A 115,343-nucleotide genomic window follows, 5' to 3' on the forward strand; every position below is an offset into this window, starting at 1 on the left:
ACATGGGGTTCAGCGGTGATGCGGGTTACAGGTCCTGCAGAATATCCGCCATGTCATCGGCGTGTTCTTCTTCCTGGGCCAGGATGTCTTCGAAGATGCGACGTGTAGTCGGGTCTTTATCACCGATGTACTGGATGATTTCGCGATAGCTGTCCACCGCAATCCGTTCGGCCACCAGATCTTCGTAGACCATTTCCTTCAGGGTGTTGCCGGCCACGTATTGAGCGTGGGAGTTCTTCGACAGCAGGTCGGGGTTGAACTCCGGCTCACCGCCCAGCTGCACGATGCGCTCGGCCAGTTTGTCGGCGTGCTCGGCTTCCTGGGTGGCGTGCTCCAGGAACTCATCGGCGGCGACACTGGCTTTCAGGCCGCTGGCCATGAAGTAGTGACGCTTGTAGCGCAACACGCAGACCAGTTCAGTGGCCAGCGACTCGTTGAGCAGGCGAATAATTTCCTCACGGTCGGCGTCATAGCCTTCGGTCACGGCGCCGTTTTCGACGTGCTGGCGGGCGCGGCTGCGCAGAGTGGCAACGTCAGTCAAATGTGCTTGGGTCATCTCAATCTCCTGGTGCTAATCCGGTTTTGCGCCACGCTCTGTTGGCGTGATCACTCCAAGTTGTGAGTCCCGGCTGACGCAAAAAGTTTTATCGGATTTCACACCGTCTGACCGGGCACTTCTAAACGGCTTAGTCATGGGGCAGTCATGTCGGTTGGTCTAGGATGGCATTATCGCTTTTCCGACCTGGATGTTGCCCCATGCCCGATTCCCTCGCCACGCGTTACCCCTTGGTGTTGGTACCCGGCATGCTGGGCTTTGTGCGCGTAGGCTTCTTCCCTTACTGGTACGGGATTGTCCCGGCACTGCGGGCGGGTGGGGCGCAGGTATTTGCGATTCAGGTGGCGCCGTTGGATTCCAGCGAGGTGCGCGGCGAGCAGTTGCTGGTGCACATCGAGCAGATCCGCCGCAAGACCGGCGCCGACAAGGTCAACCTGATCGGCCACAGCCAGGGCGCGCTCACCGCGCGTTATGCCGCCGCCATGCGCCCGGAGTGGGTCGCGTCAGTGACGTCGGTGGCAGGGCCGAACCATGGCTCGGAGCTGGCGGACCATATCCACGCCCACTACCCGCCTGACAGCGTGAAAGGCAGGCTGATGAGCGCGGTGTTTCACCTGGTCGCCTGGTGGATGGGCGTGCTGGAAACCGGCTATCGCGGCCCGCGCTTCAAGGCTGATCTCGTGGCCTCGCACCATTCCCTGACGAGTGCCGGTGTGGCCGTGTTTAACCGCCAGTATCCCCAAGGGCTGCCCGCTACCTGGGGCGGGCAGGGCGCCGAGGTGGTCAATGGCGTGCGTTATTACTCGTGGTCCGGCACCTTGCAGCCGGGCAAGACCGATCGTGGGCGCAACCTGCTGGATGGCACGAATCGCAGTTGCCGGTTATTCGCCCGCAGCTTTGTGCGTGAGAAGGGCCAGTGTGACGGCATGGTCGGGCGCTACAGCTCGCACCTGGGCACGGTTATCGGCGATGACTACGCCCTGGATCACTTCGATATCGTCAACCAATCCATGGGGCTGGTGGGCAAGGGCGCCGAGCCGATTCGGTTGTTTGTCGAGCATGCGCGGCGGCTGAAGGCGGCGGGGGTTTAACCGGGAGACCGCGTTATCGTTGATCGCAGGCAAGCCAGCTCCCACAGTTGGCCCCATTCCAACGCTGGAACCCGGTCAACTGTGGGAGCTGGCTTGTCGAATCGTCGCACCGCTGCGATGGCGATCTGTCAGGCGACGCCAACCTCACGGCGCACCGGCGTAATCCAACGCTCCGACAAAATCACCCCGCCCAAGGTCAGCAAACCGCCGACCAAGTGATACATCGCCAACTCTTCCTTCAATACCAGCGCCGCAATCAACGCGGTAATCAACGGCAGCAAGTTGAAAAACAGCGTGGTGCGGCTTGGCCCCAGGTGTTTGACCGAGTGCATCCACGCCAGTGGCGCCAGCATCGATGCCAGCAAACACGCATACAGCACCAGCGGAATATTGGCCCAGCCCAAGCCAGCCTTGGCCGAGAACAGGAACAACGGAAACAGCACCACCACCGCCACCAGGATCTGCAAATACAGCAATACCAGCGGCGGCAGGCGCAGTTGCCATTTTTTCAGCAGGGTGCTGTAGACGGCGTAGGCCAGGGTGGCGAACAGCATCATCGCGTCACCCAGGTTGAGCCCGTGTTGCAGCAATGCGCCGAGGTTGCCGGCCGACACCACCACCACTACCCCTGCGAACGACAGCACCGCACCGGTCAGCGCGCCGAAGGTGAGGCGTTGGCCGAGGCTGATGATGGCGGCAGTCAGCGACATCAACGGCATCAGCGAAAGGATGATGCCCATGTTGGTGGCACTGGTCAGCGTCGCGGCGTAATAGGCCAGGCTTTGATACACCGCCATACCCAGCACGCCGAGGATAAAGATCTTGCCCAGGTTCGGGCGGATCAGCGCCCAGTTGGCCAGCACCGGCTTGAGCATGAACGGGGTAAACAGCAGCGCCGCCAGTAACCAGCGGTAAAAGCCGATTTCGGCGGGGAAGATCGAGCCCACGGCCAGCTTGTTGACCACGGTGTTGCCGGCCCAGATAAAGATGGCCAGCAGGGGATACGCGTATTGCATCGAAAGAAACCAGGTGTGTTGATGAGCCGGGATTATCCCCTGTCTGGATAGAAGCCTATACTGCGATCCAGACAACCGACCTTTGTATCCAGACATTATGGCCAGACATACCGTACGCCTCGCGGATTTTCGCAGCCTGCCGAGCCCGGTGTACTTCCGCTACTCCGAATTCGCCCCCGACACCGAATGCACGCCGCACCGGCATGGTTGGGGCTCGTTGGACTATTCGGCCAATGGCGTGATGCGCATGGAAGTGGCCGGCAACCGCTTTATGTCGCCACCGCAGTACGCGGTCTGGATCCCACCCAATACCGAGCACAGTTCCTACAACGCCCAGGCGATTGTCTATCGCTCAGTGGGCCTGGCCCCGGAACTCTGCGCGCAACTGCCGCAGGCGCCGTGCACTTTAGCGATCAGCGAGATTCTCAAGGCGATCCTCAGCGACTTTGCCCAGCGTGACGTCAATATGCCGCAGACCGAGGCCGATATACGCCTGGCCCAGGTGCTGGTGGACCAGCTGAAGCAGGCACCGGTGCATGATTGCTTTCTGCCTTACGCGCGCCACCCCGGGCTGCTCAGCGTGCTCGAAGGCATGCAGGCCGACCCTGGGGACAATCGCCCGCTGGCGCAGTGGGCCGAGCAAGTGCATGTAAGTGAGCGCACCCTGGCCCGTCAGTTCGTGCGTGAGTTGGGCATCAGCTTCGGCGAATGGCGCCAGCGCCTGCGTTACCTCGCCGCCATCGAAGCCCTGGACAGCGACCGCAGTGTGCAACACGTGGCGTTTGACTTGGGCTACAGCACCGCCTCGGCGTTTATCGCCATGTTCCAGCGTCACGCCAGCTGCACCCCGGAGCAGTACCGCCGGTCGAATATTCGCGGGCGCTGAAGATGTAACAGGTTTTGACTACACTGCTGCGTAGGCCGCGCCCCTTTGGTGCGGTAACAGGGAGAAAACTCCATGAAGATGCTGCGTATTCCGTTGTTGATGATGGGCCTGCTGCTGTGTTCCCAAGGCTTCGCTGCCACAGCCCAGCAAAATAAAATGACCACCTGCAATGCTGAAGCCACCACCAAGACGCTCAAAGGTGATGACCGCAAGGCCTTTATGAAGACCTGCCTGTCGGCGCCAGCTGCCAACGATGCCAAGACCCTGACCCCGCAGCAGCAGAAAATGAAAGACTGCAATGCCACGGCGAAAACCAAGGCGTTGGCTGGCGATGCGCGTAAAACCTTTATGAGCACCTGCCTCAAGGGCAGCTAACAACACGCATCCCATGTGGGAGTCGGGCTTGCTGTGGCGAGCAAGCTTGCTTGCGCTGGGGTGCGAAGCACCCCCAAAAAAGCCGGCTCTGCGCTGTCGAACGGGATGGTTCGACGACTCGACAAGCGCCCTCGCCACTGCAAGCCAGCTCCCACACTTGATCGTGTTCACCACCACGCCTCTCGCTTGATTCTCTCAAGGCTGGCAGACTGCCCATCCTTTAACGCCGTTCGTTTTGAGGCTGTATGCCAACGTTTTCTCAGCGTCACGTGTTGTTGCTGGTCAGTTGCATCATCATTTTCGGCGGGCTATTGCTGGTCCTGCCGCTCAAGCTGCTGCCGAGCCTGCTGGCTGGCCTGTTGGTTTATGAACTGGTCAACATGCTTACCCCGCAGTTGCAGCGACTGATTGAAGGCCGGCGTGCGCGTTGGCTGGCGGTAGCCTTGCTGGGCACCTTGATCGTCAGCGTGCTGACCCTGATCTTCGCCGGCGCCATCAGCTTCCTGCTGCACGAGGCGGAAAATCCCGGGGCTTCCCTGGACAAATTCATGGGCGTGGTCGACCGCGCGCGCGGGCAACTGCCGCCGTTCGTCGACGCCTACTTGCCCGCCAGCGCGGCCGAGTTTCGCGTGGCCATCGGCGATTGGTTGAGCAAGCACTTGAGCGAACTGCAACTGGTCGGCAAAGACGCCGCCCACATGTTCGTCACCCTGCTGATCGGCATGGTGCTCGGCGCCATCATCGCCCTGCAGCGTGTGCCCGACCTGACCAAACGCAAACCCCTGGCGGCCGCGCTGTTCGACCGCCTGCACCTGTTGGTCCAGGCGTTTCGCAATATCGTCTTCGCCCAGATCAAGATTGCCGCGCTCAATACGGCCTTCACTGCGATTTTTCTCGCGGTTGTGTTGCCGCTCTGCGGCATTCACCTGCCTCTGACCAAAACCCTGATCGTGCTGACCTTCCTGGTCGGCCTGCTGCCGGTGATCGGCAACCTGATCTCCAACACCCTGATCACCATCGTCGCGCTGTCGCTGTCGATTTGGGTGGCGGTGGCGGCGTTGGGGTATTTGATCGTGATCCACAAGGTCGAGTACTTCCTCAACGCGCGCATCGTCGGCGGGCAGATCAGTGCCAAATCCTGGGAATTGCTCCTGGCGATGCTGGTGTTTGAAGCCGCATTCGGCCTGCCGGGTGTGGTGGCGGGGCCGATTTATTATGCGTATCTGAAGAGTGAGTTGAAGCTGGCGGGGATGGTTTAACCGTTCCCACGCTCTGCGTGGGAATGCTGCCCTGGACGCTCTGCGTCCGCCGTTGAAGTCGTGACGCGGAGCGTCACAGGATGCATTCCCACGCGGAGCGTGGGAACGGTCTACTCCATTGCGCCGTAGCGCTTGCTCGCCTCAATCGCCAGACCGCTGCCGATACTGCCGAAGATATTGCCTTCTACATGCCGCGCATTCGGCAGCATGGCCGAGATGCTGTGACGCAGTGCCGGAATGCCGCTGGAACCGCCGGTAAAGAACACCGTGTCCACCTGTGCCACGCTTACCGAAGCATCATTGAGCAATTGTGTGACGCTGTTGCGCACACGTTCCAGCAAGGCGTCGATGGACGACTCGAACAATGCCCGGCTCAGGTCGACGCTCAGGCCTTTTTCGATGCGGTCCAGGGCCACATGGCGGCTGTCTTCGTGGGTCAACTGGATCTTGGTTTCTTCCACTTCCATCGCCAGCCAGTGCCCGGCGCGCTGTTCGATCAGCTTGAACAGGCGGTCAATGCCGCCGGTGTCTTCGATGTCGTAGCGCATGCTGCCAAGGGCCAGCTGGGATTTTTGCGAGTACACCGAGTTGATGGTGTGCCAGGTGGCCAGGTTCATGTGGTGGCTGGTGGGCATGTAGGCGCCGCTTTTCATGCGGCTGCCGTAGCCGAACAGCGGCATCATGCCTTGCAGGCTGAGTTGTTTGTCGAAGTCGGTGCCGCCGATGTGCACGCCGCCGGTGGCAAGGATGTCGCTCTGGCGGTTGTCGTTGTGACGCCGGTCCGGCGACAGGCGCACCAGCGAGAAGTCTGAAGTACCACCGCCGATGTCGACGATCAGCACCAGCTCTTCTTTCTCGATGGTGGACTCGTAGTCGAAGGCGGCCGCAATCGGCTCGTACTGGAACGAGATGTCCTTGAAGCCGATCTTGCGCGCCACATCCACCAAGGTGTTTTCGGCTTCCTGGTCGGCCATCGGGTCGTCGTCGACGAAGAACACCGGGCGGCCCAGCACCACCTCCTCGAACTCGCGGCCGGCGTTGGCCTCGGCGCGGCTCTTGAGTTGGCCGATAAACAGTGCCAGCAGGTCGGTGAACGGCATGGCCGTGCCCAATACGCTGGTGTCGTGCTTGATCAGCTTGGAACCCAGCAGGCTCTTGAGCGAGCGCATCAGCCGGCCTTCGTAGTTTTCCAGGTATTCGTGCAGCGCCAGGCGACCGTACACCGGGCGGCGCTCCTCGAAGTTGAAGAACACCACCGACGGCAGGGTGATCTTGTCGTCCTCCAGCGCAATAAGCGTCTCCTCGCCGGGGCGGATCCAGCCGACGGTGGAGTTGGACGTGCCGAAGTCGATGCCGCAGGCACGGGCTGGGGATGTGTTGTTCATGTCTTCCAGGTTCCGGTTAAAAAACGGCCGCGCAGTGTATGTCACTCGAGCGCGGATGCGTAGGCCGACTATCCGCTAAATCGTGCTTGAAAGCTGGGTATTTGCCCCCACATCTGTTGCATACGGCTAGCGCCGATAACACTTTGACGCACCCCCAGGCCACACCACTCAACAGGTGCAAAGCAGCGCACGTTGTGCCCCGGGCTGTGCGATCTCGATTAAGGATGGTGAACCGCCGATGGATTTCAAAGACTATTACAAGATATTGGGTGTCGAGCCGAGCGCCGATGACAAGGAAATCAAGGCCGCCTATCGCAAGCTCGCGCGCAAATATCACCCGGACGTGAGCAAGGAAAAGGACGCCGAAGAGAAATTCAAAGATGCGTCCGAAGCCTACGAGGCGCTCAAAAGCGCCGACAAACGCGCCGAGTACGATGAGCTGCGTAAATACGGCCAGCATGGCCAGCCGTTCCAGGGGCCACCGGGCTGGCAGAGCCGTGGCGGTTTTGGTGGCGGCCAGGAAGCGGGTGACTTTTCGGACTTCTTCAGCTCGATCTTCGGCTCGCGCGGCGACGCCTTTGGCGGCGGCCAGCGCCGTCCTACCGGGCGCAAGGGCCAGGATGTGGAGATGCAACTGACCGTTTCCCTTGAGGAAACGCTGTCTACCGAGTCCAAGCAGATCAACTTCCAGGTGCCGCAATACGACGCCTCGGGCCGGCACGTCAGCAACACCACCAAGAGCCTTAACGTGAAGATCCCCGCCGGCGTGGCCGACGGCGAGCGCATCCGTCTCAAAGGCCAGGGCGCGCCCGGCATTGGCGGTGGTGCCAATGGTGATCTGTACCTGATCATCAAGTTTGCGCCGCACGCAAAATTTGAGGTGGATGGTGAAAACCTGATCATCAACTTGCCGCTGGCACCGTGGGAATTGGCCTTGGGCGCGGAAGTCGCCGTGCCGACCCTCACCGGTAAGATCAACCTCAAGGTGCCCGCCGGCAGCCAGAACGGCCAGCGCATGCGCGCCAAGGGCCATGGCTTGCTGAATAAGGCCGGGCAGCGCGGCTATCTGTTCGTGCAACTCAAGGCGGTGATGCCGAAAACCAGCGATGACGAGGTCAAGGCGCTGTGGCAGGCGTTGGCGGAAAAAGCTGCGTTCGATCCACGCGAGCACTTCTAAGCCCGTTAACTATGTAGGCTTTTCACCACGGGTCGTTCGATCGGCTGGGACCTTTGTTCTCAACCAAGAACGACCCGGTTTGCCGGAAACGCTCACAGAGTTGGACGTGTCCGAAAACCGGATTGTGTTGGATCAGCCGGCGGTCGACAGTCTGCGCGGGCTGACCCGCTTGAACTTCCTGTCGCTGGATAACAACCCGTTAGCCGTGCATTTGCCCAATACGATGCTCAGGGCAGGGAAGTCGAGACGATCGATGAGGTGGAAATCCACATGATCTCTCCCACCCGGTTGGCTGAACGTCTGAATTTGCCGTGGCAATCCCGGCAGATGAAGTATGCCGAGGACAATGTGCAGCCCTAGGTGATCGAGGATGCCTTCATACGGGTGAAGTCATTGGAAGGAGCGGAGTTATTGGCGCCGCAGCTTGCTACCCAGCCGCTGTGGAGAGACTTTGTCTATCAGTCCGAGCCGCAGCCTTTTAACGCGTTGCGTGCCCGGCCCGAGGCTCTGCTGGATGCGCTTGAGGCGCCGCAACCGATCAGCCAGGCGCAGTATGACGCTGACCTGGCGTTGATCGTGGCGGAAGAAAAAGCGCTGTTTTTGACATTCACCCAGCAAGCTATCGTGCGCACTGGCTTGCTACGTATCAAGGAGCCTCAAAACAGGAAGTAACGTTGTGCCATCGGTAGCACGTCGGCCGGCTCGCACCATAGCAGTACGCCGTCGGCCTTGACCTGATAGGTCTGCGGATCGACCTCGATTTGCGGTAGGTAGTCGTTGTGGATCAGGTCGGTTTTCTGCACATCACGGCAGCCTTTGACCACCGCGATCTGCTTCTTCAACCCCAATGCCTCAGGCAAGCCTGCGTCGTGGGCGGCCTGGCTGATAAAGGTCAGGCTGGTGGCGTGCAGCGAGCTGCCGAAGCTGGCGAACATCGGGCGGTAGTGCACCGGCTGCGGTGTCGGGATCGAGGCGTTGGCGTCACCCATCAGGCTTGAGGCAATCGCGCCACCCTTGAGAATCAAGGTCGGTTTGATGCCGAAGAACGCCGGGCGCCACAGCACCAGGTCGGCCCACTTGCCCACCTCGATCGAGCCGACGATGTGGCTGACGCCGTGGGTAATCGCCGGGTTGATGGTGTACTTGGCGATATAGCGCTTGGCGCGGAAGTTGTCATTGCCGGGGCCGTCGCCGGGCAAGGCGCCGCGCTGTTTTTTCATCTTGTCGGCGGTCTGCCAGGTGCGCGTGATCACTTCGCCGACACGGCCCATGGCCTGGCTGTCGGAGCTGATCATCGAGAACGCGCCCAGATCGTGCAGGATATCTTCGGCGGCAATGGTCTCGCGGCGGATGCGGCTTTCGGCGAAGGCCACATCTTCGGCGATGCTCGGGTCCAGGTGATGGCAGACCATCAGCATGTCCAAGTGCTCGTCGATGGTGTTGCGCGTGAACGGCCGCGTCGGGTTGGTTGAGCTGGGCAGCACGTTGGCGAAACCACACGCCTTGATGATATCCGGCGCGTGGCCGCCACCGGCACCTTCGGTGTGGTAGGTGTGAATGGTGCGGCCCTTGAGCGCGGCCAGGGTGGTTTCGACGAAGCCGGACTCGTTCAGCGTGTCGCTGTGGATCGCCACCTGCACGTCGTACTCGTCGGCCACGCTCAGGCAGTTGTCGATGCTGGCGGGGGTGGTGCCCCAGTCTTCATGCAGCTTGAGGCCGATGGCGCCGGCCTTGACCTGTTCGATCAGCGGCTCGGGCAAACTGGCGTTGCCCTTGCCGGTAAAACCGATGTTCATCGGGAACGAATCGCTGGCTTGCAGCATGCGCGCCAAATGCCACGGGCCGGAGGTGCAGGTGGTGGCATTGGTGCCGGTAGCCGGGCCGGTGCCGCCGCCAATCATGGTGGTGACGCCGCTGGTCAGCGCCTCTTCGATCTGCTGTGGGCAAATGAAATGCACGTGGCTGTCGATGCCGCCGGCGGTGAGGATCATGCCTTCACCGGCAATCACCTCGGTACTGGCGCCGATGGCCATGGTCACGCCGGGCTGGATATCCGGGTTGCCGGCTTTGCCGATCGCGTGAATGCGGCCGTTTTTGAGGCCGACATCGGCTTTGACGATACCCCAGTGGTCGATGATCAGCGCGTTGGTGATCAAGGTGTCGACCACCTCGCGGGCGAGCAATTGGCTTTGGCCCTGGCCGTCGCGGATCACCTTGCCACCGCCGAATTTGACTTCTTCGCCGTAGACGGTGAAGTCCTGTTCGACTTCGACGAACAGGTCGGTGTCGGCCAGGCGGACCTTGTCACCGACGGTGGGGCCGTACATGTCGGCGTAGGCTTGGCGGCTGATCTTCATGTGTGTATGCCCTGAAAAATAGGTGTTGAATGTGATATCGCTATCGCAGGCAAGCCAGCTCCCACAGGGGAACGCATTCCAACTGTGGGAGCTGGCTTGCCTGCGATGAGGCCCTAAAGGTCGCCCATGATCCGTCCGGCAAACCCGAACACCCGCCGCCCGCCGCTCAAATCCACCAACTCGATTTCGCGGCTCTGCCCCGGCTCAAACCGCACCGCCGTGCCCGCCGGAATGTTCAGGCGCATGCCACGGCTCGCTGCGCGGTCAAATGTCAGCGCGTCATTGGTTTCAAAAAAATGGTAATGCGAGCCCACCTGGATCGGCCGATCGCCGCTGTTGGCCACACTGAGGGTGAGGGTACGGCGGCCGACGTTGAGTTCGATGTCGCCAGGCTGGATCTGATATTCACCAGGAATCATGCAGGTTGCCCCAGGGTCTTGAAGTAGATGGCGGTCGGGGCGTAACGCCCGTCCGGGCTTTGGCAGTAGTTGGGCAGTTCCCCGATTTTGGTGTAGCGCAGCGACTGGTAGAAGGCTTCGGCGCCGGAGCCGGCTTCGGTGTCCAGGTACAGCAGGCCGCGCTTGTGTTGGCGCGCGGCGAGTTCCAGGGTGTTCATCAACTGTTGACCCAGGCCATGACGCCGCGCGCTGCTGTGTACCAGCAGTTTTTGCACTTCAGCGCGGTTGAGGCCGTTGGCTTTCAGGCAGAGCGCCAGTTGCACGCTGGCGATTACCTGTTCGTCGCGCACCACCACCCACAGCAGCAGGCTGCCCTCTTCGATACTGGCCTGCACGCCGCTCAAATAGGTGCGGGCCTGGGCTTCATCGAAGTCAGCCATAAAACCGACAGAAGCGCCGTGCTTTACCGCGTCCAGCAACAGCTCAATCAAACCCAGGCGGTAATGGGCAAAACTTTCAGCATTGACTCGACGCAGTTGCGAAGCGCTCATCGATCTCACTCCTTGGGCGGTTCGGCGCCCGGATTCAATGTCAGTTGCATAAAGGTCAGGTCCAGCCAGCGGCCGAACTTGATGCCCACCTGTGGCATTTGTCCTGTAGTGATGAACCCCAGGCGCTCGTGCAGGCGGATAGACGCCTGGTTACCACTTTCGATGGCCGCAACCATCACATGCTTGCCACAGGTGTTGGCGCGCTCGATCAACGCTTGCATCAGGCGCGGGCCGAGGCCCTTGCCGCGCTGGTCATTGCGCACGTACACCGAGTGCTCAACGCTGTAGCGAAAGCCCTCGAAAGGGCGCCAGTCGCCGAATGAGGCGTAGCCGGTGACTTCATCGTTTTCCACCGCCACCAGAATCGGATACTGCTGCGCCTGGCGTGCCGTGAACCAGGCCTGGCGGTTGGCCAGGTCCACCGGCTGCTCGTTCCAGATCGCCGTGGTGTTGAGCACCGCGTCGTTGTAGATGTCGCGGATCGCCGGCAGGTCTTGCTCGGTAGCATCACGAATCATGGCTGCGCCTCACGCGATTGGCTGGTGGACGGTCACCAGTTTGGTGCCATCGGGGAAGGTGGCTTCCACCTGGATATCCGGGATCATTTCCGGGATGCCTTCCATCACTTGCTCGCGGGTGAGTAGCGTGGTGCCGTAATGCATCAGGTCGGCCACGGTGCGACCATCGCGAGCACCTTCCATCAGCGCGGCTGAGATATAGGCGATGGTTTCCGGATAGTTAAGCTTCACGCCGCGCGCCAAGCGGCGCTCGGCCACCAGGCCGGCGGTGAAAATCAACAGTTTGTCTTTTTCCCGTGGGGTCAAATCCATGGTTCAAGGTCCTTCAGACAGCATTCATAAAAACACCGCAGATCCCCTGTGGAAACCGGCTTGTGTGGGAGCTGGCTTGCCTGCGATAGCGGTGTGCCTGATACACCGCTATCGCAGGCAAGCCAGCTCCCACATAAACTCAGTTCCACCTGTTGATCTTCATGTGCTCCAGATTCTGGGTGGAACCGCTTCTCGCCCAAGCACACTCGGACGTAACAATTTCCATAAATCAATCAGCCAACCCCGCGCCAGCAGCGCCTCACTGGCCAGGCAGCGGGCGACCAGCAAGCCGGGCAGTTGGGTCAGGTCGCCGCGCACCGCATGGGGCAGGGCGCGACAGGTTTCCAATAATTGAGGGTCTATATCGCCGGTCAGCAGTAAGGTCGCAAACACCGGCTGCCCATCCAGCCCGATGGGCGAGTCGAGCAAACCGTCGGCGCCTACAATGCGCTGGCGCTCATGCCAGAGCAACTGCCCGTCGCGACGAATATCCAACTGCGATTGAAAGTGGCCGAGGTCAAAACGTTCGCCACTTGCCGGGCGGCCTAGAGCGACTACGTCCCAGTAAAACAACCGGGCATCGCCTTGTAGATCGATGCGCGTGCTGAGTTCGGCCTGGGCAGCGCTGAACACGATGGTTTCCTGGGGCAGCCACTCCAGGGTGGCGCCGGCTTCCACGGTGAGTTCGAGTGTTTGATAGGCCGGGCCGCTGGCGCGATACCACTTGGCCGCACCAGGGCTGGTCAATTGCGCCCATGCGCCTGCACCCACGTGTGTGCTGATGTCCAGGCGGTCACCACCGGCAATCCCGCCAGGCGGGTGCACAATAATGTGCTGGCACACCTCGGGGCCTTCGGCGTACAGGTGTTTTTGCACCCGCAGCGGGCCAAGGTGGCGGCGCATTACCGGGCGCGTGGTGTCGCCGAAACGCGCGTAGCCGAGCTCCAGCTCGGCATGCCAGCTGGGGGTGAACAGGGCAGGGGTAACGGGCAGGTTCATATTTTCAGGCTTATCGTCAGGACGCTACAGATTAAATCGTAACCAGCCCGCGCACACCCTCACTTTCCATATTTTCACCTCGGCCTTGCTGCACGATTTCACCGCGTGACATCACCAGGTATTGATCGGCCAACTCGGCGGCGAAGTCGTAGAACTGCTCGACCAAAAGGATCGCCATATCGCCGCGTGCCGCGAGCTTTTTGATCACCGCACCGATTTCCTTGATGACGGATGGCTGGATGCCCTCGGTGGGCTCATCGAGAATCAACAGGCGCGGGCGGCTGGCCAGCGCGCGGCCTATCGCCAATTGCTGCTGTTGGCCACCGGACAAGTCGCCGCCGCGTCGATGCTTCATTTGCAGCAGCACCGGGAACAGTTCGTAGATAAACGCCGGGACTTCCTTGGCTTCAGAGCCTGGGAAGCGCGAGAGCCCCATCAACAGGTTTTCTTCCACCGTCAGCCGCCCGAAAATCTCCCGGCCCTGAGGTACATAGGCAATACCCGCGTGTACGCGCTGGTGCGGTTTGAAGCCGGTGATGGCTTTGCCTTCCCAGTTCACCGCGCCGTCTTTGGCCGGCAGCAAACCCATCAGGCATTTGAGCAAGGTGGTCTTGCCCACGCCGTTACGGCCGAGCAGGCAGGTGACTTCGCCGATCTTCACGTCAAATGAAAGCCCGCGCAGAATGTGGCTACCACCGTAGTACTGGTGCAGCTTGTCGACTTGCAGCATGTTCAAAACCTCCTCAATTGATCGTTCCCACGCTCTGCGTGGGAATGCTGCACTGGACGCTCTGCGTCCGCTGTGTGACGCGGAGCGTCACGGAATGCATTCCCACGCGGAGCGTGGGAACGATCAGTTCGCGCCAGCGTCAGCGACCGAGGTAAACCTCGATAACGCGCTCGTTTTCCTGCACCTGTGCAAGTGACCCTTCGGCCAGCACGCTGCCCTGGTGCAACACGGTCACGTGGTCGGCAATCGAACCGACGAAGCCCATGTCGTGTTCCACCACCATCAGCGAATGCTTGCCCGCCAGGCGCTTGAACAGCTCGGCGGTGAACTCGGTCTCGGCGTCGGTCATGCCTGCCACCGGCTCGTCCAACAGCAACAGTTGCGGGTCTTGCATCAGCAGCATGCCGATTTCCAGGAACTGCTTCTGCCCGTGGGACAACAACCCCGCCGGGCGCTGTGCCGAGGTGGTAAGGCGGATGGTATCGAGCACTTCCTCGATGCGGTCTTTCTGTTCGCCGCTCAGGCGTGCGCGCAGGCTGGCCCATACCGACTTGTCAGTCTTTTGCGCCAGCTCAAGGTTTTCGAACACGCTGAGGGCTTCGAATACCGTGGGCTTCTGGAACTTGCGGCCAATGCCGGCCTGGGCGATCTGCACTTCGCTCATGCTGGTCAAATCCAGGGTTTCACCGAACCAGGCCTTGCCATGGCTGGGACGGGTCTTGCCGGTGATCACGTCCATCAGCGTGGTTTTACCCGCGCCGTTAGGGCCGATGATGCAGCGCAGTTCGCCGACGCCGATGTACAGGTTCAAGTCATTGAGTGCCTTGAAACCATCGAAGCTGACGCTGATGTCTTCCAGGGTCAGGATGGTGCCGTGGCGGGTGTTCAGGCCCTTGCCGGCGGCCTGGCCGATGCCGATTGCATCGCGGCCGCTGCCTGCATCGAAAATAGGTTCCAGCATGACGTTCCTCATTTCTTCAGCAGGCCGATGATGCCCTTGGGCAGGTACAGCGTGACGATGATGAACAGCGCCCCAAGGAAGAACAGCCAGTATTCCGGGAAAGCCACGGTGAACCAGCTCTTCATGCCATTGACCACGCCAGCACCGAGCAATGGGCCGATCAAGGTGCCGCGCCCGCCCAGGGCCACCCACACGGCGGCTTCGATGGAGTTGGTCGGCGACATTTCGCTGGGGTTGATGATGCCCACTTGCGGTACATACAACGCGCCTGCCAAACCACACAGCACCGCACTTAACACCCACACGAACAACTTGAAACCACGCGGGTCGTAACCGCAGAACATCAGGCGGTTCTCGGCGTCACGCAACGCCGTCAGCACGCGGCCGAACTTGCTCTGCGCCAGGCGCCAGCCGGTGTACAAGCTGGCGACCAGCAACAGCACGGTGGCCACAAACAGCACCGCCCGGGTGCCCGGCTCGGTGATGCCAAAGCCCAGAATGCTGCGAAAGTTAGTGAAGCCGTTATTGCCGCCAAACCCGGTCTCGTTGCGGAAAAACAGCAGCATCCCGGCAAAGGTCAACGCCTGGGTCATGATCGAGAAATACACGCCCTTGATCCGCGACCGAAAGGCGAAGAACCCGAACACCAGTGCCAGCAAACCCGGTGCCAATACCACCAGGCACATGGCCCACAGGAAATGCTCGGTGCCGACCCAATACCACGGCAATTCGGTCCACGACAGAAAGGTCATGAACGCCGGCAGCTCATCGCCGGAGGCCTGGCGCATCAGGTACATGCCCATCGCGTAACCGCCGAGGGCAAAGAACAAACCGTGGCCTAAGGACAACATCCCCGCATAGCCCCACACCAAGTCCAGCGCGAGGGCGACGATGGCGTAGCAGAGGATCTTGCCCACCAGCGTGAGGGTGTAGGCCGAGACGTAAAACGGACTCTGCGGCGCCAGCAGCGAGCACAAAGGCAGCGCCAGCAGCAGGATCAAAATCACCGTACCCACCGCTATCGTGATCTTGGGGCCGACCTTTTGCGTGGCCGTAAGCATCAATGGTTGGTTCATCAGTCGATCACCCGTCCTTTCAGTGCAAAGAGTCCTTGCGGGCGTTTCTGGATAAACAGAATGATCAGCGCGAGGATCAGGATCTTGCCGAGTACGGCACCGATTTGCGGCTCGAGAATCTTGTTGGCGATGCCCAGCCCGAAGGCGGCCATCACGCTACCGGCCAATTGGCCGACGCCGCCGAGCACCACCACCAGGAACGAGTCGATGATGTAGCTCTGGCCCAGGTCCGGGCCGACGTTGCCGATCTGGCTCAGCGCCACGCCGCCCAGCCCGGCAATGCCGGAGCCAAGGCCAAAGGCGAGCATGTCCACACGGCCGGTGGGCACGCCGCAGCACGCGGCCATGTTGCGGTTCTGGGTGACGGCGCGCACGTTGAGGCCCAGGCGCGTCTTGTTCAGCAGCAGCCAGGTCAGCACCACCACGCACAGCGCGAAGGCGATGATCACGATGCGGTTGTACGGCAGCACCAGGTTGGGCAGCACTTGGATGCCGCCGGACAACCATTCTGGGTTGGCGACTTCGACGTTCTGCGCACCGAACACCAGGCGCACCAGCTGGATCAGCATCAGGCTGATGCCCCAGGTGGCCAGCAGGGTTTCCAGCGGGCGACCGTAGAGGTGGCGAATCACCGTGCGCTCCAGTGCCATGCCGATGGCCGCCGTGACAAAAAACGCCACCGGCAGCGCAACCAGCGGGTAGAACTCGATGGCCGCCGGCACGTAGCGCTGCATCATCAGTTGCACCACATACGTGGAGTAAGCGCCGAGCATCAGCATCTCGCCGTGGGCCATGTTGATCACGCCGAGCAGGCCGAAGGTGATCGCCAGGCCCAAGGCCGCGAGCAGCAGGATCGAACCCAAAGACATGCCACTGAACGCCTGACCGAGGATCTCGCCAAACATCAATTTGCGTTTGACCTGGGCCAGGCTGGTCTCGGCTGCGGTGTGCACGGCGGCATCGGTTTCGACGCCGGGCGCCAGCAGCGCCTCAAGGCGTGTGCGCGCCAGCGGATCGCCGGTGCCGCCCAACAGGCGCACGGCGGCGAGACGAATGAGCGGGTCGGGGTCGACCAGTTGCAGGTTGGCCAGGGCCAGGCTCAGTGCGGTGTGCACGGCCTCGTTGGTCTCGGCGGCTACTTGCTGGTCGAGGAATTTGAGCTGCGCAGGTTGTGCGCTTTTCTGCAGGGTTTGCGCCGCGGCGAGGCGCACCTTGGGGTCGGCGGCAAGCAGTTGCTGGCTGGCTTGTACGTTGTCGATCAGGCCGCGCAGACGGTTGTTCAGGCGCACGGTCTTGGTTTCGCCGTTGACGTTAAGTTGGCCTTGTTGCAACGCGTCCACCAGCTCGATGCGCGCCGGGTCGGGCTGGGCGGCCCAGTCCTGGAGCAGCTTGGCTTGTTGCATCGGGTTGGCGTTGATGAAGTCTTCGGCGTCGCTGGCGTGTGCGGCGAAGGGCAGCCACAGCAGTGCGGCGAGGATGAGGCGGTAAAGGGCAGTGGGCATAGTCTTGGGCCTTGCTCGAACAAATGTGGGAGCTGGCTTGCCTGCGATGGCGGTGTATCAGATACACCCAGTTGTCTGCATCGCAGGCAAGCCAGCTCCCACAGGGTGTGTGTCAGCCTTAAGGGCCGACACCCCTCGGATCAGTTGCTCTTCACGGCATAGTCCGGCTTCTTGTCGTTACCCGGAATGTACGGGCTCCACGGCTGGGCGCGGATCGGCTTTTCGGTCTGCCACACCACCGAGAACTGCCCATCGGCCTGGATCTCGCCGATCATCACCGGCTTGTGCAGGTGGTGGTTGGTCGCATCCATGGTCAGGGTAAAGCCCGACGGCGCGGCGAAGGTCTGGCCGGCCATGGCTTCGCGCACTTTGTCGACGTCGGTGGATTTGGCTTTCTCAACCGCTTGCGCCCACATATGGATGCCCACGTAAGTGGCTTCCATCGGGTCGTTGGTCACGGCTTTGTCCGCGCCTGGCAGGTTGTGCGCCTTGGCGTAGGCCTTCCAGTCGGCGACGAATTTCTTGTTCACCGGGTTCTCCACCGACTGGAAGTAGTTCCAGGCAGCGAGGTTGCCCACCAGCGGTTTGGTGTCGATGCCGCGCAGTTCTTCTTCACCCACGGAGAACGCCACCACTGGCACGTCGGTGGCTTTCAAGCCCTGGTTGGCCAGCTCTTTGTAGAACGGCACGTTGGAGTCGCCATTCACGGTGGAGATCACTGCGGTTTTGCCGCCAGCCGAGAATTTCTTGATGTTGGCGACAATGGTCTGGTAATCGCTGTGGCCGAACGGGGTGTAGACCTCTTCGATATCTTTGTCAGCCACGCCTTTGGAGTGCAGGAATGAGCGCAGGATCTTGTTGGTGGTGCGCGGGTACACATAGTCGGTGCCGAGCAGGAAGAAGCGCTTGGCGCCGCCGCCTTCTTCGCTCATCAAGTACTCCACCGCCGGGATCGCCTGTTGGTTAGGCGCCGCACCGGTATAGAACACGTTCGGCGACATCTCTTCGCCTTCGTATTGCACCGGGTAGAACAGCAGGCCGTTGAGTTCTTCGAACACTGGCAATACCGACTTACGCGATACGGACGTCCAGCAGCCGAACACCACGGCCACCTTGTCCTGGGTCAGCAGCTGCCGGCCTTTTTCGGCAAACAGCGGCCAGTTCGACGCCGGGTCCACCACCACCGGCTCCAACATCTTGCCGTTCACACCGCCCTTGGCATTGATCTCGTCGATGGTCATCAAGGCCATGTCTTTAAGCGAAGTTTCGGAGATCGCCATGGTCCCGGACAGCGAGTGCAGGATGCCGACCTTGATGGTCTCGGCGGCCTGGACAGTCCAGGTCAAACCCATGGCGGCAATGGATGCCGACAAAGTGAAAGCCTTGATCAAGCTACGACGCTTCATGGTGCGATCTCCGTAAACCGAAAGTGTTATGGGGCAGATACGCAGGTCTTTGCAAAGGCTGTGCCTATGCCGCGCAGCGCGAACATCAAGGGGGGCAGCACGCTGAAGGTGGCTGCTAAGTGCACCAACATGGCGCCGCAATGGTCGCCCTGTGCATGACAGGCTCTCAAAAGGGGCGCCGGTGTAGATATGCAGCGCAGGTGTCCTGCAGTGGTGTTCCAGGATGAGGCTTCAGGTAAGGCGCCTTTTATGCCTTGGCCTCTTTTTTCGCGAGAACCTTATGCACACAACCCCTGCCACCCTGGCCGATTCACCGCGCCACCCAGATGAGTTACCGCCCCTGAGCCCGGCCTTTATCAGTGCCGACGACGCCGCGTATTGGGCGCATGAGCAAATAGGCAGTCGACGCGACAGAGAATATGGCGGGGCGATTCTCATGCGCGGGAACCGCTACTTCGCGACCGCCCCAATTCCGGGCCAGGCTTCGCTCTTTACGCTCAATGACGTCGTGTCCATCGGGGATGACGGCAAGCCGATCCTGCCGGCAGGTTACTCGTGCGCGGCGATCTATCATTCCCATCCGTCTGACTATTCTGCGTTCCAAGGAACGGACCTTACTGAAGATGAGCGCAGCCGTTTTCTGAGTTTTTTTTCGTCTAAAGATATTTTCGTGATGATCCGTTTTCGTCACATCGCCGCGGCCCACTATTTGTCCGGTCCCGAGGGCTCCCTCCTCAAGTACGTGCCCAGCGGCTCACCCAGCGAGCTGGCGTTTATGGAGCGCCGTGACACGTTGGCATTCCACGAACTCATTACGCAGTTGGCCGAAGCAGGCGAGTTTTCGGTCCTGGTGACTAACACGGTATGGGGCTCGCGTGGGCGCATCCGCAAAGGTCTGAAAGTCGCGAGTCTGTTGGCCGATGACCAAGCGATGCAACCCTTGTTTTCAGCAGTGTTTGCGCGTCGGGAGATAGAAAAAGTCCTGCCGGTGGACACGGTTGCGTCGGCCCCGTCGGTCTTCGGGTATGTGCTCAAGGTTGTCGGTAAGGACGAATACACCGTCCCCGTTCCAGCCTGGGAACGTGAACACTGGGTGGCACCTGAGGCACTGTTTGCCAAACGTGCCGACCGGAGCGTACGCCTGCCATCCAACTTGCGCATTGATAGCATTTATTGTCGGGTCCAGGCGAAAGAGTCGTGGCAGCATCCGAACTTTTTCACGCCTGCACTGTTGGCCGCCGTGCACGCTCAGTGGCGTGCCGAACCTGCACTGTATGACCCGCAGCGACGCCTGACGTTGATGTTGAGAAGTGCCGACAACGCGTTGCTGTCCTATACCTTTTCCGGCTCCGAGGCTGAAGACCAGTTCATGGCTGATGGCGCAGCCAGGGTGGAAAAGCAAATGAAAGAGGGCTCGCTGAGCCCGGCCCGGTTCGTCGAACGCGTGGCCAAATCTGGCGAGTTGGCGGTGTTGCAGGTCGGCACGGTGTGGTCCCAGGCGGGCCGTGTCACGGTTGATTACCGAGCGTTTGAACAGCTGCAAAAAAGCCTGAGCCCGGCGTTCATCACCGCCGATGACGCGGCGCGTTACCTGCATGACCGCATCCACTCGCATGACCACGACAAAATAGGCTACGTGCTTGAACGGGCGGACGGGCGATTCGTGTCTACGGCGCCGATTTCTTCGGCCGTGGCACGTGATTTGGGGGTGCCCATCGATGGCCGGATTACCGACAGCATTAACCTGCCTGACGGTTACCGCTACGCAGGTTTTTTTGCGGCGCTGGGCGACAACTTCGAGGCGGCGAAAAAATCGTTGAGGGAACAACCGCATCAGTCCTCGCTTTCCCTTGACGATCAAGCTGAGCTGTATGCGATCGTTCCCAACTATGAATTCACCGTCAGTATCACCGCCGGCTCGCAGAGCATCCCGGTGCTCTACTATTCAAGCCCTTACGGTACGTTACTCAAATATGTGCGCAGCAATTCCCAGCTGGAGCGGGATTTCAGCGGGTTCTTGCAGCAAGCATTGGACAACAAAGAGTTCGGCGTCCAAGCGGATGGGTTTGACGGCTCACCGCAGTCGCTGGCGAGGAAATTGGCGCGCTTGGGTGAACTGCATGTCATGGTCTCAAACCGATTCTGGGGCGGCTCTTTGGGCCGGGTGCCTGTTGCTTGGCAGCCTTTTCAAGCTTTAGCCAGTTCCGAGGCTGTTGCGCAGTCGTACAGTTGGGTGTTTGAGGCCGCCGAACTGGCGGCCGAATATGCCCATGATCAACTGGCGTTGAGTGCCGAAGTCCGCCAGCTCGCGTTTATTCTCAAGGACCGCCTGAGCGAGGGTTATGTCGTCACCCGGCCCCGGATAATCGACGCCTCATCCAGCCTTTCGTTGTTTTCCCCCCAGCGCGTGTTCGCCGTGGACGACAAGGGCGCGCTGGTGCTGCCAACGGGCTTCAGGGTGCATGGCGTTTGCTATCAATCGCTGCCCTCCCTGACACTCAAACCCACTCAATATTGGGTGTACGAATGTTTTGTCGACCCACTTGACCTGGCGTTGGCGATTGCCGGTTCACATGAAGCTGAGCATGCCCTGCGCGCGCTCTACTTGAGTACGCGTGATGGTGCGCAGTTGAGGTACGCTTTTTCCGCGAGTCAGCTTGAAAACCAATTGTATGGCATGACACCCACCGGTGCTGTCACCGATAACGGCGGCCGCCAAGCACTGCTCGCACGCACCCTGGGTAGCCTCGAATTTGTCCGGCAAGTGGCAGGTGCCGGCGAGCTGTCTGTCAGTCGTACCAGCCCGCTGTGGGATGTGGCAGGTGTGGTCGACGACCGCTGGAAACCGTTCAGCCGCTATCCGATACCCTCGTTCAGTGCGCCCTTTCTCAGTGCCGATGACGCCGCCCGTTGGGCCCATGAGCAGATAGGTGATTGGCGCGATGTGCAGTTTTGCGGGCATATCCTGCAGACCCGTGATCAGCGCTTTGTCGCGACTCATCCGTTGCTTTGCCGCACTGCTGCGCGGTTTGTGCTGAATGCGGTGTTCCCGACCGATCATGCCGGCGTCACCCTGGTGCCCGAGCCTTATGTAATGCACGGCCAATATGCTTCGTGCACGGCAGCTTCGCTGTTGGACACCGCACTCATGGCCCGCAATGGCTGGTCGAGGCAGCAGGCTTATATCGACTGGCAAGTGTTTGGCGATGACGACCTGTACCACATCATCAACAATCGGCATCTGATCTCGGTGGCGTACCTGTCCAGTACCGAAGACGTGCTGATCGCCTACGAGCCCAGCGGTTCTGCGGCCGAACAGGCGTTGCTTGAACTCTGGGTGCCTGACCTCTCCCGCACGCCGGCGCTCAGGCGCCAGCCGGGTGGGCCAGCGCCTGAGTTGAGGGTTGTCAATCTCGGGGCGCTGTCCCTGCGGGTCGTGCAGGGCAATCACCTGTGGGGCCCGGCGGGGGTGGTGTCCGAACACTGGCGCGCGGGGACCGGCCTGCAACCCCATGAGGTCCCTGAGCAAGTTGGGTTTGGCGCGATATTTTCGAGTGCCAGGGAGGCGGCAAAACACGCCCATGCGCGACTGTCTCGAAGTGACGCATCGGCACAGACGTGCTTCGGTTTTGTGCTCAAGCATGAGCATAAGGAAGAGTACGTGGTATCGCAGATGGTGCCTGCCGATCAGCGCAATCCCTTGTTCACCCAAGGCAGCCTGTTTCGTATGGATGACAACGGTTCGTCTGTGTATCCGTCGGGGTTCGGCCTGCAGGGTTTGTTCTATGCCAGGCGCTGGTTGCCGGCGAAAGAGGCAAACGGACAACAGTGGCTGGCTCGGCATTTCCTTTCATCCACAGATTTGTACAGCGCCTTTTGGGCAGCCACGCGTTGGCGCGCCGAAGGTTCGCGAGTCACCTTGCCGGTGTTCATTTCGACCCTTGACGGCGCTTTGCTTGAGTTCCAGACACCGCTTTCGACGACACTGTTCGACGCAGAGAAAAAAACCAGCGGCCAATTCGAAGATGTACACACGGCCCTGGCCAGCGGGTCTTTGAGCCCCAGGGACTTCGTCGGCAAAGTGGCTGCGTTGTGTTGGTTGAGTGTGATCGTGGCCAATGAGTGCTGGGACGAGCAGGGCAAGCTGGGCGTGGACTGGCAGCCCTATGCGGATTTCGTCCGCCGCGCCTTGAGCCCGGCCTTTACCAGTAAGGCGGATGCCGTGCGGTATGCCCAGGCTCAGTTGGGCACCTCGAGTAACACTATCCATGGCGGGCTGCTGCTGAGGCGTGTGGACGGTTTGTACGTTGCCACCGAGGCCTTGCCGGTTCCGAGCGAAAACTTTGATCCAAAATGGATTTTGCCGGATGAAGATGTGCCCCTGGAGCAGCTTGCCCCAGGCATGACGATCGTCGCGCGTTACCGTTCGCGGCGGAACACGTCGCCGGGGTTTGTGCTGGAAGGCAATGAGCTGCAACTGTATAGGCGTATGTTTTCCACCGAGGTGCTGGGCAAGGCGCTCGAGTGCACGCATTTGTGGAGCCACGAATACTTGTTGGGGGATGACGGGTCGCTGATCAGTTTTAGCTGCAACGACCCCGACAACGATCTGCTCAGTACCGAGGAAAAAAATCGCAAGGCGGCAGCACTCGCGCAGCTCAAGCAGGACCTGGCTCCCTCAAGCCTGGCGCCTCAGGACCCCTTCAGCAACGTGATCGAGCAACAACTGCGCGATGGCCGAAAAACCCCCAGCGCATTTATGCAGCAACTCCTTAGCGTCGCATCAATATCGGTGGTTCAGAGCAGTGAACTATGGGGCAGCGCGCAGAAATTGTCGCTCGGCTGGCTGCCCGGAGATGGTTTTTCTGCGCCGCAACGCGTTGTGTATGCAACGGCGGACAGGGCCATGGGGCCGGTATTCGATCATGCGGAAGATGCCGCGCGTCATGCGCATGAGCAGGCCGGTGACCGTAGCGAACTGACGTTTGGCTTCATCCTCAAGTCGGCGAAAGGCCAGTGGGTGGCAAGCATGCCGGTCAATGCCGAAGGCCTGCTGTTCCCCCTCAGTCGGGTATTTTTGCGCGGTCAGCTGCCGGTTGGCTTTACTGTCGCGGCGCTGTACCTCTGCGCGCCGGCGCAGCAGCCGGACGAACTGATCGCCGACCCGATATACCGCAGCTTCATCCCGCCGACGGTGCTGGGGGCCGCGTTGGTGGCACACAAACACTGGATCGCAATCCAAGAGTTTTTCTTACCGCTTTACCTGTCATGTGCCGACGGTGCCTTGCTCAAGTACCAGGCGTTGAGATTGGACAGTGCGTGGGGCGGTACTGAGGCCCAACGCAGGGCCTATTTGAGCAAACTCAACGGTGGGTCCAACCCGGCGGACTACCCGCGCAAGGTGGCGCGCGCGGGTGTGCTGCAGGTATTGATCACCGGTGAGATTTGGGCAGCACCAGGCTTTGTGTTACCGGGTTGGCAACCCCGGGCGGTGCTGGCCTACCGACCGGAGCCTCACACGCGGGTCGCCCTTGGGCCCTTGTTCGCTCACCCCGATGATGCCGCTCGCTACCTGTGGCGCCGCTGTCGCCCGCAGCCGGGTAAAGCCTGGCTGGGAGCAATCTTGCGCAACGCCGCGGCCAACACGTTTCTGGTGACTGAGCCGGTGGACGATAGTGGTCCGAGCGTGGCGGTGGGGCTGCGCGCGGACACACCGGCCTACAGCCGTCTGTTCGGCGGGGTGATGAACCAGGCATCGCCACCGACCGCTCTCAAATACCCAGTGGGTTATCAAGTGATGGGGGTACAACAGCTTTACAAAGTGGATACCACCCGCACATCACTGGCAGACCGTTATCAGGAGGCGCTGGACAGCAACTTTATTGCGCAGCCGGAGTTCAGGGCGGCTATCAGCCTATTGCGTAGCGACAAGATCAGCAGCCCGCGCTACTACTTCACGCCGCGCAATGGGGCGCTGCTGGTGTACCGGCCCAGCTATGCACAGAGTGAGCAGCAGATGTTAACGGGGCTCTGGATCGACCCGAGCACAGGTGAGCGGGTATCCACACCGTCAGAGGTGATCACCACCTTGAGCGAATCCGGCAGGTTGCACATCTTGGAGCCCGACACGTTCTGGCAGCCCCGTAGTCATGTGGCCGTGCGCTTGTTGCTGGAATTGCGCAAGGCGTATCGCGCCTGAAGCAAAGGCCTGTTCCGTTCAGTGCGATGGCTAACTATTCACCGCTTGGGTGATGGGTGACCTGTTGAGAATGGCATCAGAACCCGGTGCCCAAGAGTCTTTGGGTACCGAGGTTATTCTCACTATTCAGGGACGTTGCCATGACCATCAATTTGTCGCGCGAGGAGCGCGCAGCCAGTTCAAACCGAGGGGCTGGCCGTTTACCCGCCGTCAGCCCAGGGTTCATTAACGAAGCCGATGCCGCTTATTGGGCGCACAAAAAAATAGGTGCGCGCAGAGACAAGGAGTATGGCGGGGTTATTTTGAGGAAATATACGGGCAGGTATCACGCTACCGAGCCTGTGCCCGGCAAGGCGTTGCAGTTTGATTTGCGCGAGGTACTGGCGGTCAGTGCCGATGGCCTGTTTGAGCAACCCAAGGGTTACACCTGCGTGGCCTCCTACCATTCGCATCCTGCGGACCATGTGCTGACTCAGAGGGCAAACCCGGAATTTGATAGTAAAACCGTCAAAGCCTTTTTGAGTTTTTTCTCCGATGGCGATTTTTGGCATGGGGTTAATAACCGAGATTTTTTTCCGGCCGCTTATTTGTCCGGCCCCGACGGCTCGCTGATCCGATACGCTCCCAGTGGCTCCGCTCAAGAGTTCAGCTTCGCGCTTTGGGTAAAAGCAGGAAGGCCGAGCAATAGCAAAGTTGCCCTATTCGGTCCGTTCAGCACATTCGTCAAAAAGCTCTCGACGCTGGGTACCCTGAGCCTGATTGTCCCCACGGCACTGTGGGGCGGCTCGGTCGGCGACGTGCCGGCAGATTGGGTGGTGTTCCAACCCTTCAGCAGTGGTACGCCAACCCCTCAGCCTTTATTTACCGGCGTCTTCGTTGAGGTCGCGGCCGCGATTAACGCCTGCGAACCCGTTGCAGCGCCCGCACGCCAGGTCAGCATCGTGATCAAGGCACGCGGCGAAGGCCGAGCTGAGTATGCGATTTCCCAGCCGGAGCCTGCGCCGATGCTGGGCTGGCTGGCCGGGAATACGTTGCCGCCACTGCCGTCCGGATGGGAGTTGCACGGCATGTACGTTGATTCAAATCCTGTACCCGAGCCTTACCCGCTTATACAAGCCTGGCTGTACCAGCGTTTTATCGGCCCGCTGGACTTAGCGATGCATATCGCTGGGTACCGCAGGTTTTCCAAAGCGCTACCTGCTGCCTCTGCCGGTTCGTTGTACATCCGCACACGTGACGCCGCTGTTTTACGCTATGGCTTTTCCGGCTCAGACGCCGAGTCGCAATTGTTCGCTCAGGCGGCTGACGGTGGCGTGACGGATAATGGTATTCAGGCGCTGCTGCAGGCCGGAACTCTGCTACCCCAATCCTTCGTAAGGCAGGTGGCCGAAGCGGGCCAGTTAAGCGTGGAACGTACCAGCAACATTTGGGATAAAGCGGGCGTAGTGGACAAGATGTGGCGCCCTTATTCCAAGATTCCTGAGCCGCAATTGAGCCCGCCCTTCATCACCGCTGACGATGCGGCCTGTTGGGCGCATAAGTTGATCGGCATGCGGCGCGACCTTGAATATGGCGGTGTCATTCTCAAACGGGGTCATCGCTACTATGCCACCCATCCCATACCGGACCGCCGAGCGGTGTTCGAACATGGGCTTCTCTTGGCCAAGGACAGCGATGGCAACTTCATCGCCCCTGATGATTACAGCGCCGAGGCGTTCTACCACTCCCATCCCATCACTAACATCGCGCAAGCAAAGATCAACTACCCCGACAACAGCGATGATCAGTTGCTGCTGCGTGGCAACTTCTATTCAAGGCCGGACCTACGCTTCAGCTTCCGGAACCGGGCTTTCGCCAAGGTTCACTACCTTTCAGGACCGGATGATGTGCTGCTCAAATATGTCAGCAGTGGCTCGGCGCTCGAGCGAGCGTATGACCAGGAACTGCGTGGCGTGGAGGACAAGGCCGCGAGTGATTTCGAGTCCAGCGTTGTCTGGAAACTGGCCGAGGCCGGCGAGCTGTGGGTGGTGATACCGCACCCGGTTTGGGGCGGCGTACGCGGACGTATATCCACAGGCTGGCGCATCAGGACGCCCGCGACGGCGCAGCAGCAGCAACCCTTTTTCACCGGGTCCTACTCACAACCTGAGCATGCCGTGAAGCGTGCGCTTTTACTCGCAGGCCCCGACGATACCGGCGCAAAGTTCGGATTTGTACTCAAACATAAGCGTGAAAATATCTACGCCGCGACGCTGGCAGTGCCCAAGAGTGAACCGCTGTTTTCACCTGCAGGTATATTCCCCAAGCGCCGTGATGGTGGGTTGCGACTGCCTTCCCAATTCCATTTGGAGGCAATCTACTTCAGTAGTTGGTACGAAACGGACGAGGTTGCGGCGCGGGAAAAATGGTTGGCCAGTACCTTCTTCACACCAGCGCAGATAGTGGCCGCCGCTCGTCGGGCGCGGGAAACCCTGAATGTTCAGGACCCGGTTCGTGGGTTGTCGTTGTACATGCACGCTTCGGATGGTGCGCTGCTGGCATTCAAGGTGCCCGAGGCTACGCCTACCAACGAGCTGGTCAAAGAGGGCCCCGAAGGAGATGTTCACGATAACGGTGCGCAGGCCGCCATGCTCGTGGGTTCGTTGAGCCCGCGTGACTATGTGCGCCGGGTGATAACGGCGACCCATTTGTCGGTGGTGCAGGCCGGCGGTTTGTGGCGCACGGTCGGGGCGGTGGATAACCGCACCGGCTTGCTGACGTCGTTTTACAGGGCGACATTGAGCCGCGATTTTCTCTCGGCACGCGATGCGGCGGTGTATGCCCATGAACAGGTCGGCAATCGGCGGGATCGTTACTATGGCGGTTACGTGCTCAAGGGCGAGGACGGTCGCTTTGTGATTACCGAACCTATTGAGAGCAACGACAATCCGTTTTTTTACACGCTGTTTTTCCCTGCCAGTAATCGAGGCCCGTTGATTCCGCCGGAGCCCTACGTGCTGCACGCGCGTTATGGCTCTCACCCTGAACTGTCCATGGCCGACCCGGTGCCAATCCTGCGGCGCAACTGGACACGGGACGAGGCGCTGATCAATCAGCAGGTTTTCTCCGGCAATGAAATGTACTCGATCATCCCGGATGGGCGAGTGGCGTATCTCTCGGCGGCACCCAATTGTTTGCTGGAGTACACCCCAAACAAGTCATCGGCAGAAACCGCGCTGCTGGCCAATGTCAGCCCTCAGGCCGGGACCAACAGCTTGCAGCAATCGCTCGACAGCGGGCAGATCAAACCTTCCGATTGGGTATGGCGACTGGCCGAGGCGGGGGACTTCAAGATCATCCTGGGCAACCCGCTGTGGGGCCCGCGCTCGGTGGTTTACAACGACTGGTCGGCTAATTACGACTATGCCCCGCGCACCGGGGCACTTGACTACGTCATCTACGGCGCCGTGTTTGCCAGTGCCGACGAGGCGGCGCGCAATCTTCACGGGCGGGTGCACGGGCGTAACTATCCCGAGGAGGCGTGCTATGCATTTATCCTCAAACACAAGGATGAGGATCAGTACATTGCAACCGAGGTGGTGGGCGCCACCACTGCCGGTGAGCTGTTCAACCGCTCCCGCGTGTTTAAACGCACCAACCAGGACGACTATCAGCTCCCTGATGGTTTTGTACTGTATGGGCTGTTTCGTTCGCAGCAATGGCTGCATAAAAAGCTGAAACCTTCGAACAAATGGCTGGCACGGTTTTTTGTCCAGCCTGATGTCCTGTACGCCGCCCTTTACGAAGCTAAGCGGGGTAGCGCCGATAGCCTGCCGATTTACTTTTCAACGCATGATGGTGCGCTGTTGCGCTATAAGCCCGCACCGATTGACGTGACGTCCGGCGGTACGGCAGAAACGTTGGTGAGTGAGGCACAACGGGCGTTGGACTCCGGTATCAAGGAGCCCCTGGATTTCGTCAGGGAGTGGTCGCAGAAGGGGCTGCTTCACGTGATACGTATCAGCCAGTTCTGGGATAAAACAGGGTTGGTCAGCAACGCTTGGGCCGGCTATGCAACCTTGATTGCGCGGCATTTAAGCCCTGCCTTCGCCAGTCCCGATGACGCCGCCCGCCATGTAGCTGCCTTGGTGGGCAAAGTCTATCGTCGTGCTTATGGTGGGGTGATTCTCAAGCTCGTTAACGGGTTGTATGCCGCGACAGAGCCCTTGGTCATTCCGCCCCAGGGGCTTGCGTTGAATTGGATCTACCCTGATCACGCGGTGTCGACGGGGCTTTATCCGGGAGGCAGCACGATTGTGGCGCGCTATAGGTCTCTGGTGGATCAAGAGGTGCCACTGCTGCTGTCCATCACTCAGAAAACCATCTACAAAACCATGCTCCCGAGTGCGGTGCTGGCGACGTTGTTGAACGGCGATGCCGACTTCAAACGTGAGTATGTGTTTGGCTTTGGTGGTTCGATCTTGAGTTATCAACTGTCGAACTCCACGGCCGAGGATGCTCTTAAAAAGCGCTTGGCCGCACTGGATTTGGCCAAGGACGACTACGTTGACAACCTCGTCGAACAGCAAATTCGCAGCGGGGTGCTCACACCGCAGGATTTTGTCACGACGGTGGCGGCGGCGGGTGAGTTGTGTGTGGTGAAGGGGGGCTGGTTTTGGGGGCAGGCCAGACGGATAACGGGCGCGTTTACGGTGCCCAATACTGTGCCCAACCCCGGAGATATTCGCCAGATAGCATTCGATTCACCCTGTGGCCCTATCTTTACTCGGGCTCTAGATGCTGTTCGCTACGCTCAACGCAGGTGGACGCCGCAAGTCGACGTGGCTTTCGGCTATGTGCTGAAGTCTGTGAACAAGCCGCTGTACATGACGACGTTGGCGCTTATCAGAGACAACCTTGCCGATTTCAAGCAAGTGTTTGTCAACGGCCAGTTACCTCAGGGCTATGTGCTCGACGGCTTGTACCTATGTGGTTCGAATGCGGCCATCGCGCCGGCCAATGATGAAGTGGCGCAGAGTTTTTTTGCTCCCCAATACATCGCCAAGGCTTTGAACTTCATCAGCAGTGCGCGCAATGGCATTAATCTGCCGCTGTACCTGATGTGCAGCGACGGTGCGCTGCTCAAGTATGTGTTTCCCAAGACAGGGTCACTTTACGACTTTACAAGCAGCGCGCACCTGGAGCGTACGCAATTGCTAGGGGGCGCCCTTACGGTCAGTGATTATGTGCGCCGCCTGGCACGCGCAGGTGAGTTGTCCGTTCGGGTCACCAGTGAAGTCTGGGGCAGGAAGGAGCACGTCACCAGGCACTGGGTGCCGAAACAAAAGCCGCATGCGTTTGCGGACGACCCGCATTTTCATTCGTTCTGCGGGCCGCTGTTTTTATACCCTGATGATGCCGCCCGCTATGCCCAGGGCTTGGTGGCGCCGTTCAAGGACAAGCAGTACCTGGGGGCGGTTCTGGTGCCTGGGGAAACCTCGGGGTATGTCGCGATTGATCCGGTGGAAGATCAGGGCACGGGAACCACAAGTACCTTGCAACTGCTGTTCTGGATTGATCACAGGGGCTTCGACGTGCCACCTGCCAATGTACTGAGCACCTACAAAATCGCAGCGGTGCAGTCGTTTTACAAGGCAATTGCTTCCACAACCAGCTTTGAGCTAATCGACAAACAGCTGCTGGAAAATTTTGTCTCCAAGGATGACCTGCGTGACTATCTTGCGGTGGTCAAGAGCAATGCCCCGGATGCCGTAAGTTGTTATCTGGCGTGCCGGGGCGGTGCGCTGCTCAAGTACCTGCCTGCGTTTACTCCAGCAGAAACCTCGCTGCTTGCTCCCGGTGCAGCGCCTGACCCAAGCGTATTGATCAGCCGGTTAAAGGCGCAGGGCAGCCTGACAGTGTTGGTCAGCGATGCCTTCTGGACTCGTCAGGGGGTGCTGGGTGAAGAATGGCGCGTCAGCGAGGTGCAGACAGAACAGCAAGTCGATGAGTTCTGGTACGCACGGGACAAGGACGAGCTCTGACTAGCGCTTGCGCATCAAGCCAATAAAAAACAGCCCGCCAATCGCCGCCGTCGCCACGCCAATGGGCAGGTCTTCGGGGGCGATCAAGGTGCGTGCGGCGACATCCACCCACACCAGGAACACACTGCCCAGCAGCGCACACACCGGTAACAAACGCCGGTGTTCGGCGCCGACCAGGCGCCGGGCGATATGCGGCACCATCAGCCCGACAAAGCCGATGGAGCCGCTGATGGACACCAGCACGCCAGTCATCAACGAAGCCACCAAAAACACCTTCAAACGTACGTTGCGTGCGTTGAGGCCCAGGGTCACAGCGGTTTGCTCGCCAGCCATCAACGCGTTCAGCGGTCGGGCCATGCCCACCAGTACCAGCAAGCCTAGAAATACCGTGGCAGTGGGAATCGCCAACAGCTCCCAACGCGCCAGGCCCAGACCTCCGAGCATCCAGAACATCACCGCCGAGGCGGCGCGATGGTCGCCCATAAAGAGCAGCAGGTTGGCCGCCGCCATCATCACGAACGACACCGCCACACCGCACAATAACAGGCGATCGCTTTCCAGCCGGCCATTGCGGCTGGCCACCGCCAGTACCACCAGCATGCTCAGCAACGCGCCGATAAAGGCGGCGATAGGCAGCGTCAGCAAACCGACGACTTCGCCCACATGCAGCACCACGATCACCGCGCCAAGGGTAGCGCCCGAGGTCACACCCAGCAGGTGCGGGTCGGCCAGCGGGTTGCGCGTCACCGCCTGCAAGACGGCACCGATCAACGCCAGCCCGGCCCCCACCAGTGCGCCAAGCAACATGCGCGGCACGCGGATCAACCACACGATGTGTTCCTGCCCGGTGCTCCAGTTCACCTCGCCGAGGCCGAAGGTCTTGTTGAGCAAAACCTGCCACACCACATCCACCGGCACCCGCGCCGAGCCAAACCCCAGCGAGACCACGCAAGAGACCAGCAGCAACGCGCCAAGGGTACTCAGCAGCACGGCATAGCGACGTGTGTTCATTCGCCGTGGAACCCTTTGGCCAGGGTTTCCACCGCCAGCACATTGTCGATGCCCGGCGTGGCCTGCACATACGGGATCACGATAAAGCGCTGGTTCTTGATTGCGTCCACCGACTGCAACGCCGGGTTATCCAACAGGAATTGTTCTTTCTGTGCAGCGGTGATTTCGCTGTAGTCGACGATCACGATCACCTGCGGGTTGCGCTCCACGACTGTCTCCCAGTTCACGCGGGTCCAGCTGGCGTCGATGTCATCGAGGATATTGCGCCCGCCAGCGGCGGTGATCAGTGCTTGCGGCATGCCCAGGCGGCCGGAAGTCATGGCGCGGTCTTCGCCGCTGTCATAGAGGAACACCCGCGGCTTGTCGGCGGGCAGGTGCTGTTGCACCTCGGCCACTTGTGCCTGCATCTGCGCGATCAAGGCCGTGGCGCGGTCCTGCACGTTGAAGATCTTGCCGAGGTTGCGCAGGTCGTTATAGGTGTCGTCCAGGGTCGCGGCCGGGCGCTTCATCACAAACGCGCACGACTCAGTCAGCTCGTAGACGTTGATGCCCAGCGGCTGCAAGGTTTGCGGCGTCAGGTCACCGCCTACGCGCATGCCGTAATCCCAGCCGGCGAAGAAGAAGTCCACGTTGGCGTTGAGCAGGGTTTCCACCGACGGGTACTTGCTCGCCAGTTCCGGCAGGCCGTCGAGGATTTCGGCCATTTGCGGCGTGACCGACTTCCAACCGGTGACGCCGCTGTAGCCGGCCATATGATCCTTGAGGCCCAGGGCGAGCATCATCTGGGTCATGTTGATGTCGTGGCTGACCGCGTGTTTCGGCGCTTCCTGAAAGGTCACGTCGCGGTTGCAGCTTTTGACGGTCACCGGGTAATGGGTGGCTTCGGCAAACGCTTGGGCCGTGCCGAACAACAACGCGAGAGACAACAGTGGGCGCAGGATCATGGTGGGGTTATCCAGGTGATTCGGGGGTAGCCGGCCAAAGGGTGAGCGTCGATCAAGGCTTCGACGCCGAAGACATCACGCAGCAATTCGGTGGTCAGCACCTGGTGGGGCGTGCCGCTGGCGACAATGCGCCCATGGTTGATCACGTACAAACGATCACAGTAAGCCGCGGCCAGGTTAAGGTCATGAATGCTGGCCAGGGTGCCGATGTTCAAGCGTTTGACCAGCCGCAGCAACTCCAGCTGATAGCGCGGGTCGAGGTGGTTGGTCGGCTCATCGAGGATCAACAGTTGCGGCTGCTGCGCCAAGGCGCGGGCGAGGATCACCCGTTGTTTTTCACCGCCCGAGAGCGTGGCGAACGCGTGGTCGTCGAAGCCGTGCATGCCGACCGACTCCAGCGCCTGCCGGATGAGGTGCTGGTCGTGCAGTGTGTCGCCATCGAACAAGCCCTTGTGGGGCGTGCGGCCCATGGCGACCACTTCGTCCACGCGCAAGCCGAAGGTGTCGGGGAATTCCTGCAGCACCACCGCGATGCGTTGTGCGCACCATTTGGCGCTTTGTTTCCACACATTCTGGTGTTCGAGCAGCACGTCACCGCGTTCAGGTTTGCTGAAGCGATAAGCGCAGCGCAACAGGCTGGTCTTGCCGCTGCCGTTGGGGCCGATCAGCCCGACAAACTCCCCCGCACCGACCTGCAAGCTGGCATCACGCAGTTGGAAGTGGTGATTGCAGTGGTCGTGGCCGGGTGGGGTCCAGCCAAGGTCGGTGAGGGTGAGTGAGGCCATCAATATTCTCAAGTTCAACACAGTTGGTTGTGGGAGCTGGCTTGCCTGCGATAGCGGTGGATCAGGCAGACCGCTATCGCAGGCAAGCCAGCTCCCAAAGGGGAGCGGTGTTGTGTTTCGGTTAGAAGGTGTAGTCTGCCGTGACGAAGAACGAGCGCGGCTCCCCGAGGATCCACTGTTGGCCGTTGTTGTACTGGCTGACGGCGTAGGTGCGGTTGAACAGGTTGTTCAGCTCAAGGCCCAGGGTGGTATTGCGCATGGCTTTCCACGACACGGTGGCGTCGGCCACGGTGTAGCTCGGCACTTCGCTGCTGTTGGCGGTATCGGCATAACGGGCGCTGACGTAACGCACACCGGCACCGGCGCGAATGTCATCGGTCACCGCCTTGCTCAACCACAGGTTGGCGGTGCGGTTGGGCACGTCCACCGGGCGGTTGCCGTCGCGGGAAACCGCCTGGCCGTTGACCACTTCGGAAAAGTCGTCGTACTGCGCCCGCACAATGGCCGCATTGGCTTGTAATTGCCAGGCGTTGGGCAGTTGCAGGTCGAGGCTGGCTTCCAGGCCGTTGGAGGATTGTTGGCCGACTTGCTCCTTGAGGGTGGTGCCGGGGATGCTCACCAGCAGTTTCTTTTTGACGATGTGATAGGCCGCCAGGGTCCATTCACCACGCGCGTCCCAGAACGCCTGCTTGAAGCCGATTTCGGCCTGTTTGGCGGTGGACAAACCAAACTGCTGCTGGCTCGGGCTCAGGCTGATCAGGCTGCCGACACCGTCGGTGCTGGTGGCGTACTGGCCGTAAACCGAGGTGCTTGGGGTGATTGCGTAGACCAGGCCGGCTTTCCAGTTGTTGCCGGTCAGGGTCTTGTCGGCGTCTGTGTTTGCGGCCTTCAGGTCATGGCTATCGATGTGCAGGTAGTCGCGGCGCGCGCCAGTGATCAACGAGAGTTTATCGGTCAGTTGCAGGCGGTTTTCTGCGAAGGCAGCCAGCTGTTTGGTGGTGCTGACCGACTGCGCAATAAACGGGCTGTCGCTCACAAACGGCTGCGGCACCGGGTGCTGAATATCCACCGGCTGGCCGCCGCCTGGCACGTCGTTAAACGGCGCGTTACTGGCCAGGCGAAAGCGAATGCGGTTGTACTCAACGCCCGTCACCGTCTGGCTGTCGAGGCCCAACAGCGTGTGTTTGAAGGTGAAGGTCTGGCGGTCACCGACCTGTTCCTGGTCGTGCTTGATGCCCAGGTAGTCCTGGCGTACCAGGCCGCCATTCACATAGTTATAGCTCTCGGCGTTCTGCCAGCGGCGCTGGTTTTTCAGGTACGACAGCTCGTTGGTGGCGGTGACGTTGTCGTTGAGCTGCCACTCGCTGGTCAGGCGCGTCCACTGGTCGTTGTAGTGCTGTTTGTCGTTGCTGACGTTGTAGTTTTTGTCGCGCAGGCCTTTGTGCAATTGGCCGTTGATCAGTGGCGTGCCGTAGTAGTTCTGCGGGCTCTGGTCGCCGTAGTCGTGGGCCAGGGTGAAGCTCAGGTTGTCGGCCGGCTGCCAGCGCAGCGCGCCGCTGACGAAGTCGCTGGCGGAGTCGCCGCGCGCGATGAAACCGTTGCTGCGCAGGCGGTTGACGTTCAGGCGGTAGCTCAGTGTGTCGGTCAGCGAGCCGCCACTGTCCAGCGCTTGCTGCTGGCGGTCATCGGAGCCGTAGCCGAGGCGGATGTGGTTTTCGATCTCGCCGCTGAACGGTTTTTTCGCAATGGTATTGATCACCGCACCGGTGGCGCCCTGGCCGTACATCACCGAGGCCGGGCCGCGCAGCACATCCACGCGCTCAACCGACCAGGTATCTACCGGGAAGGTGGAGGTGCCTGCGCCATCGAACATGCGCTGCCCGTCGTACAACTGCAGTACCGAACTCTGCCCGGTAAAACCACGGGCCTGCAACGACGTGCCGCCGTCGCCCGGCGAGCCGGTGCGGCTGATGCCGGTGGCGCGGGAGATGGCGTCCTGCACACTGGCGTCGCCGCGTTCGCGGATCTTCTCGCCGGTCTGGCTCTCAACGCTGCCAGGCGTTTGCAAGGCCGTGAGGTTCAGGCGCGAGCCGGCGGTGGTCGGCGTGTTCAGGTCGACACGTTCGTCATCCACGGCGGGCGCGGTCACGGGGCTGGCGGGCAGGGTCAGCGCTTGGGCATTGTTGTGCAGGGCGAGCAGGCATACGCCGCACGCTAGGTACTTGTTCATCGGTCGATCAATCGCTTCTTGAAAGGGTGTGCCCGCCGCAGGGCGCGGCGAGCAACGATAACGCAGAAAGTGTTATAAGTTAACACTTATTGGCTGCGCGACAAAAGTCGCGCAAGGCTACAGGAGGCCTCTGCCGTGGGCATCTCGCCTGCCTCATGCAGAACCTGAGGCAGATTCACGTTGGTTGAAAAGGCGCGCCAGCACCAGGCGATCCAACGCCCACACCACGATCAGCGATGCACCCACCAATGGAAAAATAATCGCCAGTGCAAACATGATCACCATCGCGGTTTTCCACTTGGGCAGGTCATGGCGCAACGGTGGAACCCCCAGCGCTCCTTGGGGGCGACGCTTCCACCAGATCACCACGCCACTCACCGCACTGAGCAGAATCATCAAGCAGATCACCAGCACGATCAACTGATTGACCCAACCGAACATCTTGCCCTCATGCAGCATCACGCCGGTTTCGGTGGCGCGTGCGACGAGGTTGTAGTGTTCCCAGCGCACATCGGCCAGCACTTTGCCGGTGTACTGGTCCACATGCAGGGTCGCATCATTGCGCGGGTCGTTGGCGAACACTGCAACGGTAAACACGCCATCGGCGGTGGTGGGGAACGTGATGCTATAGCCGGGTTCGACCTTGCGCGCGTTGGCCAGGTCGACCACTTGTTGCAGGCGTACCGTCGGCGCGGCAGGACCTGAACGCATCGCGCCATGGTTCATATGCTCGGCGTGGTCGCCGGACATCGGCATCGGCGTGTTTTCCATGGCCCACGGCACGGTCTGCTGGCTGGCCGTATTGAGGCTGCGCACTTGCTGGTCGGACTGCGGCACGTTGTTCCACATTGCTGCGGGAAACTTATTCCACAGCTCGGCGTATTGTTTGCCCCAGAAGCCGGTCCAGGTCATGCCGCTGAGCAGCATCACCAGCAAAAATGCCGCGCCCCAGAAACCGGCGACCGCGTGCATATCGCGCCAGAACACTCGGCCACGGCTGTTGAGCCGTGGCCACAACACGCCCGCCGAAGACTTGCCGCGTGGCCACCACAGGTACACGCCAGACACCACCAGCATCACGCCCCAACCGGCGGCGAGTTCCACCAGACGGTCGCCGACGGTGCCGATCATCAGTTCGCCATGCAGTGCGCGGGCGATGGCTTGCAGGTTGTATTTGGCATCCTGTTCACCGAGCACAGTGCCGCGATACGGGTCGACGAATACCGTCACTTCACGGCCATCGTTGTGCATCACGAATTGCGCGCTGCTGGTGGCGTCGGCGGGTGGCAGGTATTTGCTGATTTTGCCCTGGGGAAAAGCTGCCTGGGCGCGTTGCAGTTGCTCGTCGGCGCTCAGGGTGTGCTCGGCGCTTTGCACCTTGAGCAGGTTGCCGTACATCAGCGGGTCGAGCTGGGGTTTGAACAGGTAGATGATGCCGGTGAGGGCCAGCAGCACCATGAACGGGGCGACGAAGAGGCCGGCGTAGAAGTGCCAGCGCCAGGCCAGGTTGTAGAAGGAAATTTTTTGGGTGGTCATCATTAGGCTCCGCAAGGCTTTAGATATTTTTTTGTCTGTCAGGCCGCTATCGCAGGCAAGCCAGCTCCCACATTTGGAATGCATTTCTCTGTGGGAGCGGGCTTGCCCGCGATGCTTTTAGAAGCTCATATCGACTTTGGTCCAGAGCGTGCGCCCCGGCTCCTTGATGGCTTGCGGGTCGTTGGCCGGGTAGCCGAAGCCTGCGTTACCCGCCAGGTTCAGATGCTCGGCATAGGCTTTGCCGAACAGGTTGTCGACGCCGGTGCTGACCTTGAAGTTTTTATTGATGCGGTACGCCGCGTTCAGCGAGAACACGCCAAAACCGCTGCTTTTGTCGAAGTCTTTACCGACCACGTTGCCCTTGTTCTGGTCGATGCGGTTTTGCGCTGCGACCACACGCCACAAGGCGCCGGCGCTCCAGTCGTCCTGGCTGTAGGTGAGGCCCAAACGCGCGTCCAGCGGTGGCATTTGCGGCAGCGCCTGGCCGTCGCTGGTGTTCTTGCCCCAGGCGTAGGCGAGGCTGGCGTCGGCTTTCCAGTGCCGGGTCAGCTTGTACGCCGCGCCCAGTTCACCGCCCATGATGCGGGCGTCGACGTTGCGGGCCTGTGAGGTGGTGCCCATCATGCCGGGCGTGTAGTCGAACAGGATAAAGTCCTGCACCCGGCCGATATAGCCCGAGGCCCAGGCTTCCAGGTCGGCGGTTTTGTACTGCGCGCCGAAGTCGAGTTGGGTGGTTTTCTCCGGCTTTACCCCGTCGAAGGCGTTCACCGAACCGACCGCACCGGTGTTGGGCGAAAACAGCTCCCAGTAATCCGGGAAACGTTCCGAATGGCCGAGCCCTGCGTAGACGGTGGTGGGTGTGTCGGCCAGGTCGTGCTCATAACGCACAAAGCCCGATGGCAAGGTGTCGGCGCGGGTGTTGTTGGCGGTCGGGTTGGGGCGCGACATCATTCCTGAAGCAGTGGTCTGACGAAAATCCTTGGCCGAGGCGCGGTCCAGGCGCGCGCCGGTGATCAGCCGATCACGCTCGGCGGCGTACCAGGTCAGTTCGCTGAACACGCCGTAGTTGTGGAAATTCGCGTCCTTTTCCCGTGGCAGATCCTTGTAGGTGTCGATGCCCATGCTGCTGCGCTGGCGATGCTCGTTGGTCTGTGCATCCATACCGCTGATCAGTTGTACATCGGCCCAGCGCCAGGTCGCCTTGATGCGTGCGCCGAGGGTGCGGCGGTCGACGTTGGCGGCCATGGGGCCGGCCATCATCCCAGTGCCGGACGGCGTGCGCAGGCTGTAGTTGTCCATCACATGGTCGGCGTAGTTGTAGTAGACCTGCGCTTCGACCTTATCCAGTACCTCACCGATATTGGATTTTTCAAAGCGCAGCCCCAGGCTTTCGCGCAGAAACTGCGAGCCGTCCATGCCGCGCCCGGCGTAGCGCGCTTCGCCATCGCCACGGCCGGCGGTGAGTTCCAGCAGGGTGTCGGCGTCGGGGGTAAAACCGACGGCGACATCGCCATTCCACTTGTCGTAGCGCGAAGCGACGGTGTGGTTGTTGCCGTCTTTGTAGTCATCGGCGTGGGCCTGATTGCCGATCACCCGCACATAGCCCAAAGGCCCTCCGGCGGCGGCATCGACCACCTTGTCGAAGCGCCCGTTGGAGCCGGCCAGCACACTGGCGTTGACCCGCGTGCCCAGCTCGCCGAATTGCTCGGGCTCACGCTCGAACAAGATAGTGCCGGCTGATGCGCCGGGGCCCCAAAGCACGGTTTGCGGGCCTTTGATCACGGTGAGCTTGTCGTAGGTTTCCGGCGAGATATACGAGGTGGGCGCGTCCATTCGCCCTGGGCAGGCGCCGAGCATCATGCCGCCGTTGGTGAGGATATTCAGGCGTGAACCGAACATGCCGCGCAGCACCGGATCGCCATTGGTGCCGCCGTTGCGTACCAGTGCGAAGCCGGGGATGGTCTTGAGGTAGTCGCCGCCATCGCTGGCGGGCACCGGTTGGCGTGGGTCTTTGGGGTTGGTGACAACGGTCAGCGGCGAGCTGGGGGCGATCGCGGTGATGACCGTGGGGCTCAACTCATGCTCATCGGCGTGGGCCTGTGGCACCAGCAGTGCGCCGCACAGAACAGCGAAAACGGGGGTATATCCCAAACGGGAGTCAGCAGAAAACCTGGACATGACAAATTCCATCAATCAATCGTAAACAACACGGCCAGCAGCCTGCGGCTGTCTGTCTAAAGTCGGCCGGTGTGAAGTGATGCTGTGAAGTGCTTACGAAGCGATGGGCGGGGCGCGGCTGCGGGCGCCGGGGAAGATGCTTTGCCGGGCGTGGCCCAGGCGGGTGGCAGGCGTCAGGGCATTAGCCGGTGGCGGGCTGCCGAGGGTGACGTAGGACACGCTGCCGGGCAGCGCGGGGCAACTGAACAGCAGGTCGCAATAACCGCACTTCGCCCACAGAGCATGATGTTCGCTGGGGGCTTGCTGGTGTTCGCCATGGCCGCTTGACGGCATGTCCATGGACATTTCCATCGACATACCGGCGTGATGGTCCATCGGCATCGCTTGGGAAATCAGCGGACCGATAAAGATCATCAGCATGGCGAACAGGCTGATCCAACTGCCGCGCGCCAGGCTCATGGGCCTGCGGCGGTGTGGCGACAACCTGGCGCGAGGGGCGCCCATCTACGTTGGCCTATTGGGCGTGCATAGACTCGTGGCCGGCCATCGGCGGCGCTTTTTGTACCGAGACTTCAACCTGCACCGGGCCGGCTTTTTCGAAGTTCAGGGTGAGTGGGAAGCGTTGGCCGTCGCGCAGTTGGCTGCGGTCTTTCAGGCCCAGCAGCATCACGTGGTAGGCCATCGGTGCGAAGGTCAGATCACCCTTGGCCGGTACGGCAACGCTGGGCACTTGTTGCATCTTCATCAGGTCGCCTTGCATCACATGCTCATGCAACTCGGCTGTGGCCGCCACAGGCGTGTCGACGCTAAGCAAGCGATCAGCGCTTTCGCCCTGGTTATGAATCACAAAATAGGCGGCGACAGTCGGCGCATTCGGCGGCAATTCCTGGGACCAGGGATCACTGACCAGCAGGTCGCCGGCCTTGTAGTCATCGGCATTCGCAGCAACACACACCGGCAGCAACAACGCAGCCAGAAGCAGGGAAGATTTAAGCATGGCAGTTCTCCAGAACGGTTCTAAACGCAGTTCACTTGCGAAGAAATCAGACCGTTGGAGAAGCGCGGGGGTTAAGACTCGGCCATTGCTGGCGCAGGGTAGGGGCTTGCAGTGCGGGCGGTGACAGGCCCAGCACCGCATCAAAACGTGTGACGTACAGCTGCGGCACATGCCCCGGCAACGCCACCAGCGGCGGTGAGCCCGAGCAACACCAGCAATGCTGCATGGCGGAATGATCTTCCTGGGGCGGCGTTGGGATGTCCAACTTGCCCAGGGCAATGGTCTTGAGGCTGGCGCCATTGGAGGAACAGAAACTGCCCCATAACAATTGCTGCACGGGGTCTTGCGACTGTTGCATCGCGCTGGCCAGTGGCATGGCAAAGGCGTTGAACAGCACTGCAAAGCAGGCGATCCACACAATTGCAAAGCGTTGACGGGCCATGGCGGACAATCCGTAGGGTTAAGCGATCAGGTGGGTATTTAGCCTGATCGGGGGGCATAAGTAAAAAGCGGCGGTGTGGTTTGGTGTCGCACCGGGTCAGACCGCTGTGGCGTGAAGCCTGAGGCCCAGCGCTTTCATGACTTTCATGATAGTCGCGAACTCAGGATTGCCAGCACTGGAAAGGGCTTTGTACAAACTTTCTCTTCCAAGACCGGCGTCGCGGGCTACTTGGGTCATGCCTTGGGCGCGTGCGATGTTGTTGAGGGCAGTGCAAATCAAAAGACCATCGCCTGCATCATCTTCAAAGCAGGTCTCCAGATACGCGGCTATCTCCAACGGCGTATTCAAGTATTTTTCCGTGTCGAAACGGGAAAAGGATTCGCTCATGAGTTATTGCTCGCCACAAGTTTAATTGCCATTTGTTTTGCGCGCTTGTCTCGGTCTTGGCTCCAAGCGCGTTGGCAGTAGGGATTTATACGTCTTCAATCGCGGCCCATATCAACCAAAGTGAACGCTAAACCACATACGGATTTATCGGGTAAATACTGCACGGCAACCCTCGCGTTTGAGTGAACTTCCAAACTAAGGCGATAGGAGTCCCATCCACCTGTAGCTCCAATCGGTAACGGTAGTTTCACGGGGCTTTTGGACTCGTGTGGCGTTCCAAGTGTTTTTCGGATGCTCTCTTGGTTCATTGACAGTGCGAGGGGGGCAGGCAGTTCACCAGCATACCTGGACTCGCCCTGTGCTAATGAAATCAGGCAAAAAACGATTCGCTCTAATCTCATGGTTTCGGCCCAAAACCACAGCTCAACGCCGGGCTCTGGTTTATGAATGAAATGGGAGTTTTGACTGTTTTCAAATAGTGGCTTTATCGACCCAGCACGAAGTAAACCCTCAGCAACAAAATCATCGTAGGTGCGCCCCAAGCCTTTTACCAAGCGATTAATTTTTACTGCTTCCATCCTAGTACCACCCCTGATTTTCGTTGACTTTATGCATTTGGGTGCGTGCCATCTCGAGATCAGACTCAGCGAAGCCGTGATCTAGAAGGTATGGCTTGATAGCATCGAAATTGCTGTCTGCCGCTTGACGCAGATCCTCAGCATCTAACGTCTGCTTTGTCTCCGTGTTTCGCCAACCGTAAGTCTCACTAAACTTTTGATGGATGTAAGAGGGAATCGCAATGCTCGCAGCGTTATTTAACGCTTCCTTGAGCTGCTTCTCTGTAAAACTTATTGCATAGCTTTCTAGATGACGTCTTATCGCTGCCTGCGAGGGTATGTGATCCATGTGCAACCCGTTGCGCGGTCGTCCACTGAACGCACCATAAATATCCACCTCCAACGGCCCGACTGCCGGCTTGGCAAACACCAAATACAGCGGCGGCACGCCCGAATCAGCCGGAAACGAGATAATCGTATCCTGCCAGGTGACGTCTTCTGCATCGCGCCCTGGATAGTGGCTGATTGCCGAATCTTGCCCCACTGCAATCGGATGAACCAACACATTATCCAGGCGCTCCGGTGTACCGGGATAGGGACTCGGCACGCTGACAACCGGGCCGTGGTTCGGCGTCCACGTGATGCTGATGCCATCCAGCACCGCCACCATCGCGCTGTGGTGGTCATTCCACCGGGCTTGCGCAACGGGTACGCGGTCGGCGCCACTGCCAGGTGGGGTATGTAGGCCGTAAACACGCAGTTCACCGGATTCATCCTGGCGAAACTGGAAACGCACCCGCGTACTGGCCAAACGCATCCCTTCCAACTGCTCAGGGGTATACAGCGTTGAATCACCAATATCTCGCGGCCAGAACGCCAGCAGCACGACGTTGAGGGCCGAACTGGCTGCCGCCAGCCCTCGTACAGCCCAGGCCCCGAGGTCGCTGCCGAGTGTGCCTGCTACCCTGCCGACGGCGCCTGTGGTACCGGTTGAAGCCATGAGGGCCGTGGTGCCGAAATTTTTGGCGTTTTCCGGGCCGGTTCCCGCAGCCGTAGAACCGGCCGGCACCGAAACGCATGATTTGGCGAAAACGCAGGCGTCAGCGGCACGCTTTGGCGCACCGGGCGCGGAAAAGTTGGAAGGGTATGAGGCGGACGCTGGTGGCCCCATTCCAGCGGGGGCGACTCGTTGAGGTTGGGGGCCGAACTGCTGAGATTTGAAGTTCTGATTGGCAATCAACTCCGGCGGTGGATGGCATTTGCAGATACACAGATCGCCCTCAAGCGCCGCTTGTTTGCCGTTCCACTCTTCGTGCAGATGAGGGCCGATAAGCTCGATGAAGCCTTCAGTGCCGCACGCCGGACAAGCGACCCGGTCACCCTCCCTTGAGATTAATTCGCCATTGAAACTGGTGCGCTCACAACCACTGATCACTTTGCCACCCACCGTGGTGGTTGAACCGGTGGTGATGTTGTAACGCCTCACATCTGGCTCTCCACGCAATCGTTGAGAGGGGTGTTGACTGTGCCGATTGGCTGTTGGATTTGCGTGTCCGTGCTTTTCATGTTTGTCCTTTTTTGAGCGCGCAGGGGTACTCAAACGTGGTCGTGACGTTGATGTATGCAAAGGGAATGGCGCTGAAATGGTGCTGGCTGGCGCAAAGCCAAACAACTGTCCGTTCGGCTAGGCATTGGGAAAAACAGAAACGTCTTACAAGGTTTTGAGGTTGTCCCTAGGACACTCAATCTCTAGTCTCCATACACCGCCGCACACGCAGCGGTCGGGCGTCGCGGCCCGGATTTCTCCAGACGCAAAAGCGTCATCGTCTCCTTTCAGTTGGCGCTTTTTTATCGTCTACTGTGCGGCGCTATGGCGGCTGTGCGCGGGATACCTTCGGGTATGCCGGTTGTTTCGGAGAATCGGTCCGCGAACCTGCGTACAGCTGCCACCCCCATCGCGTCGCGGCGATCAGTGGCAGCTCCTTTTTACTTCTCCGGAGCTTCACAATGATTAAACCCACCCCCAATCCCCCCATTTGCCTATTCACCGTAGCCGACGGAATCAGCACCGAAGACCTGCTGGTCAACCTCAGCGAAACACTCGCCTCGGCCAATGCGCTGAGTTGCGACCTTGCGTTTGACCTGGATGGCCCGAAGCGAGAGGAATTGCTGGGCGTTGCGCAGTTGATTGAGCTGGCGCGATTGCTGGCTGAACGCGTGCATAAAGGCATAGGGCCGTCGACGGCAGCAGCACTGATAGTGCATTCCAAGTGTGGGAGCGGGCTTGCTCGCGAAAGCGCAGTGTCAGTCAATTCATCCGGCGACTGACACACCGCCTTCGCGAGCAAGCCCGCTCCCACATTGGATAGGTGGTGTTTAGAGAGCGCTGGTTGCCTGTAGCACCGCAGCCACGTCGGTGAACTCTCTATCCACCCCCGCCAACACCGGCCGCTTCAACACCAGCACCGGCACCCTACGCTCGCGTGCCACTTCCAGCTTCGGTTCGGTCGCCGCACTGCCGCTGTTCTTGCTGATCAACACATCAATCCCACGCCGCTCAAACAACGCGCGCTCGTCCTCAATCAGAAACGGCCCACGCGCGCCGATGACTTCACAGCGCTCATTGCCCGGATACACATCCAGTGCGCGCAACGTCCAGAATTGATCGGCGGGGATTTCCTCCAGGTGCTGCAATGGCTCGCGCCCCAAGGTGAACAGCGGGCGCTTGAAGGGTTTGAGTGCTTCAATCAGCTGCGCCCAGTCTCCCACCTCGCGCCAGTCGTCTCCCGCCTGCGGCTGCCACGCCGGACGCCGCAACGCCCAGCAGGGAATGCCGCACAACCGCGCCGCCTGGGCAGCGTTTTGGCTGATCTGCGCAGCATATGGGTGGGTCGCATCGAGGATCAGGCTAATCTGCTCATCGCGAACAAACTGCGCCAAACCTTCAAACCCACCATAGCCGCCGACGCGTACCTGGCAGGTGAGGTCTGTAGGCACGCGGCCCACGCCAGCCAAGCTATAGATATGCTCAGGCCCCAACGTGCGGGCGATGGCCAATGCTTCGGTCACGCCGCCCAATAACAGGATGCGTTTCATAGCGGCTTGATCACGTCCAGCAAGGTAATCGGCAGCGCCTGACGCCAGGTGTCGAACTCACCCAGCGGTTGGGCCTGGGCCACATGAATGCGGGTCAGTTCGCCGCCGTGTTCAGCGCGCCACGCCATTAAGGTCATTTCACTTTGCAGGGTCACGGCATTGGCGACCAGACGACCACCGGGACGCAGGTGCTGCCAGCAAGTGTCGAGCACGCCGTCGCGGGTGACGCCGCCGCCGATAAAGATGGCGTCCGGTGCTTCCAGGCCGAGCAACGCCTCAGGCGCCTTGCCGCGAACCAGTTGCAGGCCGGGCACACCAAGGGCATCGCGGTTATGTTCGATCAGGCTTTGGCGGCCCGTATCGGCTTCAATTGCCAGTGCGCGACAACTCGGATGCGCGCGCATCCACTCGATGCCGATGGAGCCACTACCGGCGCCCACGTCCCAGAGCAATTCGCCGGGCATGGGCGCGAGGCGGGCAAGGGTCATGGCGCGTACATCGCGCTTGGTCAGTTGGCCGTCGTGTTTGAAGGCCGAATCCGGCAGCCCGGCGAGGCGTGACAGGCGCGGGGTGTTGGCGTCGGCCAGGCAGTCGATGGCCACCAGGTTCAAATCCGCGACCGAGGCGTGCGGCCAATCCACAGCAAGCCCGTCGACGCGCTGTTCATCTGCACCGCCCAAGTGTTCAAACACGCTCAACCGGCTGAGCCCGAAACCGGACTCGGCTAACAGCGCGGCAATCGCGGCAGGGCTGCGCCCGTCATTGCTCAACACCAGCAACCGCACGCCGCTGGCCAGGTGCGCATTAATCGCCGCCAAAGGCCGCGCCACCACGGATAACGTCACCACCTCCTGCAATGGCCAGCCCAAACGCGCCGCCGCCAATGACACGGAGGACGGCGCCGGTAAAATCAGCAGTTCTTCAGCCGCCACCTGGCGCGCCAGACTGGCGCCTACGCCATAGAACATCGGGTCGCCGCTGGCCAGCACGCACACAGGCTCGCCGCGTCGCGCCAGCACCGGCTCCAGGGAAAACGGGCTTGGCCACAGCTGGCGCTCGCCACGAATACACACGGGCAGCAGGTCCAACTGGCGTTGGCCGCCTATAATCCGGGTGGCGCGCAACAGGGCGTGCCGGGCGTTTCTGCCCAGCCCCTTGAAGCCGTCTTCACCGATGCCTACAACCGTCAGCCAGGGCGACATATGAATTCCTTGAACGACATCCGACGGGCAGGCTTTTCATGCCGCCGGACAAAGCAGGCATAATACCGCGCCTTTACCCGTCAACCGGTAGCCCCGTGAACCCAACGCCTGCTCTGAATACCTTGCGCCCCTCGGCTTGTCCGGGGTTGCTGCGTATCGTCCAGGCGCTGGATGGCGGGATTTGCCGGATCAAATTGGCCGGTGGTTCTATCACTGCCGCCCAGGCAGTTGCTGTGGCGGACGCGGCGCAGACCTATGCGGGTGGGGTGATCGAAGCTACCAACCGCGCCAACCTGCAGATTCGCGGCATAGGCGCCGAGCAGGATGCATTGATCGCGCTGCTGCTGGCCGCAGGGCTTGGCCCCAGCAACGCCGCCGGCGACGACGTGCGCAACCTGATGCTCAGCCCCAGCGCCGGTATTGACCCGCAGATGCTGTTCGACACCCGTCCACTGGCGGATCAGGTCCTCGCCACCCTGCAAAATCATCCACGGTTCCATGAACTGTCGGCCAAATTCGCCGTGCAACTCGACGGCGGTGAAGCCTTGGCGATGCTCGAGCATCACCATGATCTGTGGCTGTCGGCGTTTGAGCAGTCGGGCGAGACACTCTTGGCTTTTGGTCTGGCCGGTTGTCCGGGGCTGGATGCACCCTTGGCCGCTGTGCCGCTCAAGCAAGGCCATGCCTTGGTCGTGGCGGTGTTGGAGGCGTTTCTCGACCTGGCGACACCGACGCAAACCCGCATGCGTCATCTGGCTGTGGATAACTTACTGGCCCACCTGAGCCTGCAGTTATTGCCGGTGGATGGGTTCAAGCGCCCGGTCGGTGGGGCTCTGTTGCATCTGGGTACTTATCCACAGCGGCAAAAAAACCTGTTCTACGTCGCCGCCGTTGCGCCGCTGGGGCGTCTGGACTCGAACATGCTTAAAGGCGCCGCGCAACTGGCCAGTGAGTTTGGCGACGGCACGTTGCGTATCACGCCGTGGCAGGGCGTACTGCTGCCCAACCTTGAACACCACGACGCCGTGACTGCAGGCTTGGAGCAATTGGGCTTTCTCTGCTCAGTCGACCAACCGCTGGCACGCATGATCGCCTGCACCGGCTCAAGCGGCTGTGGCAAAGGCCTGGCCGACACCAAGGCCGATGCGCTGCAACTGGCTGCGCTGCAACCCGGCCACGACGTACATCTGTCCGGCTGCCCACGCTCTTGCGCTGCCGCACACACCGCGCCGGTCACCTTGCTGGCGGTAAGCCCCGGCCACTACGACGTCTATTTTCGCGAGGCAGCCCAACCCGGTTTCGGCCGGCTGCACGCACGCACTCTTTCCATTGAAGCGGCGGGCGCCCTGTTACGCGGCCGCACACGGAGCAACACCGATGATTGATTACATCCGCGACGGTCAGGAGATCTATCGCAACTCCTTCGCCATTATTCGCGCGGAAGCCAAGTTGGAGCGCATCCCGGCTGACTTGGAAAAACTCGCGGTGCGGGTGATTCATGCCTGCGGCATGGTCGACGCCATCGACGGCCTGCAGTTCTCCGAAGGTGCAGGCAAGGCCGGGCGCGATGCGTTGGCCGCTGGCGCGCCGATTTTGTGTGATGCGCGCATGGTCTCCGAAGGCGTGACCCGCGCGCGCCTGCCAGCCAATAACCAGGTGATCTGCACCTTGCGCGATGACAGCGTGCCGGAGCTGGCGCGGGAGCTGGGCAACACCCGTTCAGCCGCTGCGCTGGAACTGTGGCGTCCGCACTTGGAAGGCAGCGTGGTGGTGATCGGCAACGCACCGACGGCGCTGTTCTACCTGTTGGAAATGCTCGACGCCGGCGCGCCGAAACCGGCATTGATCCTGGGCTTCCCGGTGGGTTTTGTCGGCGCTGCCGAATCCAAGGCGATGCTGGCGGCCGACAGCCGTGGCGTGCCGTTTGTGATCATGCAAGGCCGCTTGGGCGGCAGTGCGATGGCTGCCGCGGCGGTCAACGCCTTGGCCACGGAGGTCGAATAATGCCGGCACGCGGACGTTTGATTGGCCTGGGCGTTGGCCCCGGTGACCCCGAACTGATCACCCTCAAGGCGCTGCGCCTGCTACGCGAGTCGCCGGTGGTGGCGTATTTCGTGGCCAAGGGCAAGAAAGGCAATGCTTTCGGTATTATCGAAGACCACTTGGTGGCACAGCAGACCTTGATGCCGCTGGTGTACCCGGTGACCACCGAAGTGCTGCCGGCACCGATGTCTTACGAGCAGATCATCAGCGACTTCTACGATAACGCCAGCCTCGATGTGGCCGCGCACCTGGACGCTGGCCGCGATGTGGCGGTGATCTGCGAAGGCGATCCGTTCTTCTACGGCTCCTACATGTACCTGCATGACCGTTTGGCCGAGCGCTATGAAGCCGAGGTTATCCCCGGCGTCTGCTCAATGCTCGGCGGCGCTTCGGTGCTCGGCGCGCCGTTGGTGTATCGCAATCAGAGTTTGTCGGTGCTCTCCGGCGTGCTGCCCCACGACGACCTCAAACGTCGGTTGGCGGATGCCGATGCCGCCGTGATCATGAAGCTGGGGCGTAATTTCCCCAAGGTGCGCCAGGTGCTGCAAGAACTCGGCTTGGCCGAGCGTGCGCTCTACGTGGAGCGTGCGACCATGGCTAATCAGAAAATAGTGCCGCTGGATCAAGTCGACCCAGCGTCTTCGCCGTACTTCTCGCTGATCATCGTGCCGGGTGAAAGGTGGCAAGGTTGATGCGCCCGGCGATTGTCATTCTCGGCCAGGCCAGCCTGGCGACGGCGCGCAAGATCGCGCAGGTTTACCCTGGCGCGCTGATCCACGGCTTGGCCGGGCGGGTTGAAGGTGCAGACCAGGCTTACAGTGAATTCGGCACGACCCTGCGCCAGCTGTACCAGCAAGGCACGCCGCTGATTGCTTTGTGTGCTGCCGGCATTGTGATCCGCACGCTGGCGCCGCTGCTGCTGGAAAAAGGCGAAGAGCCGGCTGTGCTCGCCGTCGCTGAAGACGGCAGCGCCGTAGTGCCGTTGCTCGGTGGCCTGGGCGGTGTGAACCTGATGGCGCGAGAGATTGGCGCAGCACTGGGTGTCGCTGCGGCGATCACCACCAGCGGCGAACTGCGTTTTGGCACTTGCCTGCTCAACCCGCCAGCGGGTTATGCGTTGGCGGACCTGGAGCTGGGCAAACGGTTTGTCTCGGACCTGCTGGCCGGTGAAAGCGTGCGCATCGAAGGCGTGGCGCCGTGGCTGGACCAGGCGAATTTGCCGCAGGATCAGCACGCACGTTTGGCGATTCACGTGGGCAGTGCCGAGCGCGTGCCGGCTGCCAATGAGTTGCTGATTTATCCGAAGACGGTGTGTGTCACCTGTAAGCCAGGTGTGGATTTAGCTCAGCGCGTGCGAACGGCTTTGCATGACGCCGGCATCGCCGTGCAATCGCTGGCGTGCCTGCTGGCCAGCGACACGCAGATGGCCGAAGCCTCGTTGCAGCAAGCCGCAGTGGAGTTAGGTGTGCCGTTGCGGTTTGCGCAACTGGCGCAAGACACGGACATCGTGATCACCGTGGCAGAGCAACCGCTGGACCTGTCGCACGTTGGCCGTGCCCGTGGCCGCCTGGCCGTGATCGGCCTTGGCCCTGGCGCAGCCGAGTTGATGGTGCCGGCGGTGAAGGCCGAGCTGGCGCGTTGCACCGATGTGCTGGGCTACGAAACCTATGTGCGCATGGCCGGGCCGTTCCGCGACGATCAAGTGCAACACTGCACCGACAACCGCGAAGAAATGCAACGCGCTCGCCATGCCTTCGAGTTGGCGGCTCAGGGCCGTTCGGTGGTGGTGGTGTCGTCCGGCGACCCTGGCGTATTTGCCATGGCGGCGGCGGTGCTCGAGGCGTTGCACGAATCCAGCGACCCGGCCTGGCATCAGGTCGAACTGGAGATCCTGCCGGGCGTCTCAGCCTCGCTGGCCACGGCCGCGCAGGCGGGTGCGCCATTGGGGCATGACTTCTGCGTGATGTCACTGTCGGACAACCTCAAACCCTGGTCGATCATCGAAAAACGTCTGGACCTTGCGTCCCAGGCCGACCTGGCGCTGGCGTTCTATAACCCGATCTCGCGTTCGCGGCCGTGGCAATTGGGGCGCGCCCTGGAAATCGTCGCGTTGCACCGCACTCCCGAAACACCGGTGGTGCTGGGCCGCGACATTGGCCGCCCTGGCCAGACTTTGCGCGTCACCACGTTGGGGCAGTTGACGCCTGAGCAAGTGGATATGCGCACCATGGTGCTGATCGGCTCGTCCACCACTTGCGTATTTCCCCGCGCCGGTGGCGGCGAATGGGTATACACGCCGCGTTGGTATGGCGAGAAACCCGCGTCCTGAAAACAGCCCACGGCAGGTAAGAAGGCTCCGAGTAATGCTGGGTGAAAACCTGCCGTTGTTCGGGGCTTTTTCTTTTTTTGTCGATGAAAGAGCGAAGGTCTACCGGTACGCCGCGTTATTGCTGGGTGGTGTTTTTTCGACGGGTGCGTCAAGCGATGTTTGTGGCCTGGAAAGCGCGCTGGCCGCTGGACTAGTGTGGAGACAAGCCCCATGTGGGGTGCTTGTGGAGAACTGAAAATGGAGCGACGTCATAAAAGGATCATCAGTGCGAAAAGGCGCAAGTTGATTGCCGCCTACAAGCTGCCAGGGGCGCCGGGCGCCAAGCGCTCGGCGCCCCTGGACGCGGAAGATGATAGCAATGCAGCCGTCGTCAACAACGGCGTGATCTCGTTTATCGAGGGCATGTCGGCGTTGAACCGTGAATACATTCGTAAAAGCTACCTGTTTGCCAGCAGTTACGTGAGTGATGTGTTGAAGGTGCAACGAGGGAGCGAGGCGTGGTACGACGAGTTTATCAAGGTGATGGTCAGCCTGGGCTGGCTGCCGGTGCGCAGCCGCTTTGAACGGGTCTCAAGCTCCGACAAGGGGCTGACGGTGCAGGTGGCGGCACTGAGTATCATCGCGGCGCTGGCAGCGACTTCGCTGGCCGGGCCGTTGCTGGCGGCATTGCCGAAACTGGCCGCCGATGCGCTGGAGGCCTTGAAACATCAACCTGCGTTGTTTGAGTTGTTCAAACGCAATAGCACAGTGCACCAGGGCGGCGATTTTGGCTTGGCGTCCTGTGCTGAAACGGCAGGAGAGCTGATGATGGTGCTGGCGACTTACAGCAGCCACGGTGTGAGCAAACAGCTGGGCCTGCCATTTCTGGAATGGGACAGCTCTTCGGTCGAGGCTTTCAGCGGCCAGACTTGCCTGGTGCTCAATACCTCGATGGTCAACGAAAAAACCATTCAACTGATGCGCGAGAGTGCCGGTGACAAGGTGCAACTGGCGATCGCGAAATACCGGATTTAAGGCACCAGATAACCGCGCACACCGGTAAAGATGATCTGCGCGGCCAACGCACACACGAATAAACCCATCAACCGACTGACAATCTGCAAGCCCTGGTCACCCAGTATGCGTTCGATACGGTTGGACAAATACAGCACCACACCGACCGTGAAGCTGGCCAGGGCAATGCTGACGATGGCCATGAACTTGTCATCCCAGTGCGGCTGGCTCACGCCCATCACCAACAGCGCACCGATGGTACCGGGGCCGACCGTGAGCGGGATGGTCAACGGTACGATGGTGACGTCCTGCTGCACATTGTCGGTCTGCACCGCTGACTTGCCCTGGGCCATGCCCAGGGCCGAGATAAACAGCACGCTGCCGGCGCCGATGCGGAAAGCATCCACCGTAATGCCGAACACGCTGAAAATCACCCGGCCGAACAGGTAGAGCAACACGCTCGACACCAGCGTGGCCAGCGCGACTTTCCAGGCCAGGCGGCGCCGCTCTTTGCTGGAGTAACCACGGGTCAGGCTGATAAAGCAGGACAGCACGAAGAACGGGCTGTAGAGCACCAGCATTTTCAGGTAGACGCTGAATAACACGTGGAGCATGGGCGCGGCTCGCGATAGGAGAGGTTTGCGGAGTCTATCAGGCGCAACCGGGCAAATGTGGGAGCTGGCTTGCCTGCGATAGCGGTGGAGCAGACAAAGGGTGTGTGATTGACACACCGCCATCGCAGCATAGGCATCTACATAAATACTGGCGTCTGGGGTGTTTTATCTTGGGGGCATATCCGTTATTTAGGTAACGGCGGCCTATGGTTCCGCTCTTACAGCGGGTCACTTTTGCAAGGACGCAAAAGTAACCAAAAGGTCCTCGCCCCACCACTCGGCCCCTCGCTTAGGCTCGGTGTGCCCTCACTCCGGCTTGAATCCGTGGGCCGCCGCGATGGGCCATCCTTGGCCCAGCGCGGCTAACCCGGCGTCCTGCCGGGTTACCCACGGATTCAAGCCTGCGTTCGGCCATCGTGGTTAACGGGGCGTCTCAGATCAAAAGCAGATCAAGATCAAGATCTACAGCACGGCGGCCTGAAAGCCGACCTGAGTGGTTGAATCAAAAGCAAAAGCGGATTTGCATACACTTGAGATCTGCTTTTCTGTGGGAGCTGGCTTGCCTGCGATGCAGGCACCTCGGTACATCAGGCACACCGAGTTGATGCCATCGCAGGCAAGCCAGCTCCCACCTTTGACCGAGTATGGCTCTTGCTCTTGCTCTGGCCCTTACATCCTTTTCGCTGACGAAGTCAGCGGTCTTTTGATCTGCGCTTTTGATCTTGATCTGAAATCGCCCCGTCAAACACGATGGCCGGAATCTGACAGTGATTTGGGGGGTAAACCGGCAGGGATGCCGGTTTAGCCGCGCTGGGCCAAGGATGGCCCATCGCGGCGGCCCCCCAAATCACTGTCGGATTGCGGGCATGCCGAGCCATAGCGAGGCACCGAGTGTTGGGGCGAGGACCTTTTGGTTACTTTTGCGTCCTTGCAAAAGTGACCCGCTGTAAGAGCGGAACCAATAGAAGCCGTTACCGCAGCAACGGATATTCACCCCGACCGACCACCCGCCTGGTCAGCCCGCTAACGTTGTGTAGATACCCATGGCCATCGCAGGCAAGCCAGCTCCCACAGGAGGCTGCATTTCAAGGTCACGACGGGGCGTGTTCCGGCCGCTGCTGACGCTGCGCCACCCAAAACTCCACCAGTTCACGCAACTGCGACAATTCCACCGGCTTGGCCATATGGCCATCCATGCCGGCCTGGCGTGCGCGCTCTTTATGTTCCGTGAGGATATGTGCCGTCAGCGCCACCACGGGTGTGCGAATACGCTGATGGCTGACTTCCCACGCGCGCAATTGCTGGGTGGCAGAGAAGCCATCGAGGATCGGCATTTCGCAGTCCATCAACACCAGGTCGTAACGCTGGGCCTTCATTGCCTCCAGCGCTTCTTCGCCGTTGCTGGCGGTGTCCGGGTTGAGGTTGAGCTTGCCGAGCATGCCGCGAATCACTTTGGTGGAGATGCTGTTGTCTTCGGCCACCAGGATCTTGAAATCACTCGGCACGGTCACTGCTGTCGGCGCGTTGAGCACCGGGCGCGGCGCAATTGCGCCTTTGCTGCGCTGGGTCAGTTCGTCGGCCAGGGTGGTCTTGAGCGTGTAGCCGGCCACCGGCTTGGCGAGGATGCGCTTGATCCCGCAGTTGCGCGCGATGATCTTGCTCGGCGCATTGCTGATGCCGGTGAGCATGATCAGCAGGATGTCGTGGTTCAGGCTCGGGTCTTCCTTGATCTTCGCCGCCAGTTGCATGCCGGTCATGCCGGGCATGTTCTGGTCCAGCAGCACCACGTCGAAGTAGTCGCGCAGGTGCGCCTTGGTGCGCAGCAGCGCCAGCGCTTCTTTGCCGGACGGCACGGCGCTGACGTTCAAGCCCCAGGCGGTGCATTGCTGCACCAGCACTTTGCGGCAGGTGTCGTTGTCATCGACCACCAACACCCGCGCGCCCTTGAGCGGCCCGTCGAGGTCGGACGTCGGGTGCTCCAGGCGTTCCGGGTCCAGTGGCAGGGTCAGCCACAGGGTGCTGCCCTGGTGGCTGCCGCTCTTGATGCCGAACTCGCCGTTCATCAGCAGGATCAACTGACGGGCGATGACCAGGCCCAGGTGGCCGCTCAGGCGCGTGGCCGACAGGAAGTTCTTGCTGTGCAGTTCGCTGTGCAGCAGCGCGTCGCGTTCGGCGGCGTCCATCGGCAGGCCGCTGTCTTGTACCGCGATGCGCAGGCGCGGCTTGGTGCTGCGTTCGTCGAGGGCAACCACGATCAGCACTTCGCCTTCATCGGTTTTTTGCAGGGCGTTTTCCAGCAGGCTCAACAGCGCCTGGCGCAGGCGCGTGGGGTCGCCGCTGATCACGCGCGGTACCTGTGGCTGGATAAAGCTGATCAGCTCGACGTTCTGCTGTTCGGCCTTGGCGCGGAAGATGCTCAAGCAGTCATCGATCAGCGCGTTGAGGTCAAATTGCACGTCGTCCAGTTCGATCTGCCCGGACTCGAGCTTGGAGATGTCGAGGATCTCGTTGATCAGCGTCAGCAGTTCATTGCCGGCGCTGTGGATGGTCTGCACATAGTCACGCTGTTTCACTGACAGCGGCGTGCCCAGCAGCAACTCGGTCATGCCCAGCACGCCGTTCATAGGGGTGCGGATTTCGTGGCTGATCTTGGCCAGGAATTCGGCCTTGGCAGCGATTTCGGCGTTGCTGGCTGCCAGGTCGCGGCTGAGGCTGAAGCGGGCCTCGACAATGGCGCGCTGGCGTTCACCCAGGGCCAGGCTCATCAGCAAGCCGCTCAGGCAGATAAAGCTCAGCAGGGTCACGATCAAACCTTGCGGCGCCACCAGCGTCAGGCCCAGCAGGGCGGGGAGGATGATTAGCGTGCCGATGTTGAACACCACCATCGCCACCACAAACAAGCGCGCCGGCCGGTAGCCTTTCTGCCAGTGGTAGGCCGAGACAAACAACATGCTCAAGCCCGCCAGGGCGACCAGTGCGTAGGTGATGATGTTCAGCGGCAAGGTGTTGACGAACAACAGCAACAGGCCACACAGCACGATCAGCAGGATATCGGCCATCAACAGCTTGTTCAGCGGGTGCGGGCCCAAGGGCATGAAGAAGCGATAGGCAAACATCAGCCCGCACGGCGCAGTCAGCAACAGCGCGAGGTAGGCGCCCGGGGTCTGCACCGCGTGCCAGTTCGGCAGCCACGGCCCCACCAGGTTGAGCAACAGCGCCAGGCTCAGCATCAACAGTACTTCGCAGGCCGCCAGCCACAGGCTGCTGCGCGAGCGGTGGTAGGCGAAGCGTGTGAGGTTGTGCAGGATCAGCATCAGCAGGCAGCCGAACAGCAGGCCGTAGATCAGCGTCTGGGTCTGGTCGGCGGCGGCGAGCACGGCCGGTTCCAGGGTGATGTAGGGGCGCAGTTCGTGTTCCGAGACCAGGCGCAGGTACACCTCGAGAGGCTTCTGGCTCTGGGGCATCGGCAGCATGAAATCGCTGCTGGGCAGCGGGCGTTCCGTCTGTGGCTGGCGCGTACCGGTGCTTTGTTGCTCAACCAGCATGTCGCCGTCGAGCACATACAGGTTCAGGTGCGAGAGGTCCGGGGCGAATACTCGCAGTACTTGTTCGTGCTTGCCGGGTTGCAGCTTGAAGCGTACCCACAACGCACCGTCCGGCTCCGCGGCGGTAATCCGGTCGAGTTCGATGGGGCTGAATTGATTGGTGTAGCGGGCGGAGCGGATGTCGCTCAGCTGCAGGTCGGCCTGTTCATCAAGCAATACTGCCCAACCACTGCCTTGCGCGGCGGCCTGGGCCGGGAACAAGCAGAGCAGGGTCAGCAAGCTGACTGTAAAACCTATGGCGATCCTGAGCCAGCGCACGGCGAAATCCCTTCGTAGGTTGATGCACGGGTTAACTATGCGCGGGGCGACATGGGTACGGCAAGGGCCAAAGGCCCTTACCTAACCGAACGGATAGCTACGCAAGCGTAGCTGTTCAGTTGCTCTCGCCGCGTTCACGGGCAATGGCGCGATAGCCGATGTCCGTGCGGTAGAAGCAGCCTTTCCAGTCGATTTTTGCGGCCAGTTTGTACGCCTGCTGTTGCGCGGCGTCGACACTGGCACCCATTGCAGTGGCACACAATACACGGCCACCTGCGGTTACAACTTTGCCGTCCTTGAGCGCGGTGCCCGCATGGAACACCTTGCCTTCCAGCGTAGCAGCCGCATCCAGACCTTCAATCACATCGCCCTTGGCGTAGTCGCCAGGGTAACCACCGGCCGCCAGCACAATGCCGACACTCGGGCGCGGGTCCCACTGCGCTTCAACCTTGTCCAAGGCCTGGGCCAATGCAGCTTCCACCAGCAGCACCAGGCTCGATTGCAGACGCAGCATCACCGGTTGGGTTTCCGGGTCGCCGAAGCGGCAGTTGAACTCGATGACTTTCGGGTTACCGGCTTTGTCGATCATCAGGCCAGCGTAGAGGAAACCGGTGTACACATTGCCTTCGTCGGCCATGCCGCGCACGGTTGGCCAGATCACCAGGTCCATCACGCGTTTGTGCACGTCGGCGGTGACGACTGGGGCAGGGGAGTAGGCACCCATGCCACCGGTGTTCGGGCCGCTGTCGCCATCGCCCGCACGTTTGTGGTCTTGGCTGGTGGCCATCGGCAGCACGTTCTTGCCATCGACCATCACGATGAAGCTGGCTTCTTCGCCGTCGAGGAATTCCTCGATCACCACACGCGAGCCTGCATCACCAAACGCGTTACCGGCGAGCATGTCGCGTACGGCGTCTTCGGCTTCCTGCAAGGTCATGGCGACGATCACGCCTTTACCGGCGGCCAGGCCATCGGCCTTGATCACGATCGGTGCGCCTTTTTCACGCAGGTAAGCCAGGGCCGGCTCGATCTCGGTGAAGTTCTGGTAGTCGGCCGTCGGGATCTTGTGGCGAGCCAGGAAGTCCTTGGTGAAGGCTTTGGAGCCTTCCAGCTGCGCGGCACCGGCGGTTGGGCCGAAGCAGTCCAGGCCACGGCTGCGGAACAGGTCCACAACGCCAGCCACCAGCGGTACTTCCGGGCCGACGATGGTCAGGGAAACATTCTTTTGCGCGAAGTCGGCCAACTGCTCAAGGGCCAGCACGTCGATAGCGACGTTTTCGCACTTGGCTTCAATGGCGGTGCCGGCGTTGCCGGGTGCGACGAAAACCTTCTGGACGCGTGGGTCCTGGGCAACTTTCCAGGCCAGGGCGTGTTCACGGCCACCGCTGCCAATGATCAAAACATTCATTTCAAAACCCTCGTTAGGATGATCGTTCCCACGCTCTGCGTGGGAATGCCTCTACGGACGCTCTGCGTCCGAGGGACGCGGAGCGTCCCTGGCTGCGTTCCCACGCGGAGCGTGGGAACGATCAATCAGTGGCGGAAGTGGCGCATGCCGGTAAAGACCATCGCGATGCCCGCTTCATCAGCGGCTGCGATCACTTCTGCATCACGCATCGAGCCACCCGGTTGGATCACGGCGGTCACACCGGCTTTCGCGGCATTGTCCAGGCCATCACGGAATGGGAAGAACGCGTCGGAAGCCATCACCGAACCCACGACCTGCAAGCCTGCGTGTTCGGCCTTGATCGCGGCGATACGCGCCGAGTTCACGCGGCTCATCTGGCCGGCGCCGACACCAATGGTCTGGCGGTTCTTGGCGTAGACAATGGCGTTGGATTTAACGTACTTGGCGACTTTCCAGGCGAAGATCAGGTCGTTGATCTCTTGCTCGGTCGGCGCGCGTTTGGTCACGACTTTGAGGTCTTCGCTGCCGATCATGCCGATGTCGCGGCTCTGCACCAGCAAGCCACCGTTGACACGCTTGTAGTCCCAGGCAGCGGCGCGGTCCGCCGACCACTCGCCACAGGCCAGCAGACGCACGTTGGCTTTGGCGGCGACGATGGCGCGCGCTTCTTCACTCACCGAAGGGGCAATGATCACTTCAACGAACTGGCGCTCAACGATCGCCTTGGCGGTCTCGGCGTCCAGTTCGCGGTTGAAGGCAATGATGCCGCCAAACGCAGATTCAGTGTCGGTGGCGTAGGCCAGTTCGTAGGCCTGGCGAATGCCGCCTTCAGCGTCCGGGCTCACGGCCACGCCGCACGGGTTGGCGTGCTTGACGATCACGCAGGCTGGCTTGACGAAGCTCTTCACACATTCCAGCGCAGCGTCGGTGTCGGCCACGTTGTTGTAGGACAGTTCTTTACCTTGCAGCTGGGTCGCGGTGGCGATGCCGACTTCGGCAGGCTTGGCCTCAACGTAGAACGCCGCGCTCTGGTGCGGGTTCTCGCCGTAGCGCATTTCCTGGGCCTTGATGAACTGGCTGTTGAAGGTCCGCGGGAACTGGCTGCGGCCTTCTGTGCTGAGGGTCTCGGCGGCCTGGTTCACGGTGCCCATGTAGTTGGCGATCATGCCGTCGTAGGCCGCGGTGTGTTCGAACGCCTTGAGCATCAGGTCGAAGCGCTGGGCGTAGGTCAGGCCGCCGGCTTTCAGGCTGTCGAGCACCTGGGCGTAGTCGCTGGCGTTGACCACGATGGCCACGTCTTTGTGGTTCTTGGCAGCCGAGCGAACCATGGTCGGGCCGCCGATATCGATGTTCTCAATGGCGGTCGGCAGGTCGCAGCCTGGCTTGTTGATGGTGGCTTCGAACGGGTAAAGGTTAACGGCTACCAGGTCGATCGGCTTGATGCCGTGTTCGCTCATGATGGCGTCATCGATACCGCGACGACCGAGGATCCCGCCGTGGATTTTCGGGTGCAGGGTCTTGACCCGACCGTCCATCATTTCTGCGAAACCGGTGTAGTCCGCGACTTCTACTGCGGCCACGCCGTTGTCCTGCAGCAGTTTGAAGGTCCCGCCTGTGGAGAGGATTTCCACGCCCAGGGCTTCCAGCTCCCGGGCAAATTCGAGGATCCCGGTCTTGTCGGAGACACTGATCAAGGCGCGGCGGATCGGCAGGCGGGTGGTCTGGTCGGTCATTTCAATTTCCATCAAAAGCAAAGGAGTCAGCAAAAAAGGCGACCGTTTTTACGCGGGCGCCTTTCTGGTTTGATTGAATGCTTACAGCAAATCGTATTGTTTGAGCTTTTTGCGCAAGGTGCCACGGTTGAGGCCCAGCAGCTCACTGGCTTTGGTCTGGTTGCCCTTGACGTAGTTCATCACGCTTTCGAGCAACGGCGCCTCGACTTCGGAGAGCACCAGGTTGTACACGTCCGTGACGGAAGCGCCCTCAAGGTGGGCGAAATAATTGTGCAGCGCCTTCTCGACACTCCCACGAAGGGTCTGACCTTCTTCGCTCGGCGTGTTGAGGTGCTGTTTCAAATTGACGTTGTCGCTCACGGGTGCTGTTCCACTCACTAAAGTCTCGGTCATCATCGTCATGCGGCCACCCCCTCTCCGTCCCCTGTCCCCAGGCTCTTGTAACGCTCGGAGAAGAACTCACGAACGTTGGCGCACTGTGCTTCCGTATCATCCAAACGATTGAAGTGGGCGCGAAACTCCCTGGCGCCCGGCAAGGTTGCGAGATACCAGCCCACATGCTTGCGAGCAATGCGTACTCCCATCACGTCTCCATAGAAGGCGTGCAGGGCGGCCAGATGCTCTAGCAGAATACGTTCCACCTCGGTCAACTCCGGTGCCGGCAAGACTTCGCCGGTACGCAGGAAATGCTCGATCTCACGAAAAATCCATGGCCGCCCCTGGGCGGCCCGGCCAATCAACAAGCCATCGGCACCGGTTGCGTGCAGCACGCGCCGGGCTTTCTCGGCTGAGTCGATATCGCCATTGGCAAAGACCGGCATCGACACCGCCTGCTTGATCGCGGCAATGGTGTCGTACTCGGCTTCACCGGTGTAAAGGTCGGCGCGGGTGCGGCCATGCACCGCCAGCGCTGTAATCCCGGCCTGTTCAGCGATCTTCGCCACTGTCAGGCCATTTTTGTTGTCCCGGTCCCAGCCGGTACGAATTTTCAGGGTGACCGGCACATCCACTGCGGCGACAACGGCCTGCAGGATCTCGGCTACCAACTGCTCATCTTTCAACAATGCGGAACCGGCGGCCTTGTTGCAGACCTTCTTGGCCGGGCAGCCCATGTTGATGTCGATGATCTGTGCGCCCAACTCCACGTTGGCTCGGGCCGCATCCGCCAGCATTTGCGCATCACCACCGGCGATCTGCACCGAGCGGGGCTCGGGATCACCTTCGTGGATCATGCGCATCCGCGATTTGCGGGTGTTCCACAAGCTCATGTCGCTGGTGACCATTTCAGAGACTACTAGACCCGCGCCCAAACGCTTGCACAGCTGACGAAAGGGCTGGTCGGTGACGCCCGCCATCGGGGCGAGGATCAAGCCGTTTTGCAATGTGTATGGGCCGATGCGTACCGCCGACATAGGACTTCCCTGTTGTGGGGCCGGATCATTAGAGTTCGAAAAAGGGTTGGCATGATACCCGCTCTCGATGACTGGATAAAGGCTGAATTGGATAAAATCTGAACAGTTATTTCTTTATCGCCGCCGGTTTGGTTGCGCAGCGCAAAGTCAATAATTTGCCGTCAAACCTCAGAACCTGCGCCGGTTCACTCGGGCGAGTGAAAACTCAGGCTGTAATTCACGGCTTTATTGCCTGGGTCAAGGATATCCAGGGAGATGTGGATCGGTGTCTGCGACGGCATTTCACTGACGCCGGCCAATTCACCACTCAGGTATTCGCCGGGTTTGAAGCGACGACTGGCGATCAGGCTGCCGTTCATGTCGGCAAAACGCAGTTCCAGCAGCGGGAAGGGCTGGGAGAACGTCGCCCGGTTATAGATGATCGCATCCACCACCAGCGCCCCGGCAAACTCCGGGTTGCTGCGTACCACCAGGTTGCTGCTCTTGATATGGGCGATATCGACCCGAGATGGCACCGTGCAACCGAGTGATGGGCATAGCTGCTGGAACCATGGGCGGTAGGCATCCTGGCGGGCCAGGTCGTCGAATTGGTACGCGATGTACTGGCCTGCCAGGCCCGCGGCGGCGATCAGCACCAGCAGGATCCAGATCAGTCGACGGCCCCAGCCGGAAGGGCGCTTCTGGGCGTAAAGGTGCAGCGGATCGTCTTCCAGGTCCTGGAGTACGTCGTCGTGAAGGCTTGCCTCGGGGCGCGCGCGCTTGCGACGCAGTTGCGGGCGGTCTTCGGGTTGCGGTTCGTCCAGGGCCTGGGTCAAGGGCGTGAACGGCGGGTCGATATCGTCATCTTCAACGTGAGGTGCCGAGCGCAATGGCGGCTCATCCTCGATATCTTCAAGGCGCAACGACATGGAGGGTTCGGTGCGCTGGCGTGTCGCAGTGGTCGGTTCCGGCTCGTCCTCGGGCGCTGGAGTGCGTTCCTCGGGCGGTTCGCTGAACAGGCTGGCGGCCCACTTCTCTTCCTCGGCCTTGACGGTGCCGCGGGTGGCGCTCAGGGCGTCTTCAGGCTGGCGACGGTCGGCGGATGCCTGGCGACGCTCCAGCTTGGCCAGTTCTTCGTCCAGGTCCAGGTTGTCCAGGTCCAGTTCTTCGGCGTTCCACTGCTTCTGGCTGATAGCCCGTGGGGGCTCGGCGGACGGCTCGGCGGCTTTTTCGGCAACCGCCGGCTGCACCGGTGCAGGTGCCTGGCCGCGCTGTTCCAGCAACTGGCGAGCGGCGTTGAACACTTGCAGGCACGAGCCACAGCGCACCACGCCACGGGCCACACTCAATTGTGCGTGGCTGACACGAAAGCGGGCTTGGCAGTGTGGGCACTGGGTGACGAAACTGTCGGTCATGCGGCCATCCGATTCAGGCAAGCGCTCATTCTAGCGCCGACGACCACTGATGCGTACCCAGCCATCACGGTTGGCGATCGGGTCCAGTTCGAAATCCTTGGCGTAGGCAGCGGCCACGTCTTCGCCTTGCTCGGCGAGGATACCCGACAGCGCCAGACGCCCGCCCGGCTTGACCAGGCTCGACAGTTGCGGCGCCAGCGACACCAGCGGGCCGGCGAGGATATTGGCCACCAGCACATCGGCCTGCACCTGGGGCAAATCTTCCGGCAGGTAGAGTGGGAATTTGCCTTCAGCGATGTTATTGCGCCCGGCGTTATCGCGGGAGGCTTCCAGGGCTTGCACGTCGATATCGGTGCCGACCGCTTGCTTGGCGCCCAGCAGCAGCGCAGCAATCGCCAGGATCCCCGAACCGCAGCCGAAATCCAGCACGTTGCAGTCGCTCAGGTCCTGGCCGTCCAGCCATTCCAGGCACAGTGCGGTAGTAGGGTGGGTGCCGGTGCCGAACGCCAGGCCCGGGTCCAGCAGCAGGTTGACGGCATTCGGTTCCGGCGCGGCGTGCCAGCTTGGCACGATCCACAGGCGCTGGCCGAAACGCATCGGCTGGAAGTTGTCCATCCAGCTGCGTTCCCAGTCCTGGTCTTCGATCACTTCGCTGTGATGCTCCGGCAGCGGGCTGCCAGTGAGCAATTGCATATGGGCCAGTACGGCGGCGGCATCGGTGCCGTCTTCGAACAGTGCCAGCAGATGGGTGTGGGACCACAGCGGCGTGGTGTTGAGTTCCGGTTCGAAGATCGGTTGGTCTTCGGCATCCATGAAGGTCACCGACACGGCGCCGACTTCGAGGAAAGCATCTTCGTAGGTTTCGGCTTGTTCTGGGCTGATGGCGAGACGGACTTGCAGCCAAGGCATGGCGGGCACCTTTGAAAAATGAGTGTGCGACGGCTGGGTCGCGAAAGCGCGCAAGTTTACGCGAGCGACGAGTTTGTGGCGAGCGGGCTTATGTGGGAGCTGGCTTGCCTGCGATGCAGGCGCCGCGGTCTGTCTGTGACGATCGTTCCCACGCTCCGCGTGGGAATGCCGCCCAGGACGCTCTGCGTCCGTGACGCGGAGCGTCACAAGATGCATTCCCACGCGGAGCGTGGGAACGAGCATAAGAACCGGTGTTCCACAAACAACAAAGCCGCCCGAAGGCGGCTTTGTTGGGTGGAGCACTTACTGGTTGGCCAGCTTGTGTTCCAGGTAGTGAATGTTCACACCACCTTCGCAGAAGCCTTCATCGCGTACCAGGTCCCGATGCAGCGGGATGTTGGTCTTGATGCCGTCAACCACGATTTCGTCCAGGGCATTGCGCATACGGGCCATGGCCTCGTCGCGGGTGGCGCCCCAGGTGATCAGCTTGCCGATCAGCGAGTCGTAGTTGGACGGAACCTTGTAGCCGCTGTACAGGTGCGAATCCACACGCACGCCGTTGCCGCCTGGCGCGTGGAAATGCTTGACCAGGCCAGGGCTTGGGATAAAGGTTTTCGGGTCTTCGGCGTTGATCCGGCACTCCAGGGAGTGGCCGTGGATCTTCACGTCGTCCTGGGTAAAGGACAGCACGTTACCGGCGGCGATGCTCAGCATCTCCTTGACGATGTCGATACCGGTGACCATTTCCGAAACCGGATGCTCTACCTGCACACGAGTGTTCATCTCGATGAAGTAGAAGCGGCCGTTCTCGTAAAGGAACTCGAAGGTACCGGCGCCACGGTAGTTGATGTCGATGCACGCCTTGACACAGCGAGCCAGTACTTCCTGGCGCGCGGTTTCGTCCAGGCCCGGTGCCGGAGCTTCTTCCAGTACCTTCTGGTGACGACGTTGCAGCGAGCAATCGCGGTCGCCCAGGTGGATGGCGTGGCCCTGGCCGTCGGACAGTACCTGCACTTCCACGTGACGTGGGTTGGTCAGGTACTTCTCCAGGTAGACCATCGGGTTGCCGAACCAGGCAGCCGCTTCGGAGCGGGTCTGCTTGGCCGCTTCGATCAGGTCTTCTTCCTTGTGCACCACACGCATGCCGCGACCACCACCGCCACCGGCGGCCTTGATGATCACCGGGTAACCGACTTCGCGACCAATGCGCAGGGCGGTTGCCTCGTCTTCCGGCAGTGGGCCGTCGGAACCTGGAACGGTTGGCACGCCAGCCGCGATCATGGCGTCTTTGGCCGAAACCTTGTCACCCATCAGGCGGATGGTTTCGGCTTTAGGGCCGATGAACGCGAAGCCGGATTTTTCCACCTGTTCGGCGAAATCGGCGTTTTCCGCGAGGAAGCCGTAGCCTGGGTGGATGCCATCAGCGCCAGTCACTTCAGCGGCCGCGATGATGTTCGAGACTTTCAGGTACGAGTTCGTGGCCAGTGGCGGGCCGATGCAAATGCTTTCGTCCGCCAGTTTCACGTGCATCAATTCGGTATCGGCCGTCGAGTAAACAGCGACGGTCTTGATGCCCTCTTCCTTACAGGCGCGCAGGATACGCAGCGCGATCTCGCCGCGGTTGGCGATCAGGACTTTTTGCAGTTTCTTCGCAGGTTTCAACATCGAAGGCGCTCCGCGGTTCAAACGATGGTGAACAGCGGCTGGTCGTACTCAACCGGCTGACCGTTTTCTACCAGGATGGATTCGATGACGCCGGCTTTTTCAGCAGTGATGTGGTTCATCATTTTCATCGCTTCAACGATGCAGATAGTGTCGCCCACTTTCACGGTTGCGCCGACTTCAACGAAGGCTGGCGAGGTCGGTGCCGGGGTGCGGTAGAAGGTACCGACCATTGGCGACTTGACCACGAAGCCGTTCAGCACAGGTGCGGCTGGGGCGGCAGGTGCAGCGGCAGCAGCGGGTGCGGCGGCAGGTGCGGCAGCCGGAGCGGGTGCTTGCATCTGTGGCGCGTAGAACTGTTGAGCCGGGGTCTTGCTGTGACGGCTGATCCGTACGGATTCTTCGCCTTCCTTGATTTCCAGCTCGTCGATACCGGATTCTTCCAGCAGTTCGATCAGTTTCTTAACTTTACGGATATCCATGAATCATCAACTCCCAAGGGTCGGTCAGGGGCGCTTGGCCGGTTGTTCAAGTTGTTCCAGGGCGGCCTCCAGGGCCAGTCGGTAACCGCTGGCGCCAAGGCCGCAGATCACACCTACCGCTACATCGGAGAAGTAGGAGTGATGGCGGAAAGCTTCGCGTTTGTGCACGTTCGACAAATGCACTTCGATAAATGGGATGCTCACCGCCAGCAGCGCGTCACGTAATGCAACGCTTGTATGCGTAAAAGCGGCGGGATTGATCAGGATAAAGTCCACGCCTTCGCCACGCGCGGCATGGATGCGATCAATCAATTCGTACTCGGCATTGCTTTGCAGGTACAGCAAATGGTGGCCTGCTTCACGCGCCCGGCGTTCCAGATCGAGGTTGATCTGTTCCAGGGTCACCGCCCCGTAGACGCCCGGTTCACGGGTGCCGAGCAGGTTCAGGTTGGGTCCGTGAAGAACCAGTAAGGTCGCCATCGGCTGTTCCTTGTTATTGATGTGGGTGCGTCAGAACCCGGCGACTATGCCGCAAAGCCTTTGTGACTGTCCAGTTCTATGCAGTAGGCGGCACGATTAGCGATGATTGCGCAAAATTTGTGACTGTGAGGCTGGATTTGGTCAGTGTGGGAGCTGGCTTGCCTGCGATAGCGGCGTATCAGAACCGGATGTGTTAGCTGACACACCGCTATCGCAGGCAAGCCAGCTCCCACAGTTGATCTTCATAGGGCTATTAGACGCGAAACGCTTGCACGGCAGTGTTCAGTTGCCCACCCAGTTCCAGCAAATGCTCACCCTGGCTGCGTCCTTGGCCGATGCGCAGCAGATTATCCTCGCCCAGCTGGTGAATCCGCTCGCTGTTGTCACGAATCTCACTGACGGCGCCACTCTGCTGTGCGGTCACATCGGCGATGCGCACGGCAGTGTCGGAAATGGTCTGGATCGCCCCGACGATTTCATCCAGCGCGCCGTCGGCCGCCTGGGCCTGCTGGGCGGTGGCTTCGGCGTGTTCGACCTGCGCACGCATGCCCTGCACTGATTGATGGGCGGCGCTTTGCAGGCCGGTGATCAAACCCTGGATTTCAGCGGTGGCGCCAGCCGTGCGCTGGGCCAGGGTGCGCACTTCGTCAGCCACCACGGCAAACCCACGCCCGGCTTCACCGGCGCGCGCAGCCTCGATGGCGGCGTTGAGAGCCAACAGGTTGGTCTGGTCGGCAATCGAGCGAATCACGGTGAGCACGCCGCCGATGGTGGCGGATTCTTCCGCGAGTTTTTCGATCATCTGGGCGTTTTGTTGCACTTCACCCACCAGTGCATGCAAGCCGGTGAGGCTCAGGCCGATCACCCGTTGGCCTTGTTCCACGGCCAGGCCCGCACTACGGCTGGCACCCGCAGCCTGGCTGGCGTCGCCGGCCACTTGCTGGATGGTGGCTTCCAGTTCGCCCAACGAGTCGCGGATCTGTGCGGTATCACCCGCTTGGCGCTGCGCACCATCATGCAAGCCGCTGCTCAGCTCAGCCAGGGCACGACTGCTACCGGCGACTTCTTCGGCATTCCCGCGAATGGTGCCCACCAGATCCACCAGATACGCGCGCAGGCGGTTCAGCGAGGCTTCAATATCGTGCAGTTCGCGATTGGTCTTGCCCAACGCAATCGGTTGGCTGAAATCACCTTCGGCCCAGGTCGACAGGGCTGGCGCCAGGTTGGTCAGCACCCGCGCCAGGCGCCGTTGCAGGGTGTCGATCAGCAGGGCAATCAGCAGGATCAGGCCGATCATCACGCCTTGTAACAGGCGAACTTCGCCCTGGATCCTGGCGTGTTGGGCACGCACCACCGGCTCCAGGCCAGAAATAGCCTGTTGTACGGCGGCAATTTTCAGGTGGGTGGCGGCCGCCAGTGCGGTGCGCTGCTGGATTTGCTCGCGGGTACGCTGGAGTTCGGCAGGGTAGCGGGTCAACAGGCTGTTGAGTTCACGCTTGAGGTCGACGCCAGTATCTTGGACTTCGGCTTTTGCACTGTTTTCCAAACCCATCATGGCGGAAAAATCATCGGCGCCGGATTCGCTGCTGGCTTTTACACCCAGCAACGGCAGGGCCGCCAACAGGTCGGCCTGGGTGCGGATACTGGCGACTTCGCGTTCCACGTCATCGGCCAACTCCGCGCGCCCGCTGCTGACCAGTTTGTCGCGGGCCAGGGACAGTTTGCCCACGTGCTGGGACGCAGCCAGCAAGGGTGGCAGGTAGCGAGCGGCATCTGGCGAGTTGACGCCTGTGGCGTATTGGCTCAGTTGCTCCAGGTTTGCGCCCAGCTCACGCTCGGCTTGCAGCAGCAGGGCTTGCGGGTCGCCTGCCAGTTTGCCGGCGGCGAGCAGCTCGGTTTTGCTGAAGGTGTCCAGGTCCACCAGGCTGGGGCGCAGGTTTTGCGCAAGCTCTGCCGGCAAATCGTCCAGATGTTGCAACAGGTTTTCCAGGCTTTGACTGGCGCTGCTCAAACGCAGGGCATCGCCGCTGGAGAGGTAATCATCAATGTTGCGTGCGGCCTGGTTCTGAAAGGTCTGCGACAGGCCCAGGTAGCGTTCCATCAGCAGATACGGCCGTTCCAGCGCCCGTTGCGACCACCATAGTGTCGCTCCAAGGGCCAGGCACACGGCCACCAGCAGAAGGGTATTGAGATTGGTCAGCAGCTTCAGGCGCATGCGTGGTTTCAACCGACAGCAAAAGATAAGTGCCTGAAGTTATTGCGTTTGCATTACAAAGTTATGACGGATTCGGTGGATTCCGGTGAAAAGGTGGCACTTTGCTTTGATGTGCGAGCGGCTTGCACGCGGTTGCGTCCTGCGTTCTTGGCGCGGTACAGCGCCTCGTCGGCTTGGGCGGCCATCATCAGGCTGTCGGAACCGTCGCACAGCTCCACCAGCCCGGCGCTGAAGGTGCACCATAAATCCTGTGGTTGGGCCGGGTAATGAATTTCGGCAAAGCGCCCACGGATTTCGTCCAGCACCTTGCAGGCCGATTCCAGGTCGGTGTCGGGCATCACGATGGCGAACTCTTCGCCGCCGTAGCGCCCGATGTAGTCGGTTTTACGCAGGCGCTGCTTGAGAAACAGCGCCAGGCTCTTGATTACGCGGTCGCCCATCGGATGGCCGTGGCTGTCATTCACGCGTTTGAAGTGGTCGATGTCGAGCATCGCAAAGCTCAGCGGCTTGTTCTCGCGGCGGGCGCGGAAGCTGCAGTCTTCGAGCAATTGCAGGATATGGGTGTGGTTATACAGCCCGGTTAGGCTGTCGCGCACCATGCGCGCCTTGAGGTTGCGGGCACGGGCGGCGCGGTTGCGCACGGTGGTGATCAGGTGACGCGGCTTGATCGGCTTGGTGAGGAAGTCGTCGCCGCCTTCGCTCATGGCGTCCAGCTGTTTATCCAGATCGTCTTCTGCCGACAGGTAGATGATCGGCACACTGACGTAGCGGTCGTTGTGGCGGATCACCTTGGCCAGTTCGGTGCCGGTACAGGCAGGCATATACATGTCGAGGATGATCAGGTCCGGCTGGAAATCCGCCAGCTCGGCCATGGCCTGGATCGGTTCGATCAAGGTGCGCGTGACGATGCCGGCGCTGTTGAGCAGCCTCTCGGTGTGCAGCGCCTGTGCCCGCGAGTCATCGATGATCAGCACTTTATAGGGTTCGTACTGCGCGACGCAGGTCAGCACTTCGATCTTTTCCAGCAGGCTCGACGCTTCCAGGGTGCCGGTGAGGAACTCCTGGCCACCAGCGCGCACGGCGGCCAGGCGCGTTGGCGTGTCGGTTTCGTGCAGGCTGAAAAACAACAGCGGCAGCTTTTGTTCGAGGCCTTCCTGGGCTTCGGCGGCCAGCTTGAGGCCCAGCCCCGCGCCGCAGAAGTCCACATCCATCACAATCGCCGACGGCAGGCGCTCGGCCAGGGAGGCACGAAACGCCGCCACACTGTCCAGGGACTGGGCGCTCATGCCAAAGAATTCCAACTGCTTGGCCAGGCGTTCGGCGCGGTCGTGATCGGCCAGCATCACATAGATGGGCTTGCGCATCGGCGGCAGAAAGGTTTGTTCCAACTGGTCGCCCTGACGCAGGCCGGTGCGGGACAGGCGTTGCATCAGGCGGTTAAGTTCGGTGATGACCTGGCTGCTCAGGCGGCCGCGATTTTCGTCCACGGCCTTGAGCGATTCGCCGATGTGCCGCGCCAGTTGGCCGTGTTCCGGCTGTTCGAAACGCTCGGCAAAGCGCAGCAGGCGCAGGTTGGCTTCGCTGAGTTCGGACAAATCGGTGTTCGACCATTCGCTGCGTTGCAGGCGTTGCCAGATCTCAAGAATTTGACGTGCCTGATGAATTACCCGCTGGGCAAAATGGTGCTTGAGACGCTCACGGCTGGGGTCTTCTGGCTCGGTCATATCCTGACTACTAGTTAGGGTGCATGCTGAGGTCGACTGATGGCTCTATGCTAGCACCTCTTTTCTATTGCATGAGTGTCATACGTCAATTAAGTGCAAGTCTGGGGTATTCAGTTACCGACCCAACGGTCGCGCTGCGTAAAAAGCGTGCATCCTTTATAGTCGAACGTCTCCCACCTGCCACTTTCGGTTAAAAGCCCCGCGCCGATGGGCACGATGGGGTAGGGTTGTGGTCGGAGTGTTTGACCGCACCCGGACAATTGACGTGCATGAACTCAAGTGATTGAAAGGATATCGCCATGCTGGACTGGAAAAACCGTGCAGGCAGTGCCAAAGGCCCCGCCCCTGAGCCAAAGTCGACCCAACGCGGCTACTTTCGCAACCTGCTGATGAGCAAAGCGCTGCTCAGCGTGCTGGCCTTGTACCTGTTGGTCACCGGCGGCCTGGGTTGGTACTGGAGCGAAGAGCCGGCGCTGTTCCCGGTCCAGCAAAACGCCCAGCTTGCCGCCGAGAAGGAAGGCAAGCAGATGGTGATTGGCTACACCACCGTCGAAACCCTCAAGACCGTGGTCGGCACCTTGCTGAACAAGCCTGGTGGCTACATTTCCAACGACCGTTTCCCGCCAGGCCTGTGGATGGACAACATGCCGAGCTGGGAATATGGCGTACTGGTGCAGGTGCGCGACCTGACGCGTGCGCTGCGTAAAGACTTTGCCCGTTCGCAGTCGCAGTCGGCTGAAGACGCGGATTTGGCCAAGGCTGAACCGCGCTTCAACTTCGACAACAAGAGCTGGGTGCTGCCATCGAGCGAATCGGAATACCAGGAAGGCATCAATTCCCTGAGCCGCTACGAAGCACGCCTGTCCGACCCGAACCAGAAGGGCGCGCTGTTCTATGCCCGCGCCGACAACCTGAACAACTGGCTGGGCGATGTCGCCACGCGCCTGGGTTCGTTGTCGCAACGCCTTTCGGCCAGTGTAGGCCGGGTGAAACTCAACACCGCACTGAAAACCGAAGCCCTGGCGCCGGGTGAAGTGCCGCAGGTCGATGAAGAAGTGGTGGAAACCCCATGGATGCAGATCGACAACGTGTTCTACGAAGCCCGTGGCCAGGCGTGGGCCTTGTCACACTTGCTGCGCGCGATTGAAGTCGACTTCGCCGACGTGCTGGCCAAGAAAAACGCCACCGTCAGCGTGCGTCAGATCATTCGCGAGCTGGAAGCCTCGCAGGAGCCGGTTTGGAGCCCTATGATTCTTAACGGCAGTGGCTTTGGCATCCTCGCCAACCACTCGTTGGTCATGGCCAACTATATTTCCCGGGCAAACGCTGCAGTTATAGATTTGCGTCAGCTCCTCAATCAGGGGTGATGATGGACGCTACTCCCAACGAGGCCGCACACCGTGCGGCCTCTGATGCCGAGCTGATCTGCTGGGTGGACGAGCAGGACAACCTGCTCGGTCACCTTGTCAGGTCCGACCTGCGCCAGCGTGGCCTGGTCGGCCGGTGCACCTTTATTTTCCTGTTCAACTCCGCCGGTGAGCTGTGTGTACACCGACGCACCCTGAGCAAAGCCCTGTACCCCGGCTTTTGGGACACAGCGGCAGGCGGCATGGTGGCGGCGGGCGAGAGCTATGCGGTTTCGGCTGCCCGGGAGCTGGAAGAAGAACTCGGCGTTGGCGGCGTGGAGTTGGTCGAGCATGACCACTTCTACTTTGAGGAGGATGGCAGCCGGCTCTGGTGCAAATCTTACTCGGCAGTGTGGGACGGCCCGTTGCGCTTGCAGCCCGAAGAGGTCATGGAAGCGCGGTTTCTGCCCCTTGAAACGGTCCTGCAGGAAGCTGAACAAAAGCCTTACTGCCCGGATGCTCAAGAGGGCCTGCGACGCTATCTGGCCTCACGTCGCTAAAGTTGCATAAATTGGCGCTATTTGGCTCTTAGCAAGCCGGCTTTTTGCCGTTACACTGCGCGACTTTTCACCCGAACCACCCTTAGCGGTTCGGTAGCGCTGCCCCTGCCTGAGTGGGGCTTCGCGGTCGGTAAGCTGCCTCTTGTAACGAGAGCCGGGTTCCGATCAGTCTTTGTCCTCCCAAGAGGATTGCCGGTGGCCAAAAAAGCCGCATCCTTCGCCGCCCTTGGTGGCCTGGTATTTTCCACCGACGCAGGTCGACACTGCCCGGACTGTCGTCAGCCCGTGGATTCGTGTACCTGCAAACAGACCCTGATCCCTGAAGGCGACGGTATTGCCCGCGTACGACGCGAGAGCAAAGGCCGTGGCGGCAAGACGGTGACTACAATCACCGGCGTGCCCTTGGCCGAAGACGCCCTGAAGGAACTGGCTACCACGCTGAAAAAGCGTTGTGGCACCGGTGGCGCGTTGAAAGATGGCGTCATCGAGATACAGGGCGATCACGTCGAGTTGCTGTTGGCCGAGCTGATCAAGCTGGGTTACAAGGCGAAGAAATCCGGCGGCTAGCAGCCTCTGTGAAACCCACCCCGATGACCGCTTTGCTGAACGCGAACTGTCGTCTCCATGGTTTCACAGAGCCTGTTCCTGACCGGTGTCTAAACTCTGTCCTGCGAGTGGGGTCTACCTTCCTTACAGGCAAATCGTCATTTTCATTCTTTAGACTTCGCCAGCCTTGCAAGAAGGCGTGGTGATCTTCGACTTTATATAGGGGACTTCGATGTCCGTACGACGCACACGCAAAGACGATGGCAGCCAATGGACAGTTGCGGACAGCCGCAGTGTTTATGGGATTCGCCATTGGGGGGCCGGGTATTTCGCGATCAATGATGCCGGTCGCGTTGAAGTCCGTCCGAACGGCCCGAACAGCACGCCGGTTGATCTGTACGAGCAAGTCGACGAGCTGCGCAAAAGCGGCCTGTCCTTGCCGCTGCTGGTGCGTTTCCCCGACATCCTGCAAGACCGTGTTCGCCAACTGACCGGCGCGTTCGATGCGAACATCGAGCGCCTGGAATACCAGAGCAAGTACACCGCGCTGTACCCGATCAAGGTGAACCAGCAGGAAGCGGTGATCGAGAACATCATCGCCACCCAGAACGTGTCGATCGGCCTGGAAGCCGGTTCCAAGCCCGAACTGCTGGCCGTGCTGGCCCTGGCGCCGAAGGGCGGCACCATCGTCTGCAACGGTTACAAAGACCGTGAGTTCATCCGCCTGGCGCTGATGGGCCAGAAGCTCGGCCACAATGTGTTTATCGTGATCGAGAAAGAATCCGAAGTCGGCCTGGTGATCGAAGAGGCCGCGGCTCTTAAGGTCAAGCCGCAGGTTGGCCTGCGTGTGCGTTTGTCGTCGCTGGCGTCGAGCAAATGGGCAGACACCGGTGGCGAGAAGTCCAAGTTTGGTTTGTCGGCGGCGCAATTGCTGTCGGTGGTCGAGCGCTTCCGCGCCGCCGGCCTGGACCAGGGCATCCGCCTGCTGCACTTTCATATGGGTTCGCAGATCGCCAACCTGGCCGACTACCAGCACGGGTTCAAGGAAGCCATTCGTTACTACGGCGAACTGCGCAACCTCGGCCTGCCGGTCGACCACATCGACGTGGGCGGCGGCTTGGGCGTGGACTACGACGGCACGCACTCGCGTAACGCCAGCTCGATCAACTACGACATGGACGATTACGCCGGTGTGGTTGTGGGCATGCTCAAGGAGTTCTGCGATGCGCAGAGCCTGCCGCACCCGCATATCTTCTCCGAAAGCGGCCGCTCCCTGACCGCCCACCACGCCATGCTGGTGGTGCAGGTTACCGACGTTGAAAAGCACAACGACGAAATCCCGCAGATTGAGAACAAGGAAAGCCTGCCGGAAACCGTGCAATGGCTGGTCGACCTGTTAGGTCCTACCGACATCGAGATGGTCACCGAGACTTACTGGCGCGCCACCCACTACATGAGCGACGTGGCCACCCAGTACGCCGATGGCAAGCTGACCCTGGCGGAAAAAGCCCTGGCTGAACAGTGCTACTTCGCTGTGTGCCGCCGCCTGCACAACTCGCTCAAAGCCCGCCAGCGCTCGCACCGCCAAGTGCTGGACGAGCTCAACGACAAGCTCGCCGACAAGTACATCTGCAACTTCTCGGTGTTCCAGAGCCTGCCCGACACCTGGGCCATCGGCCAGGTGTTGCCGATTCTGCCGCTGCACCGTCTCGACGAAGAGCCGCTGCGCCGCGCCGTGCTGCAAGACCTGACCTGCGACTCCGACGGCAAGATCAAGCAATATGTCGACGAGCAGAGCATCGAGACCAGCTTGCCGGTACACGGTTTGAACGAAGGCGAAGACTACTTGCTGGGCATCTTCCTGGTGGGCGCCTATCAAGAAATTCTCGGTGACATGCACAACCTGTTCGGTGACACCGACTCGGTGAACATCTACCAGCGTGAAGACGGTTCGGTGTACAGCGCCGGGATCGAGACCCACGACACCATCGAAGACATGCTGCGCTACGTGCACTTGTCGCCGGAGGAGTTGATGACTCACTACCGTGACAAATGCGCCAGCGCGAAGATCAGTGCCAGCGAGCGTACGCAGTTCCTGGATGCGTTGCGTCTGGGCCTGACGCGCTCGTCCTACCTGTCCTCGTAAGTACACTGCTCCCACCAAGATCTTCAAGTAACAGAGATCCAGTGTGGAGCGGGCTTGCCCGCGATAGCGGTGTATCAGTCCGCACATTCAGGGCTGACACACCGCCATCGCAGGCAAGCCCGCCCCCACATTTGGATTTTCGTTTGGTCGTACCTTCTGTGTGAGGTCTGAACGATGTCGAGCAAATGGCTGCAAGCATTAACCCTGGCAATCGCCGCATTCCTCTCGGCCTGCTCGCCGATCAAAGTGCTCAACGCACTGACCCCTTCCAGCACGTTCACCAAAACCTCCTCCATTGCCTACGGCCCCGACCCGCGCCAGAAACTCGATATTTACCGTCCCGTCACTGCCTTGCCCAACGCCCCTGTCGTGGTGTTTTTCTACGGTGGCAGCTGGAACAGCGGCTCCAAGGATGACTACGGTTTCGTCGGCGAAGCCCTGGCTTCACGCGGCATTGTGGTGGTCATAGCGGACTATCGGCTCTACCCGCAAGTGCGTTACCCCGCTTTTCTCCAGGACGGCGCCCAAGCGGTGGCCTGGACTCATCAGCACATCGCCGAATATGGCGCCGACCCCAAGCAGCTTTACCTGATGGGCCATAGCTCCGGCGCGTACAACGCCTCGATGCTGGCGCTGGATGCGCGTTGGCTCAAAGAAGTGAACCTGTCACCCTCGATGCTCAAGGGTTGGATCGGCCTGGCCGGGCCTTATGACTTCCTGCCGATTGAAAACCGCGATGTGCGCCCCGTGTTTTTCTTCCCGGACTCGCCGCCCGATTCCCAGCCCATCAACCACGTCAGTCACGACGCTCCACCAAGCCTGTTGATCGCCTCGGTGAGCGACACGCTGGTCAACCCCACGCGCAATACGGGCGGGTTGGCTAACAAGCTGCGTGAAGCGGGTGTGCCAGTCGAGGCGTTTTATTTCACCCGGACCAGCCACGCGACATTAGTAGCGTCCATTGCCAAGCCGTTGCGCTGGCTGGCGCCGGTACTGGATCGGGTCACGGCTTTTATCCGCTCCACCCCTGGCCAGTGAGGCTGGCTTTACCGGACAACCAGGGTGTACAGGGTTGAGCTTTCGGGATTGGTTTCCTCCAACGTGACAGACTGCAGCGTGTTTTGCGCTGAAGGACTGACGGTCAGGCTGGGGCCATTGCCCATCAGTGTTCGACCTTGGGGTGGCAGCGTCGCTCTTATACCTTGTTGCGTCACGAAAACCTGGAAATCCGTTTGATTCCAAACCTCCACGCCTTTCTGGAGGGCGGGCTGCGCTGGGAGTGTTGATGGAGCGTCATCCAGTTTGAGTGTCCATTCGCCGGTGTCCGCAGTGACGGGTGCAACCTGAATGGGCGGTTCGGCGACGACTTCGGCAGGGGGCTTGGCTTTTTTCTTCCTGGACGTGCGGATAGCGGCGACGGCGATCAACACGACCACTATCAACGCGCCGATAACCAAGTAGGTGTTGTTGCTCATGTGGGGTCTTCCTTGAGTTGAATTGAGATCGCAGCCTGAAGCTGAAGGCTCTTCAGGGGCGATCTCCATTCAACGCCGGAACGTCAGCGTTGTAACCTGTGAGAACTGACAGGTCGAACTACCCTAACCATTGATTACGTTTGTTCAGCCGCCAAGCGATTGCCCACAGCGTGAGGCTGCGCAGGGCCATGAACAACAGGAAACTTATCCACAGCCCGTGGTTGCCGAACCCCTGCAACAACCACGCGAACGGCAGCAATATCACCACCGTCAACAGCATGCCGTTACGCATTTCCCGCGCGCGGGTGGCGCCGATGAACAGGCCGTCCAGCAGGTAGCTCCACACCGCGATCAACGGCAGTACGGCCAGGTAAGGCAGGTAGATGTCGGCGGTTTCGCGCACGCTGGGGATATCGGTTTGCATGGCGATAAACAGGTGCCCGGCAAAGGTGAATAGCAGCGCGAAACCCACGCTGGCGATCAGTGACCAGCCGCAGGCGACCACCAGCGAGCGGCGCAGGGCCTGGCGGTCGTGAGCACCGATAGCATGCCCACACAAGGCTTCCACCGCGTGGGCGAGCCCGTCCAGAGCGTGGGCCGTGAGCAATAACCCATTAAGCAGCAACGCGTTCGCTGCCACTGTCGCATCCCCAAGACGTGCGCCTTGCACAGTGATCATGAAAAACACCGACTGCAAGGCCAGGCTGCGAATGAAGATATCGCGGTTCACCGCCAGCAGTGGCCGCCAGCTTTGCCACCGCTTCAAAGCGGCCCAGGCGATATGCCCGGGGTACGCACGCAAGGCTTTTTGCGTGAGGGCCAGGCCGAGCAGGGCGCCCGTCCATTCGGCGATAACGGAGGCGCGTGCGGAGCCGACCACACCCCAGTCCAGGCCGAGTACAAACCACAGGTTCAAGGCGATGTTGACGAGGTTGGTGGTCAGCAGAATCGCCAGCGGCGCACGCGCATTTTGCGTGCCGAGGAACCAGCCGACCAAGGCATAGCTGGCCAGCGCGGCGGGCAGGCCGAACAAGCGGGTGTGGAAAAAATCGCGGGTCAGTTGGTTCAGCTCGGGCGAGGGCTGCATCCACTCCAGGGCCAGATGGCTCAGTGGAATGCCCACCGTGCCCAGCAGCATCGCCAGCCCCAGCGCCAGTAACAAACCTTGCAGCAGGATTTGCCTGAGCGCCGCGCCATCCCCGCGCCCGGCGGCTTGCGCGGCAAACCCGGTGGAGCCCATGCGCAGAAAGCCCATGGCCCAGGCCAGGAAGGTGTACAGGCTGGCGCCCACGGCCACAGCACCGAGTTGATGGGCATGGGGCAGGTGGCCGATGACCATGCTGTCCACCAAGGCTACCAGCGGCACCGAGATGTTCGACAAAATCATCGGCGCAGCCAATGCCCAGACGCGGCGATGGGTGGGGCGGTCGCGCCAATCGGTCAGCAGGGTGAGTGTTTTCAAGTATTAATGCACAACCCAACTGAGCAACCACAAGCCCAGCATCAGCCAGATAATCCCCATAATGATCGAGGCGCGCATAAACGCACGCACCGCCGAGTACAGCAACATCAAGCCGATGATCAGGGCGGCAATGCTGATGATCGAAGTGTCCATGCCCAATGTGCGTGACAGCCCTTCAATAAAGTTGCCGCCCGCGTGGGTCAAGGCGCCGAACAACCCGCTGAGCCCGTCGACAATAAAGCGGATGACGGAACCCAGTGCCTGGCCCAACCATCCGAAAAAGCTTTCTACCTGCATGTGTGTGTCCTGATGAAGAGGTGGGCGTCGCTGAGCCTTTGGTCGTTATTACACCAAGCGAGTTCCCTTTTAGCATAGAGGTTTACGCGTTACAGGGATTCACTTGCCTTCGCCCAGCATCCGCCCGAAGCTATACACCTTCAGGAGCCCCCGCATGAACCTCGAACACCTCACCGAACGCTTGCACCGTATTCGCGATACCAACGACTGGAAGCCGTTCCACAGCCCTAAAAACCTGGCCATGGCCGCCAGTGTGGAAATGTCCGAGCTGGTGGAAATCTTCCAGTGGCTGACCGAAGACCAGTCACGCCAACTGCCGGCGGACAAACTCGCCCACGCCGGGCAGGAAGTTGGCGATATCGTGCTGTACCTGCTGTTGCTGTGCAGTGAGCTGGGCCTGGACATGAACGAAGTGGTACGCGCCAAACTGGCCGACAGCGAACGGCGGTTTGCCCATGAGTGACCGTCACTTCGACCAGTTGGCCACGCGCTTTGCCGAAAAGATCTACGGTGGCGCCAAAGGCGCGATCCGCCTGGCGGTGTTGCAGGCCGACCTGACTGAAGCCTTGCCCGAGCGCCCTTTGCGCGTGCTGGATATCGGCTCCGGCCTGGGGCATATGTCGCTGTGGCTGGCCGAGCGCGGCCATCAAGTAACCCTGGCCGAGCCCGCCGAGCCGATGCTTGAAGGCGCCCGTCAGCGGTTTGCCGACGCCGGGCAGACCGCGACTTTTATCCATGCGCCCTGGCAGCAATTGCTCGGCCAACTCACCGAGCCCTACGACCTGGTCCTGTGTCACGCCGTGCTCGAATGGCTGGCCGAACCGCACGCGATCCTGCCGGTGCTGCACCAGCTCACGGTGCCCGGCGGCTGGTTGTCGCTGGCGTTCTACAACCGCGATGCGCTGATTTACCGCAACCTGCTCAAAGGCCACTTCCGCAAAATGCGCAAGAACGACATGGCCGGCGAGAAGCAAAGTCTTACCCCGCAACAACCGCTCGACCCACGGGAACTGGCGGCGCAACTCGAAGGGCTTTGGCAGGTCGAAAGCCAAAGCGGCGTGCGGGTGTTCCACGACTATATGCCGATGGAGTTCCAGGCTCGCGCCAATCTGCAGGACTTGTTGGAGATGGAACTCGCTCACCGTCGTCACCCAAGCTTTGCCGGACTTGGGCGTTATTTGCACTGGATCTGCCGTCCGGTTTAAGCGGCCCAGTCTGCGGAGGTCGAAATGCGTCGTCTCTGTTTGATCCTGTTATCGATGGGCTTGGGCGCTTGCTCCACGCCCAACCCCTACGTGGCCGCCTCGGCCCCGATGCCGCCGGCTCCGGCCCAGGCGGCGAATACCTTTGATGCCAGCGCCTACCCGGCGCCGGTGCGCGACTATGGTGCCTACCGTAGTTGGGGCTGGCTCAACGGCCAACTGCCCGCGGGCACGGCCTGGGCGGATTCGGCGCAAATCGCCGAAGCGGTCAGCGGCGCCCTCGACCAGCGCGGCTTGCGCCCCTTGCATGACAACCGCGCCCCCGACCTGTTGGTGACCGCCGATGTGCGCCTGGAAAAACGCTTGCGCCAGGTGCAGGACGACTATGGCTACGGCTACGGCGGCTATAACCGCTATGGCAACGGTTACGGCATGTACAACACGGTGCCGGTGGTGCGCACCTATGAAGTGACGGTTGCGGTAGCACGCGTCAGCCTGTTCGATGCCCGCACGCGCCAGCCGGTATGGAGCACCAGTGCCGAAACCACCAGCCAGGGCAGTCTGAGCGAGCGCGCTGATGCATTGCGTGAAGCGATGCAAAAGGCAATGAGCGCTTATCCGCCCAGTTAGCAGCTATTCTCATCTCAGGCTTATTCCGTCTTTTGGAGAACACCCATGCTTCGTCGCCTTGCTGCTCTTGCTGTAGTGGTCCTGTTGAGTGGCTGCCAGACCAGCCAAGTCAACCATGACTTTGATGCCAGCCGCGATTTTGGCGCCTACCGCAACTGGGCCTGGAAAGACCCGGCCCTGCAATACCGCCCGGATGATCCACGGATCAAGAGCGACCTCACCGAGCAACGCATTCGCCAGGCCGTGGGTGAGCAACTCGACCAGCGCGGCCTGCGCCCCGCCGCTGCAGGCACCAGGGCCGACCTGAATGTGCAGGCCTATCTGATCGTCGAAGACCGCCAGCAGCAAGTCACCACCAACTACGGCGGCGCCTGGGGCGGCCCGTGGAATGGCTACTGGGGCGCGCCGATGTACAACGAAACGCGCAACATCACCTACAAAGTGGCGACCATCCAGATCGACCTGCTCGACGGCAAGGACGGCAAACTGGTGTGGCGTGGCAGCGACGAGCAGATGATGGCCAGCACGCCGAACCCGCAGGATCGCAGCGATGCCATTCGCAGTACGGTAACCAAGATCCTCTCCAACTACCCACCGCACTAAGAGACCACCGCCAAACCCTGTGGGAGCGGGCTTGCCTGCGATAGCGATCTGTCAGTCACCGATGCATTGACTGATCCACCGCCATCGTGGCACAGGTATCTACACAACGTTTGAAGGCAGCCAATTTCTCCTGTGGCGAGCAGGCTTGTCCTGCGTTGGGCTGCGAAGCAGCCCCAAACCCGGACGCTGAGTTCTTTCAGGAAAACTGCAGTGCCCATACTGGGGCCGCTTCGCAGCCCAACGCAGGACAAGCCTGCTCGCCACAACAGCCCACTTGCCACTAACCGGTTGTATAGATATCGATGGCCATCGCGGGCAGCCCGCTCCCACATTTTTGATCTTCACCACCCCAGCCCTTGTCTACACTCAATTGCATCCCAGGAGAGTAAGCGCTCGGCAACTCGCCGGCACAGGAGTGCTCGATGTCTCCCCGACTTGGTTCCAGGCAACGTGGCGCAATCGGCCTGATGGCCGCCGGCGTGTTGGCGGTGGCGCTGGCCTTTACATTGCTGATGATCGACAGCGGCCGCCTGTACCTGGAGAAGCGCAAGCTGCAAGGCGTGGCAGACACGGCGGCGCTGGAAGCGGTGAGCCGCAGCGGCACGTGCCTGAGCGGTTTGAGCGCGGCGGCGTTTGCCGGGCAGAGTGTGGCGCGCAATCATTTTGTGGTGGGTAGCGGCAATACCCTGGTGACCCAATGCGGCACCGTGACCACCGGCGCGTCGGGCCGGCGCATGTTCAGTGCCAACCCTGCAGTGTCATCGGCGATTCAAGTGGTGGTGAGCAAAACCGTGACCACCAGCGTGGCCGCCGGGGTTTGGGCGTTATTCTCCGGCAATCCGGTGAGCATCAATACCGTATTGACCGCGACCGCCGTAGCGGCGGTGCCCACGCCACCTTCGGCCCAGCTGACCATCAACAGCACCCTGGCCAGCGTCAACACGGCGAGTGCCAGCCTGTTGAACCCGCTGTTCAGTGGCTTGCTCGGCGGCAACGTCAACCTGACGGTCGCCGGGTGGAATGGCTTGCTCAATACCAATATCAACCTGCTCAGTTACCTCAACCAACTGGCGGTCAACCTCAACGTGGCCGCCGGTAACTACACCCAGTTGCTCAATACCAACGTGACTGCCTCACAGTTGATCCAGGCCGCAGTCACCGTGCTGACCGCCAACGGTGCAACGGCGGACGTGATCACCGCCCTGGGCAACTTGCAAATTGCCGCGATCAACCAGGCACCGTTGACCGTCGGGCAGATCCTGCAACTGCAGACCGGCACCACCGCTGCGGCGCTGAATGCCAACCTGCAGGTGTTCCAGCTGATCCAGGGCGTGGTGCAACTGTCCAATAGCCAGAGCGCGGCGGCGGCGACCTTGCCCATTAGTGTGCTGGGGCTGGCCAATATCACTACCCAGGTCAAAGTGATCGAACCGCCGCAGTTGTCGGCCATCGGCAACCCGGTGCTGGCGGCGGCCAACCCTACAGGGCCAAATAAAATTTACGTACGTACCGCCCAGGTGCGCACTGAAGTGACCGTGAGCTTGCCGGTATTAAGTGCGTTGTCGGGGCTGAACACGGCGGTAAACGACTTGTTGGGGCCACTGACGCCGGTGCTCGGCAGCCTGCTGAACCTGAACCTGGTGAGCACGATCAACTCGGCCTTGTGCTTGCTGGGCGCCGGTTGCCAGCAGGCGGATTTGCTGGTGCTACCCGGCAACCTGCCGATTAACATCGTACTGGATGCCGGGGCCGCGAGCAGTTACGTCACTGCCTACAGCTGCCCCACCGGCAACGCCGGCACCAAGAGCCTCACCGCCTACACCACCACGTCGCTGGCGTCGCTGAATGTGGGCAGTATTACCAATGCGTTTTCCACCACCTTGCCGATGACGGTAGCGCCGTTACCCCTGATTGATATTGGTACCCAGACCTGCCACAAGATACTCGGCATCGGCAGCTGTGACCCGCGCGTGCCGTTTGCCGGTGGTGGCATCGCGATCAAGGTGGTCAGTCCGATTGCGCAGAGCAATCAAACCCTGGTGTTCTCTAGTACCACGCCGTTTGCCACGCCGCCGAACGTGGGTCTTGCGCCGACCTATCAGGCCGCGACACCTGCCACCAATGTGGTGAGCAGCCTTTCGACCACGCTCAACGGCGTGGGCATCACGGCTTACCAACCGTCTGGAGGAAGCCCGTTGGGCATTCTCGCGCCTACGGTCACAGCGCTGCTCAGTGGCGTCAGCGCCATCGTCACGCCGGTGGTAGATGGCGTGCTCGGCCCGCTGCTAAACCCGATCCTCAACAACTTGCTGAGCATGCTGGGTATCAGCCTGGTGAATGTGAACGTCGGCGCCAACCTCACCTGCGGCCAGACCGGCGAAGCTTACCTGGTGATTTAAACGTCGGTGGCCCTGGGCAGTTCCACGCAGAACCGTGCGCCGTGTTCGCCGTTGCTGACGCTCAGGCGTCCGCCCATGTTTTCGACGATGCCGTAACTCACCGACAAGCCCAACCCGGTGCCCACGCCAATCGGCTTGGTGGTAAAGAACGGCTCGAAGATGCGCTCCAGCAAGCGTGGGTCGATGCCGCCGCCGTTGTCTTCGACCCAGATGCGCACGTGGCGGCTGTCGTGTTCGGTGTGCAGGGCAATCCATGGGCGCAGCTCGGGGTTCTTTTCGCGCTGGCTCAACAGCGCATCGCGGGCGTTGACCATCAGGTTTATCAGCACTTGCTCAAGCTGGTCGACGTAGCCTTTGACCTGCACCGGGATATCCGCCTGGGTCAGGCGCACTTCAACGCCTTTGCCACGCAGACCTTCACTGAGCAACGACAAGGTGCCCTCCAACGCCTGCGCCGGGTCGAAAGGTTGCTGCTCGACCTCTGAGCGGCGGCCGAACACACGCATATGGTCGACCACCCGCGCCGCACGCTGCACCTGGGCGTCGATGCGCTGGAGTTTTTCGGTCAGGTAATCGATCTGTACGTCGCCATTGCTCAGGCGCTTGAGCACATTGACGATGGCCATGCGCATCACATTCAGCGGCTGGTTGATCTCATGGGCCAGGCCCGTGGCCATTTCACCGAGGGTGGCCATTTTCGCGCTTTGCGTGAGTTGCTGCTGGGAGCGCCGCACTTCGGTGTTATCGCGGCCCACGGCCTGCACTTCGACCAGGGTGCCGTGGTCATCGAAGACGCCTCGGTCCGACCACACCCACCAGGCGTGTTCGCGGCCGGGCAGTTGCAGGCTGATTTCGGCCGTGCTCACCGGGAACTCCGGTGTCAGCTGGTGGATGCGCTGCACAAACGCCTCGCGCTGTTCGGTCGACAGCCATTCACCCAGGTTCATGCCGCGCAATTGTGCGGGCAGGCACTCCAGGTAATTGGCCAGCGGCGTGTTGCCGAACGTCAGGGTCAGGTTCGGGCGGTAGCGACAGATCATCGCCGGGGAGTCTTCGAGGAGGATGCGATAGCGCTCCTCACTGTCCTTGATCTGCTGCGCGGCCAAGGTCGCCTCGGTCACATCCAGCCACAGGCCGACGGCTTCCACCGGCACGCCCAGGTCGTCGCGCAACAGCTTGGCTTCGTCGAGCAACCAGTGGTAATCCCCGTGTGCGTCTTGCACGCGATAACGGCTGCGCACGCTGCCTTCGCGCAGCAGTTGACGGGTGCGCTGGAAGTACAGGTCGCGGTCGTCCGGGTGTACCCATTGCACCAGGCTGTCGTGGGTGCATTCGGCGAGGGTGCGACCGAGCAGGGGCAGCAGGCTGTGACTGAAAAACACCGGCTGCAGTGCGCCGTTCACATAGCGCTGCACATAGATCACCGCCGGTGAGCTGGCGATCAGGTTGTCCAGGCGGGCGCGGGCGGCGTCGGCTTGCAGCTGCTGGTTCTGGATGTCGCTGATGTCGAGCATAAAGCCGACCCAGCGCCGCTGTTCACCGGCGCCCAGCACCTGGCCCTGCACGCGATACCAGGTCGGCGCGACGCTGTCGCCACGGTTGAGGCGCGCGCTGGCGAGCAAGGGTTTGCCGAGGGTTTGCAGGTCGCGTAGACGGCTGTGCAGTTCCTGGCGGTCGGCGGGGTGAATGTGGTTCAGCCACGCTTCGAGGGGTTGCCGGGTTGGGCCGTCTTCCGGGTCGAGGTTGCGCATCAGTTGTGGGGCGAGCTGGATTTCGCCGCTGGCGGGCAACAGCTCAAACCAGCCCGTGCCCAGCAGGCCTTGCAACGCTTCCTGGCGCTCGAGTTGTTGATGGTGACGGTGTTCGCGCAGGCGGCTGAGCAGTGGGGCGGCGAGGGCGGCGGCAAGGTTCAGCCAGTCGCGGTCATTGCTGTGCAGTTGGCCGCTGTAGGCACCGCACAACAGCCATGCGGCGATGCCTTGGCCATCGCGATAGGGCACAAGGAACCCATCGGCATTGCCGAAAATACTGTGCAAGCGCGGGTGCTCGCCGCGCCCATAAGGTGCTTGCAGGCTCAGCGGCGTGGTGCCGTTGAGGCTGTCCAGGCAGGTCCCAAGACGTTGGCCAGTGTGCCAGAACAACGGTGCATCATGGTTGGCGTACTGGCTGTAGATCATCCAACCCTGGTCTTCCTGATCGAGCAGCGCCAGGGCCACACACGGGATACGCCAGCGCTGCGCCACGCTGCTTAACTGTTCGTTGAACACCTCGGGCAGACGGCTGAGGCTGCACACGCGCAGTTGCTCACTGACGCGGCTGGTCAATTGGTGGTTCTGTTCGCGCTGCTCGGCCAATTGCCGGCCGCCGAGTAAATCGCCGATGTCTACAGCATGCAGCAGCCAGCCATTGTCGTAGGGTTGAAGCGTGCCGCGGGTGTGCAGGATTTGCCCCGCGACCGCGTGAAAATCCAGGTCGAGGCTGTGGCGCTGCCAGTCGACGGGCACGCCTTCAACCGTTACGGCGCTGCGGGCACTCAGCAGCTCTTGCAAGCGCGGCGAGTTAACCAGTGGCGGCAACTGTGGGCGCAACGTGCCGCTGAGGTCGAGCACGCGGCCTTGGTTATCCAGGTGTACGTGCAACCCGGCAGACGGCGGCGCGGGCGTGTCGATTTCCAGCGCGCCATTGCGACCGAGCAGGCGCCCGAACAGCGTGTCCCCCGAAGTCAAAACTGCAGGCTCGACTGGGCCTGCAGAATTGCCGGTAGCTGCGGCACGGTGCCGATGCCCGGCAGGACAATAAAGGGCAGCACCGCCTGGAGGTTGGCCGACGGGTAGTTGATCTGCACCGACAACAGCCCGCTGGTGAAGGTGGTGGTGACTTGGGTGGAAGCGTCGAATTTGTAGGCGTTGGGAATCCACCCCAAACGGTTGGCGACCGCCGTTTTGGCAGTGGCCTGTACGGCGGCGGGGTAGCCTTGCATATTCGGGTCCAGCCCTACGCTCAGGCGCACGGCTTCGGCGGTGGCCTGGTTGAACGACTGCAACAGCAGCAGCGGCAGGCTATAGCTGACCGTGCCGTAGAACACGGCAAAAAAAATCACGAACACGGCAATGAACTCGATGGCTGCCGCGCCTTTTTGCTTATCCGGGAGGCTTGTTTTCATCACCGCGTCTACCCTGACGGCTACTACTTGATATCAGCATAGAATCAATCGGCGAAAAGGGATGTTTTTTACGTGATCCATAGCGCAGTGGTGCTTTTGTGGTTGGGGCTATGTGCCGTACAGGACGTTCGCCAGCGCTTGCTCGCCAATCGCCTGACGCTGGGCGCGGCGTTGCTGGCGTTGATCTACCTCGTGTGGACGGGCAACACCTGGCTTGGCGCTTCCGTCGGGCAGGGGCTGTGGGCGTTTTTCCTGGCGCTGCTGTTGACCTTGCCCGGTTACGCCCTGGGCCGCCTGGGCGCCGGCGATGTGAAGCTGCTCGCGGCCTTGGCGCTGGCCTCCAATGCCGACTACTTGCTGGGGGCCTTTGTGGGGGCCGCGATCGCCAATCTGCTGTGGCTTTTGTCAGCGCCAAAGCTTTGGCCGCTTATGAGTCAAGGGGTTAAAAACCATCTGGGTTATCTGGCGCCGGATCCGTCAAGAAAACTGCCGTTTGCGCCGTTTTTACTGGTGGGTTTTGCCGCCACCTGGTTTTGGATCCATTAATCGCCTTAGGGTATTAACGCTATGTACATAGTCAGAAAGTACGTCTACGTTTAATACGTGGTTGTACAGGAATATTCGTGGTGAAGGATTAGTCAAACTTTTGGCTTGCAATGCATGGAGTAGCGCGTGAACAAGCTTACCTCTGCTGTAAAAGTGCTCGTGGTCGACGATCAACCGCTGATTGTGGAAGAGCTCTGTGAATTTCTTGAAAGCAGCGGTTTCCGCTGTGTCCCGTGTGAATCCAGCCAGCAGGCCTTGAAGCGTTTTACCGAAGACGCCGACATTGGCCTGGTGCTGTGCGATCTGCATATGCCGGACATGGACGGCATCGAGTTGGTCCAGGCCCTGCAGAAGGTTGCGGGCAAGCAGCGCGCCTTTGAGGCGATCATGTTGACCGGTCGCGCGGACAAGCAGGATGTGATCAAGGCGCTGCGTGCGGGGATCGCGGATTACTACCAGAAGCCAATCAACCTCGATGAGCTGCTCGAAGGCTTGCAGCGCCAGGAAGCGGCGTTGGAGGAGCGCAAGAAAGAGCTGCAACTGGGGCACTTGAACCAGAAGCTGCAATTTCTTTCCGAGTCCATCAACGACCTGTACCAGGACCTCGACAAAGCGCGCCGTAGTCCGCCAGGGCATGAGAGTGACGAGGCGTCTGCAGAGGAGGCCGGGCCGGTGGAGATTCCGGCGATCTTCAACCAGCTGTCGCCACGTCAGTTGGATGTTGCGCGGCTGGTGGGCAAGGGGCAGACCAATTATCAGATTGCCTGTGAGCTAGGCATTACCGAGAACACCGTGAAGCTGTATGTGTCCCAGGTGTTGCGCCTGACGCACATGCATAACCGCACGCAGTTGGCGCTGGCGTTGTCGCCTAACAACTCGGCGATGCGCCAGCGAGTCACCGCCCACTGAGTGGGAGCGGGCTTGCTGTGGCGAGGGAGCTTGCTCCCGTTGACTGCGCAGCAGTCTCCGGCTTTTTTAGGGGCGCTTCGCACCCCAGCGCAAGCAAGCTTGCTCGCCACAGAAAGCCCGCTTGTGTCTTGAATGATCGTTCCCACGCTCTGCGTGGTAATGCCGCCCAGGACGCTCCGCGTCCTGCTATCAACTACCGCCCTGGGCTGTCCCGCCCGCCTTCTGATCGAAGTATTCCGGAATCGGGTGCTTGTAGCTTTCCAGCAAGCGTTGCGCCGCCAGGTCACGCTCGGCGGCGGAGGCTTTTTGCTGGGTGCTTGAGGCCGCTTTCCCGCTGGACTGCAAGGTCAGCCAGCTTTCGGTCACCGCCTGCTGCGGCGATGACGGGCCGGGCTCGATGGCCATGACGCTGAGGGGCAATGCCAGCACGGCGAGGCTGGTGAGATAAGGCATTTTCATGATCAATTCCTCGGAATGCTTGCGGCATCACTCATGGTCGCCACCTGGTCTTTGGCCTTGGTGACGGGAGCGCTGACGCCTTTGAGTTTCTCGGCGCGGGCCTGGGCCTCGGTAACCTGCTCAGGGCTCAGGTTCATTTGGCTGGCCACCTGCGCGGCCTGCTTCCAGTTGTCCTGATAGATCATCAGGGTCACCAGGTTGATCGCCGCCAGCGGGTCGCTCTGCTTGAGCTCCATGGCGGTCATGAACTCGAAGCGTGCGTCTTCCAGGCGCAGTTGGTTGAGGTACACCACGCCCAGGTCATTGCGGATTTTTTCATCCGTCGGTGCCAACCGGGCCGCGCGTTGCAAGTGCGCCATGGCTTGGCCGTTGTCGCCTTTGGCCGAGGCCAACTGGCCCAGGCCGTGTTCGCCTTCAGCCGCCATGCAGGTGCCGATCAGGCTTTGATAAAGCGGCTGTGCCTCGCTACGCCCGAGCAGGCGATACGCCTTGGCCTGGCGCAGGCGTACCTGAGGCAAATTGGCCGGCAGGCTCTGCAGGTTGGCCAGGCTGGCGTGCAGCTTGCCGTCGCCGGCCATTTCATCGGCCAGGTTCAGCGCCAGCTCCTGGTCCGATCCAGGTTTGGGGCAACTGCCGCCCGCCGTCAGGGCCGCCCACGGCGTTTGGCCGTTGGTGGCGCAACCCCCGAGCAGCAACAGGCTCAAACCGGCTATCAAGGCTTTCATCGGGCGGTCCTCATAAGTTACTCAAAGCCCGGGAGATGCCAATGAACGCCGGCCCCCCGAGCACGATCAGCAGGGCGGGAAACAGGAACACCATCATCACCACCGACATCTTTGCCGACATCTTCGACACGAACTCCTGGATGCGCGTGAGGCGGCGGTCGTCGAGCAATTGCTTGAGCGCCAGCAGCGATTTCATCGCGCCGCCTCCTTGCTGGACCAGTTGCTGGAGGATGGTGCAGGTGTCGGTGAATTCATCCACGGCCAGCATCCGCGCGGTCTTGCCCAGCTCTTCGCTCAGCTCCAGGCCGGAGTCGACACGCGTCAGGATCAGCCGCAGTTCATAAGTCAGGTCCGGCAGCAGGCGCTGCGCTTCAATGCTCAGCACGCGCAGCGCTTGTTCAACCGCCATGCCGGACTCGAACAGGATGCGCAGCAGCGGAATGAAGGTCGAGACCTCACGGGAGATGCGCTGTTGGCGCGCCTTGGCGGCCCTGGCCAGGATGCGTTTGGGTAGCAGGTAACCGATGCCCAGGCCGATCACGGGCGCCAGCCACGGCGAGGCCGTGTGGGGAAACAGCAGCTCCTGGCCCACCAGCACCATGCCCAGCGCCACTAGCGGCGTGCCGACCTGCAGGGCGGCGAACAGGGAGCGTTGGCTGGCCTGGCGCCAGCCGACGCGGCTGAGCAACAGTTGGGTCTCGTTGTCCAGGCTCACCGAGCGTTGCGCGATAGGGCTGTTGCCCAATTGGCGCATCAATGAATTGAGCGTGCGTTCACGCCCCATCTGGCCCTGCAAGCGCTGGGCGACCAGGCGCTGGCCGCGCCGGTGTTTGAGCAGGTTAGCCAGCACCAGCACCAGGGCGGCCAGGAGCAATACGGCGCTGATCAGCAGTGGGATAGCCATCTCATACGCTCCGCAGCATGCGCCACAAGGTGAAGCAGCCCAGCAGCTGCATCCCCAGCGCCACGAACAACAGGATGCGCCCGGTGCCGTCGTTCCACATGGTCATCAGGTACGCCGGGTTCACCGCGAGGAAGTAGCCGATCATCGAAATCGGCAGGGCGCCGAGCACGTAGGCGGTCACGCGGGTTTCTCCGGTCAGGGCGCGCAATTGGCGGGCGGCCTGCTCACGCTCGCGGATCATCTTGATCAGGTTTTCCAGCAGTTCGCTGGCGTTGCCGCCATAGCGATGGTTGATCTTCAAGCCCAGCGCAAACAGGCGAAACTCATCACGCTCGTAGAACTCGGCAAAGTCGTGGGTCGACTCCGGCAAGCTCACGCCCAGCTGCACGTTACGGCGGATACGGCCCATGGCCTGTTGCAACGGGTCTTCAGTGATCTCGATGCCGCCCAGCACCGAATCCGCCAGAGTGCGCCCGGCCTTGAGGCTGCGCACGGTGTGGTCGAGCAATTGCGGCAGCTGTTCGATCATGCGCTTGATGCGTCGCTGGTAGCGCCAGGCGATATACACGCGCAGCAGCAACGGCGGCAGCACCAGCATCACCAGCAGGCCGAGCCAGCCGGCCACCAGCAGCCCCAATGCCACGCCCAAGGCCCAGATCGCCAGCCACAGGCCCAGGCTGTCCGTGGGCTTGCCCAGGCCTGCGCGCAGGAACATCCGTTCCACGCCACTCCACTGGTTGGCTTCTTCGCTGAGCTGCGGCTGGCCCTCGGCGAGCCGGCTCAGTACCCGCTCGGTCTGGGCACGGCGCAGGCCGTTCTGAAAGGAGCGGATCGACAGGCCGATCAGGATCAGGCAGATGAGTAGCAAAATGGCCCCGGTCATGGTCATGTCCCTTTGAAGGCTAAGCCGGTTCGCGGCGCAGTTTATCGCCGGCCGGGTTGACCGCTTCGCGCAAGAAGCCGAAGCCGGTGCGCCGGTCATGACGGAACAGGGTGTTGGTGACGTACACGTCTTCACGGACACCCACCACCTCGACCACTTCGCTGACGCAGCGACGCCCGTCCGGCAAGCGGGTCAACTGGATCACCACATCGAGCGCCGCGCAGATCATTTGCCGCAGGGTTTTTTCCGCCACCACACGGCCGGTCAGGCCCACCAGGGTTTCCAGGCGCAGCAGCGCATCGGCGGCGTTGTTGGCGTGTACGGTACTCATGGAACCGTCGTGGCCGGTGTTCATGGCGGTAAGTACGTCGAGCACTTCCACGCCACGGATCTCGCCAAGGATGATGCGGTCGGGGCGCATCCGCAGGGCGTTGCGGATCAGGTCGCTGGCCTTGACCTCGCCGTGGCCCTCGGCATTCGGCGGGCGGGTTTCCAGGCGCACCACGTGGGGGTGGCCCAATTGCAGCTCGGCCACGTCTTCGATGGTGACCAGGCGTTCATGGGGATTGATCAGTTGGCTGAGAATATTCAGCAGCGTGGTTTTACCGGTGCCGGTACCGCCGCTGATCAGGATATTGCAGCGCTTGCCCACGGCTTCCTGGAAGAAGTCAAAGATGTTCTGGTCGATGGTCTGCATCGCCACCAGGTCGCTGCTTTTAAGCATGTCCTTGCGAAACTTTCGAATCGACAGGCACGGCCCGTCCAGGGCAATCGGCGGGATGATCGCATTGACCCGGCTGCCATCCGGCAGACGCGCATCGACCATCGGCGACGACTCATCCAGGCGCCGCCCCAGTGGGGCGAGGATGCGTTGCATCACGCGCTCAACGTGGTGTGAATCAATAAAGCGCAGGTCGCTTTGATGCAGCAAACCGTCACGTTCGATAAATACCCGGTGCGGGCCGTTGACCAGGATTTCGGTTACGGACGGGTCGCGCAGCAACACTTCCAGCGGGCCGAAACCGGTCAGTTCATCGACGATCTCTTCGGCCAGGCGCTCCATCTCATAACGGGAAATCGCCAAGTGCATGCGGTTGATGTATTCGGCCACTTTGTCGATGACAAACTGCGCCAACAGCGGGCGTGAACCCTCGAGCAAATTTTTGCCTGACTCCTCGATGGCATCGATGATGTAGCGATGCAGCACCAGCTTGAGCCCGTCGTGGTCAGTATTGCCGCCGACGCCGCGAGCGGGTGAGCCGAAGAGTTTTTCACCGTTCATTTGCCGGCTCTCAGCAAGCGCTCAAACCAGGTGTGCGAGGGTTTTTTCATGCCTTCGGAGCGCTTTGCCAGGCGCTCGCCCAGGGTTTTTAAGTTGTGGGTCAGAGTTTCTCGCGGGGCCAGGGTGAACAGGGTTTGCCCTTGGTTCTTGGCGTTCAGGCGCACCTCCGGGCTCAACGGCAGCACCGCGATCACCTCCAGCCCATAGCTTTTGCCCAGGGCATCGGCGTCGGGCGCGCAGCCTTTGATGTAGCGGTCGACCAACAGCTTGGCGTGTTCCAGCTTCATGCCTTTTTCGCGCCACTGGTTCAACACGCCGAGGTTGCGCCGGCAGTCCAGCACGCTCTGGTCAGTGCACCACAGCAGCTTGTCGCAGTGGCTGACAAAGGTGCGCAGCGCTTCGCTGTCCGGCTGGCCGGCAAGGTTCACCACGATGTGCTGGAAGTGCTGGCGCAAGGCACTGAGCAGCATGTAAAGCTCGGCGGCGCTGGTCTGTTCCAGGGGTTCGTCACTGGCGGCGTAGGCGAGGATGCGCAGGCCGTCTTCAGCACTAGTGAACGCGCTGTTGATCAAGGTGGTGTCCAGGCGCCTGAGGTGGCGCAAGGCATCACCGAAATTGAACGAGCTTTCCAGCCCCAACAACGTGAGGCTGTCACCGCGCGGCAGGCCCAGGTCTAGCAACAGGGTTTGCTGGCCGCTCTTTTGCACCACCAGCGCCAAGTGGCTGGCCAGCAGCGCGCCGTCGGCATTGCTTTGGGTGCCGTAGAGCACGGTCAGGCCACCCAGTTGAGTGTTAGTGGTCACCGGCGGCAGGCGTTTACTGAGGCGACGTACCAGCCCGGCGACTTCGCTGGAACGTGAGCCGTAGGCGACAAAGTCACGCGCACCGGCGCGCATGGCATTGAGTACAAGCTGGTTGTCCATGCCATCGCCGAGGGCGACGATGGCGAGCATCGGCTTGGCCTCCAGCGCGCCTTCGATCAGCGCGCTTTGGGCCACCACGTGTTCGCGGTCGAGGCCGACAAACACCAGGTTGGCGAAGGTCACGTCCACCAGCGCCAGCAACTCGTCGAGGGTGCCGCTGCCGGCGCTGACCACTTGGCCAAGCGGTGCCAGCGCGCCCTGCAGCCATTCCAGGTCGGTGGTGTTGCGCGTGATTGCCAGAAACGTCTGGCTCAGGCTATCGCTCATTGAGACAACCCATTGAGTCGGTCGAAATTGCCGTTTTCCAGGAAGTACAGGCGGTACCAGTTCGGGTCGTAGTTGCGCAGCTTCTCGCCGGGCAAGGACGGCAGTTGGGCGTTGGCGGCCAGCGGCTGCACCAGGTGCGGCGTGACGATCATCAGCAGCTCTTTGTCCTGGCGGTTAACCGAGGAATCGCGAAAGAATGCACCGAGAATCGGGATATCGCCCAGGCCTGGAAACTTGCTGATGCTGGTGACGTTGGTGCTGCTGATCAGGCCGCTGATCACGAAGCTTTCGCCGTCGGCCAGTGACACGCTGGTGTCGGTGCGGCGGATGGTCAGCGCCGGCACCTGGATGTTCTGGATGACCACGGCGTTGGTGTAGTCCAGCTCGCTGACTTCCGGCGCTACCTTGAGGGAAATGCGGTTGTGGTCGATCACGGTCGGGGTGAGTGTCAGGCGAATGCCGAACTCTTTGTACTCGATCGAGATGTTGTTACTGCCGCTGCTGGGCACCGGGATCGGCACTTCGCCGCCGGCCAGAAACGTCGCGCTTTGCCCGCTCATGGCCACCAGGCTTGGGCGTGCCAGGGTGTAGGCGAAACCACTGCTTTCCAGGGCATTGATCAGGGCAGAAACCCGCCCGCCGCCAAAGCCGATATTGAAGTTGGTGGTGCTCACCGGTAGCTTGAACGTGTCGACGGTAGGCGAGAGCAATTTTGGGCTACCAAGGAAAAAGTTGCTGCCGATGCCGAGGATCTTGGTGCTGGCTTCCTTGAGTTTGGAGCGGCTGACTTCGACGAAACGGATGTCGGTTTGCACCTGGCTGGGCAGCGTCGGGTCTTCCGACGGGGACAGCGACAGGCTGGTCAATGCCGAGGTAGCCTTGCCTTTGACGAACACCATGCTCTGGCGCGGCGTGTTCGAACAGGCGGTCCAGACCATCAGGCTGGTGGTGCCGGAGGCCACGCCGGTGAGCAGGAAACCGCGGTCACCATTGAGGTGTACGTCGGCAATTTTCGGGTCGCCAATGGCCAGGCGTGTGATGGCGACAGGGGATTGCAGCTCCTGTTGCAGGCCCTCGCCCACCGAGAGTGCTGCGGGTAATTGGCCCAGGCTGCCGCAGTTGCCCGGGGCGGCTGCAACGAGCCCCACAGACAAGTTCGACAGCATCAGGGCACAGGCGATTTTCAGCGTGAACACCGGTGCGAAACGTCGGTTCATGCACAGCATCCTTGTTCAGTCGGGTGTTTGTTGGGTTGCTTGATTGCCGCGTATCACTTCGACACCGGTGCGGCGCGCGGGGCCACCCTGGGCGACTTTTTTGGGCGCCTGTACGAAGGCCAGTTGGGTGAATTGGTAGAGGTCGCGGTTGGCGCTTTGCAGCTTGCCCGGTGCATCGCTTTCACCGGCCCAGTAGTGGCTCAGCAAGCGTTCATCGGCGCTGCGCACCGCCAGGCGCAAGGTGCCGGCCTGGGTGGCCAGCATCAGTTGGCTCAGCAGTTGTTCAGGCACGGCCAGTACCACGGTGCGCGACGGCGCATGGCGCTGGGCTTTTTCTTCGGCGGTCATTGCTGGTGGTGAAGCGGGAACGCCGTCGTTGGTCAGGCCCATTTGATCGCCGACACTGAGCAGGCGCATGGCAGGGATCACCACTTGAGCGGATTGTTCGACGTTGGCGACGTCCTGGCGCAGGTACAGCAACACGTCCACATAGTCGCCTGGGCTCAGTTGGCCGGCAGCGCCAATCACCTCATCGACGGCAACCGCGAGGGCGCGTTCGTTGGAGCGGATCATGCGGGCCAATGGGCCACCCGGGCTGAAACTCTCATCGTTGAGCCAGGTGCCGGCCTGCAAGGCGCGCCATGGTGTGCGGCCGATGGCCTGGTCAACACTGGTCATACTGCCGGCTGGCGCTGTGCGCAGTTTTTCGATGCTCAGGTCTGCGGCGGTCAGGGCAATAAAGGGCGGTACATCGTGGGCCAGTACCACCACCGATTGGCGGGTCTGGTCCTCGACCACGGCGACGGCTTTTTCTACCGGAGCGGTGGGCGGCGGTGGGGGCGCCGGGGCAGGTTCGCGGCTGAGCACCAACCCCCAATAACCGGCAAACAGCGCACCGACCAAGAGCACACCGGCAAGTACCATGCTGAGACGCGTGTTCATGACGGCTCTCCTTTTCCTGTTGCACCAAAACCCGTCGATCCCAACGGGCTAATTCCGCAACTCGGCTGCTATGAACAGTAACTAACTATTTCGCTATTTGAAGGTAGTTCAGCTAGGACAAAATGCCATTACTGACAGAAAGATTTCTTCGTGGCACCCCTTGATAGCCTTGAAAACAAGGGATTCAGGCGCCAGCAAAACGACCACTACTTTGTGATTAATCAGTTCTTACAGTTGTGAGGGTGGGGTTTGTTGACAATGCTCAGGTGGCACATGGCAATTACTGTGCAGCACCGAGCTAGGGCGTCTGGTCGCCCATAGGAGTAGTACGATGATCCTCGAACTGTTGATTAAACTCCATGTTCAACTTCAGCTACTTTTTCATCGCAAAGAAGGCGCGACCGCGATTGAATATCTGATTCTCGTGGCAATTGTAGCATTGGTGATACTGGCAGCCGGGACGACCCTGGGGCCGAAGATCACTACATTCTTTGGCAAGATCCAGACGGCCATTACTACAACGTAAGTAATGACTATTCAGTTCCGTGGGCAGAGCCTTGATATGGCGTTGGGTCGCCAGAGGAGAAGTAACATGGTCCTTGATCTGTTGGTGAGACTGTATGTGCAACTGCAGGTGTTTTTTCGGCGCAAGGACGGCGCAACGGCAATTGAATATCTCATTCTTGTGGCCATTGTAGCGTTGGTGGTACTGGCGGCTGGGACGACGCTGGGGCCTCAGATTACGACGTTCTTTGGCAAAATTCAGACGGCGATTACCACGACGTGAGTTTGGCGCAGACTGCTGTTGAGTACAGACAGTTTTGATTGATGACATCAGGTAGTGCCCATGAATGCTGCAGCTGCACCTTTGCGTCAACAAATCCTGTTGGTGGACGACGAAGAAGATGCCCTCGTAGAACTGGCGGAGTCGCTGGAGAACGAGGGCTTCGTTTGTTTTACCGCTACCTCTGTGACTTACGCGTTGCAAGAGCTGACGCTGAATCCTGACATTGCCCTGGTTATCACTGACCTGCGTATGCCTGAGGAGAGTGGCATCTCGCTGATCAAGCGCTTGCGTGAGCACACGGATCGTCAGCATTTGCCGGTGATTGTGATGTCTGGGCATGCGGAGATGGATGATGTGAGTGACATGCTGCGGTTGCAGGTGTTGGATTTGTTTCGCAAGCCCATTTATCTGGTGCGCTTGATTGATACGCTTAACAGTCTTTTTCCTTTGCGTAAGTCTCGGTTGTAGCTGGGGGTGTTGAGTACATATCCGTTGCTGCGGTAACGGCGGCTTAGGGTTCCGCCCTTACGGCGGGTCACTTTTGGCAAACGCCCCAAAAGTAACCAAAAGGTCTGTGCCCCACCACTTGGCACCTCGCTTAGGCTCGGTGTGCCCTCACTCCGGCTTGAATCCGTGGGCCGCCGCGATGGGCCATCCTTGGCCCAGCGCGGCTAACCCGGCGTCCTGCCGGGTTACCCACGGATTCAAGCCTGCGTTCGGCCATCGTGGTTAACGGGGCGCCTCAGATCAAGATCAAGATCAAGATCTACAGCACGGCGGCCTGAAAGCCGACCTGAGTGGTTGAAGCAAGAGCCAGATCAAGTGCAAAGCAAAAGCCTATCTGAATACACTGAAGAACTGCTTTTCTGTGGGAGCTGGCTTGCCTGCGATGCAAACACCTCGGTACATCAGGCACACCCAGTTGATGCCATCGCAGGCAAGCCAGCTCCCACCTTTGACCGAGTATGGCTCTGCTCTTGCTCTTGCTCTTGCTCTTGTTGTTGCTCTTGCTGTTGCTCTGGCCCTTACATCCTTTTCGATGACGAAGTCAGCGGTCTTTTGATCTGCGCTTGTGATCTTGATCTTGATCTGAAATCGCCCCGTTAAACACGATGGCCGGAATCTGACAGTGATTTGGGGGGTAAACCGGCAGGGATGCCGGTTTAGCCGCGCTGGGCCAAGGATGGCCCATCGCGGCGGCCCCCCAAATCACTGTCGGATTGCGGGCATGCCGAGCCTAAGCGAGGCACCGAGTGTTGGGGCGAAGACCTTTTGCTTACTTTTGGGTCTTTCCAAAAGTGAGCCGCTGTAAGAGCGGAACCATAAGCAGCCATCACCCAAATAACGGATATGTACTCCGCAGCCCCGCAGCCCCGCAGCCACCCACAACCCTCACAACTGATAACTGAAACTCAAGGTATACCGCGGCCGCCGGTTAAAGCTGTCCAGGGCGATGTCCGACATCGGCTTGGCCGCTTCCAGGGCGATGTTGTAGTACTTGTTATCGCCAAAGCGCAGGCCCAAGGCCGCCGAGGACATGTCGTTGCCCTTTACCGGCAGTTCGTTGAACCAGGTCTTGGCGCGGTCAAGCACCACATACGGTTGCAGGATCTTCACCCAGTCGCCAGCGCGGTTGAAGCTGTAGTTGACCTCATACGCCACGCCCCAGCCCTTGTCGCCCGAAGCTTGATCATCAGGGTAGCCACGGCCGAAGTTCTGCCCGCCAAAGGTGGCGCGCTCGCTGTCGGGCAAGGTGGCGTCGCTCCAGTAGAACGCACCCGAAAGCACGCCTTGCCAGTTGTCGAAGAACTTGTCGCTCTGCACCCCAGACAGGCGCAGGCGGAAGAAGTCCAGATCAGGTTTTGCCGTGCCCAGGTCGCTGTGGGTTCTGGCGCCTAGGCCATTGATGCCTTGGTACAGCCCGGCGCTGAGGATGCGCAACTGGCGGGTGTCGGACTTGCGCCAGTCGCCTTCAAATGCCAGTGCGCGCAGGTCGCTTTCGATGTCGAAACGGTTGGGGTAGCCCACCAGTTGATAGCGCGTGGTCTGGTCCACCGCATACAGGCGTGTGGCCAGGGTCAGCGATTCGTTGGGCGAGGCAATCAGCGGGTGGCTGAGGCCGATGGTGTAGCGGTCGATCGACTGGTGCGGCTTGAGCTCGAAGCCTCCGTCCAGCTGGATATTGCTTCTGGGATCGGCGCGGTAACGTTCGGCACCCAGTATCAACTGGCTGCCCTCGGCATTGATGAATTGGCTGTAGCCCACACGGTAGTAATGTTCTTTGTCGTCACCCGGCGGGAACAGGCCGCTGACGTAAAGCTGCTCGCCCATGGACGTCTGGGAATTGCTGGTGGCGGTAAGCAACGCTTGCGTACCGTTACGGTTGTCGTCGACCAGGCTCATGCTGGTGGTGAACGGCTTGCGCGAGGCTTCGATCTTCATGTGCGTGGCGCCATCGGTGGTGCCCGGCGGCGGCACTTGCGCCTGCAGGGTCACGCCGGGGATACGCCCCATCAGCGTGGTATAGCGCTCGAACGTCTTGCGCGTGAGCGGGCGCTCGGCCAGCAGCTTGTTAGCGAGTTTGTCGACGTAGGCCGAGACTGAGCCGATGTCGCCGCTTTGCTCGTAATCCTTGATGTAACCCTCCACCAATACCACGCGTACCAAGCCGTTTTCGAAGGTCTGTTGCGGCAGGAACGCGTAGGACAACAGGTAGCCGTCCTGCTGGTAGCGACGCGTGATCGTGCGGGTGGCTTCGATCAGTTGCGCGAGGTTGGTCTCACGGCCAATCAGCGGCGCATAGGCCTTGGCCGTTTCGTCCAGCGGGTAGATCGTACCGCCCTCGATCTGCAGCTTGCGGATGGTGACTTTGGTGTCCATCTGCAACGGCTGGTTCTGGGTGGCAGGCGCTTGCGGCAACTGGGTCTGGGGTGTGGCCGGTCGATAAGCGTCGGCGGGGAGGTTGGGCACCGGCAAGTTGCGGATGGTGTCGTTGCTGTTGAGGAAACTGGGAAGGGTCTCGGCCTGAACGTAGGCACTGAGGGTGAGCAATAACAACGGCGTCAACACGCGCATAGGACACTCCATGGTCAAACTGCAGCAGCGTTACGGGCCCGCCGGGTTCTGGGACGCGGTTCGGGAGGGCGAGGTTTTTTTGAGAAGACCGGCCCATAAAAAAGACGAGAGACTTATAAGGGTCTCTCGTCTCAACCAAGCGTAGGCGCTGTAGGGGAGGCCGTCTAATCGGCCAGGTGCAATTTATTTTTTGCCGGTAAGGCCGTTCAGCAAACCGCCCAGACCGCCGCTTGTACCTGTGCTTGCGCTGCCGTTGGCCGAGGTGCCGGCGCCAGCGCCGACGGTGAGACCGCCGAGCAGGCCACCACTGCCGGTACCGCTGGTGCCGCCAGTGACCAAACCACCTACCGAACCTACGGTGTTGCCGACTGCGGTGACGGTGCTACCTACCGCATTGGTGACTGGGTTGGCATTGGCGGCAGTCAGGTTAGTGCCGAGACTGCTCACCGCACCGCCGACTTGAGTCACCACACTGTTCACTGGCGCGCCGAGGCCTGTCGTGGTGCCGACGTTTTGGGTCAGGCTAGCTACACCGGACGTTACTGGGTTGAGCGCCGCGCCGACGTTAGTGGCCAAGCCTGCCACCGGCGCCGTGGCGGCGGTGTTGGCGACGCCAGTGCCACCGATAACGGTGCCGAGCGAGGCGACCGTGTTGCCCAATGCGCCACCGGTCACACCTGCCGCACTCACAGTGCCGTTGGTGTTGCCGGCATTCAGGCCGTTACCCACGTTGGCCACCAGGCCGCCGACCAGCTCCGGTATACCGGGCGCTGCGGCGCCGCTGGCTGGAGCGACATAGCCGCCGGATTTATCCAGTGTGCCGCCTACGCCCGTCAGCGCGCTGCCGACGATGGTGGTCACAGGGTTGCCGGTGCCGCCAGCACTGGCGACTTGGGTGCCCAGGCCGGTGACGGTGCTGCCGACTTTATCCAGCAGCCCATTCACAGGGGCGCCCAGGCCGGTTGCCTTGCCGAGGTTGCCGGTAGTGTTTTCCACCAGCGACACCACAGGCACCAGCACTTTGCCACCCACTGTGTTAGTCAACGAACCCAACGGGCCAGTGGTGCTGGCTGTGCTGACGGTATCGCCGAGCATGGTGACGGCCTGGCCGACTTTATCCACGACACCTCCTACCGTGCCGCCCACGCCACCGGTCAAGCCGCCCACTACCGGCACGCCGCCAAGGGTGGTCGACAGCGATTTCCCGGTGGTCGACAGACCAGTACCCAGGTCGGCGACGCCATTACCGACACCTGCGACAGTGATGCCCAGGGAGTTGCTGTTAGTGCCCAGCGAACCAAGGCCGCTGGTGACGCCAGTACCGATGCTGGTGACCGCAGTGCCGGTCGCCGTAACCAGGCCGCCTGCGGTTGTGCCGACTATAGGCACATTGTTCAAGGTCGAACCGAGGTCACCGACTGCTGCGCCTACGTTACCGACAGTGCCGCCGAGGGTGCCGGCGATCTGGCCGGTAACCAGAGGTGTAGTGGTCGAACCGGTGCCGCCACCTGTGCCGCCGCCAGTACCACCGCCTGTACCGCCACCGGTGCCGCCGCCAGTCCCACCGCCGGTTCCGCCGCCAGTACCACCGCCTGTACCGCCACCGGTGCCGCCGCCAGTCCCACCGCCGGTTCCGCCGCCAGTCCCACCGCCGGTTCCGCCACCGGTGCCGCCGCCAGTCCCACCGCCGGTTCCGCCACCGGTGCCGCCGCCAGTCCCACCGCCAGTTCCGCCATCAGTGCCGCCGCCAGTGCCACCGCCGGTTCCGCCATCAGTGCCGCCGCCAGTGCCACCGCCGGTTCCGCCACCGGTGCCGCCGCCAGTACCACCGCCGGATCCGCCATCTGTGCCGCCGCCAGTGCCACCGCCGGTTCCACCACCCGCGCCGCTGCCTGCACCCGCATCAGGGGAAGATGCCGCCACACTGCTGTGATGCCCGCCACCACCGCTGCTGCAGCCACCGAGGCTCATCGCCATGACCAGGGCCAGCGCGGTACTTGCTTTCCAAAGCACTACTTGAGTTTGAGTTTTCATGATTGAGTTCCCTTGCACCTGTACAACCTTGGGTTGTTTTCAAACGCTCGTTATTTCTAGGGATAGCGATACGTTTGTCCGTGTTGTCATCACAGACCCGGGCACTCTTTCGCGCAACGCTCAACTTGGTATTAACGATTTATATACACCAGGGTATGGTCGTCTTAATGACTAATACGAAGGGTATAATCGAGGGGTGTATCAAGATATTTATGTATTAAAAATCATGGGTTTGAATAAATAAACGGACGCCTGGGCGTCCGCTATAACTTAGGTTGTATATATACAATTAATATGTTTTTTCAGGCGATGGGCTGCCACTTGCCAAGCATATGTTGAATGTCTGCGGCACCGTTCAACTGCAACTCGCCGCTGGAACCTGCGGCACTGCTGAGCAAAATAACTTCACTGGGCAGGCGTACCGGCTTTTTGAATTCGACGGCTATTTCTACATTGGCGGCGGGCAAGTGCTCATTCAGCGCGGCCAATGTTCGGGCGGTATTCCATAGCCCGTGAGCAATAGCCTGGGGAAAGCCGAACAGCTTGGCCGTCAGTGCGCTCAGGTGGATCGGGTTGTAGTCGCCGGACACCCGCGCGTATTGGCGGCCAATATCGGCGGGCGCTTTCCAGCGCGCCAGTTCGCTGACATTGCCGCAGACGGATAAGGGCTCCTCTTGCGCTTCGCCGTCCAGCTTCACGCCGCGACACAGCATGCGGCTGTCGGCTTCCCACAACAGCCCCAACGCATCCTCGACCGTGGTCACAATGTCAAAGGTCGCCCCCTTGGCGTGGGGCTGCAGATTGTGCGTGTATACGCCAACCAGCAGATTATTCACGCCACCCAATGGTCGATGGATACGAATGCGATTACTCAGGTGAATCAGCCCTAGCAGTGGAAAAGGGAATTTTTTGTCGGTGAGCAATTGCATCTGCAAACCGAACGCCAGGATATGTGGGTAAGTGCCCGGCAGCACCGGGCTGTCGGCGAACCCGCAGACCTTGCGATAGGCCGCGACTTTCTCGGGGTTCACGCGCACGTGGCAGCGCAACCCTTCCTCAGGCAAGGTGCTGCCGCTGATCTTGCGCTTGAGCGCCGCCCGCCCATACAGCGGCAACAGAAATGGGGTGCTGTCCAATGTCTGCCACTGCATAGTCATGCTCCCAGCAGGCTTTGCCCACACACGCGCAGCGCCTGGCCGCTGACGGCCCCGGAACCCGGCTGCCCGAGCCAGGCGACGGCTTCGGCCACGTCCTGGGGCAAACCACCCTGGCCCAAAGAACTCATGCGGCGCCCGGCTTCACGCAGGGCGAAGGGAATGTGCGCGGTCATCTGGGTTTCGATAAAGCCTGGCGCGACCGCGTTGATGCTGATGCCGCGCTCGCCCAGCAGCGGCGCCCACGCCTGGGCCAGGCCGATCAGCCCGGCCTTGCTGGCGGCGTAGTTGGTTTGCCCGCGATTACCGGCAATCCCGCTGATGGACGCCAGCAACACCACGCGGCCGTTGTCGTGCAGAGTGCCGCTGTCGAGCAGGGCTTTGGTCAGCACTTGCGGCGCGTTGAGATTGACCGCCAATACCGCGTCCCAATATTCCGGGGTCATGTTGGCCAGGGTTTTATCACGGGTGATGCCAGCGTTATGCACGACGATGTCGATACCGTCCGGCAGGTGTTCGATCAACTGTGTGGCCGCGTCTTCGGCGCAGATATCCAGCACCACGGTGCGCGCGCCCAGGCGAGCGGCGAGGGCTTCGAGGTCGGCCTTGGCCTGGGGCACATCCAGCACGATCACCTCGGCGCCGTCGCGCGCCAGGGTTTCGGCAATGGAAGCACCGATACCGCGCGCCGCGCCGGTGACCAGCGCCTTGCGCCCAGCCAGCGGCCGTGTCCAGTCTTCAACCGGCGTGGCGCAGGTTTGCAGGCGAATGACCTGGCCGGAGATATACGCACTTTTCGGCGACAGAAAGAATCGCAGCGCGCCTTCCAGCTGATCCTCGGCACCGTCGCCCACATACAACAGTTGCAACACGCCGCCGCTGCGCAGTTCTTTGGCCAGTGAACGGCTGAAGCCTTCCAGGGCACGTTGGGCGCTGGCGGCGAACGGGTCGCTGAGGCTTTCCGGCGCGCGTCCCAGAATCACCACGTGCGCGCTGTGATCGAAATTTTTCAGCAAGGGCTGAAAGAATTCGCGCAGTTGCTTGAGCTGGTCTGTGTGCTGCAAGTCACTGGCGTCGAACACCACGGCCTTGAGCTTGGGGCCGTGGCCTGGAATCCAGGTCGACGACTCGGCGCCGTAGGTGTAAGTCGCGTCGGTCAGTTTGTGCGCAAATTCCTGCACTTTGCCGGCCAGCGCGCCGCCGCCCAGCAGCAGTGCACCCTCTACCGGGCGCAGGCGTCCGGCCTGCCAGCGTTCCAGGCGTACCGGTGACGGCAGGCCAATGGCGGCGACCAGGCGATGGCCGAGGCTTGAGTTGGCGAAGTCGATATAACGGTCAGACATGGAACGCTCTCCGAGTGCTGGGGTTCAAACGGTGGACCATCGATGGGTGAAAGTCGTTCGATTGATTCGATTGAGCCTAGGCTAGTCTCAAAGACTCGAACCACAACCTTCAGGGAGCTTTCCATGACTCAATTGCGCCGTGTAGCGATCATTGGCGGTAACCGCATCCCCTTCGCCCGTTCCAATGGCCCGTATGCCACGGCGAGTAACCAGGCGATGCTCACCGCTGCCCTCGAAGGCCTGATCGAGCGCTACAACCTGCACGGCCTGCGCATCGGTGAGGTGGCGGCCGGTGCGGTGCTCAAGCATTCGCGCGACTTCAACCTCACCCGCGAATGCGTGCTCGGCTCGCGCCTGTCGCCGCAAACCCCGGCCTATGATATTCAGCAAGCATGCGGCACCGGGCTGGAAGCGGCGTTGCTGGTGGCCAACAAGATTGCCCTGGGGCAGATCGAGTGTGGGATTGCCGGCGGCGTCGACACCACGTCCGATGCGCCGATTGGTGTGAATGAAGGGCTGCGTAAAATTTTGCTGCAAGCCAACCGCAGTAAATCCATCGCGGATAAATTAAAAGTCCTGTTACAACTTCGTCCCCAGCACCTCAAGCCGGAGCTGCCGCGCAATGGCGAGCCACGCACCGGCCTGTCCATGGGCCAGCATTGCGAGCTTATGGCGCAGACTTGGCAGATCCCGCGCGCCGAGCAGGATCAACTGGCGTTGGAAAGCCATCAGAAAATGGCCGCGTCCTACGCCGAAGGCTGGCACAACGATTTGCTCACGCCGTTTCTGGGCCTCACTCGCGACAACAATCTGCGCCCCGACCTCACCCTGGAAAAGCTCGCCAGCCTTAAACCGGCGTTTGAGCGCAGTGAAAAGGGCACGCTCACTGCCGGTAACTCCACGCCACTCACCGACGGCGCCTCCTTGGTGCTGTTGGGCAGTGAAGCCTGGGCCAAGGAGCGTGGCTTGCCGATCCTTGCCTATTTGCGCGACGGCGAAGCGGCGGCGGTGGATTTCGTCAATGGTGCCGAAGGCCTGTTAATGGCGCCGGTGTATGCGGTGCCGCGCTTGCTGGCGAGAAATGGCCTGACGCTGCAGGATTTTGATTACTACGAGATTCACGAAGCCTTTGCTGCCCAGGTGTTGTGCACGCTCAAGGCCTGGGAAGACCCGGAATATTGCAAGACCCGCCTGGGGCTGGATGCGCCGCTGGGCGCCATTGACCGCAGCCGGCTCAATGTCAAAGGCAGTTCATTGGCGGCCGGGCACCCGTTTGCCGCCACAGGCGGGCGCATCGTCGCCAACCTGGCCAAATTGCTGGACGTGGCGGGCAAAGGCCGAGGGCTGATTTCGATCTGCGCCGCCGGTGGTCAGGGTGTGACGGCGATCATTGAACGCTGATTGCCGATGAAATTGGCATATTGAGTGCATTCTTGAGTGGTCAGAGGTCGGTAGCCCCTCCCACCGGCGCGCCGATTGCCGTATAACGAGTGCCATACGCGTATTTGGTAATAAAGGACCCACAATAAAAGCTGATGAAGACTCCTAAACGCATTGAACCCCTGATCGAAGACGGTCTGGTCGACGAAGTGCTGCGCCCTCTCATGAGCGGTAAAGAAGCAGCTGTTTATGTGGTGCGCTGCGGCAATGAATTGCGTTGCGCCAAGGTTTACAAGGAGGCGAATAAACGAAGTTTTCGTCAGGCATCCGAATACCAGGAAGGCCGTAAGGTCCGCAACAGCCGTCAAGCCCGGGCCATGGCCAAAGGCTCCAAGTTCGGCAAGAAAGAAACCGAAGACGCTTGGCAGAACGCCGAAGTAGCGGCGTTGTTCCGCCTCGCCGGTGCGGGCGTTCGCGTGCCCAAGCCATTCGACTTCCTCGAGGGCGTGCTGCTGATGGAACTGGTGGCCGACGAGTACGGCGATGCAGCGCCGCGTCTTAACGACGTCACGCTGGAGCCGGATCAGGCGCGCGAATACCACGCCTTCCTGATTTCCCAGATCGTGCTGATGCTGTGTACCGGCCTGGTGCACGGTGACCTGTCCGAGTTCAACGTATTGCTCACGCCAACTGGCCCGGTGATCATCGACCTGCCCCAGGCAGTGGATGCGGCGGGCAACAACCACGCGTTCAGCATGCTGGAGCGGGATGTGGGCAACATGGCTTCGTACTTCGGGCGTTTTGCCCCGGAGTTGAAGAAGACCAAGTACGCCAAGGAAATGTGGGCGTTGTACGAAGCCGGCACTTTGCACCCAGCCAGCGTGTTGACCGGCGAGTTTGACGAGCCGGAAGAGCTGGCGGACGTGGGCGGTGTGATCCGCGAAATCGAAGCGGCGCGGCTGGATGAAGAGCGCAAGCAAGCGGTTCGGGCGGCGGATGATGCGCCACCGAGTAAGACCGCGGAAGAACCGCCGCCGCCTTGGATGCAGTGATCTCCCGGCAATTGGAGAGCTAAAAATGTGGGAGCTGGCTTGTTGTAGGAGCCAGCTTCCACATAAGCCAGTCCCCACATGACCCGGCTCCCACATTTGTTTTGTGCAGACCTGATCAGGCGCAACAACTGCCCGACGCCAACTCCTTGAGAATCGGGCAATCCGGCCGATGATCGCCCTGGCAGTGTTCCACCAGATCCTGCAACGTATCGCGCAACTGGCCCAGCTCCAGAATCTTCTGGTTCAACTCCTCGATATGCTGGCGCGCCAGGGCTTTTACGTCGGCACTGGCCCGCTGGCGGTCTTGCCACAAGGTCAGCAGCTTGCCGACCTCTTCCAACGAAAAACCCAGATCCCGCGAGCGTTTGATAAACGCCAGCGTGTGCAAGTCATCGCTGCCATACACGCGGTAACCGCTGTCGGTGCGGTGCGCGGCTTTGAGCAGGCCGATGGATTCGTAGTAGCGAATCATCTTTGCGCTCAGCCCGCTCTGGCGGGCGGCTTGGCCGATGTTCATGGGCGTTGATCCTCGTAGTCCTTGGGCTTCCAGGTTTTCAACAATAACGCATTGCTCACCACGCTGACGCTGGACAAGGCCATGGCCGCGCCCGCCAATACCGGGTTGAGCAGGCCGAAGGCTGCCAGCGGAATGCCGATCAAGTTATACACAAAGGCCCAGAACAGGTTCTGGCGGATTTTTGCGTAGGTCTTGCGGCTGATCTCCAGGGCGGCCGGCACCAGGCGCGGGTCGCCGCGCATCAGCGTGATCCCGGCGGCATGCATGGCCACATCGGTGCCGCCGCCCATGGCGATACCGATATCGGCAGCCGCCAGGGCCGGGGCGTCGTTAATGCCGTCGCCGACCATGGCGACGACTCCGGTCTTTTTCAGCTCGGCCACCGTGGCGGCCTTGTCGGCTGGCAGCACTTCGGCGTGTACATCATCGATGCCCAGCGCCAGGGCAACCACGCGGGCACTGCCGCGATTATCGCCGGTGAGTAAGTGGCTGCTGATGTGCTGAGCCTTGAGTTGTTCCACGGCTTCCAATGCGCCGGGCTTGAGGGTGTCGCCAAACGCAAACAGCCCCAACACGCGTGGTTGTGCGCCTTGCTCAATCAGCCACGACAAGGTGCGACCTTCGGCTTCCCAGGCTTGGGCAGACTCGGCCAGGCCACCTGCGCTCAAGCCGTTCTCTTCGAGCATGCGGCGGTTGCCCAAGGCCAGTTCACGGCCATCCAAAGTGCCAGCAATGCCGCGTCCGGTCAGCGATTGGCTGGCGCTCACGTCCGCCACGGTCAGCCCTTTTTCACCACACGCCTCCAGCACGGCCTTGGCCAACGGATGCTCGCTACCGCGTTGCAAGGCGCCGGCCTGTTGCAGCAACAGATTTTCATTGCCGTCCACCGCCGCCAAGTGCGCAATTTTTGGCGCGCCGGAGGTCAGCGTGCCGGTCTTGTCGAATACCACCGCACTGACTGCATGGGCGCGCTCCAGCGCTTCGGCGTCCTTGATCAGAATGCCATAGCGAGCGGCGACGCCGGTGCCGGCCATGATTGCAGTCGGCGTGGCCAGGCCCAGGGCGCATGGGCAAGCGATCACCAGTACCGCGACGGCATTGATGATCGCGGTTTCCAGTGATGCGCCGTACAACCACCAACCCACCAAAGTGATCAACGCCAGCACCAGCACGCTGGGCACAAACACCTGGCTGACTTTATCCACCAGTTTCTGGATCGGTGCTTTGGCCGCCTGGGCGTCTTCCACTAGACGGATGATCCGCGCCAGCACGCTCTCTGCGCCCAGCGCCTGGGTGCGTACCAGCAAACGGCCTTCGCCATTAATGGCGCCGCCGGTGACTTTGTCGCCCGGCTGTTTAGGCACGGGCAAGCTCTCGCCGCTGATCAAGGCCTCATCGGCGTGGCTTTGGCCGTCCACCACTTCACCGTCCACCGGGAAACGCTCGCCGGGTTTGACCAGCACCAAGTCGTCGAGTTTTAACGCAGTGATGGCGACGTCTTCTTCACGGCCTTCAAACACACGAATCGCGCGTTCCGGGCGCAGGGCTTCGAGGGCACGGATGGCGCTGGCGGTCTGGCGCTTGGCGCGGCTTTCGAGGTATTTACCCAGCAACACCAGGGCGATCACCACGGCTGAGGCTTCGAAATACAGGTGCGGCATAGTGCCCACGGGCGCCGTGAGCCATTCATAAATGCTAAGCCCATAGCCGGCGCTGGTGCCGATGGCTACCAGCAAGTCCATATTGCCGGCGCCGGCGCGCACGGCTTTCCAGGCCGCGATATAGAAGCGCGCGCCAAAAATGAATTGCACGGGAGTGGCCAGGGCGAACTGCACCCAGGCCGGGAGCATCCAATGCAGGCCGAACGGTTCCACCAGCATCGGCAGCACTAATGGAAGCGCCAACGCGATGGCCAACAACAACGACCAGCGCTCGCGGTGCAGGCGCTGGGCCTGGTTGGCGTCGGTGACGGTTTCGCTTTGCGGCAGGGTGGCGGTGTAGCCGGCTTTGTCGACGGCGGCGATCAACACACCGGGGTCCATCTGGCCGAGTACTTCGACGTGGGCACGTTCGTTGGCCAGGTTGACGCTGACGCTTTTCACCCCCGGCACCTTGCCCAGCGCGCGCTCGACACGCCCGGCGCAGCTGGCGCAGGTCATGCCGCTGATGGGCAGGTCAAAGGTGGTGGATCCATTCATGGGGCAGTCCTCCAGAGAAGTTGCCCCTAGCATCAACCTTGACCTATGGGGAAGGTCAAGCGTGTTCAGTAATCCAGTGCGGCGTTCTTCAGGTACATGCCATCCGGGCCTTGCGCGATGCGTACTTTGCGCACGTCGCCGGCTTTAAGCGTGATGTTCTGCGCAGGCGGTGCGAGCATGCCCGGCAGGCAACCTGGCGATTGGCCCGGCAGTAGCTTGAGGCGCAGCGACACATTGCCCGCCGGCAAGTTGAACGAGGTGGCCTGTTCCTGGAACAGACGCCCGGCCAACTGGTCCTGGATATAGAGGCCGATTTCGCAATTGGTTGGCACTTCCAGGCGCTCGCGGGAAATGATCAACACCGCGTAGTCTTGGTCCGCGTACGCCATGGGCGCAGCAGCAGACAAGCTCAACAGGCCGATAAGGCTAAAAAACGACCAGCGCATGGCGAATGCTCCGTGGTTCAAATCCAAGATGCGTGAAGCTTGGCCGAGGCAACGCCGGAATACCAGCCCGGCCGCAATTTTGCGCGCTTGACCTTGCCATCGTGGCAAGGTCGAGACTGGCCCCAACCTCATCAAAGGAGTCATGTCATGCAAGTATTCAGTGTTGAAGGAATGACCTGCGGCCATTGTGTTCGGGCGGTCACTCAAGCAGTACAGAGCCAGGACCCGGCGGCGAGCGTCAATGTCAACCTGGCCGCCAAGGAAGTCGGGGTTGAAAGCCGGCTGTCCGCCGAGCAAGTCATCGCGCTGATCACCGAAGAAGGCTACAGCGCCAAGCTCGCGTAAAATTTCCGATAGTTAGCGAGCTATCGTAATGTTCATCACACCCAAGCGCGGCTAGACTGTCGGGCTGCCGACTCACTTGGGTGTCTGATGAACCTCCGCATAATCCTGATTCTGGGCGCCTTGAGCGCCTTCGCGCCGTTGGCGATCGACTTCTACCTGCCGGGCTTTCCGGCCATGGCCACCGCCTTTGCCACCGACGAAAAACACATCCAGCTGACCCTCGCCGTGTATTTCGGCGGCCTGGCCATCGGCCAATTGATCTATGGGCCGCTGGCGGATCGTTTTGGCCGGCGCGTGCCGCTGCTCAGTGGCGTAACCCTGTTTACCCTGGCGTCCTTCGCCTGCGCCTACGCGCCTTCCCTGGATTGGTTGATCGGCGCGCGTTTTGTGCAAGCCCTTGGCGGCTGCGCGGGCATGGTGATTTCGCGGGCGGTGGTCAGCGACAAATGTGATGCCGTGGGCTCGGCCAAGGTCTATTCGCAGCTGATGCTGGTGACCGGCCTGGCGCCGATCCTCGCGCCATTGGCGGGTGGGGTGATGGTCGGGTTGTGGGGCTGGCAGTCGATTTTTCTCGCGTTGTCGATTTTCAGCGTGATGGCGGCCATCGCTGTGGCTGTCGGGTTGCCGGAAACCTTGCCGGCCGACAAGCCGCGTCAACCGCTGTCCGGCTCGCTGAGCCGCTATGTCAGCCTGTTGTCGGACCGGGTTTATCTGGGTTACGCCCTTACCGGCGGTATCTCGATTGCCGGAATGTTTGCCTACATTGCCGGTTCACCGTTCGTCTTTATCAAACTCTATGGCGTGCCCGCCGAGCACTACGGCTGGGTGTTTGGCTCCAACGCCGCTGGTTTCATCCTGGTTGCGCAACTCAATGCGCGGTTGCTGGCTAAACGTGGCCCGGCGTTTTTGCTGTCGCGCACCGTGTGGGTCTACGTGGCGGCGGCGTTGACGCTGTTGGGCATTGCCGCGCTGCGGACCGAGGCGTTATGGCCATTGCTGGTGCCGCTGTTTATCTGCATCGCCAGCCTGGGCTGCATTTTGCCCAACACCTCGGCGTGTGCCATGGCCGGGCAGGGCGCACGCGCCGGCAGCGCCTCGGCGTTGCTCGGTTGCATTCAGTTTGGTGTGGCGGCGGGTGCGGCGTCGTTGGTCGGCGTATTGCACGACGGCACGGCGATGCCGATGGCGATGGTCATCAGCTTGTGCGGTGTATTGGCCGTGACGATTGCGGTGTCGACCCAGCGCCTGCAACGGGCGAGGGCCGCGCAGGCGCAGGTCTGAGGTGCGGATCAGCCGGCGGCGGAACGTTGCTGGCTGAGGGGAATGCGGTGGGGCGCCTGGATGCGGGCTTGCAGGGTGTCGGCAAAGGCGCGGGCCTCGGCCTCACTGCGGAAGGTGAAGGCGTCGCCGTCGAGGCTGACCTGCCATTTGTTGCCTGGGGATTTTGCTAACGCTCTTATCAGGATCTTCATTGCTGACTTCCTCACGTAAAAGAATCGTGGCAAAGGCGGCCAATATAAACCCGAATGCGTTAACAAATATGACAAAGATCAACTCTCTGACTAGCGGTGTCGTCCATTACTCACATGAATAATGGACGACGCTGACAGACGTTTTTTAGAACCCTTCCAGTACGATCTTGCCCTTGGCCTTGCCGCTTTCCAGCAGTGCATGGGCGCGGCGCAGGTTGGCGGCATTGATCACGCCAAAGTGCTCGCCCACCGTGGTTTTCAAGGTGCCGGCGTCGATCAGTTCGGCCACGCGGTTAAGCAGGTTGTGCTGTTCGATCATGTCCGGCGTCTCGAACATCGAGCGCGTGTACATGAACTCCCAGTGCAACGACAGGCTCTTGCGCTTGAGTTTGCTCACATCCAGCACCTTGGGGTCGTCGATCAGCGCCAGCTTGCCTTGCGGCTGCAGGGCTTCGACCAGTTGGTCCAGGTGAAGGTCGGTCTGGGTCAGGCTGGCGACGTGGGTTACCTGCGCCTGGCCGGCATTTTTCAACGCCTCGCTCAGTGGCTGGCTGTGATCGATCACCACATCGGCGCCGAGCGCCTTGGCCCATTCCTGGGTTTCCGGGCGTGAGGCGGTGCCGATAACGTTCAATGCGGTGAGCTGCTTGGCCAACTGGGTCAGGATCGAACCCACACCACCGGCAGCGCCGACGATCAGCAGGCTCTGGCCTTCATCTTCTTTACCTTCACGCACTTGCAGGCGCTCGAACAGCAGCTCCCAGGCGGTGATGGCGGTGAGTGGCAGTGCGGCGGCTTCGGCAAAGCCCAGGCTCTTGGGCATATGGCCGACGATGCGCTCATCCACGGTGTGCAGTTCGCTGTTGCCACCGGCGCGCACCAGGGAGCCGGCGTAGAACACCTTGTCACCGGCCTTGAACAGTGTCACGTCGCTGCCGACCGCCTTGACCACGCCAGCCACATCCCAGCCCAGCACCTTGGCGGCGCCGTTTTCCGGGGCGACGTTCTGGCGCACTTTGGTGTCCACCGGGTTGACGGAGATGGCTTTGACCTCCACCAGCAGGTCACGCGGGCCGGCGACCGGCTCCGGCAGTTGGATGTCTTGCAGGGATTTTTCGTCGCTGATCGGCAGTGAGGCGTAGTAGGCAATGGCTTTCATATTGGCTCCGGGTAAAGAAGGTGGTCGAGAGTCAGACTAAATGTGGCGAGGGAGCTTGCTCCCGCTGGGCTGCGAAGCAGCCCCAAAACCTGTCGTGGAGCGCTTCGCACTCCAGCGCAAGCAAGCTTGCTCGCCACGAAAACTCGCTGATGAGTTGATCAGGCAAGAAATTTCAGGCGCTTGAGTTCGAAGTGTTCGAGCACGTCGGCAGCCTTGGCGCGAAAGTTTTGGATATGCGCGCTCTGGTCGTGGTCGGCCAGCGCCGCGTCGTCGCTCCAGCGTTCGAGCATGTAGAAGGTTTCCGGATGTTGCAGGTCCTGGTGCAGGTCGTACTGCTCGCAACCGGCTTCCAGGCGAGTCGGTTCCAACAGGCCGCGCAGCAGGGTTTCCAGCGTGGCGTGCTGGCCGGGTTTGGCGATCAGCGTGGCGATGACGTTAAAGGCAGCGGACATATTCAACTCCAGACACGTGATGAACGGGATGGGCAGATGATTAGCTATTTCCAGCGCCGATAAAAGCGGCTAAAACAGCAGTCTGTTTCAATAGAATTTTGATAATAGGCGAGAGTACATGCTGCGTTTTGATGATTTGCAGTTGTTTGTGCGGGCGGCGGACCTGGGCAGTTTGTCGGCCGCTGCACGCATCATGGACCTCTCGCCTGCCGTGGCGAGCGCGGCGCTCAAGCGTATCGAACTGCAACTGGGCACGCGCTTGCTGGCGCGCTCCACGCGCAGTTTGCGCCTGACCGCCGAAGGCGAGGGCTTTTTGGAATATGCCCGCGCGGCGCTGAGTTCGCTGGACGAAGGGCGGCGCTTGTTGGCCAGCGGCCAGGACCACGTCAGCGGTGTGCTGCAACTGTCGGCGCCGTCGGATTTCGGGCGCAACCAACTGTTGCCGTGGCTCGATGAGTTTCAGCTTGAATACCCGCAATTGAACATCCGCCTGCTGCTCGGCGACCGCATCGCCGACCTGTTTCGTCAGCCGGTGGATATCGCCCTGCGCTACGGCGAACCTGAAGATTCCAGCCTGGTTGCGCTGCCCATCGCCCCGGACAACATTCGCGTGCTGTGCGCCGCGCCCAGCTACCTGGCACGGCATGGCGAGCCCCGGCATCTTGAGCAACTGGCGCAACACAATTGCCTGTTGTACATGCTGGGCAGCCGCGTCCACGACCACTGGGGTTTTTACGACGGCAAGCGCGAGGTCGGCCTGACGGTCAGTGGTGACCGCTTCAGTGACGACGCCGATGTGGTGCGCCGCTGGGCGGTGGCGGGTGTGGGCATTGCCTACAAGTCCTGGCTGGACGTGAGCACCGACGTGCTGGCGGGGCGTTTGCGCTTGGTCTTGCCGGAGCTGCGCGGTGAGCGCACGCCGCTCAATCTGCTGTGCGCCCACCGCGCGCAGTTGAGTAAACCGATCAATCTGCTGCGGGAAATGCTCGTGTCCCGTTGTGCGGCGTTGACCGCGCAAATGCCGGGGCGATAGAGCGCTAGGCAATAACCTCCACCAAAGCCAGAAATTTCACTCAGAGCCTGTCCCCATTCGCGCTGTCGGACGCCGCGGATTGGGCGGTTTGCGCCCCTATACTTTGGTTCCAACCGCAGCAGACAAATGATTTACAAGGAGTGAATACATGGAAGAAGCACCTTGCATCAGTCAAATCGCCAGCTTGCTCGCTGAGCCAAAGCGCACCGCCATGCTCTGGTCCTTGATGGACGGCTCAGAGAAAACCTCAGAAGAGTTGGCCACGCTCGTCGGGCTGTCCGCAGCCTCGGCCAATGCGCATCTGGCGCGCCTTACCGGCAGCGGTTTGCTGCGCAGCGATGCCAAGCGTGGCAAGCGTTTGTTTCGTGTGGCTGCGGCCGATGTCTGTGCGGCTGTCGACGCATTGGCCTGTACCACCTTGGCCTGCGCCGCACGCAGTACGCCGCACGCGTCACCGCAGGTATCACTGGCGCCGCCGCCGTTGCGGCGCGCGCGTTTATGCCAGGGCCACCTGGGTGGTGAACTGGCGGCGGGGCTTTATCAGCGAATGCTCGAAGCGGGCTGGATCGACCGCTACGAACAACGTACCGACGTGACCGTCACCGGCGCGCAGCACTTCGCGACCCTGGGCATTTTTACCCAGGCACTGTCTGCGCCGTTGGCTTGCGACTGTTTTGACTGGAGCCAGCAGCAGCCGCACCTGGGGGGCGCATTGGGCGCCGGGTTGTTGCAGTTGTTTTTGCAGTACGGCTGGATCAACGCGGTCAACGAGTCGCGGGCCTTGCTGGTGACGGACCTGGGGCTTGCGCAAATCAACCGTCTGGCCACGTTGTAGGTGGGCCAATGGACCTGGCGATGATGACGATTTTGTTGAGCTAAAACCGAGTTTTGCCTGAACACGGCCCAGGCTGGGGAGCATGCGTCAACTACAATGCCCCATCCCCTGCAATTGTAGGGTAAGGCATTGTCGGTTCCGCTGTTAAGATTCGGTTATCAGGTTAAGTCAGTACCTGCAGCCGATAATCTAGGAGTCGTATGAGAATGTTAACGGATGAAGAAGTTGGTGCTGTTTCAGGTGCTGACAGAGGCGACTCAGCGGTGGCCGGTGCTTTGGCCGGTGCAGCAGCCGGAGGACGGTTTGGGGCTCCCGGTGGCATACCGGGCGTTGTCATTGGTGCAATTGGAGGCGCCATGGTAGGAGCCGGGTTGGCAGCCTGGACTTACAGCGCGTTCCAGGACAGTGGTAAATGACGATATCCAGCCCTGGCGGCGATCGAATGCTGCTTTACGCTCTACTTGGCTGGTTGGTGGTGTTCATGGCGCTGCCGGGCACGGCTGGACTCTCCTCCTATAAGTTCATATTTTCCTACGTATATATGATCGCTATGGGAGGCTTCATCATTTGGATGGCGTTGAAAAGAAGAATCGGCATTTCACCTGTTGCGATCACGATAGTTATGGGTTTTTTGGTTTTTTTCTTACCGCTGGTGAAGATTTACTTCGATCAATAGTCGGGGTGCGCTCTATGAAACAATCCAATGCGGCGTCTATGTCTAGGCGCCGCCTGGTTGGATGATGTGGGAACACTAAGAGCCTTAATCTTGAATCGGTAGTGCATACGGTCGCGGTTACCAGCAGCGTACCGATCCTGCCCATGACCACGGCGAGTATGGTGCGGAAATCAGTAGGCAGTGATGCCGGATTCAACTCGCCCCGTTGCTACTCAGCGCTCTTGAGATTGGTTTGCTGAGCGCCGCGCGTTCTTGAATGTAGTGCGGGTGTTTGAGACAGAAGAGGTCAATGTGGGAGCGGGCAAGCCCGGCTCCCACATTGATTTTATCGTGTCAGCCTTTGTTGCTTAAGGCTTCACCAACCGCGCATCCAGGCTGTTTTGCGCCAGGCGTTTGGCCTGGTCCTGGGTCATGCCCAGGGAGGTGTAGAGCGCGTGGAAGTTCTCGGTGACATAGCCGCCGAAGTACGCCGGGTCATCCGAGTTCACCGTCACCTTCACGCCACGCTCAAGCATGTCGAGGATGTTGTGTTGAGCCATGTCGTCGAACACACAGAGCTTGGTGTTGGACAATGGGCACACGGTCAGCGGGATCTGCTCGTCGATGATGCGCTGCATCAAGCGTTCGTCTTCGATGGCGCGCACGCCATGGTCGATACGCTGGATTTTCAGCAGGTCGATGGCCTCCCAGATGTACTCGGGCGGGCCTTCTTCGCCGGCGTGGGCCACGGTCAGGAAGCCTTCATGGCGGGCGCGGTCGAACACGCGCTGGAACTTGCTCGGCGGGTGGCCCATTTCCGAGCTGTCCAGGCCGACGGCCACAAACGCGTCACGGAACGGCAGCGCCTGGTCGAGGGTTTTCTCGGCTTCGGCTTCGCTCAAGTGGCGCAGGAAGCTCAGGATCAAACCGCTGGTGATGCCCAATTGCTGCTCGCCATCTTTGAGCGCAGCGGCGATGCCGTTGAGCACCACTTCGAATGGCACGCCACGGTCGGTGTGGGTCTGCGGGTCGAAGAACGGTTCGGTGTGGATCACGTTCTGTTCTTTGCAGCGCAGCAGGTAGGCCCAGGTCAGGTCATAGAAATCCTGGGAGGTGC

Annotated in this window: 99 protein-coding genes and 2 pseudogenes (1 of these 101 cut by a window edge); 36 read left to right on the forward strand and 65 right to left on the reverse strand. The window is 60.9% G+C overall.

The annotated features are described in order from the left end of the window. Positions 1-25: 25 nt before the first annotated feature. Positions 26-556: a ferritin-like domain-containing protein gene (locus P5706_RS02670; protein ID WP_200431993.1), complete on the reverse strand. Its 531-nt coding sequence runs from the start codon at positions 554-556 to the stop codon at positions 26-28. Between the two features lie 200 nt (positions 557-756). Here P5706_RS02670 and P5706_RS02675 point away from each other — a divergent pair, with 200 nt between their 5' ends. Further along, entirely contained in the window at positions 757-1,647 is an 891-nt protein-coding gene (locus P5706_RS02675; protein WP_285678503.1) for an esterase/lipase family protein, read from the forward strand. A gap of 128 nt (positions 1,648-1,775) precedes the next feature. Here P5706_RS02675 and P5706_RS02680 read toward each other — a convergent pair whose 3' ends face one another. Then, a complete protein-coding gene (locus P5706_RS02680; protein WP_285678504.1) occupies positions 1,776-2,663 on the reverse strand; it encodes a DMT family transporter in 888 nt (295 codons plus the stop codon). 97 nt (positions 2,664-2,760) lie between these two features. Here P5706_RS02680 and P5706_RS02685 point away from each other — a divergent pair, with 97 nt between their 5' ends. The 3 genes from P5706_RS02685 (at position 2,761) to P5706_RS02695 (ending at position 5,183) form a co-directional block, all read left to right on the forward strand. Further along, the gene (locus P5706_RS02685) at positions 2,761-3,549 is read left to right on the forward strand and encodes an AraC family transcriptional regulator (protein WP_285678505.1); all 789 of its coding nucleotides are present in this window, start codon (positions 2,761-2,763) and stop codon (positions 3,547-3,549) included. 72 nt (positions 3,550-3,621) lie between these two features. Beyond that, complete coding sequence (locus P5706_RS02690) at positions 3,622-3,924, forward strand: PsiF family protein (protein ID WP_200431989.1); 303 nt, start codon at positions 3,622-3,624, stop codon at positions 3,922-3,924. 245 nt (positions 3,925-4,169) lie between these two features. Next, positions 4,170-5,183: an AI-2E family transporter gene (locus P5706_RS02695; protein ID WP_056860493.1), complete on the forward strand. Its 1,014-nt coding sequence runs from the start codon at positions 4,170-4,172 to the stop codon at positions 5,181-5,183. Positions 5,184-5,293: 110 nt separating this feature from the next. On the opposite strand, the gene P5706_RS02700 is transcribed toward P5706_RS02695, so the two are convergent. Beyond that, positions 5,294-6,568: an Hsp70 family protein gene (locus tag P5706_RS02700; RefSeq protein WP_176991761.1), complete on the reverse strand. Its 1,275-nt coding sequence runs from the start codon at positions 6,566-6,568 to the stop codon at positions 5,294-5,296. Between the two features lie 238 nt (positions 6,569-6,806). Between P5706_RS02700 and P5706_RS02705 the strand changes: the two genes are divergently transcribed. Both P5706_RS02705 and P5706_RS02710 read left to right on the forward strand, forming a co-directional pair. Continuing rightward, positions 6,807-7,745, forward strand: a complete 939-nt coding sequence (locus P5706_RS02705) for a DnaJ C-terminal domain-containing protein (protein WP_285678506.1) — start codon at positions 6,807-6,809, stop codon at positions 7,743-7,745. Positions 7,746-8,105: 360 nt separating this feature from the next. Further along, complete coding sequence (locus P5706_RS02710) at positions 8,106-8,417, forward strand: hypothetical protein (protein WP_285678507.1); 312 nt, start codon at positions 8,106-8,108, stop codon at positions 8,415-8,417. Here P5706_RS02710 and ureC read toward each other — a convergent pair. The 11 genes from ureC to urtA form a co-directional block, all read right to left on the reverse strand. Next, positions 8,402-10,102, reverse strand: a complete 1,701-nt coding sequence (gene ureC, locus P5706_RS02715) for an urease subunit alpha (protein ID WP_285678508.1) — start codon at positions 10,100-10,102, stop codon at positions 8,402-8,404. The two genes, P5706_RS02710 and ureC, sit on opposite strands and share 16 nt — an antisense overlap. A gap of 113 nt (positions 10,103-10,215) precedes the next feature. After that, positions 10,216-10,521, reverse strand: coding sequence for an urease subunit beta (locus P5706_RS02720; RefSeq protein WP_099548117.1), 306 nt, complete (start codon positions 10,519-10,521; stop codon positions 10,216-10,218). Next, positions 10,518-11,051 (reverse strand): GNAT family N-acetyltransferase, encoded by a 534-nt coding sequence (locus P5706_RS02725; protein WP_285678509.1) that lies wholly within the window; start codon positions 11,049-11,051, stop codon positions 10,518-10,520. Before P5706_RS02725 ends, P5706_RS02720 begins: the two co-directional genes overlap by 4 nt. Positions 11,052-11,056: 5 nt before the next feature. Beyond that, positions 11,057-11,569: a GNAT family N-acetyltransferase gene (locus tag P5706_RS02730; protein WP_285678510.1), complete on the reverse strand. Its 513-nt coding sequence runs from the start codon at positions 11,567-11,569 to the stop codon at positions 11,057-11,059. A gap of 9 nt (positions 11,570-11,578) precedes the next feature. Continuing rightward, entirely contained in the window at positions 11,579-11,881 is a 303-nt protein-coding gene (gene ureA / locus P5706_RS02735; protein WP_200431984.1) for an urease subunit gamma, read from the reverse strand. Between the two features lie 159 nt (positions 11,882-12,040). Continuing rightward, positions 12,041-12,880: an urease accessory protein UreD gene (locus tag P5706_RS02740; RefSeq protein WP_200431983.1), complete on the reverse strand. Its 840-nt coding sequence runs from the start codon at positions 12,878-12,880 to the stop codon at positions 12,041-12,043. A 31-nt stretch (positions 12,881-12,911) separates the two neighbouring features. Then, complete coding sequence (gene urtE, locus P5706_RS02745) at positions 12,912-13,610, reverse strand: urea ABC transporter ATP-binding subunit UrtE (protein WP_065930636.1); 699 nt, start codon at positions 13,608-13,610, stop codon at positions 12,912-12,914. A 139-nt stretch (positions 13,611-13,749) separates the two neighbouring features. Further along, a complete protein-coding gene (gene urtD, locus P5706_RS02750) occupies positions 13,750-14,583 on the reverse strand; it encodes an urea ABC transporter ATP-binding protein UrtD (protein ID WP_236373676.1) in 834 nt (277 codons plus the stop codon). Next, a complete protein-coding gene (gene urtC / locus P5706_RS02755) occupies positions 14,580-15,647 on the reverse strand; it encodes an urea ABC transporter permease subunit UrtC (RefSeq protein WP_285678512.1) in 1,068 nt (355 codons plus the stop codon). Before urtC ends, urtD begins: the two co-directional genes overlap by 4 nt. Next, complete coding sequence (gene urtB / locus P5706_RS02760) at positions 15,647-17,149, reverse strand: urea ABC transporter permease subunit UrtB (protein WP_200431980.1); 1,503 nt, start codon at positions 17,147-17,149, stop codon at positions 15,647-15,649. Before urtB ends, urtC begins: the two co-directional genes overlap by 1 nt. A 140-nt stretch (positions 17,150-17,289) precedes the next feature. Beyond that, complete coding sequence (gene urtA / locus P5706_RS02765; RefSeq protein ID WP_200431979.1) at positions 17,290-18,555, reverse strand: urea ABC transporter substrate-binding protein; 1,266 nt, start codon at positions 18,553-18,555, stop codon at positions 17,290-17,292. A gap of 280 nt (positions 18,556-18,835) precedes the next feature. Between urtA and P5706_RS02770 the strand changes: the two genes are divergently transcribed. Together P5706_RS02770 and P5706_RS02775 are read left to right on the forward strand one after the other, a co-directional pair. Then, positions 18,836-24,754, forward strand: coding sequence for a DUF4329 domain-containing protein (locus P5706_RS02770; RefSeq protein ID WP_285678513.1), 5,919 nt, complete (start codon positions 18,836-18,838; stop codon positions 24,752-24,754). Positions 24,755-24,894: 140 nt separating this feature from the next. Continuing rightward, positions 24,895-30,777 carry a DUF4329 domain-containing protein gene (locus P5706_RS02775; RefSeq protein ID WP_285678514.1) on the forward strand — a complete coding sequence of 1,961 codons (5,883 nt, stop codon included), beginning with the start codon at positions 24,895-24,897 and terminating at the stop codon, positions 30,775-30,777. On the opposite strand, the gene P5706_RS02780 is transcribed toward P5706_RS02775, so the two are convergent. From P5706_RS02780 to P5706_RS02835, 12 genes are all read right to left on the reverse strand, one after another. Continuing rightward, the gene (locus P5706_RS02780; protein ID WP_200431976.1) at positions 30,778-31,788 is read right to left on the reverse strand and encodes a FecCD family ABC transporter permease; all 1,011 of its coding nucleotides are present in this window, start codon (positions 31,786-31,788) and stop codon (positions 30,778-30,780) included. Beyond that, a complete protein-coding gene (locus P5706_RS02785) occupies positions 31,785-32,732 on the reverse strand; it encodes an ABC transporter substrate-binding protein (RefSeq protein ID WP_200431975.1) in 948 nt (315 codons plus the stop codon). The genes P5706_RS02780 and P5706_RS02785 overlap by 4 nt, the downstream gene beginning before the upstream one ends. Then, complete coding sequence (locus tag P5706_RS02790) at positions 32,729-33,517, reverse strand: ABC transporter ATP-binding protein (protein ID WP_285678515.1); 789 nt, start codon at positions 33,515-33,517, stop codon at positions 32,729-32,731. Before P5706_RS02790 ends, P5706_RS02785 begins: the two co-directional genes overlap by 4 nt. 121 nt (positions 33,518-33,638) lie before the next feature. Continuing rightward, positions 33,639-35,747: a TonB-dependent receptor gene (locus P5706_RS02795; protein WP_200431973.1), complete on the reverse strand. Its 2,109-nt coding sequence runs from the start codon at positions 35,745-35,747 to the stop codon at positions 33,639-33,641. Positions 35,748-35,900: 153 nt separating this feature from the next. Next, positions 35,901-37,283: a PepSY-associated TM helix domain-containing protein gene (locus P5706_RS02800; protein WP_285678516.1), complete on the reverse strand. Its 1,383-nt coding sequence runs from the start codon at positions 37,281-37,283 to the stop codon at positions 35,901-35,903. Between the two features lie 117 nt (positions 37,284-37,400). Next, the gene (locus tag P5706_RS02805; protein ID WP_285678517.1) at positions 37,401-39,461 is read right to left on the reverse strand and encodes a TonB-dependent copper receptor; all 2,061 of its coding nucleotides are present in this window, start codon (positions 39,459-39,461) and stop codon (positions 37,401-37,403) included. Between the two features lie 93 nt (positions 39,462-39,554). Then, on the reverse strand, positions 39,555-39,965 hold the full coding sequence (locus tag P5706_RS02810; protein ID WP_200431970.1) for a DUF2946 domain-containing protein: 411 nt from the start codon (positions 39,963-39,965) through the stop codon (positions 39,555-39,557). A gap of 10 nt (positions 39,966-39,975) precedes the next feature. Next, on the reverse strand, positions 39,976-40,458 hold the full coding sequence (locus tag P5706_RS02815; protein ID WP_200431969.1) for a copper chaperone PCu(A)C: 483 nt from the start codon (positions 40,456-40,458) through the stop codon (positions 39,976-39,978). Between the two features lie 46 nt (positions 40,459-40,504). Beyond that, complete coding sequence (locus P5706_RS02820; protein ID WP_200431968.1) at positions 40,505-40,900, reverse strand: DUF2946 domain-containing protein; 396 nt, start codon at positions 40,898-40,900, stop codon at positions 40,505-40,507. Between the two features lie 96 nt (positions 40,901-40,996). Next, positions 40,997-41,287 carry an addiction module antidote protein gene (locus tag P5706_RS02825; RefSeq protein WP_285678518.1) on the reverse strand — a complete coding sequence of 97 codons (291 nt, stop codon included), beginning with the start codon at positions 41,285-41,287 and terminating at the stop codon, positions 40,997-40,999. A 95-nt stretch (positions 41,288-41,382) separates the two neighbouring features. Continuing rightward, positions 41,383-41,865, reverse strand: a complete 483-nt coding sequence (locus tag P5706_RS02830) for a DUF6392 family protein (protein ID WP_285678519.1) — start codon at positions 41,863-41,865, stop codon at positions 41,383-41,385. Position 41,866: 1 nt separating this feature from the next. Continuing rightward, positions 41,867-43,330, reverse strand: a complete 1,464-nt coding sequence (locus tag P5706_RS02835; RefSeq protein WP_285678520.1) for an S-type pyocin domain-containing protein — start codon at positions 43,328-43,330, stop codon at positions 41,867-41,869. Between the two features lie 521 nt (positions 43,331-43,851). Here P5706_RS02835 and P5706_RS02840 point away from each other — a divergent pair. Next, positions 43,852-44,073, forward strand: a pseudogene (locus tag P5706_RS02840) (DUF6124 family protein); the annotation flags it as partial. Positions 44,074-44,220: 147 nt separating this feature from the next. Here P5706_RS02840 and P5706_RS02845 read toward each other — a convergent pair. Together P5706_RS02845 and cbiE are read right to left on the reverse strand one after the other, a co-directional pair. Beyond that, entirely contained in the window at positions 44,221-44,940 is a 720-nt protein-coding gene (locus P5706_RS02845) for a cobalt-precorrin-6A reductase (protein ID WP_285678521.1), read from the reverse strand. Continuing rightward, the gene (gene cbiE / locus P5706_RS02850) at positions 44,937-46,142 is read right to left on the reverse strand and encodes a precorrin-6y C5,15-methyltransferase (decarboxylating) subunit CbiE (RefSeq protein WP_285678522.1); all 1,206 of its coding nucleotides are present in this window, start codon (positions 46,140-46,142) and stop codon (positions 44,937-44,939) included. The genes P5706_RS02845 and cbiE overlap by 4 nt, the downstream gene beginning before the upstream one ends. Positions 46,143-46,180: 38 nt before the next feature. Here cbiE and cobG point away from each other — a divergent pair, with 38 nt between their 5' ends. From cobG to P5706_RS02875, 5 genes are all read left to right on the forward strand, one after another. After that, positions 46,181-47,527 carry a precorrin-3B synthase gene (cobG, locus tag P5706_RS02855; RefSeq protein ID WP_285678523.1) on the forward strand — a complete coding sequence of 449 codons (1,347 nt, stop codon included), beginning with the start codon at positions 46,181-46,183 and terminating at the stop codon, positions 47,525-47,527. Further along, positions 47,520-48,146: a precorrin-8X methylmutase gene (locus tag P5706_RS02860; protein WP_017136756.1), complete on the forward strand. Its 627-nt coding sequence runs from the start codon at positions 47,520-47,522 to the stop codon at positions 48,144-48,146. Before cobG ends, P5706_RS02860 begins: the two co-directional genes overlap by 8 nt. Then, on the forward strand, positions 48,146-48,877 hold the full coding sequence (locus tag P5706_RS02865) for a precorrin-2 C(20)-methyltransferase (protein ID WP_065930618.1): 732 nt from the start codon (positions 48,146-48,148) through the stop codon (positions 48,875-48,877). Before P5706_RS02860 ends, P5706_RS02865 begins: the two co-directional genes overlap by 1 nt. Continuing rightward, positions 48,877-50,514 carry a precorrin-3B C(17)-methyltransferase gene (gene cobJ / locus P5706_RS02870; protein ID WP_285678524.1) on the forward strand — a complete coding sequence of 546 codons (1,638 nt, stop codon included), beginning with the start codon at positions 48,877-48,879 and terminating at the stop codon, positions 50,512-50,514. The genes P5706_RS02865 and cobJ overlap by 1 nt, the downstream gene beginning before the upstream one ends. Positions 50,515-50,751: 237 nt before the next feature. Continuing rightward, a complete protein-coding gene (locus tag P5706_RS02875) occupies positions 50,752-51,528 on the forward strand; it encodes a hypothetical protein (protein WP_285678525.1) in 777 nt (258 codons plus the stop codon). On the opposite strand, the gene tspR is transcribed toward P5706_RS02875, so the two are convergent. The 13 genes and pseudogenes from tspR to P5706_RS02940 form a co-directional block, all read right to left on the reverse strand. Then, positions 51,525-52,121, reverse strand: coding sequence for a type III secretion system genes modulator TspR (gene tspR, locus P5706_RS02880; protein WP_017136752.1), 597 nt, complete (start codon positions 52,119-52,121; stop codon positions 51,525-51,527). The genes P5706_RS02875 and tspR overlap by 4 nt on opposite strands. 1,091 nt (positions 52,122-53,212) lie before the next feature. Then, on the reverse strand, positions 53,213-55,984 hold the full coding sequence (locus tag P5706_RS02885; RefSeq protein WP_200433773.1) for a hybrid sensor histidine kinase/response regulator: 2,772 nt from the start codon (positions 55,982-55,984) through the stop codon (positions 53,213-53,215). Between the two features lie 115 nt (positions 55,985-56,099). Next, positions 56,100-57,392 (reverse strand): phosphoribosylamine--glycine ligase, encoded by a 1,293-nt coding sequence (purD, locus tag P5706_RS02890; RefSeq protein WP_285678526.1) that lies wholly within the window; start codon positions 57,390-57,392, stop codon positions 56,100-56,102. Positions 57,393-57,517: 125 nt separating this feature from the next. Beyond that, entirely contained in the window at positions 57,518-59,125 is a 1,608-nt protein-coding gene (purH, locus tag P5706_RS02895; RefSeq protein WP_200433775.1) for a bifunctional phosphoribosylaminoimidazolecarboxamide formyltransferase/IMP cyclohydrolase, read from the reverse strand. Between the two features lie 81 nt (positions 59,126-59,206). Further along, on the reverse strand, positions 59,207-59,527 hold the full coding sequence (gene fis / locus P5706_RS02900) for a DNA-binding transcriptional regulator Fis (protein ID WP_003221275.1): 321 nt from the start codon (positions 59,525-59,527) through the stop codon (positions 59,207-59,209). Further along, entirely contained in the window at positions 59,524-60,537 is a 1,014-nt protein-coding gene (gene dusB, locus P5706_RS02905; RefSeq protein ID WP_200433776.1) for a tRNA dihydrouridine synthase DusB, read from the reverse strand. The genes fis and dusB overlap by 4 nt, the downstream gene beginning before the upstream one ends. A gap of 185 nt (positions 60,538-60,722) precedes the next feature. Then, positions 60,723-61,931, reverse strand: coding sequence for a DUF3426 domain-containing protein (locus P5706_RS02910; protein WP_285678527.1), 1,209 nt, complete (start codon positions 61,929-61,931; stop codon positions 60,723-60,725). Between the two features lie 30 nt (positions 61,932-61,961). Then, complete coding sequence (gene prmA / locus P5706_RS02915) at positions 61,962-62,840, reverse strand: 50S ribosomal protein L11 methyltransferase (RefSeq protein WP_138817039.1); 879 nt, start codon at positions 62,838-62,840, stop codon at positions 61,962-61,964. Between the two features lie 303 nt (positions 62,841-63,143). Further along, positions 63,144-64,505 (reverse strand): acetyl-CoA carboxylase biotin carboxylase subunit, encoded by a 1,362-nt coding sequence (accC, locus tag P5706_RS02920; protein ID WP_017136745.1) that lies wholly within the window; start codon positions 64,503-64,505, stop codon positions 63,144-63,146. Positions 64,506-64,522: 17 nt separating this feature from the next. Continuing rightward, positions 64,523-64,984: an acetyl-CoA carboxylase biotin carboxyl carrier protein gene (gene accB, locus P5706_RS02925; protein ID WP_122718896.1), complete on the reverse strand. Its 462-nt coding sequence runs from the start codon at positions 64,982-64,984 to the stop codon at positions 64,523-64,525. A gap of 24 nt (positions 64,985-65,008) precedes the next feature. Then, positions 65,009-65,464, reverse strand: a complete 456-nt coding sequence (gene aroQ, locus P5706_RS02930; protein WP_017136743.1) for a type II 3-dehydroquinate dehydratase — start codon at positions 65,462-65,464, stop codon at positions 65,009-65,011. A 253-nt stretch (positions 65,465-65,717) separates the two neighbouring features. Then, positions 65,718-66,233, reverse strand: a pseudogene (locus P5706_RS37115) (methyl-accepting chemotaxis protein); the annotation flags it as partial. 1,499 nt (positions 66,234-67,732) lie between these two features. Then, positions 67,733-69,403 (reverse strand): response regulator, encoded by a 1,671-nt coding sequence (locus P5706_RS02940; protein ID WP_200433780.1) that lies wholly within the window; start codon positions 69,401-69,403, stop codon positions 67,733-67,735. 389 nt (positions 69,404-69,792) lie between these two features. Between P5706_RS02940 and P5706_RS02945 the strand changes: the two genes are divergently transcribed. From P5706_RS02945 to P5706_RS02965, 5 genes are all read left to right on the forward strand, one after another. Next, positions 69,793-70,770 carry a DUF2333 family protein gene (locus P5706_RS02945; protein WP_370589438.1) on the forward strand — a complete coding sequence of 326 codons (978 nt, stop codon included), beginning with the start codon at positions 69,793-69,795 and terminating at the stop codon, positions 70,768-70,770. A gap of 2 nt (positions 70,771-70,772) precedes the next feature. Then, positions 70,773-71,309 (forward strand): NUDIX hydrolase, encoded by a 537-nt coding sequence (locus tag P5706_RS02950; protein ID WP_200433781.1) that lies wholly within the window; start codon positions 70,773-70,775, stop codon positions 71,307-71,309. 195 nt (positions 71,310-71,504) lie between these two features. Then, complete coding sequence (locus P5706_RS02955) at positions 71,505-71,876, forward strand: translation initiation factor Sui1 (RefSeq protein ID WP_005784408.1); 372 nt, start codon at positions 71,505-71,507, stop codon at positions 71,874-71,876. A 211-nt stretch (positions 71,877-72,087) separates the two neighbouring features. Next, positions 72,088-74,001 carry an arginine decarboxylase gene (speA, locus tag P5706_RS02960; RefSeq protein WP_200433782.1) on the forward strand — a complete coding sequence of 638 codons (1,914 nt, stop codon included), beginning with the start codon at positions 72,088-72,090 and terminating at the stop codon, positions 73,999-74,001. Between the two features lie 174 nt (positions 74,002-74,175). Continuing rightward, a complete protein-coding gene (locus P5706_RS02965) occupies positions 74,176-75,039 on the forward strand; it encodes an alpha/beta hydrolase (RefSeq protein WP_285678528.1) in 864 nt (287 codons plus the stop codon). 8 nt (positions 75,040-75,047) lie between these two features. On the opposite strand, the gene P5706_RS02970 is transcribed toward P5706_RS02965, so the two are convergent. The 3 genes from P5706_RS02970 to P5706_RS02980 form a co-directional block, all read right to left on the reverse strand. Continuing rightward, on the reverse strand, positions 75,048-75,476 hold the full coding sequence (locus P5706_RS02970; protein WP_285678529.1) for a hypothetical protein: 429 nt from the start codon (positions 75,474-75,476) through the stop codon (positions 75,048-75,050). Between the two features lie 118 nt (positions 75,477-75,594). After that, positions 75,595-76,938, reverse strand: coding sequence for an MATE family efflux transporter (locus P5706_RS02975; RefSeq protein ID WP_200433785.1), 1,344 nt, complete (start codon positions 76,936-76,938; stop codon positions 75,595-75,597). A gap of 3 nt (positions 76,939-76,941) precedes the next feature. After that, complete coding sequence (locus P5706_RS02980; RefSeq protein WP_200433786.1) at positions 76,942-77,235, reverse strand: hypothetical protein; 294 nt, start codon at positions 77,233-77,235, stop codon at positions 76,942-76,944. A gap of 154 nt (positions 77,236-77,389) precedes the next feature. Between P5706_RS02980 and P5706_RS02985 the strand changes: the two genes are divergently transcribed. The 5 genes from P5706_RS02985 (at position 77,390) to P5706_RS03005 (ending at position 82,069) form a co-directional block, all read left to right on the forward strand. Then, on the forward strand, positions 77,390-77,698 hold the full coding sequence (locus P5706_RS02985; protein ID WP_177011491.1) for a MazG-like family protein: 309 nt from the start codon (positions 77,390-77,392) through the stop codon (positions 77,696-77,698). Then, on the forward strand, positions 77,691-78,440 hold the full coding sequence (locus tag P5706_RS02990) for a methyltransferase domain-containing protein (protein WP_285678530.1): 750 nt from the start codon (positions 77,691-77,693) through the stop codon (positions 78,438-78,440). Before P5706_RS02985 ends, P5706_RS02990 begins: the two co-directional genes overlap by 8 nt. 24 nt (positions 78,441-78,464) lie before the next feature. Beyond that, the gene (locus P5706_RS02995) at positions 78,465-79,067 is read left to right on the forward strand and encodes a DUF4136 domain-containing protein (protein WP_200433787.1); all 603 of its coding nucleotides are present in this window, start codon (positions 78,465-78,467) and stop codon (positions 79,065-79,067) included. 45 nt (positions 79,068-79,112) lie between these two features. Beyond that, positions 79,113-79,670: a DUF4136 domain-containing protein gene (locus tag P5706_RS03000; protein WP_285678531.1), complete on the forward strand. Its 558-nt coding sequence runs from the start codon at positions 79,113-79,115 to the stop codon at positions 79,668-79,670. Between the two features lie 422 nt (positions 79,671-80,092). Then, entirely contained in the window at positions 80,093-82,069 is a 1,977-nt protein-coding gene (locus P5706_RS03005) for a pilus assembly protein TadG-related protein (RefSeq protein ID WP_285678532.1), read from the forward strand. Here P5706_RS03005 and P5706_RS03010 read toward each other — a convergent pair. Both P5706_RS03010 and P5706_RS03015 read right to left on the reverse strand, forming a co-directional pair. Continuing rightward, on the reverse strand, positions 82,066-84,795 hold the full coding sequence (locus P5706_RS03010) for an ATP-binding protein (RefSeq protein ID WP_285678533.1): 2,730 nt from the start codon (positions 84,793-84,795) through the stop codon (positions 82,066-82,068). The two genes, P5706_RS03005 and P5706_RS03010, sit on opposite strands and share 4 nt — an antisense overlap. Further along, positions 84,792-85,232: a TadE/TadG family type IV pilus assembly protein gene (locus P5706_RS03015; RefSeq protein ID WP_285678534.1), complete on the reverse strand. Its 441-nt coding sequence runs from the start codon at positions 85,230-85,232 to the stop codon at positions 84,792-84,794. The genes P5706_RS03010 and P5706_RS03015 overlap by 4 nt, the downstream gene beginning before the upstream one ends. Before the next feature lie 72 nt (positions 85,233-85,304). Here P5706_RS03015 and P5706_RS03020 point away from each other — a divergent pair, with 72 nt between their 5' ends. Both P5706_RS03020 and P5706_RS03025 read left to right on the forward strand, forming a co-directional pair. Continuing rightward, positions 85,305-85,778, forward strand: coding sequence for a prepilin peptidase (locus P5706_RS03020; protein ID WP_285678535.1), 474 nt, complete (start codon positions 85,305-85,307; stop codon positions 85,776-85,778). A 126-nt stretch (positions 85,779-85,904) separates the two neighbouring features. Further along, positions 85,905-86,687, forward strand: coding sequence for a response regulator transcription factor (locus P5706_RS03025; RefSeq protein WP_285678536.1), 783 nt, complete (start codon positions 85,905-85,907; stop codon positions 86,685-86,687). A gap of 189 nt (positions 86,688-86,876) precedes the next feature. On the opposite strand, the gene P5706_RS03030 is transcribed toward P5706_RS03025, so the two are convergent. Genes P5706_RS03030 through cpaB form a run of 8 tightly spaced genes read right to left on the reverse strand, consistent with a single transcriptional unit; the run spans position 86,877 to position 94,289 of the window. Continuing rightward, positions 86,877-87,146 (reverse strand): DUF3613 domain-containing protein, encoded by a 270-nt coding sequence (locus P5706_RS03030; protein ID WP_285678537.1) that lies wholly within the window; start codon positions 87,144-87,146, stop codon positions 86,877-86,879. 2 nt (positions 87,147-87,148) lie between these two features. Continuing rightward, positions 87,149-87,871: a tetratricopeptide repeat protein gene (locus tag P5706_RS03035; RefSeq protein WP_285678538.1), complete on the reverse strand. Its 723-nt coding sequence runs from the start codon at positions 87,869-87,871 to the stop codon at positions 87,149-87,151. A gap of 10 nt (positions 87,872-87,881) precedes the next feature. Further along, positions 87,882-88,775, reverse strand: a complete 894-nt coding sequence (locus P5706_RS03040; protein ID WP_285678539.1) for a type II secretion system F family protein — start codon at positions 88,773-88,775, stop codon at positions 87,882-87,884. 1 nt (position 88,776) lies between these two features. Further along, the gene (locus tag P5706_RS03045; protein ID WP_285678540.1) at positions 88,777-89,658 is read right to left on the reverse strand and encodes a type II secretion system F family protein; all 882 of its coding nucleotides are present in this window, start codon (positions 89,656-89,658) and stop codon (positions 88,777-88,779) included. A 19-nt stretch (positions 89,659-89,677) separates the two neighbouring features. Then, positions 89,678-90,940, reverse strand: a complete 1,263-nt coding sequence (locus P5706_RS03050; protein WP_200433797.1) for a TadA family conjugal transfer-associated ATPase — start codon at positions 90,938-90,940, stop codon at positions 89,678-89,680. Further along, complete coding sequence (locus P5706_RS03055) at positions 90,937-92,130, reverse strand: CpaE/TadZ family protein (protein ID WP_285678541.1); 1,194 nt, start codon at positions 92,128-92,130, stop codon at positions 90,937-90,939. The genes P5706_RS03050 and P5706_RS03055 overlap by 4 nt, the downstream gene beginning before the upstream one ends. Then, positions 92,127-93,347 (reverse strand): type II and III secretion system protein family protein, encoded by a 1,221-nt coding sequence (locus tag P5706_RS03060; protein WP_017136718.1) that lies wholly within the window; start codon positions 93,345-93,347, stop codon positions 92,127-92,129. The genes P5706_RS03055 and P5706_RS03060 overlap by 4 nt, the downstream gene beginning before the upstream one ends. A 15-nt stretch (positions 93,348-93,362) precedes the next feature. After that, on the reverse strand, positions 93,363-94,289 hold the full coding sequence (gene cpaB, locus P5706_RS03065; RefSeq protein ID WP_285678542.1) for a Flp pilus assembly protein CpaB: 927 nt from the start codon (positions 94,287-94,289) through the stop codon (positions 93,363-93,365). Between the two features lie 331 nt (positions 94,290-94,620). Between cpaB and P5706_RS03070 the strand changes: the two genes are divergently transcribed. From P5706_RS03070 to P5706_RS03080, 3 genes are all read left to right on the forward strand, one after another. Further along, positions 94,621-94,815 carry a Flp family type IVb pilin gene (locus tag P5706_RS03070; protein WP_200433799.1) on the forward strand — a complete coding sequence of 65 codons (195 nt, stop codon included), beginning with the start codon at positions 94,621-94,623 and terminating at the stop codon, positions 94,813-94,815. Positions 94,816-94,881: 66 nt separating this feature from the next. Then, positions 94,882-95,076, forward strand: coding sequence for a Flp family type IVb pilin (locus P5706_RS03075; protein WP_200433800.1), 195 nt, complete (start codon positions 94,882-94,884; stop codon positions 95,074-95,076). Positions 95,077-95,136: 60 nt separating this feature from the next. Further along, positions 95,137-95,544: a response regulator gene (locus P5706_RS03080; protein WP_200433801.1), complete on the forward strand. Its 408-nt coding sequence runs from the start codon at positions 95,137-95,139 to the stop codon at positions 95,542-95,544. A 924-nt stretch (positions 95,545-96,468) separates the two neighbouring features. Here P5706_RS03080 and P5706_RS03085 read toward each other — a convergent pair. From P5706_RS03085 to P5706_RS03100, 4 genes are all read right to left on the reverse strand, one after another. Further along, positions 96,469-98,151 (reverse strand): ShlB/FhaC/HecB family hemolysin secretion/activation protein, encoded by a 1,683-nt coding sequence (locus P5706_RS03085; protein WP_200434879.1) that lies wholly within the window; start codon positions 98,149-98,151, stop codon positions 96,469-96,471. A 183-nt stretch (positions 98,152-98,334) separates the two neighbouring features. Then, positions 98,335-100,185, reverse strand: coding sequence for a collagen-like triple helix repeat-containing protein (locus P5706_RS03090; protein ID WP_285678543.1), 1,851 nt, complete (start codon positions 100,183-100,185; stop codon positions 98,335-98,337). Positions 100,186-100,487: 302 nt separating this feature from the next. After that, the gene (locus tag P5706_RS03095) at positions 100,488-101,336 is read right to left on the reverse strand and encodes a MaoC family dehydratase (RefSeq protein ID WP_285678544.1); all 849 of its coding nucleotides are present in this window, start codon (positions 101,334-101,336) and stop codon (positions 100,488-100,490) included. A gap of 2 nt (positions 101,337-101,338) precedes the next feature. After that, positions 101,339-102,682 carry a 3-oxoacyl-ACP reductase gene (locus P5706_RS03100; protein ID WP_285678545.1) on the reverse strand — a complete coding sequence of 448 codons (1,344 nt, stop codon included), beginning with the start codon at positions 102,680-102,682 and terminating at the stop codon, positions 101,339-101,341. Positions 102,683-102,805: 123 nt separating this feature from the next. On the opposite strand from P5706_RS03100, the gene P5706_RS03105 reads away from it, so the two are divergent. Continuing rightward, entirely contained in the window at positions 102,806-104,083 is a 1,278-nt protein-coding gene (locus P5706_RS03105; RefSeq protein ID WP_285678546.1) for an acetyl-CoA C-acetyltransferase, read from the forward strand. 134 nt (positions 104,084-104,217) lie between these two features. Then, entirely contained in the window at positions 104,218-105,114 is an 897-nt protein-coding gene (locus P5706_RS03110; protein WP_058419449.1) for a PA4780 family RIO1-like protein kinase, read from the forward strand. A gap of 115 nt (positions 105,115-105,229) precedes the next feature. Here the strand turns inward: P5706_RS03110 and cueR are convergent, their stop codons facing one another. From cueR to P5706_RS03125, 3 genes are all read right to left on the reverse strand, one after another. Next, positions 105,230-105,631 carry a Cu(I)-responsive transcriptional regulator gene (cueR, locus tag P5706_RS03115; protein ID WP_017134706.1) on the reverse strand — a complete coding sequence of 134 codons (402 nt, stop codon included), beginning with the start codon at positions 105,629-105,631 and terminating at the stop codon, positions 105,230-105,232. After that, entirely contained in the window at positions 105,628-107,829 is a 2,202-nt protein-coding gene (locus P5706_RS03120; protein ID WP_285678547.1) for a heavy metal translocating P-type ATPase, read from the reverse strand. Before P5706_RS03120 ends, cueR begins: the two co-directional genes overlap by 4 nt. Positions 107,830-107,894: 65 nt before the next feature. After that, positions 107,895-108,275, reverse strand: coding sequence for a hypothetical protein (locus tag P5706_RS03125; protein ID WP_069786911.1), 381 nt, complete (start codon positions 108,273-108,275; stop codon positions 107,895-107,897). A gap of 147 nt (positions 108,276-108,422) precedes the next feature. Between P5706_RS03125 and P5706_RS03130 the strand changes: the two genes are divergently transcribed. Further along, a complete protein-coding gene (locus P5706_RS03130) occupies positions 108,423-108,620 on the forward strand; it encodes a heavy-metal-associated domain-containing protein (protein WP_056860425.1) in 198 nt (65 codons plus the stop codon). Between the two features lie 87 nt (positions 108,621-108,707). Next, positions 108,708-109,901 carry a multidrug effflux MFS transporter gene (locus P5706_RS03135; RefSeq protein ID WP_056860424.1) on the forward strand — a complete coding sequence of 398 codons (1,194 nt, stop codon included), beginning with the start codon at positions 108,708-108,710 and terminating at the stop codon, positions 109,899-109,901. Between the two features lie 8 nt (positions 109,902-109,909). Here the strand turns inward: P5706_RS03135 and P5706_RS03140 are convergent, their stop codons facing one another. From P5706_RS03140 to P5706_RS03150, 3 genes are all read right to left on the reverse strand, one after another. Then, entirely contained in the window at positions 109,910-110,092 is a 183-nt protein-coding gene (locus P5706_RS03140) for a hypothetical protein (RefSeq protein WP_017134711.1), read from the reverse strand. Positions 110,093-110,237: 145 nt separating this feature from the next. Further along, positions 110,238-111,251, reverse strand: coding sequence for a zinc-binding alcohol dehydrogenase family protein (locus P5706_RS03145; RefSeq protein WP_285678548.1), 1,014 nt, complete (start codon positions 111,249-111,251; stop codon positions 110,238-110,240). A 158-nt stretch (positions 111,252-111,409) separates the two neighbouring features. Next, a complete protein-coding gene (locus tag P5706_RS03150; protein ID WP_200434170.1) occupies positions 111,410-111,703 on the reverse strand; it encodes a putative quinol monooxygenase in 294 nt (97 codons plus the stop codon). Positions 111,704-111,821: 118 nt separating this feature from the next. Here P5706_RS03150 and vimR point away from each other — a divergent pair, with 118 nt between their 5' ends. From vimR to P5706_RS03170, 3 genes are all read left to right on the forward strand, one after another. Beyond that, positions 111,822-112,736 carry a transcription regulator VimR gene (gene vimR, locus P5706_RS03155; RefSeq protein WP_176992522.1) on the forward strand — a complete coding sequence of 305 codons (915 nt, stop codon included), beginning with the start codon at positions 111,822-111,824 and terminating at the stop codon, positions 112,734-112,736. Positions 112,737-112,884: 148 nt separating this feature from the next. Next, the gene (locus P5706_RS03160) at positions 112,885-113,571 is read left to right on the forward strand and encodes an ArsR/SmtB family transcription factor (protein WP_285678549.1); all 687 of its coding nucleotides are present in this window, start codon (positions 112,885-112,887) and stop codon (positions 113,569-113,571) included. 412 nt (positions 113,572-113,983) lie between these two features. Next, positions 113,984-114,247 carry a hypothetical protein gene (locus P5706_RS03170; protein WP_219337590.1) on the forward strand — a complete coding sequence of 88 codons (264 nt, stop codon included), beginning with the start codon at positions 113,984-113,986 and terminating at the stop codon, positions 114,245-114,247. Between the two features lie 347 nt (positions 114,248-114,594). Here P5706_RS03170 and P5706_RS03175 read toward each other — a convergent pair whose 3' ends face one another. Further along, positions 114,595-115,343, reverse strand: partial view of an adenosine deaminase gene (locus tag P5706_RS03175; RefSeq protein WP_017134717.1) — the 3' portion only. It continues 205 nt past the right edge of the window; 749 of the gene's 954 nt are visible here — the last part of the coding sequence; its start codon lies off the right edge, out of view; it ends in the stop codon at positions 114,595-114,597.

Source organism: Pseudomonas sp. ChxA (assembly GCF_030263855.1).
GTDB lineage: Bacteria > Pseudomonadota > Gammaproteobacteria > Pseudomonadales > Pseudomonadaceae > Aquipseudomonas > Aquipseudomonas fluorescens_CB.

Bases quoted from the DNA above. Each gene is read 5' to 3' on its own strand.
- P5706_RS03045 (WP_285678540.1), bottom strand. From the start codon at position 89,658: ATGACCGGGGCCATTTTGCTACTCATCTGCCTGATCCTGATCGGCCTG.
- P5706_RS03140 (WP_017134711.1), bottom strand. From the start codon at position 110,092: ATGAAGATCCTGATAAGAGCGTTAGCAAAATCCCCAGGCAACAAATGG.
- P5706_RS03055 (WP_285678541.1), bottom strand. From the start codon at position 92,130: ATGAGCGATAGCCTGAGCCAGACGTTTCTGGCAATCACGCGCAACACC.
- urtB (WP_200431980.1), bottom strand. From the start codon at position 17,149: ATGCCCACTGCCCTTTACCGCCTCATCCTCGCCGCACTGCTGTGGCTG.
- P5706_RS03040 (WP_285678539.1), bottom strand. From the start codon at position 88,775: ATGGCTATCCCACTGCTGATCAGCGCCGTATTGCTCCTGGCCGCCCTG.
- cueR (WP_017134706.1), bottom strand. From the start codon at position 105,631: ATGAACATCGGCCAAGCCGCCCGCCAGAGCGGGCTGAGCGCAAAGATG.
- prmA (WP_138817039.1), bottom strand. From the start codon at position 62,840: ATGCCTTGGCTGCAAGTCCGTCTCGCCATCAGCCCAGAACAAGCCGAA.
- P5706_RS02940 (WP_200433780.1), bottom strand. From the start codon at position 69,403: ATGACCGAGCCAGAAGACCCCAGCCGTGAGCGTCTCAAGCACCATTTT.
- vimR (WP_176992522.1), top strand. From the start codon at position 111,822: ATGCTGCGTTTTGATGATTTGCAGTTGTTTGTGCGGGCGGCGGACCTG.
- P5706_RS02950 (WP_200433781.1), top strand. From the start codon at position 70,773: ATGGACGCTACTCCCAACGAGGCCGCACACCGTGCGGCCTCTGATGCC.
- P5706_RS02800 (WP_285678516.1), bottom strand. From the start codon at position 37,283: ATGACCACCCAAAAAATTTCCTTCTACAACCTGGCCTGGCGCTGGCAC.
- P5706_RS03000 (WP_285678531.1), top strand. From the start codon at position 79,113: ATGCTTCGTCGCCTTGCTGCTCTTGCTGTAGTGGTCCTGTTGAGTGGC.
- P5706_RS03150 (WP_200434170.1), bottom strand. From the start codon at position 111,703: ATGTCCGCTGCCTTTAACGTCATCGCCACGCTGATCGCCAAACCCGGC.
- dusB (WP_200433776.1), bottom strand. From the start codon at position 60,537: ATGTCGGCGGTACGCATCGGCCCATACACATTGCAAAACGGCTTGATC.
- P5706_RS03005 (WP_285678532.1), top strand. From the start codon at position 80,093: ATGTCTCCCCGACTTGGTTCCAGGCAACGTGGCGCAATCGGCCTGATG.
- P5706_RS03070 (WP_200433799.1), top strand. From the start codon at position 94,621: ATGATCCTCGAACTGTTGATTAAACTCCATGTTCAACTTCAGCTACTT.
- P5706_RS03100 (WP_285678545.1), bottom strand. From the start codon at position 102,682: ATGTCTGACCGTTATATCGACTTCGCCAACTCAAGCCTCGGCCATCGC.
- P5706_RS03145 (WP_285678548.1), bottom strand. From the start codon at position 111,251: ATGAAAGCCATTGCCTACTACGCCTCACTGCCGATCAGCGACGAAAAA.
- P5706_RS02970 (WP_285678529.1), bottom strand. From the start codon at position 75,476: ATGAGCAACAACACCTACTTGGTTATCGGCGCGTTGATAGTGGTCGTG.
- P5706_RS02845 (WP_285678521.1), bottom strand. From the start codon at position 44,940: ATGAAACGCATCCTGTTATTGGGCGGCGTGACCGAAGCATTGGCCATC.
- P5706_RS02965 (WP_285678528.1), top strand. From the start codon at position 74,176: ATGTCGAGCAAATGGCTGCAAGCATTAACCCTGGCAATCGCCGCATTC.
- P5706_RS02815 (WP_200431969.1), bottom strand. From the start codon at position 40,458: ATGCTTAAATCTTCCCTGCTTCTGGCTGCGTTGTTGCTGCCGGTGTGT.
- P5706_RS02695 (WP_056860493.1), top strand. From the start codon at position 4,170: ATGCCAACGTTTTCTCAGCGTCACGTGTTGTTGCTGGTCAGTTGCATC.
- P5706_RS03110 (WP_058419449.1), top strand. From the start codon at position 104,218: ATGAAGACTCCTAAACGCATTGAACCCCTGATCGAAGACGGTCTGGTC.
- cpaB (WP_285678542.1), bottom strand. From the start codon at position 94,289: ATGAACACGCGTCTCAGCATGGTACTTGCCGGTGTGCTCTTGGTCGGT.
- P5706_RS02865 (WP_065930618.1), top strand. From the start codon at position 48,146: ATGCCGGCACGCGGACGTTTGATTGGCCTGGGCGTTGGCCCCGGTGAC.
- ureC (WP_285678508.1), bottom strand. From the start codon at position 10,102: ATGAAGATCAGCCGCCAAGCCTACGCCGACATGTACGGCCCCACCGTC.
- accC (WP_017136745.1), bottom strand. From the start codon at position 64,505: ATGTTGAAACCTGCGAAGAAACTGCAAAAAGTCCTGATCGCCAACCGC.
- cbiE (WP_285678522.1), bottom strand. From the start codon at position 46,142: ATGTCGCCCTGGCTGACGGTTGTAGGCATCGGTGAAGACGGCTTCAAG.
- P5706_RS03090 (WP_285678543.1), bottom strand. From the start codon at position 100,185: ATGAAAACTCAAACTCAAGTAGTGCTTTGGAAAGCAAGTACCGCGCTG.
- P5706_RS02685 (WP_285678505.1), top strand. From the start codon at position 2,761: ATGGCCAGACATACCGTACGCCTCGCGGATTTTCGCAGCCTGCCGAGC.
- P5706_RS02680 (WP_285678504.1), bottom strand. From the start codon at position 2,663: ATGCAATACGCGTATCCCCTGCTGGCCATCTTTATCTGGGCCGGCAAC.
- P5706_RS03130 (WP_056860425.1), top strand. From the start codon at position 108,423: ATGCAAGTATTCAGTGTTGAAGGAATGACCTGCGGCCATTGTGTTCGG.
- P5706_RS02985 (WP_177011491.1), top strand. From the start codon at position 77,390: ATGAACCTCGAACACCTCACCGAACGCTTGCACCGTATTCGCGATACC.
- P5706_RS02795 (WP_200431973.1), bottom strand. From the start codon at position 35,747: ATGAACAAGTACCTAGCGTGCGGCGTATGCCTGCTCGCCCTGCACAAC.
- P5706_RS02775 (WP_285678514.1), top strand. From the start codon at position 24,895: ATGACCATCAATTTGTCGCGCGAGGAGCGCGCAGCCAGTTCAAACCGA.
- P5706_RS02720 (WP_099548117.1), bottom strand. From the start codon at position 10,521: ATGATTCCTGGTGAATATCAGATCCAGCCTGGCGACATCGAACTCAAC.
- fis (WP_003221275.1), bottom strand. From the start codon at position 59,527: ATGACGATGATGACCGAGACTTTAGTGAGTGGAACAGCACCCGTGAGC.
- purH (WP_200433775.1), bottom strand. From the start codon at position 59,125: ATGACCGACCAGACCACCCGCCTGCCGATCCGCCGCGCCTTGATCAGT.
- P5706_RS02820 (WP_200431968.1), bottom strand. From the start codon at position 40,900: ATGGCCCGTCAACGCTTTGCAATTGTGTGGATCGCCTGCTTTGCAGTG.
- P5706_RS02790 (WP_285678515.1), bottom strand. From the start codon at position 33,517: ATGGCCTCACTCACCCTCACCGACCTTGGCTGGACCCCACCCGGCCAC.
- P5706_RS02810 (WP_200431970.1), bottom strand. From the start codon at position 39,965: ATGGGCGCCCCTCGCGCCAGGTTGTCGCCACACCGCCGCAGGCCCATG.
- P5706_RS03060 (WP_017136718.1), bottom strand. From the start codon at position 93,347: ATGAACCGACGTTTCGCACCGGTGTTCACGCTGAAAATCGCCTGTGCC.
- P5706_RS02860 (WP_017136756.1), top strand. From the start codon at position 47,520: ATGATTGATTACATCCGCGACGGTCAGGAGATCTATCGCAACTCCTTC.
- P5706_RS03075 (WP_200433800.1), top strand. From the start codon at position 94,882: ATGGTCCTTGATCTGTTGGTGAGACTGTATGTGCAACTGCAGGTGTTT.
- cobG (WP_285678523.1), top strand. From the start codon at position 46,181: ATGCCGCCGGACAAAGCAGGCATAATACCGCGCCTTTACCCGTCAACC.
- urtC (WP_285678512.1), bottom strand. From the start codon at position 15,647: ATGAACCAACCATTGATGCTTACGGCCACGCAAAAGGTCGGCCCCAAG.
- P5706_RS02730 (WP_285678510.1), bottom strand. From the start codon at position 11,569: ATGATTCGTGATGCTACCGAGCAAGACCTGCCGGCGATCCGCGACATC.
- P5706_RS03035 (WP_285678538.1), bottom strand. From the start codon at position 87,871: ATGAAAGCCTTGATAGCCGGTTTGAGCCTGTTGCTGCTCGGGGGTTGC.
- P5706_RS02805 (WP_285678517.1), bottom strand. From the start codon at position 39,461: ATGTCCAGGTTTTCTGCTGACTCCCGTTTGGGATATACCCCCGTTTTC.
- P5706_RS02990 (WP_285678530.1), top strand. From the start codon at position 77,691: ATGAGTGACCGTCACTTCGACCAGTTGGCCACGCGCTTTGCCGAAAAG.
- P5706_RS02700 (WP_176991761.1), bottom strand. From the start codon at position 6,568: ATGAACAACACATCCCCAGCCCGTGCCTGCGGCATCGACTTCGGCACG.
- urtA (WP_200431979.1), bottom strand. From the start codon at position 18,555: ATGAAGCGTCGTAGCTTGATCAAGGCTTTCACTTTGTCGGCATCCATT.
- P5706_RS03120 (WP_285678547.1), bottom strand. From the start codon at position 107,829: ATGAATGGATCCACCACCTTTGACCTGCCCATCAGCGGCATGACCTGC.
- P5706_RS02780 (WP_200431976.1), bottom strand. From the start codon at position 31,788: ATGAACACACGTCGCTATGCCGTGCTGCTGAGTACCCTTGGCGCGTTG.
- P5706_RS03105 (WP_285678546.1), top strand. From the start codon at position 102,806: ATGACTCAATTGCGCCGTGTAGCGATCATTGGCGGTAACCGCATCCCC.
- P5706_RS02980 (WP_200433786.1), bottom strand. From the start codon at position 77,235: ATGCAGGTAGAAAGCTTTTTCGGATGGTTGGGCCAGGCACTGGGTTCC.
- P5706_RS02690 (WP_200431989.1), top strand. From the start codon at position 3,622: ATGAAGATGCTGCGTATTCCGTTGTTGATGATGGGCCTGCTGCTGTGT.
- P5706_RS03085 (WP_200434879.1), bottom strand. From the start codon at position 98,151: ATGCGCGTGTTGACGCCGTTGTTATTGCTCACCCTCAGTGCCTACGTT.
- P5706_RS03095 (WP_285678544.1), bottom strand. From the start codon at position 101,336: ATGCAGTGGCAGACATTGGACAGCACCCCATTTCTGTTGCCGCTGTAT.
- P5706_RS02785 (WP_200431975.1), bottom strand. From the start codon at position 32,732: ATGATCCTGCGCCCACTGTTGTCTCTCGCGTTGTTGTTCGGCACGGCC.
- P5706_RS02740 (WP_200431983.1), bottom strand. From the start codon at position 12,880: ATGAACCTGCCCGTTACCCCTGCCCTGTTCACCCCCAGCTGGCATGCC.
- cobJ (WP_285678524.1), top strand. From the start codon at position 48,877: ATGCGCCCGGCGATTGTCATTCTCGGCCAGGCCAGCCTGGCGACGGCG.
- P5706_RS02830 (WP_285678519.1), bottom strand. From the start codon at position 41,865: ATGGAAGCAGTAAAAATTAATCGCTTGGTAAAAGGCTTGGGGCGCACC.
- P5706_RS02770 (WP_285678513.1), top strand. From the start codon at position 18,836: ATGCACACAACCCCTGCCACCCTGGCCGATTCACCGCGCCACCCAGAT.
- accB (WP_122718896.1), bottom strand. From the start codon at position 64,984: ATGGATATCCGTAAAGTTAAGAAACTGATCGAACTGCTGGAAGAATCC.
- P5706_RS02875 (WP_285678525.1), top strand. From the start codon at position 50,752: ATGGAGCGACGTCATAAAAGGATCATCAGTGCGAAAAGGCGCAAGTTG.
- P5706_RS03015 (WP_285678534.1), bottom strand. From the start codon at position 85,232: ATGAAAACAAGCCTCCCGGATAAGCAAAAAGGCGCGGCAGCCATCGAG.
- ureA (WP_200431984.1), bottom strand. From the start codon at position 11,881: ATGGATTTGACCCCACGGGAAAAAGACAAACTGTTGATTTTCACCGCC.
- urtD (WP_236373676.1), bottom strand. From the start codon at position 14,583: ATGAGGAACGTCATGCTGGAACCTATTTTCGATGCAGGCAGCGGCCGC.
- urtE (WP_065930636.1), bottom strand. From the start codon at position 13,610: ATGCTGCAAGTCGACAAGCTGCACCAGTACTACGGTGGTAGCCACATT.
- P5706_RS03160 (WP_285678549.1), top strand. From the start codon at position 112,885: ATGGAAGAAGCACCTTGCATCAGTCAAATCGCCAGCTTGCTCGCTGAG.
- P5706_RS03125 (WP_069786911.1), bottom strand. From the start codon at position 108,275: ATGCGCTGGTCGTTTTTTAGCCTTATCGGCCTGTTGAGCTTGTCTGCT.
- P5706_RS03030 (WP_285678537.1), bottom strand. From the start codon at position 87,146: ATGAAAATGCCTTATCTCACCAGCCTCGCCGTGCTGGCATTGCCCCTC.
- P5706_RS02910 (WP_285678527.1), bottom strand. From the start codon at position 61,931: ATGACCGACAGTTTCGTCACCCAGTGCCCACACTGCCAAGCCCGCTTT.
- P5706_RS02825 (WP_285678518.1), bottom strand. From the start codon at position 41,287: ATGAGCGAATCCTTTTCCCGTTTCGACACGGAAAAATACTTGAATACG.
- purD (WP_285678526.1), bottom strand. From the start codon at position 57,392: ATGAATGTTTTGATCATTGGCAGCGGTGGCCGTGAACACGCCCTGGCC.
- P5706_RS02670 (WP_200431993.1), bottom strand. From the start codon at position 556: ATGACCCAAGCACATTTGACTGACGTTGCCACTCTGCGCAGCCGCGCC.
- P5706_RS02725 (WP_285678509.1), bottom strand. From the start codon at position 11,051: ATGAGCGCTTCGCAACTGCGTCGAGTCAATGCTGAAAGTTTTGCCCAT.
- P5706_RS03135 (WP_056860424.1), top strand. From the start codon at position 108,708: ATGAACCTCCGCATAATCCTGATTCTGGGCGCCTTGAGCGCCTTCGCG.
- P5706_RS03170 (WP_219337590.1), top strand. From the start codon at position 113,984: ATGACGATATCCAGCCCTGGCGGCGATCGAATGCTGCTTTACGCTCTA.
- P5706_RS02995 (WP_200433787.1), top strand. From the start codon at position 78,465: ATGCGTCGTCTCTGTTTGATCCTGTTATCGATGGGCTTGGGCGCTTGC.
- P5706_RS02945 (WP_370589438.1), top strand. From the start codon at position 69,793: ATGAGCAAAGCGCTGCTCAGCGTGCTGGCCTTGTACCTGTTGGTCACC.
- tspR (WP_017136752.1), bottom strand. From the start codon at position 52,121: ATGCTCCACGTGTTATTCAGCGTCTACCTGAAAATGCTGGTGCTCTAC.
- P5706_RS03050 (WP_200433797.1), bottom strand. From the start codon at position 90,940: ATGAACGGTGAAAAACTCTTCGGCTCACCCGCTCGCGGCGTCGGCGGC.
- aroQ (WP_017136743.1), bottom strand. From the start codon at position 65,464: ATGGCGACCTTACTGGTTCTTCACGGACCCAACCTGAACCTGCTCGGC.
- P5706_RS02675 (WP_285678503.1), top strand. From the start codon at position 757: ATGCCCGATTCCCTCGCCACGCGTTACCCCTTGGTGTTGGTACCCGGC.
- P5706_RS03080 (WP_200433801.1), top strand. From the start codon at position 95,137: ATGAATGCTGCAGCTGCACCTTTGCGTCAACAAATCCTGTTGGTGGAC.
- speA (WP_200433782.1), top strand. From the start codon at position 72,088: ATGTCCGTACGACGCACACGCAAAGACGATGGCAGCCAATGGACAGTT.
- P5706_RS02705 (WP_285678506.1), top strand. From the start codon at position 6,807: ATGGATTTCAAAGACTATTACAAGATATTGGGTGTCGAGCCGAGCGCC.